A 113,288-nucleotide genomic window follows, 5' to 3' on the forward strand; every position below is an offset into this window, starting at 1 on the left:
CTGGAGCCGGCGCTGAACATCCCGGGAGGCGTGGTGCAGACACTGGAGAAGGAGCAGGCCACGGTGACGGTCCAGCAGTCGGGCAAGATCGTCGTGGACGCCTTGCGACAGGCGAAGCGGCCTGACTACGCTCGATCGTCCTCCCAGTGAACCGGCGGTGCATGGGGGACATCAGGCAGGGGCATGAGGTTGCGGGGGGTCGGCGCACCGAAGGGGTGGTGCGTGGTGGAAACTGTCCGGTGGATACGGACGTTGTGAGAATGTCCGGCTCGGCCGGTGTAGGCAATCAGGGTTCGTCCTGCCCCACGGGCGGGTCTGTTTCGGTCAAGGGGAATCGCCCGTGAAGTTGTTTGCGAAGTTGTTCCGCAAGAGCGCGCGAGAGGGCAGCGACAACGCGACCGCCCGTCACCGCGCGCAGCCTGACGCGGAGGGCCAGCGCCCGCTGTTCCGGGACCAGGTGGCTGGTCCGGGCGGTGACATTTCCGGAGGTCAGGGCGGGGCGTCGGTTGACCCTGCCCAGTCCGGCGGCATAGGTTTCGGGCAACCGTCAACCTCAGGTGCGGGTGGAGGGTTCGCCCCCGGCCCGTACGCGTCCAACGCCCCGGCGGGGCAGCCGCAGGAGGATCCGTCGATGTCGGTCCTGGTGTGTACGAGGTGCGGTAACCGCAACGCGGAGAACGCCCGCTTCTGCTCCAACTGTGGCGCGCCGCTGCGCCCCGGAGTGGCCCCGGAGCGTGCCGCCGAGACGACGTCCACGATCTCGATCTCCGGTCTCGAGGCCTACGACTCCGAGGTCACCGGTCAGACCCAGGTGCCGATGCTGTCGCCGGAGGCGCAGGCCGCGGTGGACGCGCTGCCGATGGGCTCGGCACTGCTGGTGGTGCGCCGCGGACCGAACTCGGGCAGCCGCTTCCTGCTGGACAGCGACCTGACCACGGCCGGCCGTCATCCGCAGAGCGACATCTTCCTGGACGACGTCACGGTCTCGCGCCGGCACGTGGAGTTCCGGCGCCACGCGGACGGCTCGTTCACCGTGGCCGACGTGGGCAGCCTGAACGGCACGTACGTCAACCGCGAGCGGATCGACCAGGTCGCTCTGTCGAACGGTGACGAGGTGCAGATCGGCAAGTACCGGCTGGTGTTCTACGCGAGCCGGCAGGGCATCTGACCCGCCCCCGGACCGGTGTCCGGGGGGACTCCCAGGGAAGGTCCATGCTTCAAACACCGAGCGGCGGTGCCGGAAGCGGTACCGCCGCCAGGGACAGTGGGCTGATGAGCATCGGCACGGTGCTGAATGCGCTGCGCGACGAGTTCCCCGAAGTCACCATCTCCAAGATCCGTTTCCTGGAGTCGGAGGGGCTCATCGAGCCGCAGCGGACGCCTGCGGGGTACCGCAAGTTCAGCGCGGGGGACGTCGAGCGCCTGGCGCATGTCCTGCGGATGCAGCGGGACCACTATCTGCCGCTCAAGGTGATCCGAGAACATCTGGACGCCATGGAGCGGGGCGAGGCCGTCCAGCTGCCGGTCGTCGGCCGTCAGCGCAGCGCCGAGGACGTTCCGGAGCCGGCCGCGGCGCCCACGGTGGCCCGGGTCGGCAGGGCCGAGCTGCTGGCGGCCGCGGAGATCGACGAGGGCGACCTCAAGGAGTGGGAGTCGTACGGGCTCATCGCTCCGCTGGCGGACGGGGTGTACGACGCCGAGGCGGTCACCGTGGCCTCGCTCGTGGCGGAACTGGGCCGCTTCGGTATCGAGCCTCGCCACCTGCGGGTGATGAAGGCGGCCGCCGACCGTGAGGCCGGACTCGTCGACCAGGTGGTGGCCCCCTTGAGGCGCCACCGCAACCCCCAGACCAGGGCCCATGCCGAGGCCCGGGCGAAGGAGCTGGCGGCGCTCACGGTGAAGCTGCACGCCGCACTGGTGCAGACCGCGCTCGGGGTGCGGCTGCCGTGAACGCCAGGGGCTGCCGGCGGCCGGATCGGGCACCTGTTCCCGGCCCGACTACCCAAACGTCCCGGGCACGGCCTAGGGTTGCTGTGTGAACGAGCTCGATGTCGTAGGTGTCCGGGTCGAAATGCCCTCCAACCAACCGATCGTGCTCCTGCGCGAAGTGGGAGGCGACCGTTACCTCCCTATCTGGATCGGGCCGGGGGAGGCGACGGCGATCGCCTTCGCCCAGCAGGGCATGGCCCCCGCCAGGCCGCTGACCCACGATCTGTTCAAGGACGTGCTGGAGGCCGTCGGCCAGGAGCTGACCGAAGTACGCATCACCGATCTGCGTGAAGGTGTTTTCTACGCGGAGCTGGTCTTCGCCAGCGGCGTCGAGGTCAGCGCCCGTCCCTCCGATGCCATAGCGCTGGCCCTGCGGACGGGGACGCCGATCTACGGCAGTGACGCGGTGCTGGACGACGCCGGTATCGCCATCCCGGACGAGCAGGAGGACGAGGTGGAGAAGTTCCGCGAGTTCCTCGACCAGATCTCGCCCGAGGACTTCGGCACCAGCAGCCAGTGAGGGTGAACGGCCGGTGCGTGTCGGCGCCCGGTGTGCGGGCATTTGCCACCGGCCAAGGAGAGCGTCCTACGGCTTCCCCCGAAAGCATTCGGCTAGCCTTTCCCCGCGGTGGGGCACGGGAAACCACTCCTAGGGTGATTATCACTCGGCGTGCCGAGTGTGGCGATCGTTGACGCACCCCTGGTGACTGCCTACCGTCGTGAAGGCAGGTCAAGGACGGAGGTCGGCGTGAGAACCAGCGGCGACGGTACGGCTGGGGGTGCCCCCGTGCGCGGTTTCGGGGAGAGCGGTCCGTACCCGGTTCACAGCAGCGCGGTGGATCACGCTCCGCAACGGCCGACAGCAGTGCCGAACGGCGGAGGGGCGGCGGCCATGACGTCCGAGCAGATCGGCTATCGGGGGCCCACGGCCTGTGCGGCCGCCGGCATCACCTACCGGCAGCTCGACTACTGGGCCCGCACCGGGCTCGTGGAGCCGAGCGTGCGGCCCGCGTACGGGTCGGGCACGCAGCGGCTGTACAGCTTCAGGGACGTCGTCGTCCTGAAGATCGTCAAGCGGTTCCTGGACACCGGGGTCTCGCTGCAGAACATCCGCACGGCCGTGCAGCATCTCAGGGAACGCGGTTTCCGCGACCTGGAGCGGATGACCCTGATGAGCGATGGCGCCACGGTGTACGAGTGCACCTCGCCGGACGAGGTCCACGCGCTGCTCCAGGGCGGTCAGGGCATCTTCGGGATCGCCGTCGGCGTGGTGTGGCGAGACGTGGAAAGCGCGCTCTCCCAGCTGCACGGTGAGCGCATCGACACCGGGGAGACCCTTGTCGGCCACAATCCCGCGGACGAGCTGGCGCGGCGCCGTAACCGGGCGGTCTGACACCGGTCCGGCGGTTCGCGCGGGCCCCCAACGCGGCGGGGGCATTGTCAGTGCCGTGGTGCAGCATCGGAGATGTGAGAAACGCGCCCACGATCCTGCATCTCGACATGGATGCCTTCTACGCCTCGGTGGAGCAGGCATCCAAGCCGAGCCTGCGCGGGAAGGCGGTCGTCGTGGGCGGGCTCGGGCCGCGCGGGGTGGTGGCCACCGCGTCGTACGAGGCCCGTGTCTTCGGGGTCCACTCGGCGATGCCCATGGCCCAGGCGCGCCGGCTGGCACCCCACGCCGCGTATCTGGTGCCGCGCTTCACCGTGTACCGGGCGATCAGCGAGCAGGTGATGGCGCTGCTGCGGGAGCTGTCGCCGCTGGTGGAGCCGCTCAGCCTGGACGAGGCGTTCGTGGATCTGGAGGCCGGGGGGACGGCCTGGGACGAGGAGTCGGCGCGGCTGGCCGGGATCAAGCTGCGCGCGGACATCCGGGCGGTCACGGGGCTGACCGGATCGGTGGGGCTCGCCGCCTCGAAGATGCTCGCGAAGATCGCCTCGGAGCAGGCCAAGCCGGACGGCCTGGTGCTCATCGAGGCGGGAACCGAGCGGGCGCTGCTGGGGCCGATGCCGGTGCGGACGCTGCCGGGGGTCGGGCCGGCCACCGGCGACCATCTGCGCCGAGCCGGGATCACGACGGTCGAGGAGCTGGCCGAGGCGGGTGAGGACGAGCTGGTCCGGCTGCTCGGCAAGGCGCACGGGCACGCGCTGTACGCCATGGCCCTGGCCCATGACGAACGGCCCGTGGTGGCCGAGCGTGAGGCGAAGTCGGTGTCGGTCGAGGACACCTACGACGTGGACATCCACGACCGGCTGCGGATCGGGCTGGAGGTGCAGCGGCTCGCCGACCGGTGCGTGGGAAGGCTGCGCGGGGCGGGATTGTCGGGGCGGACGATAGTCCTCAAGGTGCGCAGGTACGACTTCTCGACCCTGACCCGCTCCGAGACGCTCAGAGGGCCCACGGACGATCCGGCGGTCGTGCGGGAGGCGGCCGCACGGCTGCTGGACTCCGTGGACACCACGGGCGGGGTACGGCTGCTGGGCGTGGGCGTCTCCGGGCTCGCCGACTACACCCAGGAGGACCTGTTCGCGCAGGCCATGCCCTCGCGGGCGGCGGAGGCGGCGGAGGAGGCCGTGGTCGAGGCCGTCGTGGAGCGGCCGGAGCCGGTGGAACGCCACTGGCGGGCGGGACAGGACGTGCAGCATACGGAGTACGGGCACGGCTGGGTGCAGGGGAGTGGGCTGGGGCGGGTGACCGTGCGGTTCGAGACGCCGCAGTCCCCTCCGGGGCGGGTGCGGACGTTTTTTGTCGATGATCCAGCGCTGGAGCCCGCCGAACCGTTGCCCTTGGTTTTGGATCCTTCCCGCCCGCCCGCCCGTGTGGAGGCTCAGGTCTCCTCCGAACCCGCCAGCTTGCCGAAGTCGTGGTCGGGGACCGAGGGGGGTGAGGCCACGTCCAGGCCGTAGTGGTGGTAGAGCTGCAGCTCCTGTTCGGGGGAGAGATGGCGGCCGACGCCGAAGTCCGGGGCGTCCTTGATCAGGGCGCGGTCGAAGGGGACGTGGAGGGAGCCCTCGATCAGTTCGCTCGGCTCCAGGGGGACGAAGGCGTCACGGGAGAACAGGCCGGTGCGTATGGCCGCCCACTCGGGCACGCCGGTCGCGTCGTCGAGGTACACCTCGTCGATGGTGCCGATCTTGGTGCCGTTGCGGTCGAACGCCTTGCGGCCGATCAGGTTGCGCGGATCGATCTCGGTCTGCACGGTCCGTCTCCCTCCACTTGGTCGCAACTCATCCGTAAGCACTACGAAAGAGCACATTCAGGGAGGCGGCCACTCGAGGACCCGTGCGTTGACCTCGCTGGTAGGCTGACAGCGGCTGCTGACCCCGTGCGGGAGAGTCCTCCGACCACCTCGGAGGCGCCGAAGGAGCAAATCCTCCCCGGAATCTCTCAGGCCCACGTACCGCACGGACGAGGTCACTCTGGAAAGCAGGGCGGGTGTCGACGGCTCCCGCTCTCACCGACGGTGAAAGCCGGGGCGTACCCGGTGAAGCTCTCAGGTTGAGATGACAGAGGGGGAGGCCGTCCGGGCACCCGCGCCGTGGTGCCCTCGAAGGTCGCGTCAGACCAGGAGGCCTCCGCAATGACCGCCCATCGTATTCCGCTCTCGGAGCTCGAAGCGGGCATCCCGTTCGAGCAGCGCCACATCGGGCCCGACCACGAGGCGCGGGCCAAGATGCTCGCGCAGGTCGGCTACGGCTCGCTGGACGAACTGACCGCCGCGGCGGTCCCGGATGTGATCAAGAACGCCGACGCCCTCGACCTGCCGGGTGCCCGCACCGAGGCCGAGGTGCTCGCCGAGCTGCGCTCGCTCGCCGACCGGAACCAGGTCCTCGACTCCATGATCGGACTCGGGTACTACGGCACCTTCACCCCGCCCGTCATCCTGCGCAACGTCATGGAGAACCCCGCCTGGTACACGGCGTACACGCCGTACCAGCCGGAGATCTCCCAGGGCCGCCTCGAAGCCCTGCTGAACTTCCAGACGATGGTCGCCGACCTCACCGGGCTGCCCACCTCCGGCGCCTCGCTGCTGGACGAGGGCACCGCCGCCGCCGAGGCCATGGCACTGTCCCGCCGCATGGGCAGGAACAAGAAGGGCCTGTTCCTCATCGACGCGGACGCGCTGCCGCAGACCATCGCCGTCATCCAGACCCGGGCCGAGCCGACCGGTGTCGAGGTGGTCGTCGCCGACCTCAGGGAGGGCATCCCGGCCGACATCGCCGTGCGTGAGATCAACGGCGTGCTGATCCAGTACCCGGGCGCCTCCGGTGCCGTACGCGACATCAAGCCGGTCATCGACCAGGCGCACGAGCTGGGCGCTCTCGTCACCGTCGCCGCCGACCTCCTCGCGCTGACCCTGCTGACCTCGCCGGGCGAGCTCGGTGCCGACATCGCCGTCGGCACCACCCAGCGCTTCGGTGTGCCGATGGGCTTCGGCGGCCCGCACGCCGGCTACATGGCGGTGCACGAGAAGTTCGCGCGCAGCCTGCCCGGCCGTCTCGTGGGTGTCTCCGTCGACGCCGACGGCAACAAGGCCTACCGGCTCGCGCTGCAGACCCGTGAGCAGCACATCCGCCGGGAGAAGGCCACCAGCAACATCTGCACCGCGCAGGTGCTGCTCGCCGTGATGGCCGGCATGTACGCCGTCTACCACGGACCGGAGGGCCTGCGGACCATCGCCCGGCGCACGCACCGGTACGCCACCCTCCTCGCCGAGGGTCTGAAGGCGGGCGGCGTGGAGATCGTGCACGGCGCGTTCTTCGACACCCTCACCGCGCGCGTGCCCGGCAGGGCCGCCGAGGTGGTGGCCGCCGCCCGGAAGAACGGCGTCAACCTGCACCTGGCCGACGCCGACCACGTCACGATCGCCTGCGACGAGACCACCAAGCGGGCCCAGCTGGCCGCCGTGTGGTCCGCCTTCGGCATCGAGGGCGACATAGAGGCGCTGGACGCGACCGCCGAGGACACCCTGCCCGAGGCGCTGCTGCGCACCGACGTCTACCTCACCCACCCGGTCTTCCACCAGCACCGCTCCGAGACCGCGATGCTGCGCTACCTGCGCAGGCTGGCCGACCGCGACTACGCGCTCGACCGCGGCATGATCCCGCTGGGCTCCTGCACCATGAAGCTCAACGCGACCACCGAGATGGAGCCGGTCACCTGGCCCGAGTTCGGCCAGCTGCACCCCTTCGCGCCCGCCGAGCAGGCCGAGGGCTACCTCACGCTCATCCGCGAGCTGGAGGAACGTCTCGCCGAGGTCACCGGCTACGACAAGGTCTCCCTGCAGCCGAACGCCGGCTCCCAGGGCGAGCTGGCCGGTCTGCTCGCCGTACGCGGCTACCACCGGGCCAATGGCGACGAGCAGCGCACCGTCTGCCTGATCCCGTCCTCCGCGCACGGCACCAACGCGGCCAGTGCCGTGATGGCCGGCATGAAGGTCGTCGTCGTCAGGACCGCCGAGGACGGCGAGATCGACGTCGAGGACCTGCGGGCGAAGATCGAGCAGTACCGCGACGAGCTGGCGGTGCTGATGATCACCTACCCGTCCACCCACGGCGTCTTCGAGGAGCACGTCGCCGACATCTGCGCCCGGGTCCACGAGGCGGGCGGCCAGGTGTACGTCGACGGCGCCAACCTCAACGCCCTGGTCGGCCTCGCCAAGCCGGGCCACTTCGGCGGTGACGTCTCCCACCTGAACCTGCACAAGACCTTCTGCATCCCGCACGGCGGCGGCGGCCCCGGCGTCGGCCCGGTCGCGGTCCGCTCCCACCTGGCGCCGTACCTTCCGAACCACCCGCTGCAGCCGGCCGCGGGCCCCGAGACGGGTGTCGGCCCGATCTCGGCCGCTCCGTGGGGTTCCGCGGGCATCCTGCCGATCTCGTGGGCGTACGTCCGCCTCATGGGCGGCGAGGGCCTCAAGCGCGCCACTCAGGTGGCCGTGCTGTCGGCGAACTACATCGCCAAGCGCCTGGAGCCGCACTACCCCGTGCTCTACACCGGCCCCGGCAACCTGGTCGCGCACGAGTGCATCATCGACCTGCGCCCGCTGACCAAGGCGACCGGCGTGAGCGTGGACGACGTGGCCAAGCGCCTGATCGACTACGGCTTCCACGCGCCGACCATGTCCTTCCCGGTGGCCGGCACCCTGATGATCGAGCCGACCGAGTCGGAGGACCTCACCGAGCTGGACCGCTTCTGCGACGCGATGATCGCCATCCGCGCGGAGATCGAGAAGGTCGGTGCGGGCGAGTGGCCGGCGGAGGACAACCCGCTGCGGAACGCCCCCCACACCTCCGCCGCGCTCGGTGGTGAGTGGAAGCACGCCTACAGCCGCGAGGAGGCCGTCTTCCCGGCCGGTGTGTCGGCCGCGGACAAGTACTGGCCGCCGGTGCGCCGTATCGACCAGGCCTTCGGCGACCGCAACCTGGTCTGCTCCTGCCCGCCGCTGGACGCGTACGAGGACTGAGCGAGCGGTGCTGTTCAGGGCCCCGTCCGGTTTCCGGGCGGGGCCTCGCCGTGTCACGCGGTCGCCAGGGACACCTCGGTCGCCTTGATCAGGGCGACCACGTCGGAGCCCACGAAGAGACCGAGGTCGGCGACCGCGTCCTTGGTGATCGCCGCGGTCAGTTCGCCGCCGTCGACGGAGATCTTCACGGAGGCCATGACGGCGCCGGTGGTGAGGCCGGTGATCGCGCCGGGAATCTGGTTGCGGATCGACAGTCCCGACACCCGCTGGGTGGCCAGGGAGACCTCGGTCGACTTCACCAGCGCGCGGACGGGTGTGCCGGGGGCGAGGGAGAGCTCCTCGGCGGACTCCTTGGTGATGGCGGCCATGAGGTTCTGGCCGCCGTCGAGACGCAGTCGGACGGTGGCCATGGCCTCGCCCGGGTGGACCTCGGTGACGGTGCCGGGGAGCTGGTTGCGGATGCTCAGGGTCATGGGCACTCACGCTAGAGCGCCCGCCCTTTCAGGCGGGGTATGCGTGGGTCTGCGTCGCCTTGACCGTCGCCCAGACAGCGGCGCCAGGATGCAGGTCGAGCTCGGCGGCGGCGACCGTGGTGAGGTCGGCGGCGAGCGGGAGTTCGCCGGTGAGGTCGGCGCGGATCTGGTCGCCGTGCGTCTCCAGGCCGGCCACCTCGCAGCGCCAGAGGTTACGGGCGCTGGCGCCGGTGGGCCGGTCCCGGAACAGGGTGACGGCGGAGGGCGGGAACGCCACGAAGGCCGGGCCGGTCAGCTCCTCGGTGGTCGTGATCGCCGGGCCCGCGTCGAGCCGTACCGTGTGCCCGTCCGCCCGGCCGCGGTAGAGGTTGAGGCCGACGAGCTGGGCGATGTAGTCGGTGCGCGGATGGCGGGCGATGTCGGCGGGACCGCCCTCCTGGACGACCCGGCCGTGCTCGATGACGACCAGCCGGTCGGCCAGCACCATGGCGTCCAGCGGGTCGTGCGTGACGAGTACGGCCACGGCCTCGAACTCGGCGAGATGGCGGCGGAGTTGGGCGCGGACCTCCAGGCGGGTACGGGCGTCCAGGGCGGCCAGCGGCTCGTCCAGCAGCAGCAGCCGGGGCCGTGTGGCCAGGGCTCGGGCCAGGGCCACGCGCTGGGCCTGGCCGCCGGACAGGCGGCGGGGCCTGGCGGTCGCGTGGTCGGCGAGGCCCATGCGGTCCAGCCACGCCGCGGCCTGTGCGCGGGCCTCGGCCTTCGACGCCCCCTGGCAGCGCGGGCCGAAGGCCACGTTGTCCAGGGCGGACAGGTGCGGGAAGAGCAGATAGTCCTGGAAGACGACGCCGACCGGGCGGGACTCCGGGGAAGTGTGCTCCAGTGCGGTGCCGTCCAGGCGGAGGTGGCCGTCGGTGAGGGGGGTGAGGCCGGCCAGGGCGCGCAGGGCGGTGGTCTTGCCGGCGCCGTTGGGGCCGAGGAGGGCGAGTACGTCTCCGGGGGCCGCGGTCAGGGCCACGTCGAGCCTGAAGGAGCCGCGGGCCACGACGAGCCGGGCGTCGAGTCCCTCGTCGCCCACCATCCGGAGGTCGGTTTCGGGGGCGTCGATGTCGGTCATGGGTCGGTACGTTCGCACACGCCCCGGGTCGGCTGCCACGCTCATACTCCCGTCAGCCAGCGGTCCCGCAACCCCGCCAGCACCGCGATCGACACCGCCAGCAGGACCAGGCTGAGGGAGATCGCGGCGTCGGGATCGTTCTGCAGGGCCAGGTAGACCGCGAGGGGCATGGTCTGGGTGCGGCCGGGGAAGTTGCCCGCGAAGGTGATCGTCGCGCCGAACTCGCCGAGCGCGCGCGCCCAGGCGAGGACCGCGCCCGCCGCGATGCCGGGCGCGATCAGCGGCAGGGTCACCCGGCGGAACGCGGTGAAGCGGGACGCGCCCAGCGTACCGGCCGCCTCCTCGAAGCGCGGGTCGGCCGCGCGCAGCGTGCCCTCGACGCTGATGACCAGGAACGGCATCGCGACGAACGCCTCCGCGATCACGACCCCGGTGGTGGTGAACGGCAGGGTGATCCCGAACCAGGTGTCCAGCCACTTGCCGATCACGCCGTTGCGGCCGAGGGCCAGCAGCAGCGCCACACCGCCGACCACCGGCGGCAGCACGAGCGGGAGCGTCACCAGGGCCCGTACCAGGCCCCGGCCGGGGAACTCCGTCCGGGCCAGCAGCCAGGCCAGCGGCACGCCCAGGACGAGGCTCACGGCCGTTGCCGCTGTGGCGCTGACCAGCGACAACTGGAGCGCCTGCCACACCTGCGGGCTGGACAGCTGGTCCGGCAGACTGCGCCAGGGCGCGCGGACGAGCAGCGCGACCAGCGGCAGCAGCAGGAACGCCAGCGCCAGCAGACCCGGCAGCAGCAGCGGCAACGGCACCCCGCGCCGGCCCCCCGCGCCGACGCGGCGACGCCGCGGCCCGTCCGTGCGGGGACCGGTCGCGGCGCCGGGCTGGTGGAGCGAGGTCACGGCTTGAGGAACCCCGCCTCGCTGAGCACCTTCTGGCCCTCGGCGGACCGCACCAGGGCGATGAACGCCTTGGCCGCCTGGGCGTTCGGCGCGTCCTTCAGCAGGACGATCGGGTAGGCGTTGATCGCCTTGGCGGACTCGGGGAACTCCACGCCCTCCACCTTGCCACCCGCGGACTTCACATCGGTCTTGTAGACGACCGCCGCATCGGCCTCCTTCAGCTCCACCTTGTTCAGAGCGGACTTGACGTCCTGCTCGTAGGAGACCGGGGTGAGCTTGAGCTTGGAGGCGTCCAGTGCCTTCTGGGCGGCGGCGCCGCACGGCACGGTCTTGTCGCACAGCACGACCTTCAGACCGGACTTGGTGAGGTCCTTCAGCGAGGACACCTTGTCGGGGTTGCCCGGCAGGGTGGCGATCTCCAGCTGGTTGCGCACGAACGTGTCCGGGGTGCCGGCCGCGTCCTTCTTGTCCGTCACGAGCGCCATCGTCTTGGGGCTGGCGGCGGCGAAGACGTCGGCCGGCGCACCGCCGGTGATGCTCGCGGCGAGGGTGTCGCTGCCGCCGAAGTTGAAGTTGACGTGGGTGCCCGGGTGCTGCTGCTCGAACTCCTTGCCCAGGGCCGTGAAGCTCTCCTTCAGGGAGGCGGCGGCGAACACGGTGACGTCGCCGGACAGCTTCGGGGAGGCGGAGTTCGACTTGTCCGACTGCGCGGGGGACGAGTCGGAGGACGAGGAGCAGGCGCTGAGTGCCATCAGGGCGGCGGCTCCCGCACCGGCCAGCTGCAGCATCCGCCGGGTCCGGCGCACGGAACGGGTCATCACGGATCTACTCCTCAGGTTCTGTCGAACGACGGTCGCGCCCTGCCACGGCGGCCACCACCGACCGTGCCGCGATGATACTGCCGCATCTGCCAGCCGTAAGTCTCCTGTTGCATCGCATGAGCTGCGCACTTGTGACTTGTAGCTTGCATATGCGTTTGTACGGCACTTCGCGGCGGGTACGGTCCTGCGGGAGGTGGTCGCCGATGACGCTCGCAGAACTCGCCCTGACCGGCGATCTGGCCCGGCCCGCCCGGCTGACCGTGCCGGACCTGCTCCGCTGGCCGCAGCAACGGGTGGACGTCAGCTTCGAGTGCGCGACCAGCGGCACCCAGCACCACCGCTTCGCGGGCCCGCGCCTGTACGACGTCCTCGCCGACGCGGGACCCGGCTTCGACCCGGCGCGGCGCAAGGACCGGCTCCGCTTCCTCATCGCGGTCACCGGCACGGACGGCCATCACGCGATGCTGTCCTGGGCCGAGATCGACCCGGACTTCGCGCACGCCCCCGTCCTGCTGGGCGTGCGCATCGACGACACCCCGCTGGACGCGGCGGGGCCCCAGCTGGTGCTGCCGCAGGACCGGTGCGGGGCCCGGCACATCAGCGGGATCACGGCGATCCGGTTGGACGGCGGCTACCGCTGCGGCGGTCCCGCGCCCGCCGGACCAGCCGGTCACGCGGCAGCGGCACCTCGGTGAGGCCGGCAGCCGGCCGGCGCGGGGCGGGCGGCGCGCAGGTGACCTGGCCGGGGTGCTGAGTTCCCCGGCCGCCGTCCGCTCGGGCGGTGTTGTCGGTGACGGGTCAGACGCGGTCGATGTGCACGTTGGTGGACTTAACGCGCGCGGTGGCCTCCATGCCGACCTCCAGGCCCAGTTCCTCGACGGCCTCCCGGGTCAGCAGCGACACCAGCCGGTGGGGGCCCGCCTGGATCTCCACCTGGGCGGCGACGTCGCCGAGCTTGATCGCCGTGACGATGCCGGGGAAGGCGTTGCGGACGGAGGTGTAGGAGGCGTCCTCCTCGCCGCCGCCCGCCTTGGCCAGTTCCACGGAGAACGCGGCGAGATCCCTGCCGTCGATGAGCCGCCGTCCGGACTCGTCGCGATGGGTCGCCACCCGGCCCGCGTCGGCCCAGCGGCGGGCGGTGTCGGGGCTCACGCCGAGCAGCCGTGCCGCCTGGCCGATCGTGTAGGACTGCATGCCGGTCACGATAGGGGCCGTTCCCGGGAACCGTTGGACGGGGGTTGGCCGTTGGGTATAACGCGATATAACGTTAGTTGGTGACGATGCCCCTCGCGGGGCAGTGCCGAATCGGGGTGAGGGTATGGCGGCCGAACTGCTGCACACGGAGATGCCGGCCGGGCTGCGTGCCTCGCACGCGGACCGGGACCGGGTGGTGGACGTGCTGACGGGCGCCGCGGCCGACGGCCGGATCACGGCCGAGGAACTGGACGAACGTGTGACGGCCGCCCTGTCCGCCCGCACGCTCGGCGAACTGGCGGTGCTCACCGCCGACCTGCCGGAGGAGTCCGGCGTCGCACCGGCCAAGGACGTCGTGCGGATCGAGCAGCAGGGTGCGTCAGCCGTACGCGCGGACGGCTGGGCGGTGCCGCGCCGGATGGAGATCACCTCGGCCTGGGGGGATGTGACTCTCGACTTCTCCAGCGCGGTGATCACCCACGACAGCCTCCGCATCGACCTCGACATGCGCGGCGGCACACTGCGGCTGATCACCCGGGCCGGTGTCGTCGTGGACGCCGACGCGCTCGTGATCGGCTACGGCAAGACGAAGGTGCGGCCCGCCGGCGATCCAGGGGCGCCGGCCGTGCTCCGCGTGGAGATACACGGCCGGCTCAGCCTGGGGCGGCTGGAGGTACGGCCGCCCAGGCGCTGGTTCGGCCGGTAGAGCGAGCGCGGCGCTGCCGCCTGCCTCGGGCGTCGCCTCCCGCCCGGTCTCAGCCGGTGTGCACCCGCGGCCGGAGTTCCCGGTTCGGTTCCGCCTCGCGCAGCACCTCGCGGGTGACGGGGGCGACCTCGCCCTGGCCGAAGAGGAAGAAACGCAGGAAGTTGGCGAAGGGGTTGCCCTCGGTCCACTCGAAGTAGATGTGCGGGGTGCAGCCGGTGGCGTCGCGCACATGGAGGAGGAGCGCGGCGAGGGCGTTGGGGATGGAGGAGGACTCCAGGGTGAGCACACGGTAGCGGTCGTGCAGGACCTCGCCGCGTACGGTGAGCCCCGCCTCGAACTCGGAGGGGTCGGTGACCGTGACCTCGACGAAGACGAAGTCCTCCTGTTCCGGCATGTCGTTGTCGGCCCGGATCTGCTCGACCTTGTCCCGGTACTCGGCCTTGTCGCGATGGCCGGGCTCGTTGGCGATGAACCGTATCTTCCGGCTGGCCATGTCCCGGACGAATCGTTCCGCCATCGGATCGAGGGTCACGCTGGTCACGCGCAGTTCGAAGGCGCGGGCGAGCCGGGACAGCAGCGAGACCAGGATGATGCCGACGATAAAGCAGGCACCGATCTTCACACCGTCCGGGCGCTCGATGACGTTCACCACGGTCGTGTAGAGGAACACCGCGGAGATCACGGCGAACCCGACGGTCCACTTGCGCTGCCCCGCCTTGCGCGCGGCGATGGTCACCGCGATCGCCGCGGAGCTGATGAGCACCAGCACGCCGGTGGCATAGGCGCCGCCCTGCGCGTCGACGTTGGCGTCGAAGATCCAGGTGACCAGGAAGGCGATGAGCGTGAAGACGATGACCATCGGGCGCACGGCACGGGCCCAGTGCGGGGCCATGCCGTAGCGCGGCAGGTAGCGCGGCATCAGGTTCAGCAGACCGGCCATGGCGGAGGCGCCCGCGAACCACAGGATCGCGATGGTCGAGACGTCGTAGACCGTGCCGAAGGCGCCGCCGAGGTACTCGTGCGCGAGGTAGGCGAGAGCGCGCCCGTTGGCCTGACCGCCGGTCTTGAACTCGTTCTCCGGGATGAGCAGCGTGGTGACGAAGCTGGAGGCGATGAGGAAGGCGCTCATGATCAGCGCGGCCGTGGTGAGCAGCTTCTTGGTGTCCCGGATCCGGCCGGTCGGCTTCTCCTCGGTGTCCTCGGGATCTCCCTGGACGTGCGGCATGACGGCGACGCCGGTCTCGAAGCCGGACAGGCCGAGGGCGAGTTTGGGGAAGACGAGCAGCGCGAGGCCGATCATGACGAAGATGTTGCCGTGCTGGGCGGTCAGCGCGCTGGACCAGTCGGTGATCACATGTCCCGCGGTGACCACGTGATACAGGCCGACGGCCACGACGACGACGTTCAGCGCGAGGTAGACGCCGACCAGCGCGGTCGCGACGCCGATCGCCTCCAGGAAGCCCTTGAGGAACACCGCGCCGAGCAGCGCCACCAGGACCAGGGTGATCAGCATCTGCCTGCCGTGCAGCGCGTTGGTCAGGTGCGGGTTCTCCACCAGGTGGGTGGAGGCGTCGGCGGCCGACAGGGTGATGGTGATCAGGAAGTCGGTGGCGGCGAAGCCCAGCAGCGTGAGCACGAAGAGCTTGCCCTGCCAGAAGGACAGCAGCCGCTCCAGCATGGCGATCGAACCCTCGCCGCGCGGGCTCTCCTCGGCGACCCGGCGGTACACGGGAAGCGCGCCGGCCAGGGTGACGATGACGAGGACGATGGTCGCGATCGGCCCCAGCAGTCCCGCCGCGAGCGCCGCGATGCCCGGCTGGTAGCCGAGGGTCGAGAAGTAGTCGACACCCGTCAGGCACATCACGCGCCACCAGCGCTGGCCCTGGTGGGCGGGCTCCGGCTCGGCGTGCGGGCCGGTGTGGCCCCCGGCCTTGCCCATGTCGGACAGCCCCTCCAGCATCCAGGTCCGGAGGCGGTTGGTACTGGGAGGCTGCTCGGTCGTGGCCATCAGTGGGCTCCTGTGTGCGGCTCAGCTCTTTTCCGGCCATCACGCGGATGGCGGCATCAGCGTAAGCAGAGAGTGACGCCTCGGCCCACGGATACGGGCCCGGAGCGCGTCAATCTTGCGTTAAGAATGACCCGGTGACGCCAGACCCGCATCAAGAAGCTGAGGCCGGAGAGGTGGTGCCGGGAGCGGGTCCGTCCCGGTCGCAGGTCGCGCCGCCGCCCCGTGGGCGGCCACCGAGTGTCATCCGTGTCCCCGGCCGAGTGCCCGTGGGCGTCGTTTCGCAGCCCTCGCCCGAGCGGCACGCCGGCGCCCGGGCTCCCTGACTCCAGCGAGCCTGGTCGAGCCGTCGACGCGCGGGGCCGGGCCTCAGAGGCGGCGGATGTCCATGCGCAGATGCCAGGTGTTGCGCCGGTGGACGGACAGCAGCTCCGACTCCAGCGGGGACGGGGGCACCGCGAGCACCGGGCACACGGCGTGAGCCAGGCAGTGCCGGGAAACGCGGCCCGAGAAGGCGCGCTGCAGACCGCGCCTGCCGGCGCCCACCACCAGGACGTCGCCCTCCCGGTCCGCCGTGGCCACGAGCGCGGGGCCGGCGGCGCCGCGGACGACGACGGCGTGCATCGGTACGCCGGGGGCCTCCCCGCCGAAGATCTCCTCGAGGACCGAGGCCAGTCGCTGCCTGGCCAGTCGCTGCCAGTCCTCGACCAGCAGGCCGGCGGCGGGGGAGCGGCGCGCGGCGGCGTCACCGCCCGGTGGTTCCCAGGCCAGCACCGGCCAGAGCTCCGCCCCCAGCCGGCGGGCAAGCGCAGTGGCCCGCCGCAGGGCCGTGACGCTGCCCAGGGAGCCGTTCACACCGACCACCACCCGGGTGGTCGCCGAGGCGTCGTAACCGGACATCACTCCACCGTTCCTCGCGGGCGACGCCAGGGCGTCTCGCGCGCGGACGTGCCCGCCCTGCAAGGCCCTTGCTTCCTTCCATCCCACTCCTGTACCGGCGATCGGACCAGCCCGGCGGACGATGTCTTCGCGAGCGGCTTCCGTTCGGCGCCGAGCGTCGAAAGTTTCGAGATCGGGCCAGGCCGCTGCCGATGCGGTCCGGCATCGGCTTCCGGAAGCGGGCCGCGCTGGTGGTACCGGCTGCTCGCCGGGACGACTTCACCGCTCCGCCGCTCGCGCAGCACCGGTTGCCCCCGCGCCGCCTGGTTTCACCTCGCACCCACGACCTCCTGCACGACACCTTGACGCTCCCCACGTGCGTTCCTAGAGTCGCCGTTCGGAACGTTCGGAATTTCCTTCGAATGTTTCGGAACCACCCCTGTGAAGCCACTCCGAAATTTTTCGAAGGAGCGCAAGATGGGCGACCCTGCACTGTCCCGCCGCGGCTTTCTGGCGGCCTCCGTCGCCGCCGGTCTCGGTGGGACCGCACTCAGCGGCTGCGGCGGCGGCTCGGACGGGGGGTCGTCCTCGGGGACGACCACGATCGAGTGGTGGAACATCTCGACCACCGAACCCACCAAGACCGTGTGGGCCGGTCTCGCCAAGAAGTTCGAGGCCCAGAACCCCAAGGTCAAGGTCAAGATCGTCCAGCTGGAGAACGACGCCTACAAGTCGAAGATGACCGCGCTGATCGCCTCCGGGAAGCTGCCGGACATCTTCCACACCTGGGGCGGTGGCGTACTCAAGCAGCAGGTGGACGCCGGGCTGGTCGAGGACCTCACCGACCGCACCAAGCCCTGGGCCGACGGACTGCTGTCGGTGGCCAAGCAGCCGTACCTCATCGACGACAAGCTGTACGGCATCCCGTTCGACATCGGCATGATCGGCTTCTGGTACAACAAGGCGCTCTTCAAGAGGGCCGGGATCAGCGCGCCCCCGACCACCTGGAGCGGCTTCCTGGACGCCGTGAAGAAGCTCAAGTCCGCCGGGATCACCCCGCTGGCGCTCGCCGGCAAGGAGAGCTGGACCGGCATGTACTACTGGGCGTACCTCGCGATGCGGACAGCGGGGGTCGACGCGCTGCGGAAGGCCAATGAGAAGAAGGACTTCAGCGACGCCGGATTCGTCCAGGCCGGGCAGCACCTGAAGGACCTGGTCGATCTCCAGCCCTTCCAGAAGGGCTTCCTCGGGGCGGCCTACTCCTCCCCGACCGGGCAGGCTGCGACCGTCGGCAACGGCAGGGCCGCCATGGAACTCATGGGTCAGTGGGCGCCGGTCGTGGAGGCGGACGCGGGCAAGGGGCTCGGCGCGAACCTCGGCTTCTTCCCGTTCCCCGAGGTCGAGGGCGGCGCCGGGAAGATCACCGAGGTGTTCGGCGGAGGCGGCGGCCACGCCCTGCGCAAGGGTGCCCCGCAGGCGGCCGTGGACTTCCTGAAGTTCTTCGCCTCTGAGACCACCGACAAGGAGCTGGTGAAGAGGACCGGTGTGCTGCCCCTGGTGCCGGCGGCCGAGAGCGTCCTCACCGACCCCAACCTCAAGGCGGTGCAGGCCCAGTTGAAGGGCGCCACCGGCTTCCAGCTCTACCTCGACCAGGCCTACGCCCCCGCCCTCGGCCAGCAGGTCAACGACAGCGTGGCCGGGCTGATCGCCGGCTCCAAGTCCCCGCAGCAGGTCACGCAGGCGATCACCAGCACCGCGAAGCAGGAGCAGTAGGCCGCCCGATGACCTCCACCTTCCTCTCGGATCAGCGGGGCGAACGGGGTGGACGAAGCGGGCCCGGCGCCGTCCCACCCGCCCCGGCGGCCGACGCCGGCCGGCAGCGCGCGCGTCGGCGTGCCCTGCACTGGCTCACCGCCGTCGGCCTGCAACTGCCCGCCCTCGTGCTCTTCGGCGCCCTGGTCCTGCTGCCGATCCTGTTCGCGCTGTACGCGTCCTTCTTCCGCTGGGGCGGCTTCGGGATGCCGTCCGACTACACCGGCACCGACAACTTCAGCCGGCTGCTGCAGGACCCGGTGTTCCTCGGCGACCTGTGGCGCATGCTGCTGCTGGTCGTGCTGTCGCTGGCGCTGCAACTGCCGTTCGCGCTCGCCATGGCCGTCCTGCTCAACCAGAAGGTGCGCGGCCGGGCGGTGTACCGGATGCTGTTCTTCGCGCCGTACGTGCTGTCCGAGGCCATCACCGGCGTGCTCTTCGGCATGATCTTCGCCCCGGACCAGGGTCTGGCCGACCACGTCCTGAAAGCCATCGGCCTCGACGGGCTCGGCGGCCAGTGGTTCGCCGGTACCTCCACCGTCATGGCCACGCTCTTCCTCGTCATGATGTGGAAGTACTTCGGCTTCCACATGATGCTCTATCTGGCCGGACTGCAGTCCATACCGGCAGAGTTGACCGAGGCGGCGATCGTCGACGGCGCGAACCCCTGGCAGCGCTTCCGGCACGTCACCCTGCCGCTGCTCGCGCCCACGCTGCGGATCAGCGTGTTCCTGTCCGTGATCGGGTCGATCCAGCTGTTCGACCTGGTCTGGGTGGTCACCGCGGGCGGTCCCGACCACCACTCCGAGACGATGGCCGTGACCATGTTCCAGTACGGCTTCAAGCGCTACCAGGTCGGCTACGCCAGCGCGATCAGCGTGGTCATGTTCGCCATCAGCCTCGTCTTCGCCCTCGCCTACCAGCGGTTCGTCCTGCGCCGCGACCTCGAAGGGGCCACCACGAACATGAGGGGAGCCGGAGCATGAGTGTCCGCCGCAGGGGTCGTACGCTCCCGCTGCACGTCGTCCTGGTGGCGGTCGGCGCCGTCATGGCCGTACCGCTGCTGTACGCGCTGCTCTCCGGCTTCAAGTCCACCGACCAGCTCTCCCGCAACCCGGTCGGGCTGCCCAAGCCGTGGGTGTTCTCCAACTACGGCGACATCCTCGGCTCGGGCTCCTTCTGGCGGCTGGTCGGCAACAGCACGCTGATCGCGGTCGGTACGACGGTGATCGTCGTCGCGGTCTCGGCGCTGGCCGCGTTCTCCTTCGCGCGGTTCGCCTTCCGGGGGCGTGAAGCGCTGTTCACGCTGTTCACGATGGGGCTGATGTTCCCGTTCGCGGTGGCGGCGCTGCCGCTGTTCCTGCTGCTGCGCTCGATGGGCCTGCTGGACAACCCGCTGGGCGTGATCCTGCCGCAGGCCGCGTTCGGGCTGCCGATGACGATCATCATCCTGCGCGGCTTCTTCCGGCAGATCCCCGGCGAACTGGAGGAGGCGGCCACGCTCGACGGCTGCGGACCGCTCGGCTTCTTCTGGCGGGTGCTGCTGCCGATGGCCCGGCCCGCGCTCGGCACGGTCTCCGTGCTCGCGGTCGTCACCAGCTGGAACAACTTCTTCCTGCCGCTGCTGGTGTTCACCGACAACACCTGGTGGACCATCCCGATCGGCGTGCAGCAGTTCCAGGGCCAGTACTCCGCCGACACCGCACGCGTCTTCGCCTACCTCGTCCTCGCCATGGTCCCCGCCCTCGCCTTCTACTCGGTCGCCGAACGCCAGCTCGTCGGCGGCCTCACCGCGGGCGCCACCAAGGGCTGACACCCTTCAGAGACAGGAGTCGCACCATGCCCAGCAAGAGCACGCGTCTCAGAGTCGCCGGGGCCCTCGCGGCCGCCCTCGTCGCCGCCGCACTCGCCGCCCCCGCCGCGCAGGCCACCCCGGCTCACGCACGGCAGCCCACTCTCGCCGACCTGGCCGAACGCCACGGCCGGTACTTCGGCAGCGCCACCGACAACCCCGAACTCACCGACAGCGCCTACACGAAGATCCTCGGTGGCGAGTTCGACATGATCACGCCCGGCAACGGCATGAAGTGGTACGCGACCGAGCCGCAGCAGGGCGTCTTCGACTGGACCGACGGCGACCAGATCGTGAACCTGGCCCGGAGGAACCACCAGCGGGTCCGCGCCCACACCCTGGTCTGGCACAGCCAGCTGCCCGACTGGCTCACCTCCCGGCAGTGGACCGCGAGCGAGCTGCGGGCCGTGCTGAAGAAGCACATCACCACGGAAGTACGGCACTACCGGGGCAAGGTGTACTCCTGGGACGTCGTCAACGAGGCCTTCAACGAGGACGGGACCTATCGCGAGACCCTCTGGTACAAGACCCTCGGCCCCGGCTACATCGCCGACGCCCTGCGCTGGGCGCACCAGGCCGACCCGCACGCGAAGCTCTACCTGAACGACTACAACATCGAGGCGGTCGGCCCGAAGAGCGACGCCTACTACACGCTGGCCAAGGACCTCAGGGCCCGCGGCGTGCCGCTCGACGGCATCGGCTTCCAGACCCATCTGGCCCTGCAGTACGGCTATCCCACCAGCCTCCAGGACAACCTGCGCCGCTTCTCCGGCCTTGGCCTGGACACCGCCCTCACCGAGGTCGACGTACGGATGCAGCTGCCGGCGACCGAGGAGAAGCTGGCCGAGCAGGCGAGCTGGTACCGGCAGCTGACCCTGGCCTGCCTGGCGGTGCGCAGGTGCGTCGGCGTGACCATCTGGGACTACACCGACAAATACTCCTGGATCCCGGCCGTCTTCCTGGGCGAGGGCGCCGCTCTGCCGTGGGACGAGCAACTGAACCCCAAGCCGGCGTACCGGGCACTGCGGGAGGCACTGCGCTAGCGCCCGGTCACGCCCGGTAGCCATCTCTGGACGCACATCGGGGCCGGTGCGCACCTCACCGGGTGCGGCCGGCCCCTCGGGTCGTTCGCCCGCGCTCCGCTCAGGCGGCGGTCATCACCTGCTCCGCACCGAGCGGGCGGTGCGGAGCGATGATCCGGCCGTCGGGCAGCAGCTCACCGGTGTCCTCGAAGAGCAGGACGCCGTTGCACAGCAGACTCCATCCCTGCTCCGGGTGGTGCGCCACGAGACGGGCGGACTCCCGGTCGGCGGACTCGGCTGGCGGACACGGTGGCTGGTGCTGGCACATGGGTGGGATCTTTCGCTCTGTCGTGGTCATGGCCGTCCCCCGTGGTGATAGTCGGTCGGAACCCAGTGTTGCCCTCTCGGCGTCATTCCGCAGGGATTTCGCAGCACCGCTTCTCACAGGTTCATGACGCGTCACCCGGGCGGACGGTTCAGTCCAAGTGCACGGTCACTTCGGATGGTTCGCGGTGGCCGGAACGGGCTAGTCCCTGCAGGCCGGACCCCTGACATGGAGGTACCCCGCCTGCCGGCCGGGCAAGCGGGGTACGCGGGCGATCGGTCAGGCGGCGGGGGAGTCCAGGACGGGCGCGCCGAGCAACGGCAGCGGGGTCGCGCGATGGGTCAGCACCGGCAGCAACTCGGCGACGCGGAACGGACGGTGCGCCGGTATACCGGGCGGCGCCGGCGCCAGCGGGACGAGCAGATCGGTGTCGGCCGGCTGTCCCTGGGCTCCGTCGGCGGTGATGTCGCCGTGCAGCCACAGGGTGAGCATGTACAGGTCGGGCACGGACAGCAGCCGGGCCTGGTAGGGCTGTTGCAGCGCCTCGGCCTGCTGCAGGGCGCGCTCGGTGGAGGGGACGTAGGGGCCCTCGAAGAAGTGTGAGAAGGCCCAGCCGTCGGGGGTCAGCATGGTGTCCGCCGCGGCCACCGCCCGGTCGCCGCAGCGGATCAGGAAGCGCCAGCCGGCCAGCCGGGTCGCGGACAGGCCCGGTGCGGTGATGCGCTCCAGTACATGCACGGGCAGCGGCAGTTCGGGTGTCGTCGGCCCCTGCGCGGCGCGCAGGGAGGGGGTGCGGGCCTCACGGACCGCGGTGGGCGAACCGAGGGCGGTGAGGACGGAACGCAGGGCAGGCGCGGGGGCGGAGGGCACGTGCAGCGGCATGTGGGTCGCCTCTCTCGTACGACAGGCGCAGCGGCGCGAGGAGGGGTGGGGCGGACGGCGCTGTCTGCTCACGGAAGGCCGGAAGGGTTAAGGCCCAGGTTGGTGAACATGGGTACGGCTCGGCCTGCCGCCCGTCACCGGGACGGCCTGGACACGGCAGGAACCAGGACCGAGGCGTCAACCTTCTGCCTTGTGGGCGAAGTTTATATGACGCTTGTTCGGCCGTTGTTTCGTCTATCCCATTTCGGGAAGTCGCGCAAGGCGGTAATACGCCGGAGTTTTGCGGGGCTCCTCCCGTTTCCCGGTCCCTCCGCCGCCGCTGACCTCGGAATACGCGCCGGTAACGGTCGGCCGAATGTCGTCGGCGTTTTTCACGAGGTGCTGCGGGAACCCGTGGGTGCAGACCGAGGCATGCCCCGTGAATGTGCCGCGGGGAACATTCCGACACAGTAGCGGGTGCCGGGCCCGCGCGGGACGTTATCGATCGCTTCCACTGGGCATCATCCCCCCTGCACCCGGGAGCCCGGCGGCCGGATCGTCGGCCCGCCCATCCGAGGAGGGACACTTCGATGGGGGAGAAGGTCGTGGCGGGGCGGTTCGACCTGTCCGATCGCCAGCGCTACCGAGAAAAGCTCCAGAAGTGCCTCGCGGGGCTGGAGCGACTGCTGCGGGAGAAGCGGTTCGATCGTCCGAAGAACCTCATGGGAGTCGAGATCGAATTGAATCTCGCGGGGCCTGACGGCATGCCGAAAATGTTGAACGGGCAGGTACTGGAGCGCATCGCGAGCCGCGATTTCCAAACAGAACTTGCCATGTTCAACCTGGAAGTCAACATAGCCCCACACCGGTTGGGTGGCCGGGTATTCGACCGGCTCGCCGAGGAACTGCGAACCTCCCTCGCCTACGCGGACCGCAAGGCGGGCGAGGTGGACGCCGGCATCGTCATGATCGGCATCCTGCCCACGCTCGACCGCGACGACCTGGTCTCCTCCAACCTCTCCGAGAACGACCGCTACACCCTGCTCAACGACCAGATCGTGGCCGCGCGCGGCGAGGACTTCCGGCTCGACATCGACGGCGTGGAACACCTCGTCTGCACCTCCAAGTCGATCGTCCCCGAGGCCGCCTGTACCTCGGTACAGCTGCACCTGCAGGTCACCCCGGCCCGGTTCGCCGACGTGTGGAACGCGGCACAGGTGGCCTGCGCCGCGCAGATCGCCGTCGGCGCCAACTCCCCGTTCCTGTTCGGTCACGAACTGTGGCGCGAGTCCCGGCCCCCGCTGTTCCTGCAGTCCACCGACACCCGCCCACCCGAGCTCCAGGCGCAGGGCGTACGGCCGCGGATCTGGTTCGGCGAGCGGTGGATCAGCTCGGTCCAGGACCTGTTCGAGGAGAACCTGCGCTACTTCCCCGCCCTGCTGCCCATCTGCGACGACGAGGAGCCGCTGGAGATCATCGAGGCGGGCGGCACACCCAGGCTGGCCGAGCTGGTGCTGCACAACGGCACGATCTACCGCTGGAACCGGCCGGTGTACGGCATCGCCGACGGCGTCCCGCACCTGAGGGTGGAGAACCGGGTGCTGCCGGCCGGGCCGACCATCACCGACGTGATCGCCAACGCGGCCTTCTACTACGGCCTGGTCCGCGCCCTGGCCGAGGAGTCCCGCCCGGTGTGGACCCGGCTGCCCTTCGCCGTGGCCGAGGCCAACTTCGACGCCGCGTGCCGGTACGGCATCGACGCGCGGTTCGTGTGGCCCCGGCGGGGACGCTACGGCGGCACGGGCGAGGTCGACGCGGTCACCCTGGTCCGCGACGAGCTGCTGCCGCTGGCCTCGGCCGGGCTGGACGCGTGGGGCGTGGAGGCGGCCGACCGCGACCTCTACCTGGGCGTCATCGAGGAGCGCTGCCGGCGGCGGGTGAACGGGGCGGCCTGGCAGGCGGCCACGTTTCACCGTGCCCTGGAACAAGGGCTGTCCCGTCAGGCGGCGCTGGCGGCCACGACGCGGCGTTATGCCGAGCTGATGCATGTGGGGGAGCCGGTGCACATGTGGCCGGTGGGGCTGCCGGAGGCGGTGCCCTTGGGATGACGGAGGGGTGACGAGATCACGGAGGTGCCGGCCGCCCCGGGCGCGAAGAAAAGGGTGTACGCCCTCCTCACATCTCCTTCTGCGATCCTTGCCGGGCAGAGGTGGGTCAGTCAGGGGCCCATGAGCCGGATGGAGGCAGGGGTGCAGGTGGAGGCTGACTCGGTGGCCGGTTCCGGGGCGCGGCAGCGCGACCCGCGGCGCATCCTGCGGGACGAGACGCTGCTCGTCCTGGCGCTGTCGCTGGGAGCGAGCGGGGTCTCCGCGCTGATCAGCTTCATCGGCGCCGTCACCAAGCCGGGCGGCCTGAAGGACCAGGCGGCCACTCTCAACGCCTCGGCCGCGCCCGGCCGCCCCTGGCTCGACCTGGCCTGGCAGCTGTTCGGCATCGCCACCGCGCTGGTCCCCGTCGCCCTGGTCGCCCATCTGCTCATCCGCGAGGGCGGCAGCCTGCGCACCCTCGGCTTCGACCGCACCCGGCCCTGGCCGGACCTGGGCCGGGGTGCCGGGATCGCGGCCGTGATCGGCAGCACCGGGATCGCCTTCTACCTGGCCGCCCGCGGCCTCGGCTTCAACCTCACGGTCGTGCCCGAGGCGCTGCCGGACGTGTGGTGGAAGTTCCCGGTGCTGATCCTGTCCGCCCTGCAGAACGCGATCCTCGAAGAGGTCATCGTGGTCGGCTATCTGCTGCGCAGACTGGGGCAGTTGGGCTGGACCCCGGGGACCGCCCTGGTCGCCAGCGCGGTCCTGCGCGGCTCGTACCACCTCTACCAGGGCGTCGGTGGCTTCATCGGCAACATGGTGATGGGCGTGGTGTTCGTGTACCTGTACCGCCGCTGGGGGCGGGTCGGCCCGCTGGTCGTCGCGCACTCCCTGCTCGACATCGGCGCGTTCGTCGGCTACGCCCTGCTCGCGGGCAAGGTGGGCTGGCTGCCGACGGCCTGAGCACCGGGACCGCCCGCTCAGGCGTGCAGTTCGCCCTCGATGACCGTGACCGCGCGGCCGGTGAGCAGGGTGCGCTCGCCGCGCAGAGCGGTGCGGACCAGGCCGGTGCGGCGGGAGGCCTGCAGCCCGGTGAGGTCGTCGCGGCCCAGGCGGGCGGACCAGTGCGGGGCGAGCGCGGTGTGGGCGCTGCCGGTGACCGGGTCCTCGTCGATGCCGACGTTCGGGAAGAAGCAGCGGGAGACGAAGTCGTAGCCGCGGGACGGGTCGTCGGCGCGGGCGGTGGCGATGATGCCGCGCGTGGAGAAGGCGCCGAGCGCCCTGTGGTCCGGCGCGAGGCCCAGGACCGTCTTCTCGTCGGCCAGCTCCACCAGCAGGTCCCCCACGTTCGGGCCGGTGTCGAAGGCGGCGACCGGCTCCGCGCCGAGGGCCTCGGCGACCCCGGCCGGGATCTCGGCCGGGGTGAGCGGGGCCGTCGGGAAGTCGAGGGTGATCGAGCCGTCCGGGGCGGGCGTGGCGATGAGCACGCCGCTGCGGGTGGTGAACCGCACCGGGCCCTCGTGGGCGCCGGTGGTGTGCAGGACGTGGGCCGTGGCGAGCGTGGCGTGCCCGCACATCGCGACCTCGGCGACGGGCGTGAACCAGCGCAGCGCCCAGTCCGCCTCGCCGCCCTGGGGCAGCGGGTGGGCGAACGCGGTCTCGGCATGGTTGACCTCCATGGCGACGTTCTGGAGCCAGTCGTCGTCCGGGAAGACGTCGTCGAGGAGCAGGACCCCGGCCGGGTTGCCGGCGAAGGGGCGGTCGGTGAAGGCGTCCACGATTCGCATGCGCATGGCGCCGACGCTAGTGCTCCGACGGACGCCCGCCCAAGGCCAATTCACGAGTTCTGGCACGTTTTCCGCACGGTGGCGGCACGCGGCCGCGCCCACGGGGTGAGTTGGGCGACGCCGAACGACACCTCCACCACCAGGAACGGCCACAGCACCCCGGGCCCACCGTGCGCCAGCGCGTACGCCTGCCACAGGGAGAACAGGACGCGCGCGGTGCCGTCGAGGAGGCCGTGCAGGGGAAGGGGCCGGACGACGCGCAGGACGGACCAGACCACCACCACCGAGCCCATCAGGTTGGCGTAGAGGGTCTGCATGGGGGTGAGCGCGGGCATGGTCCCGAGGCCGGCCGCCGCGCCGCCGGCCGACAGCAGGCGGTGCACCAGTGCGTACGTCCAGGGCGTCGCGAAACCGGCGGTGATGATCAGGTCGTACCAGCCGCTCGTACGGACGAGGCGCAGATAGGACGAGGTGGCAGGGGCGGCAGGGATCACCTGGGGGCTCCTCGGGTCGGCTCGCTTGGGCGCCGCCCACGCTAAACAGTGGAGTACGCTCCAAGGTCAAGTCGGCCTGGTCGTGGGGTAGTCGGGGCGGGGGAGTCATGCGCATCGGAGAACTGGCCGCGCGCACGGGGCTGTCGAAGGACACCCTGCGCTTCTACGAGCGCGTCGGCCTGCTCGACGGCGACCGTCTGCCCAACGGCTACCGCGACTTCCCCCCGGAGACCGTGATCTGGCTGCGCTACGTCCGCACCGCTCAGGCGCTCGGCTTCACCCTGGCCGAGATCGCCCGGCACGGTGAGGAACTGCGGGAGGCCCCCGACAGCGCCGAGGCCCTGTCCGCACTGTTCGAGGACAAGATCCGGGTCATCGACGCGCGCATGGCCGAACTGAGCGCACTCCGCGCGGACCTCACCTCGCGTGTCGGCACCGGCTGCCCGCTGCGAGCGGCTGACCAGCAGTAGCGCCCCGGGCAGCCAACTTTCGGTACGGGGCTTGGTATGCGATCGGTTCCGATATATCGTTGAGACATCGCGAACGATACGCGATGCAGACGTGACAGATCATCGATGGAATGGAGTGATCACGATGCGTACCCATGGACATGAGCGTGGACATCGGCACGAGGGCCCCGGCCTGCGGGGCTTCGGTGGATTCGACGGGCGGCGCGCCGCCTTCGGGCCCTTTGGTCCGGGCGGTCCGGGGTTCGGCCCCGGCGGCCCCGGTTTCGGGTCCGGCCCCTGGGGACCCCGGGGGCGCGGCGGCCCGAGGGGGCGGGCCCGGCGCGGTGATGTGCGGGCCTCGATCCTGGCCCTGCTCAAGGACCGCCCCATGCACGGCTACGAGATGATCCAGGAGATCGCCGAACGCAGCGGCGGCGCCTGGAAGCCCAGCCCGGGCTCGGTCTACCCCACGCTCCAGCTGCTGGAGGACGAGGGCCTGATCGCCAGCGAGAGCGAGGGCGGCAAGAAGCTGTTCGCGCTCACCGAGGCCGGACGCGCCGCCGCCGACGAGGGCCCGGAGGCTCCTTGGGAGGAGGCCTCGCGCGGGGTCGACTGGGAGGCGCTCGGCGAGATCCGCCAGGCCGGCTTCGGTCTGATGGAGGCCTTCGGTCAGGTCTGGAAGACCGGCAGCAAGGAACAGCGCGAGAAGGCGCTGGGTGTCATCAACGACGCCCGCAAGAAGCTGTACCTCATCCTCGCCGACGAGCACTGAGCGCGTACGACGGTCCGAGCGCCCCACGGAAGCACCTCCGTGGGGCGCCTTCCCGTGTCCCGGCTCAGGCGACCAGGCCGGCCAGCTTGCGCAGCGACTCGTTCAGCGCGGCCGTCGCCGAGTCCTTCAGCTTGCCCGCCATCAGTGACACCGCGGCGCCGGTGAACTCGCCGTCGATCCGGACGGCCGTCGCGTCGCCGTCGGGTGTGAGGGTGTAGCGGGTGGCGACCGTCACCGCCATCGGGCCCTTGCCCCGGATGGCGAACACCCGTGCCGGCTGTAGCTCCTCGATGGTCCAGTCGACCTCGGCCGGGAAGCCCATCAGCTTCATGTTCTCCTGGAAGGTCCCGCCCACGGCCAGGTTCTCCGGGCCTCCTTCGGGGAAGTTGGTGTGGGTGGCGTTCCACTCTCCGTACGACGACCAGTCGGTGAGCTGGGCCCACACCTTCTCGGCCGGTGCCTGGATGCGTGCCTCGGCGCTGACTTCGGCCATGCGACCACCCCTTCGGATCGGGCGTAGCGGGCTAGGGTGTCGCGGAACGTAGCCGCAGGGGCGCGAACATTCAATACTGATGAACCGTCAGGAATCCGCGGCCGAAGGGGCACGGCGTCCTCGGGGACGTACACCCCGTACACGTACTGCTTGCCGCCGGCCGGCACCCGCCCACGCTCTCCACGCAGGGGCGGGACGAGTGAGGGCGCGCAGTGGTTGCGTAAGGGCGCGTGGCAAGGCGGCGCGCGCCCCTCGGGTCGGATCGGCCGAATCTCCTCCGTAAGGATGAGATCGCGAACGCCGAGGTCCACTCTGTGTGGGACGCGAAGATGGTTCCCCTCGTGGATGACTCGGCCCGCTGAGGCTGATGGGGTGGGGGTTGTGCACCCCCGTACAGCCCCCTGGACCGCCCCTGACGAGACGGCCGCGCACCTGGACGACGATGCCGTGCTCGGCGCCGAGCTGGCAGCGGTGGTCGCCGGTGCCCGCCGCAGGGCCGTCCGGGACGGGGACCGCCAGACCGACACCGCCCATCTGCTGCACTCCCTCCTGGAGCTCGACCCCGAGGTCCGCGCCGCCGTCGGCGGCCCGCAGCAGCTCGCCCGGCTGCTCGGCTACCTCGTGCAGCGCAGCATCGGCTACGGGCTGCGCTGGCAGGGCAGCGTCGAGGACTCCGGCGCGCTTCCCGCCGTTCCCGCCCCGGCCGTTCCCGCGCCACGCGAGCCGAAGGACACGGCCGGGTGGTCGCCCGCGGCCGCCGCGGCCCTCGCCGCCGCCCGCGAGCGGGCCAGGCTGCGTGGCGAGCCCCGCGTCAGCGGCATGGACCTCCTCGCCGCGCTCACCGCGGACCCGGGTTCGCGGGCCGTGGAGGTTCTCGAACACGCCGGAATCCGCGAGCTGAACGCCCCGCTCGAACCGGGCGTGGACGAGTGCGCCGGCGACGCCGGGCCGATCCACTGACGCCCGCGGGCCGATCCACCGACGCCGGCGGACGTCGAGCCCCTGCGGTTCGTCCTCTTCGTGGCCATCCCTCGAGGTCCATCACCTGAGACAGGTGTCAACGGGGATGACGCTCATGTCGCCGCCTGTCATCATGTGCCGGTGCATATGTCAGAGAGCAGTCAGGGCAGCCGCGGCAAGGGCGTCGGGCTCGGTCTGGCGCTGGCCTCGGCGCTCGCCTTCGGCGGGTCCGGGGTGGCAGCGAAGCCGCTGATCGAGGCGGGACTCGACCCGCTCCACGTGGTCTGGCTGCGGGTGTCCGGCGCCGCCGTCGTCATGCTGCCCGTCGCCGTACGGCACCGCGCGCTGCTGCGCCGCCGTCCCGCGCTGCTCGCCGGGTTCGGACTCCTCGCCGTCGCCGGCGTCCAGGCCTGCTACTTCGCCGCGCTGTCCCGTATACCGGTGGGCGTGGCCCTGCTCATCGAGTACCTGGCTCCCGCGCTGGTGCTCGGCTGGGTCCGGTTCGTGCAACGGCGGCCCGTGACGCGCGCCGCCGCGCTCGGCGTGGTCCTGGCCGCCGGTGGCCTCGCCTGTGTGGTGGAGGTCTGGTCGGGCCTGAGCTTCGACGCTCTCGGCCTGCTCTTCGCGCTCGGCGCCGCCTGCTGCCAGGTCGGCTACTTCGTCCTGGCCGACCACGGTGGCGACGCGGGCGACGAGGCACCGGACCCGCTCGGCGTCATCGCCTACGGCCTGCTCGTCGGCGCCGTCGTACTGACGCTCGTCGCCCGCCCCTGGGGCATGCGCTGGTCGGTGCTGACCGGTTCGGCGCACCTCGACGGCACCGCCGTACCGGCCCTCGCGCTGCTGGGCTGGATCGTGCTGATCGCCACCGTCGTCGCGTACGTCACCGGGGTGCTGTCCGTGCGCCGTCTCTCCCCGCAGGTCGCCGGTGTCGTCGCCTGCCTGGAGGCGGTCGTCGCGACCGTGCTGGCCTGGGTGCTGCTCGGTGAGCACCTGTCGGCGCCTCAGGTGGCCGGCGGCGCGATCGTCCTGGTCGGCGCGTTCATCGCCCAGTCCTCGACTCCCGCGAAGGGCTCGGCCGAGCCGGTCGCCGCGGGCGGCGTCGAAAGGGATTTGTCGCCCCGGGGCACGACTGCATAAGGTGCCGCTCATGCCGTCGAACGCACTCGTCCTTCCGCCCCCGGCCGCCTGAGGCGGGCCTCCGGGACATCAGCCCCGCGCATCCGCGCCGGGCGGGACGGTGCTGCCCGCAGACGAAGTCCGTGCGCCCCGCTGAAGCGGGCCGCCTTCGAACTTCCGCACCTCCGGGTGCGTTTCTGCGGAAGAGATTCCCTTGACGACGTCGAACGCTGCTTCCGGCCTGCCCGTCGGGCGTGGCCTGCTCTATCTGATCATCACCGGTGCCGCCTGGGGCACCGCGGGCGCCGCCGCCTCCCTGGTCTACCGGACCAGTGACATGGGCGCCTTCGGACTGTCCTTCTGGCGCTGCGCACTGGGCCTGGTCCTGCTGCTCGCCGGACGCGGACTGCGCCCCTGGACCCGCCCGGCCGGCACCGAACCCCTGCTGCGCAGGGCCGGGAAGGTCCTCGCCACCGGCCTGGGCCTGGCGGTGTTCCAGACCGCCTACTTCGCCGCCGTGCAGTCGACCGGCCTGGCCGTGGCCACCGTCGTGACCGTCGGCGCGGGCCCCGTCCTCATCGCGCTCGGCGCCCGGCTGCTGCTCGGCGAACGGCTCGGCGCCGGCGGGGTGCTGGCCGTCGCGGGGGCGCTCGCCGGGCTGGCCGTGCTGACCTTCGGCGGCTCGGCGGCGACCGTACGGCCGGCGGGCGTGCTCCTGGCGCTGGTCTCCGCCGCGGGCTACGGCGCCATGACCCTGCTGACCCGCTGGTGGGGGAGGGGCGGCGGCACCGACGCCTCCGACACCACCGTCGGGGCCTTCGCGGTGACCGGGCTGTGCCTGCTGCCGTTCGCACTGCACGAGGGCCTGCTCCCGCACACCGCCCACCCGGCGCGGCTGCTGTGGCTCGTGCTCTACATCGCCGCCGTGCCCACGGCCCTCGCGTACGCCCTGTACTTCGCCGGGGCGGCCGTCGTACGGTCCGCCACCGTCTCCGTGATCATGCTGCTGGAGCCGGTGACCGCGGCCGTGCTCGCCGTCGTGCTGCTCGGTGAGCGGCTCACGGCGACCACCGCGGCCGGCACGCTGCTCCTGCTCGGCGCGGTCGCGGGCCTGGCGGTGAGCGAGGCCCGCGGGGGCGGTGGCCGGGAGTCGGTCCCCGTGTGACTCCCGCCGAATCCGGGCCCTACAGGGCCTTCAGGTAGTCCGGCAGCTCGATGCCCGGCGCCAGATCGGCGTTGGGCAGCGGCGCGTCGTAGCCCTTCCGGAGCGGGACGACGCCGGCCCAGTGCGGCAGGGCGAGGTCCTCCGGGTCGTCGTTCGCGCCGCCCGTGCGGACCTTGGCCGAGACCTCGTCCAGGTCCAGCCGGATCACCGCGGTGGCGGCCAGCTCCTTCTTGTCGGCGGGCCGGGAGTCCGCGGACCGGCCCGGCACGACGTGGTCCACCAGCGCGTCCAGGGCCAGCCGCCGCTCCTCGGGGTCGGTGACCTGGCGCGCGATGCCGTGCACCACCACGGAGCGGTAGTTGATGGAGTGGTGGAAGGCGGAGCGGGCCAGCACCAGCCCGTCGACGTGGGTCACCGTCAGGCACACCGGCAGGCCCGGGTCGGTCCCGCCGGTCATCCGCAGTGGGCGGGAACCGGTGGATCCGTGCACGTACAGGCGCTCGCCGACCCGGCCGTACAGGGTCGGCAGCACCACCGGGGCGCCGTCGCGGACGAAGCCGAGGTGGCAGACGTACCCCTCGTCGAGTATCGCGTGCACCAGTTCCCTGTCGTACGACGCCCGGTCCGCGGAGCGCGTGGGTACGGTGCGGTCGGTCGGGGTGTAGGCGGCGGCCCGGTTCTCCTCGGTCGTCCCCTGCATGTCGGTCCCTCCATCGGCGAACAACAACGATCTGGCGATCTGGCGATGTCTATTGCACTAGTGCATAATGTCTTTTGTGCTAGGAGAGTATCCCATCGAAGGGCGTGGCGCAGCCGAGATCGCGGCCAGCGTCGAGCGCGCGGTCGGCGCCGGTACGCTGCAGCCGGGTCAAGCCCTGCCTCCCATGCGGGAGTTGGCGACCCGGCTGGGCGTGAATCCGAACACCGTGGCGGCCGCCTACCGCACCCTGCGCGAGCGCGGGGTCATCGAGACGGCCGGCCGGCGGGGCAGCCGGGTCCGGCCCAAGCCGGCCACCACCGGCCGCGAGGAACTGCGCGTGGAGGTCCCCGCCGGGGGCCGCGACCTGTCGGCGGGCAACCCGGACCCGGCCCTGCTCCCCCGCCTCGCCCCGGCGCTCGCCGCGGCGGCGCAGGAGGGCGACAGGCGGCCCGTCCTCTACGGCGACGACCCGGTCGAGCCCGAACTCGTCCGCACGGCCCGCGCCGAACTCGACGCCGACGGCGTCCCGGAGGGCCCGCTGACCGTGACGTCCGGCTCCCTCGACGCCATCGAGCGCGTCCTCGCCGCGCACCTCAGGCCGGGCGACGCGGTCGCCGTCGAGGATCCCGGCTGGGGCAGCGTCCTCGACCTGGTCCCGGCGCTGGGCCTGTGCACGCTCCCGGTCGGTATGGACGACGACGGACCGCGCCCGGAGGACCTGCGCCGGGCCCTGGAGTCCGGGGCCCGCGCGCTCATCGTCACCGACCGTGCGCAGAACCCCACCGGGGCCTCGGTGACCGCCACGCGCGCGCGTGCCCTGCGTGCGATCCTGCGCGACCACCCGCGCACCCTGCTGATCGAGGACGACCACGGACACGGCATCGTCGACCTCCCGTTGCACCCCCTCGCGGGCGTCACCCACCACTGGGCCGTCGTCCGCTCCGCCTCCAAGGCCTACGGTCCCGACCTGCGTGTGGCCGTCGTCGCCGGCGACCCGGTCACCGTCGACCGGGTACGCGGCCGCCAGCGCCTCGGCCCGGGCTGGGTGAGCCTGCTGCTGCAGCGAGCCGTGGTCCGGCTGTGGGCCGAGGGCGCGGTGGACCGGGCGGCGGTGGCGAAGGCGTACGGCGCCCGGCGGGACGCGCTGGTCGACGCGCTCGCGGAACGCGGGGTCGTCGCCCACGGCCGCAGCGGCATGAACGTGTGGGTACCGGTCCCCGACGAGACCGGTGCGGTGGCCCGTCTGCTGCAGGCGGGCTGGGCGGTGGCCCCGGGGGCCCGCTTCCGCGTCTCCTCCCCACCCGGCATCCGCATCACGATCTCGACCCTCGCGGAGCAGGACATCAGCCTGCTGGCAGACGCGGTGGCGGCAGCGGTACGACCGTCACCGGCGCGTGTCTACGGCTGAGGGCAGGTGAGCGGTTCCGCCGCGTGGGCGCGACAAGCGCCCCCGAACCTGTGTCAGAGCCGCCCCCGTCAGAACGATCACCGCTCCCACCGGCGTCGTCCACCGCAGCGACTCCCCCAGAATCGCAACGCCCGCGCCCGTGGCGATGACGGGAATGAAGTACGTGACCATCTGCGCGGTGGTCGGCCCGACCTCGGCGACCAACCCGTACTGAATGAGAACCGCCACCCCCGTGCCCAGCGCGCCCAGCGCGGCGATCGCCAGCAGCGGAACGAGCGGGAAACGCGTGGGGAAGCTGGTGAAGAAGGGCGTCACAACGGCCAGTTGAAGCGCTGCGAGCATCAGCTGCGCGCCCGTCATCGACAGATGCGAGTTCCCCGTCCCGGCCAGTGTCCGCCGGACATAGATCCAGCCGACCGGGTAGCTCAGTGACGCCAGCAGAGCCATCGCCGTGCCCTTGGCGTCCAGTCCGTGGAAGCCCTGCCACGCGCCCAGCACCGTCAGGACGCCCAGGAAGCCCAGCCCGAGCCCGGCCACGCGGACCCGGGTCGGCCGGTCCTCGGAAAGGGCGACCAGGGACAGGGCCATGCCCCACAGGGGAGAGGTGGCGTTGCAGATGCCGGCCAGCGTGGACGGGATCGTCAGCTCGGAGTAGGCGAAGAGGGAGAACGGCAGGGCGTTCAGAAAGAACGCGGCGACGGCCATGCGGCCCCACAGCCGGACCCCGCGCGGCAGCCTCTCCCGTTTGAAGGCCATCGCCGCCGCCAGTACCGCCGTACCGAACACCAGACGCCCGAGGGTGACCTGGAAGGGCGCGTAGCCCTCGGTGCCCAGCTTGATCAGCAGGAAGCTGAAGCCCCAGATCAGGGACAGGGCGCCGAAGCGGAGTCGCCAGTCGAGGCGGGCGCGGGGGCTGGCGGGGGCGGGGGACTGGGTCCGGGGTGCGGTGGCCGTGCTCATGGTCTCTACGATGCCGAAGGCAACCTCGTAGCACAATCGAGATTTCTCACGAGGTATCTCTTAGAATCACTTACATGTTGAACCTGGAGCGCCTGCGCACCCTCGATGCCCTGGCCCGGCACGGCTCGGTGAGCGCCGCCGCCGACGCGCTGCACGTCACCACGTCCGCCGTCTCCCAGCAACTGGGCAAGCTGGAGCGCGAGATCGGCCAGCGGCTGCTCGCCAAGAACGGCCGTGGGGTACGGCTCACGGACGCCGGCCGGCTGCTGTCGGAGCACGCGGCACGCATCCTGTCGCAGGTCGAACTCGCCGAGTCCGACCTCGAGGCCCACCGCGGCCAGGTCGTCGGCGAGCTCAGGCTGTCCGCGTTCCCGACCGCCGCCCGCGGGCTCTTCCCGGTCGCGCTCGGCGCGCTGCGGGCCGAGCACCCCGGGCTGCGGGTGCGCTCCAGCGAGCTGGAGCCGGAGGGGGGCGTCGCCGGTGTCGTCCGCGGCGACCTGGATCTCGCCGTGGTCCTGGACTGGTACAACAAGCCGATGCCCGTGCCCGACGGCCTGGTCAAGGCACCCCTGCTGGACGACCCGGCCGATGTCGCCATGCCGGTCGGACACCGGCTCGCCGCGCGGGACGAGGTGGACCTCACGGAGTTCGCCGAGGACGAGTGGATCACCTGGGGCGAGGGCGAGTTCTGCCACGAGTGGCTGATGTTCACGCTGCGCTCCAAGGGAGTCGAGCCGATCGTCGGCCACCGCGCGGGCGAGACCCACACCCAGCTCGGCCTGGTCGCCGCGGGACTGGGCGTGTGCATCGCGCCGCTGCTGGGCCGGCACCCGGTCCCCGAGGGCGTGGTCCTCGTGCCGCTCAGGCAGCGGGTGCGCCGGCACGTGTACGTCGTCTGGCGCGCGGACGCCGACCGCCGCCCCTCGATCAGGGCGGCGGTGGACGCCCTGCGTACCGCCGCGCAGAAGGTCGGGTGAGCCCTACGCCGACCCCAGCTTGCGGAAGTCCCAGGAGACGATCTTGTCCGGCGTCAGCCGTGCCCACGCGTGGCGGCCGTCGTGCGGCATCTCGTCCAGGCCGAAGTTCTTCCGTGCGAACAGCGTCTCGGCCGTGTCGAGCTCGGCGCGCAGCTCCCCGGTGCGCGGCACCTCGCCGACGAACTCCACCCGGCCGGACAGCTCGACCCCGCGCAACTGGTCGTACTCCTCGCCCGAGTCGACCACGACGGCCACCCGAGGATCGCGGCACAGCTGCGACCAACGCCTGCTGCGCACCACCGAGTACAGCCACAGCGAGGTGCCGTCCCAGGCGAACCACAACGCGCTGACATGCGGAGTGCCGTCAGCCGAGACGGTCGCGACCCGGCAGGTGCGCTGACTGGTGAGGAACTCGTCCAGCTCGCCGGGCGTCATCATGATCTTCCGGCCCCGGCGCTGCTGAGTGACGGTCATGCGGCCCCCTCTTCTCCCACGTCGTGCCAGAGAACTATCGTGTCGTGGTGATCCTCTGACATCACGTCAGAAAAGAGAACAGGCCGTCCTCGTAAGTCCTCATAACTCCTTGTGAGTCCTCGTACGGTTCCTCGAAAGGAGGCGTGCCATGCCGTCGTACGCACAACTCGGCGAACTCCTCGACCCCGTGAGCACCGTCCTGCTCACCGTGGAGTGCCAGCAGGGGGTCGTCGGCCCGGACAGCGCCCTGCCCGAACTCGCCCGCGCGGCCCGGTCCTCCGGTGCGCTGCGCAATGTGGCCCGGCTGGTCGCCGCCGCCCATGAGACCGGTGTCCAGGTGGTCCACGCGATCGCCGAGCGCCGTCCGGACGGCCGGGGCGCGAGCCGCAACGCCCGGCTGTTCCGCGCCGCCGAACGGCTCCCCGTGCAGCAGCTGTCCGGCACCACCGCGGTCCGCGTCGCGCCCCCGATCGAGGTCACCGAAGAGGACATCGTCGTACGGCGGCTGCACGGCCTGTCCCCGATCCACGGCACCGATGTCGACGCCCTGCTGCGCAACCTCGGCTGCCGGACACTGATCGTCACCGGTGTCTCCGCCAACGTGGCCATACCCAACGCGGTGTTCGACGCCGTCAACCTGGGCTACACCGCCGTCGTCCCGGCCGACGCCATCGCGGGGGTGCCCGCCGATTACACCCCCGCGATGATCCGTCACACCCTCGCGCTGGTCGCCACGGTCGCGACCACCGACGAGGTGCTCGGCTGCCTCGGACGGCGGCGCGGGCGGGCGTGAGACCGCTCAGGCCAGCTTGATCTCGTCGCCGGATACGGCGATCTTCGCTGCCGGCAGCGGCTGGGTCGCGGGACCCTGCTTCACGCTGCCGTCCTCGGCGGAGAAGTGGCTGTTGTGGCACGGACAGACGATCACGCCGTTCGCCACGCTGCCCACGGCACACCCCTGGTGGGTGCACTTGGACGAGAACGCCTTGAACTGGCCCGCTGCCGGCTGGGTGACGACGACACCCTGGTCCTTGAAGACCTTGCCGCCGCCCTCGGGGATGTCGGAGGTCTTGGCGAGCGCGGTGCCGCCGGCCGAACCGCCGCTGCTCTGCGAGGCCCCCGTGGAGCCGGTGCTCCCCGTCGACCCGGTGGAGCCGGTCGAGCCGGAGGAACCGGACCCGGTGCTGGCCGTGTCCGCCGAGTTGTCGCCCGAACCGCAGGCGGTCAGCGCGGCGGCGAGCCCCGCCGCTCCGGCCGCCGCCACGACGGTACGGCGGGCCGGTCCGGCATGGGGCTGGGGCGATGCGCTGGTCATGTGGGGTTCCCTTCCGCGGAGCTTCTCGTGATCCGTCCAGGGGTACGGCGCCGGGACGCCACCCGTTCAGACGGGCACCCAGATCCTTGCCGTCCGGGCATGAGACGCCCGTGAGCCACAGCTGTCGATCCGCTGTCGGCCTCACCCCCCGGCAACCCGGTGTGGTCCCGGTAACCTGGGTCGATGCTCAAGGAAGTCACCGCGACCCGCTACATCACGCCCCTGCGTGAGGGCGGCTCGCTGCCGGGGCTCGTCGAGGCCGACGACTTCGGGATCTACGTACTGAAGTTCACCGGCGCCGGACAGGGCCGCAAGACACTGGTCGCCGAGGTGGTGTGCGGCGAACTCGCCCGCCGCCTCGGACTCCGGATGCCCCGGCTGGTCACCGTCCGGCTGGACCCGGTCCTCGGCCTCGGCGAACCCGAACAGCAGGTGCAGGACCTGCTCAGGTCCAGCGGCGGCACCAACCTCGGCATGGACTTCCTCTCCGGCGCCCTCGGCTACGACCCGCTCGCCTTCCCGGTGAGCCCCGAGGAGGCCGGCCGGATCGTCTGGTTCGACGCGCTGATCAACAACGTGGACCGCTCCTGGCGCAACCCCAACCTCCTGGTGCACCGCGGCGCACTGTGGCTCATCGACCACGGCGCGACGATGATCTGGCACCACAACTGGCCCTCGGCTCCAGACTCCGCGGCCCGCCCCTACGACGCCTCCGACCACGCCCTCGCCCGCTTCGCCCCGGACGTCGCCGCCGCGGCGGCCGACCTGGCGCCCCGGGTCACCGAGGACCTGCTCGCCGAGGTCACCGCCGAGATCCCGGACGCCTGGCTCACCGGGGAGCCCGGCTTCGACACCCCCGACGACCTGCGCCGGGCCTACGCCGGGCCGCTGCTCGCGCGGGCGAAGGCCGTCCACGAACGCATCACCGGCATCGAGGGGACCAAGTGAGCGAGACCCACATCCACATGGCCGGCCATGTCACCGAGCGGCACATCACCCGGGCGGGGCAGGGCGGCGACCGGGACGTGTTCGAGTACGCGCTGCTCAGGATCGTACCGCGGGTCGAGCGCGGGGAGTGCATCAACGCGGGCGTCGTCGTCTACAGCCGTGCCAAGGCCTACGTCGGCGCCCGTACCCACCTGGACGAGGCCCGGCTGCTCGCGCTGGACCCGGAGGCGGACGTGGCCGGGATCAGGGCCGCGCTCGGTGCGATCGAGCGGCACTGCGCGGGCGGCGAGGAGGCGGGGCAGGCGGCCGGGGACGACGCCGGGCGCCGCTTCCGCTGGCTGATCGCGCCGCGTTCCACGATCGTGCGGCCCGGTCCCGTGCACACCGGTCTGACCGCAGACCCGGCGGCCGAGACCGAGCGGTTGCTGGACCTCTTGGTGAGGTAATGGATCACACGCACCCGGTGTGCCGTTGACACCGGGTGCCAGGGCTTCTAGCGTCACCTCTGCTGAAGGTACTAAGCGGTCGCTCACCGCATGAGGGGCTCACTGCCAAGGGCCCCGACAGGTTCTCTCAAGGGCGAGGAGAAGCAGCAATGTCCACCACTGAACAGCGGGTCGCGGTAGTCACCGGCGCGGCGCGCGGCATCGGCGCCGCCACCGCCGTACGGCTGGCCGCCGAGGGCCGTGCCGTCGCCGTGATCGATCTCGACGAGGCCGCCTGCAAGGACACCGTCGAGAAGATCACCGCCGCCGGCGGCAGGGCCGTCGCGGTCGGCGCCGACGTCTCCGACGAGGCGCAGGTCGAGGCGGCCGTCGCCCGGATCGTCGAGGAGCTGGGCGCCCCGACGATCCTCGTCAACAACGCGGGCGTCCTGCGCGACAACCTGCTGTTCAAGATGAGCGTCTCCGACTGGGACACCGTCATGAACGTCCATCTGCGCGGCTCGTTCCTGATGACCAAGGCCGTCCAGAAGCACATGGTCGACGCGGGCTTCGGCCGGATCGTCAACCTCTCCTCCTCCTCGGCGCTCGGCAACCGCGGCCAGGTCAACTACTCCGCCGCCAAGGCGGGCCTGCAGGGCTTCACCAAGACCCTCGCCATCGAGCTGGGCAAGTTCGGCATCACCGCCAACGCCGTCGCCCCCGGCTTCATCGCCACCGAGATGACCAAGGCCACGGCCGACCGCGTCGGCATGGGCTTCGAGGACTTCAAGAAGGCCGCCGCCACCCAGATCCCGGTGCAGCGCGTCGGCGAGCCCGAGGACATCGCCAACGCCATCGCCTTCTTCACCGGCGAAGCGGCCGGCTTCGTCTCCGGCCAGGTGCTGTACGTCGCCGGCGGACCGCTCAACTAAGGGACACAGGTACATGACTTCCGCTGAACTGCCCGAGCTGTCGGGCAAGGTCGCCCTCGTCACGGGCGCCAGCCGCGGCATCGGCTACGGCGTCGCCGAGGCGCTCGTCGCCCGTGGCGACCGCGTGTGCATCACCGGCCGCAACGAGGACGCGCTGAAAGAGGCCGTGGACCAGCTCGGCGCGGACCGGGTCATCGGCGTCGCCGGCAAGGCGCACGACCTGGCCCACCAGGCCGAGGCCGTCGAGCGCACCATGGAGGCCTTCGGGCGCCTCGACTTCCTGGTCAACAACGCGGGCACCAATCCGGTCTTCGGCCCGATCGCCGACCTCGACCTGGACGTCGCCCGCAAGGTCTTCGAGACCAACGTGATCTCCGCGCTCGGCTTCGCCCAGAAGACCTGGCACGCCTGGCAGAAGGACAACGGCGGCGCGATCGTCAACATCGCCTCGATCGCCGGCCTCGCGCCCTCGCCGTTCATCGGCGCCTACGGCGTCAGCAAGGCCGCGATGATCAACCTGACCCAGCAGCTGGCGCACGAGTTCGCGCCGAGGGTGCGGGTCAACGCGATCGCTCCGGCCGTGGTCAAGACCAAGTTCGCGCAGGCTCTGTACGAGAACCGGGAGGAGGAGGCGGCCGCCGCCTACCCCCTCGGCCGGCTCGGCGTGCCCTCCGACATCGGCGGCGCCGCCGCCTTCCTCACGTCCACCCAGTCCGACTGGATCACCGGTCAGACGCTCGTCGTGGACGGCGGCATCTTCCTCAACGCCGGCGTGGGAGCCTGAGAGCAACCTTACGGGCGCCGATTTTCGGACGGATCGGCGCCCGTGAGGCCCCCTGGAATCCGCACAGCGGACTGACAACGTCGTCATCGTGAAATCGATCAAGAAGCCCCGTTTCCGGGGAGGTTCAGGGCTGCGAACGCTGCGGTATGGTCTGCCGACCCTTGGTATGGCAGATCGAGGAGCGTGCGCGTGTTCAACCGGAACCGATTCCTGCGGAGAGTCGCGGCGATCGCGTCCATATCCCTGGTGGCCGGCTGCAGCCTGCTGTCCGACGGCGGCGGCGACAGCAAGGGCCCGATCGTCGTCGGTACCACCAGCGCCCCCAGCACGCTGGACCCCGCCGGAGCCTACGACGGCTCCTGGGAGCTGTACCGCAACATCTTCCAGACACTGCTCGCCTACCCCAGCGGTGCCACCACCCCCCAGCCCGACGCCGCCCAGAGCTGCGCCTTCACCGACTCCTCGAGCCGCACCTACCGCTGCACCCTGCGCGCGGGCCTGAAGTTCGCCGACGGCAACACCCTGAACGCCCAGGCCGTCAAGCACTCCATCGACCGCATCCGCACCATCAACGCCCCGGGCGGACCCGCCCCGCTGCTCGGCAGCCTGGACCGGGTGCAGGCCCTTGGCGACCGCGAGATCGTCTTCCACCTCAACCAGCCCGACGCCACCTTCCCCTTCGTGCTGGCCACGCCCGCGATGTCGATCGTCGACCCGGACGACTACCCCGCGCGCTCCCTGCGCAAGGACAACAGCGTCTACGGCTCCGGGCCGTACAAGCTCCAGTCCTACGACGAGGACAAGCAGGCCGTCCTCGTCGCCAACGGCAACTACCAGGGCTTCGCCAAGCGGCAGAACGACGCCGTGACCATCCGCTACTTCCAGGACTCGGCCCAGATGGTCAAGGCCCTGCGGGACAAGCAGATCGACGTCACCTACCGCGGTCTCGCCGCCGACGACATCCTCACCCTCCAGCAGCACGCCGACAGCAACCTCCAGCTGGTCGACGGCTCCGGCATCGACATCAGCTACCTGGTGTTCAACCCCAAGGACCCCTGGGCCAAGGACCCCGCCGTACGCAAGGCCGTCGCCCAGATCGTCGACCGGGGCGCCATCGCGCACAAGGTCTACAAGGACACCGTCGACCCGCTGTACTCGATGGTCCCCAAGGGCCTGACCGGGCACAGCACCGGCTTCTTCGACAACTACGGCGACCCGAGCGCCCCCAAGGCCCGCAAGATCCTCTCCGACGCGGGCATCCACCAGCCGGTCCCGCTCACCCTCTGGTACACCACCGACCGGTACGGCTCCGAGACGGGGCTGATGTTCCAGGAGCTGAAGCGGCAGCTGGAGGCCTCCGGGCTGTTCACGATCACGCTCAAGAGCCGCCCGTGGAAGACGTATGTGGTCGGCTACCAGAACGGCGAGTACCCGGTGTTCGGCCGCGGCTGGTTCCCCGACTTCCCCGACGCGGACAACTTCATCGCCCCCTTCGTCGGCGATCACAACGCCCTCGGCACCCCCTACCCGGCCAAGGAGATCACCGACAAGCTGCTGCCCCACTCCCGCGCCGAGAGCGACCGCGCGCAGACGGTCAAGGACATGGAGCAGGCCCAGCAGATCCTGGTGAACGACGCCCGGCTGATCCCGCTGTGGCAGGGCCGGCAGTTCATCGCCGCCAGCGAGGACATCTCCGGCGGCGAACAGTCCCTCGACCCGTCGACGATCATGATGATGTGGGCACTGCACCGCAAGACCAGCTGGTGAACAGGCTTTCTTGGGCCGGTTGTCAGTGGTCGCCTGTAGGTTCTGAACCCTGGAAGTGACCACAGGCCGTAGTTGATCGACATCGTGAGGACGTTGACGTGACCGACATCGCCATGCTGCCCGAGTCCTGGCGCGGGGTTCTGGGCGACGAGCTGCAGCAGCCCTACTTCAAGGAGCTGACCGAGTTCGTCGAGGAGGAGCGGGCGAAGGGTCCCGTCTACCCGCCGCGCGAGCAGGTCTTCGCCGCGCTGGAGGCGACGCCGTACGAGCAGGTCAAGGTCCTCGTCCTCGGTCAGGACCCGTACCACGGCGAGGGCCAGGGCCACGGCCTGTGCTTCTCGGTGCGCCCCGGAGTGAAGACCCCGCCCTCCCTGCGCAACATCTACAAGGAGATGCAGGAGGAGCTGGGCCTGCCCATCCCCGACAACGGCTACCTCATGCCGTGGGCCCGCCAGGGCGTGCTGCTGCTCAACGCGGTCCTCACGGTCCGCGCCGGCGAGGCCAACTCGCACAAGGGCAAGGGCTGGGAGAAGTTCACCGACGCGGTGATCCGCGCGGTGGCCTCCCGCCCGGACCCGGCGGTCTTCGTGCTGTGGGGCAACTACGCCCAGAAGAAGCTGCCGCTGATCGACGAGGAGCGGCACGTGGTGGTCAAGGGCGCGCACCCCTCCCCCCTGTCCGCGAAGAAGTTCTTCGGCTCCCGCCCCTTCACCCAGATCAACGAGGCGATCGCCGCGCAGGGACACGAGCCGATCGACTGGCGGATCCCGAATCTGGGCTGAGGGCTGAAGGGGCCGGGGGAAAGCGCCCCCGAAGGGGGCGCGGGGCCGTGTCGATATGCGGCTCCGCCGCGTGGGCGCGACCAGCCGCAACGGACCCGCAGTCGACCCCCGGCTCACGGCACAACGGCGCCGCCTGGCCCAGAATCCGGGCGGCGCCGTTTAACGTCAGCACCACACGTCGGTCGACAGCCCGGAGGGCCCCGTGGCGGAGCAACAGGAGCAGGCGGCACCCGATGCCCTGCTGACGCGGATCGGGCAGGTCGTGATGCTGCACCACGGCGGCGACCGCGAGGAGGCCCGCAGCCGCTTCCTGAACCTGTGGGCGGAGATCTGCGAGGACGGCGACCCGCTGCACCGCTGCACCCTGGCCCACTATCTGGCCGATACCCAGGAGGACCCGGAGGACGAGCTCGCCTGGGACCTCAGGGCGTTGTCGGCGGCGGAGGAGCGGGGCGCTCCGCGGAGCGTGCGGGGGTTGTTCCCCTCGCTCCATCTCAATCTCGCCGCCGACTACGTGAAACTGGGCCGGGACGAGGCGGCCCGCAGCCATCTGCACCGGGCACGCGAGTTCGCCGCCGCGCTGGCCGACGACGGGTACGGCGATGGGGTGTGGGCGGCCATCGACCGAATGGAGTGGCGGCTGGGGGAGGGCGCCTAGGAGCGTGCCGGGCCGTCCCGTCGTGCCGGTGCGGCTCAGTGGCCGTACGTCTGTTCGCAGATCCTCGCCTCGGCGCTGTCGTCGCGCCAGCCGCCGTACTGTTTGCCCAGGGCGCACACGTTCGGGGCCCGGGGGGCCGTGTTCGGGAGTTCCGGGGCGGTGGGGTGCGGCTGCCGGGGGTGCTCGCGGTGACGCGGGGAAACCGGCGGGGCGGCCGGCGGACGGTGGGCGACCGGCGGTACCTCGGCCGGGTGCCGCGGGGCCGCCGGAGGCCGGTGCTTCGGATGCGGGGACGGGCCCGTCATCTCCAGGGCCTCCTGGGCCGGTGCCTGCACCGCCCGGGGTTCGGTGCTGCCGTCCGGCCGGGGTGCCGTCGGGAGCGAGGGGGCTGTGTCCCCCGGCGGCGCGGGGGTCGCGGGGCGCGGTACCGTCACACAGCCGGAGAGGGCCGAGACGGCCACGGTGACCAGGAGCGCTGCGGTCGTCGTCGTTCGATGCACCCGGTCAACTCTGCTGGTTCCAGGCCCGGGTTGGGGCCAGGGAGCCGAGGTTGATGCCCCCGCACGGGTGATCTCGTGCCCCGTACGGAGGGTTTTGGTGTGCCGGGGCTGACGCTCAGTCCCCGGTGGCGCCGTCGATCCGCTCACGGATCAGGTCGGCGTGGCCGTTGTGCCGGGCGTACTCCTCGATCATGTGGGTGTAGATCCAGCGCAGACTGAAGGGGTCGTCACGGAACCGGCTCTTTCCCCGGGACAGGTCGTCGAGCTCGAAGCCGGCCGCGTTGCGCCGGGCGACCTCTATCTCCGCCTGCCAGGTCGCGTACGCCTCCTGCCAGGTGTCGGCCTCGGTGAGGTGGAACTCGCCGTCCCGGTCCTCCTCCGTGTAGTAGATCGGGCCGGGGTCGTCGCCCACCAGCACCTTGCGGAACCAGCCCCGCTCCACCTCGGCCATGTGCCGCACCAGGCCCATGAGGGACAGCTCGGAGGGAGGCACGGACGCGGTCCGCAACTGCTCGTCGGTCAGTCCCTCGCACTTCCAGGCCAGGGTCCGGCGGTGGTAGTCCAGCCAGCCCTCCAGCATGGCGCGTTCACCGGCGTTCTGGTCGGGCTCTCGGCGTTCGATCGTCATGCCCGTATCGTCACCGAAGATCATGCCCCTCCACCAGGGGTTTTCACCGGCCCAGCAGCCCCGCGAGCAGTTCCCGCAGACCGGTGCGGATCTCCTCGAGGCCCGGTTGCTCGGCGCTGAACGAGCCCGCCGCGCAGGAGAACATCAGCCCGTCCGCCCAGGCGACCAGGGACAGCACATGCCGGGCCGGGGCCGGGGAGCCCGCGGCGGTGAGCACGGCGGCCAGCTGTTCCTTGAACACGGCACCGGTCCGGTCGTAGAAGGCCCGCAGCTCGGGGCGGCGCGTGGCCTCCAGGGCGAGTTCGTAGCGGGCGATCAGCAGGGGGCGCCCCTGGGTCAGGGAGCGGTGCACGGCCAGGGCCAGCCCGTCGGCCAGCGCGTCCGCGCCGCCGCTCGGATCCGGCAGTTCCGCGACGTCCAGCACCCGGGCCTCGCGCTCGGCGTGCCGTCGTACCGCCAGTTCCAGCAGGGCCTGCCGGGTGCGCGCCACGTTCGACGTCGAGCCCGGCGGCAGTCCGGCCGTCTCGTCCACCGCCCGGTGCGTCAGCCCGCGCATCCCGCGCTCGGCGAGCAGGGCGAGGGCGGCGTCGGCGACGAGATCGGCACGGGAGGCGCTGGGCGTGCGTACGGACATGAGGCGACCCTATCTGTCTCACTACGGGTGTAGTAGAGTCGCCGTTCACTACAGATGTAGTCCGGGTTGAACGCGGATCGCGGAATGGGGAATCGGGAGGAGCCATGGCTCGGTCGGGACGCGCGGTCGTCATCGGCGGCGGCATCGGAGGTCTGGCCGCGGCGGCGGCCCTGCACCGCAGGGGCTGGGACGTGACGGTGCTGGAGCGGGCGCGCTCCCTGGAACCGGCCGGCGCGGCCATCTCCCTGGCCCCGAACGCCCTGCGCGCCCTGGATGTGCTCGGCATCGGCGAGGAGATCCGTGATCTGGCGGCCTGGCAGGGAGACGGCGGACTGCGCACCCCCGGCGGGCGGTGGCTGTCCCGGACGAGCGCCGAGGCGGCCGCCGCCCGCTTCGGCGGCCCCCTGGTCCTGCTGCCCCGCGCCACCCTGGTCGACCGGCTCGCCGCCCTGCTCCCGCCCGGTGCCGTCCGCACCGCGGCCGCCGCGTCCCTCACCGATCCCGGCGACCGCCGGCGGCCCGCCCGGCTGAGCATCGGCGACGACGAACTGGCGGCCGAGCTGGTGGTCGGCGCGGACGGCATCAACTCCCGTGTGCGCAGCGTCCTCTTCCCGGCTCATCCCGGCCCGGTGTACGCGGGGTTCACCACCTGGCGGATGCTGATCGCGGTGCCCGGCGTGGCGTTCGCCTCGCACGAGACCTGGGGCCGGGGCCGCATCTGGGGCACCCATCCGCTCAAGGACGGCCGCGTCTACGCCTACGCGGCGGCCATGACCCCGGCCGGCGGACGGGCACCCGACGACGAGAAGGCCGAACTCCTGCGTCTGTTCGGCGACTGGCACGACCCCGTTCCCGCCCTGCTCGCCGCCGCCCGCCCCGAGGACGTGCTCCGGCACGACGTCCACCACATCGTCACGCCCCTGCCCGCCTACCACTTCGGCCGGGTGGCCCTGCTGGGCGACGCCGCCCACGCCATGCCGCCGACCCTCGGCCAGGGCGGCAACCAGGCCATCGAGGACGCCGTGGTGCTCGCGCACCACTGCGACGACCTCGCCGCCTACACCGCCGCCCGGCTGCCGCGCACCACCGCGATCGCCCGCCGAGCCGTCCGGGTCGCCCGCGTGAACATGGCCGCCAACCCCGTCGCCGTCGCCGTACGCGACACCGTGGTCGCGGCCCTGTCGAAGGCCGGACCGGCGCTCTTCCTGCGCGGCTTCGACGACATCGCCGACTGGCGGCCCCCGTATGCTGCCGGAGAGGCAACCAAGCGGTAGGGGAGAGGCACGTGAAGGTCGGCTGCATCGGGCTCGGGGACATCGCGCAGAAGGCGTACCTGCCGGTGCTGGCGGTGCAGCCGGGCGTCGACCTCCACCTGCAGACCAGGACGCCCGCCACCCTCGACCGGGTCGCGGACAGCCTGCACCTGCCGGCCGGCCGGCGGCACACCACGCTCGACTCCCTGCTCGGCGCCGGTCTCGACGCGGCCTTCGTGCACGCGCCGACCGCCGTCCACCCCGAGATCGTCACGCGGCTGCTCCAGGCGGGCGTACCGACGTACGTGGACAAGCCGCTCGCCTACGAACTCGCCGACTCCGAGCGGCTGGTGACCCTCGCCGAGCAGCGCGGGATCTCCCTGTTCGTCGGCTTCAACCGCCGGTACGCACCCGGATACGCCCAGTGCCTGGAGCACCCGCGCGAGCTGATCCTCATGCAGAAGAACCGGATCGGACTGCCCGAGGAACCCCGCTCGATGATCCTGGACGACTTCATCCACGTCGTCGACACCCTGCGGTTCCTGGTGCCGGGCCCGGTGGACGACATCACGGTCCGCGCCCGCGTCGAAGCCGGGCTGCTGCACCATGTGGTGCTCCAGCTCGGCGGGGACGGTTTCACGGCCCTCGGCGTGATGAACCGGCTCAGCGGCTCCACCGAGGAGATCCTGGAGGTCTCCGGGCAGGACACCAAGCGTCAGGTGGTCAACCTCGCCGAGGTGATCGACCACAAGGGCCAGCCGACCGTGCGCCGCCGCGGCGACTGGGTGCCGGTGGCCCGGCAGCGCGGCATCGAGCAGGCGGTCCTCGCCTTCCTCGACGCCGTGCGCGCCGGGAAGGTGCTCAGCGCCCGGGACGCGCTGGCGACTCATGAGCTGTGCGAGCGGGTGGTACGAGCGGTTCGGGACCGCTCCGGCGCGTCCTGAGCGCCCGCATCCCCTCGGTGGCGCACCACACGGCCAGCACCAGCAGCGCGCCGTGCACCGGCCAGTCGCCGTAGCGGACGTACGGGGTGATGCCGTGGGCGAGCGGCACGTCGTACACGCGGGCGCCGCTCGCCTCGGTGCCGAGCCACGGGCCGAGCCGCTGCCCGCCGGGGCCGTACACGGCCGAGACGCCGGTGAGGGTCGCGTGCACCATCGGGCGGCCGGTCTCGGCGGCCCGCAGCGCGGCCAGCGAGGCGTGTTGCTCCGGGGCCCAGCTGTCCTGGAAGGTGGAGGTGGCGGACTGGCCGAGCAGGACATCGGCGCCGTCCTCCGCCAGATGCCGGCTCATGTCGGGAAACGCGGTCTCGAAGCAGATCAGCGGGCCGATCCGCAGCCCGTGCCCGACGTTCATCACGACCTGCTCGGTGCCGCGCCTGCGGTCCTCGGCGGCCGCCTTGCCGACCGAGGTCGCCCAGCCGAGGAGCGAGCGGGCCGGTATGTACTCGCCGAAGGGCACGAGCCGCATCTTGTCGTACCGGTCACCGGTCAGGCCGTCCGGACCGACCAGCACCGAACTCTTGTAGATGCCGGGCCGGTCGGAGCGGCGGGCGTCCACGTTCACCAGCACGTCGGCCCCGGTCTCGCGGGACAGGGCCCCGATCCGCCGGGCCAGGTCGGGCCGGTGGCCCAGGTCGTACCCGACGCTGGACTCGCCCCACACGACCAGGTCGACATCCTGCCCGGCGAGCCGCCGGGTCAGCTGCTCCTCGCGGTCGAACCGCTTCCCGGCGCTGTCGGGCCCGTCCATGATCCCGGGCTGTACGACGGCGATCCGCACCCGCCCGTCGACGTCCGGGTGCGGTGCCCAGGCCCACGCGGCGGAGGTCGCGGCGGCCGTGGCGACCAGCGAGGCCACCGCCGGGACGCGGGCCTCGCGCACGGACATCAGCACGGCCGCGGCCACGTTGACGGCCACCACCAGGAAGCTCAGCAGCCACACTCCGCCGACCGAGGCCAGCCGCAGCGCCGACGACACCTGCCACTGGCTGGCGCCCAGCATGCCCCAAGGCCCGCCCAGGCCCTGCCAGGACCGCACCAGCTCCACCATCAGCCAGCCGGACGGCAGCACCAGCAGCGCGGCGGCGCCCCGCCCCGGCGTCGGCTGCTCGCCCAGGAAACGGCGCACCAGCCAGCCCCAGGGCGCCCACAGCGCACCCAGCAGGACGGCTATCAGGAAGATGAACACGTTCAGGCTCGGCAGCAGCCAGTGATGCACGGCCAGCAGGAAGCCGAAGCCGCCGCTCCAGCCGTCGTACGCCGCGCGGCGCCCGCTCGGCGCCGAGCGGGCCAGCAGGATCCAGGGGACCAGGGCGACGTAGGCGAACCACCACAGTGCCGGCGCGGGGAACGCGAGCACCGGGAGCGCGCCGGCCAGTGCGGCGATGCCGGAGCGCCGCCAGGGGGAGGTGAGCCAGTGGTTGATCGTCCTCATGTGGGCCCTCCTACCCTGCACTTCTCCCAGTGTGCGCGTCAGGAGCGATCTAGGACAGGGGGCATGGAACCGGTGCGCCTCGGAGCGCGGGTGGTGGCGTGTCGTGGGGCGTCCGCGGCTCGTCGTTCGTTGATCGCGCAGTTCCCCGCGCCCCTTACGGGGTTGCGGTCCCCGTGGCCGGCAGGCGGCGCCACTTTTCATCGACGATCACCTCGCGCAGGCGCCAGCCCTCCGGGGTGCGCAGCAGCCCGAAGTCATACCGGCCACCGCACACCAGGTCCGGCGCCGTCGGGGTGCCGTTGGTCGCGAAGCGCATCGGGTTGAGGTAGTCGGCCCGTACCGAGGCGGTGTCGCCGGTGTCGTGCTCCAGGAGGCCGAAGCGGACCTGGCGGTTGACGATCAGGTGCTGGCGCATGGCGAACAGGGCCAGGTTCTCGGCGAGCCATGCGGCGATCTGTCCGGCGTCGCCCTCGATGCCGCCGGCCGATCGGTAGTCGGCCCGTCCGTCCGCCGTGAACAGCATCCGGTACGCGGGCCAGTCGCCGTCGTCGACCGCCACCGCGTACGCGGTGATCAACTCGTCCACGGCCAGCCGGTCCATCACGGTCGCGAGCTCAGCGCGCTGGGTCATCGGCACAGTGTTGGGCATGGCGGGCGCGGAGCCAAGAGGCGCGCCGGGGCAATCGGTGGTCCGGCGATATTCGGTGGGGCGTGGCGGCCCGGAGCCCCGAACCTCTTGTCATGAACGATCAACCCATCGAGCCCGAACCGAAGTTCCGCATCCGCGCTTGGGACACGGACTCCACGGTCAGCGTGTATCAGGCCTACCACTCATCGAGCCGCGTCCATGGACCGTCAGCGTGCGAACTCTGTCAACCGACCTGGAAGATCCGGTTCAGATGACGATTCAGGATCGCGGCTGCAGACTCCGGGCTGCGCTGGCCGACGAGGATGCTGGTGCCGAGTCCGGCTGACATGGCGAGCAAGCCGGCCGCTTCGTCTCTCGCATCGATTCCAGGCCCAGTGAGACCGGCCTCTTGCGCCTCCCGGAGGAGCCCGGTGAGGGCGTCCTCGGCGGCATCAGGGTTCGCGATGAAGGGCTGGGCGGCAAGGGCCTCGTCGGTCACGGCCAGGACGGCGTACGAGGTGTAGAGGAAGTGGAACGTACGGCTTTCGTCATCGGTCGGTAGTGCCGCCATCAGCAGCGCCTCGATCACGGCGCGTGGGCCCGGACTGCTCCCGGCGGCTCGAACCCGGGCGCTGACCCGTTGTCCGAACCTCTCCGTCAGATGGTGCAGCCCGAAGAGCAGCAGCTTCTCCTTGGTCTCGAAGTAGTACTGGACCAGCCGGAGTGACACGCCGGCCTCCGCTGCCACATCGCGCATCCCCACGGCGTGCAGCCCGTTCCGCCCCGCGGCCCTGACGAGTGCCTCGGCGATCTCGGTTCGTCGTTGTGCGTGGTCCACGCGTTTCGGCATCGGTTGCGCCTCTCGTCCGTCCGCGCCGGTTGCTCTGCTGTTTTCATGATACGGCTGTATCAAGTTAATGATACGGTCGTACCACGATCGAGTTGTCGCCTCTGGAGGTGCCTGCCGTGTCCGAGACCACGACCCACGAACGGGTCCGCCCCGACGTAGGGCGGTATGTGAGCGACGCCCTTCGCGAGCGCTACTTCTCCGCGTGCGAAGCCGTGTACGCCATGGGTGCGTCGGCTGTCGCGGAGGAAGACGTGGAGACCAGCTTCGGGACGACGCACGTCTACCGGTACGGCCCCGACGACCCGGCCGGCGTCTCCCGCACCCCGGTGGTCCTGGTACATGGAGCGGGCAGCTGCTCCGCGATGTGGTACCCGAACACCAAGGCGCTCAGCGCCGAGCGCCCCGTCTACGCGATCGACACACCAGGCGACCCCGGCCGCAGTGTTCAGCGTGAACCCATTCACCAGCCCGAACGTGCCGCCCAGTGGCTGGACGAGACACTCGCCGGACTCGGCCTCGACCGCGTCCACCTGGTTGGTTCCTCCTATGGAGGATGGCTCGTTCTGAACCAGGCACACCGCAGGCCCGCACGCCTCGCCTCGGCCACCCTGCTCGACCCAGGCGGCCTCGAGAAGGTCGGCCTGCGTTTCTTCGTCTGGATTTTCGTCAGCCTCTTCGCGACCTTCGCGCCCAAGGGACTGCGCCCTCGACTGGCGGCCTGGCTGGAGCAGCCGGTCCTCGTCGTGCCCCAGTTGCGCGCGATGATCAGGGCAGGCGTCCGCGCTTACCGCATTCGCCGCCCGGCTCCGCTGCCCCTGACCGAAGAGGAACTGTCCACTATTCGCACCCCGCTCTATCTGGTGCTCGGCAAGCGAAGCCTCCTTGTGCATCCGGCGCGGCAAGTGGAGCGTGTTCCGCGGCTGATACGGGGCGCCCGGGCCGAGATCGTCTCGAACACCGGTCACGGACCGCAGATCGACCATGCGGACGAGGTCAACCGCCGGATGTTGGATTTCATGGACTCGATCGGCTGACGGGTGCGGACCCGGGCGGGTCTCGGCCGCGATCTCGGGTCCAGTGACCGTCTCCCGTCAAAGGGTTGTGAGCGCGGCTTGACCTGGGTCATCAAGCCGCGTTTACGGACTCCAGGGACGCGTTGCTGCCTCCCGGTCTGTATCAACGCTGTTGGGTGAATCCGCCGGAGTATGGATCATGGCTGCGTGACGAAGTGGACGAAGAGCGAACCTCCGGTCGAGCAGCCAGGTCCCGAGCCGGAGTTTTCCCCGTACCAGCACGCGATGCGGCAAAGGCTCCTCGCGGCCCCGGTAGTGCCGGCGCCCGAGCCCTGGCAGCGCATCGCTTACGTCCCGGTCGGCGGACTTCTCGGTATCGGCTTCGCCTCGCACCCCGGCACCGGCCAGGACCTGGTGATGGTCGTCTCGCACGACGGTCATGGTCTCTTCGACGCCGCCACGGGAGAGAAGATCGCGCGGGATCGTGACCCGGACGCCGAGGACGGCAACCGTGATGCGGATCCCGCTCTGTGGTGTCCTGGGTTGGGACCGGTCGCCGGAAGCAGAGTGCGCATCGCCGGGCTTTTCGGAGGAGGGTTGCACACCACCAGCGGAGACGGTTGGAAGCTGGAGGTCGTCGCCCCGGCCTGGCCGAACGAGCGTGTCCTGCTCTCCCGCGACGGCGGTTTGCCCCACTCCGGTCCGCACGGGGAACGCTGGTGGCACATCTTCCACTCCAACTACTCCGAGCTCCGTGCCGCCGGATTCTCGCCCTCCGGGCAGACCCTCGCCGTGGCGACGAGCAGCGATCTGTCCCTGTGGACGGCAGTCTGCTGATTCTCGCCGACCATCGGGTGCGGGCCATGACGTTCCAGGTACGGCCCGTTGCGGTGGTCTGCGGCCGGTCATGAGTGTCCAGCTCCGCAATGGGGTTGTGAGCGCGGCTTGACGTGGGTCACCAAGCCGCGTTCACAGACCCTTGCCCTACCGGTCGTTGCAGCTCGGCCTCGCCGGGGAGGCGGCGGCGCGGTATGCCGACGAGTGGGTCGTGGGCATCGAGGACGTGACGCCGCCGGCCTCCGAGGTGCACGGCCTGGTGCGGGCCGGTGAACTGGCGGGGGCGACAGGGCTGTTGCCCGAGGAACGGCCGTATCCGGTGGCGGACGGGGTGCTCGCGCATCTGCGGGCGTAGGCCGGTGGCGGCGGGGCACCATCCGGGTCAGGCGGCCTCGATGACCTCACCGCGAACCGCCTCGGCCCACTCGACCACCAGCAGCTCGTACTCGACGCGCTCCTGGGCCGACAGGGTGGCGCCCGCACGCAGCCACAGCGCCCGGATCTGCTCGTTCACCTCGGCGGCAGACCGCACGGAACCAGAGGGCGGGACATCGGGGGACATGGGCACAGCCTAGGGCCAAGCACTGACACTGCGCTACCGCCCGGCTACACAGAGGGGGTGCGGTTGGTCACCGTCGCTGTCGCCGGCCGTCAGGTCGTCAGGTCGTCGGGTCGTCAGTCGATCCAGACCACCACGCACATGCCCTGCCGGTCCGCCTCACGGAAGAAGGCGCGGGTGGCGGCGAAGTGCCCGGCCAGGTAGGCCCGTACGTCACCGCTGAAGCCGGGGAATCCGCAGGCCGTGGCGGCCGCGGATGGCGTCGTGGGCAGCCGGGCGAGGACGCCGTCCAGGTCGAGTCGGTTCAGGGCACGGGAGATGTCCGAAACAGCGGCTACGGACAGCAGCCGGGGCGGACCGCCGAATCCGTCGTGTACGTCGGGGTGGTCGAGGAAGCCCACGTCCCCGCCGGCGTCCCCGCCCCCGCCCCCGCCCGCGTCGCCGCCGGTCACCCGGTCGAGCAGGCGGGCCGCGGCAGGGTCGGCGCCCAGGCCACGGCAGAACCGCAGCAGTCCCCACAGCGCCCAGTCCGTGTCCAGGGTGCCGCTCTCCGGCGGGTCCCAGCCCGGCGCGGCGTCGGGGGAGTCGAGCGAGGATGCCCGGCACCGCTCCAGATACTCGGGAGTGACGCGGGCGAACCGCTGGGTGAGGGCCATGGACGTCTCTCCGGCCGGACCGTGCCGCGCTCGGTCGCCGAACTGCGCCGCGTGCGGGCCCAAGGCGCCTGCCTGGACAAGCGCGACGGTAAAAAGTGATCAAACGACGAGAGCAGCGTAGTCGGCCGGAGTCACTGCGCCGAATCGGCGGTCGAACGGTTCAGCCGCTCCCTGGTGTTGACCGGTCCCGGCGCCTCCGCTTACGTTGCAGCGCAGGAGAAAGCGCTTGCTGAACATGCTCGCCGCATCGTCGGCCCGCGCGCCCGCCGTACCGGAGGAGTGCTGAACCCGCCCATGCCGCCCTCTCCCCTCCCGCCCAGGCCCGACCGCTCCCGTCCGCCGACCCGGTTCACCGGCCGCCGTATCCGTGCCGTCGTCATCGGCACCGGCGCCATCGGGCGCGGCTCCCATCTGCCGGCGCTGGCCCAGCTCGCGCGGGAGGGGGAGGTAGAGGTCGTGGCCGCCGTCGACATCGACCAGGGCGCCGTCGAGGCCTTCTGCGCCGAGGGCGGCATCCCGCACGCCTACACCGACCTCGACCGGATGCTGGCCGAGCAGCGGCCCGACCTGGTCAGCATCTGCACCCCGCCGACCCTGCACCGCGCGCAGACGCTGGCCGCGCTGCGCGCCGGGGCCTGGGTGTGGTGCGAGAAGCCGCCGGTGCCCTCGCTCGCCGACTTCGACGCGATCGAGGCGGCGGAGGGCGCGGACGGCGGGCCGTACGCGGCGATCGTCTTCCAGCACCGGTTCGGCTCGGGATCCCGGCATGTGCGCCGGCTGCTCGCCGAAGGGGCCCTCGGGCGGCCCCTGGTGGCGCACTGCCAGACCACCTGGTACCGGGACACCGCCTACTACGCCGTGCCCTGGCGGGGCCGCTGGCACACCGAGGGCGGCGGCCCGGCCATGGGGCACGGCATCCACCAGATGGACCTGCTGCTGGATCTGCTCGGCCCGTGGAGCGAGGTGCGGGCCATGGCTGGGCGGCTGGTGCACGACGTCGAGACCGAGGACGTCTCCACCGCGCTGGTCCGCTTCGCGAGCGGGGCCCTCGCGACCGTCGTCAACAGCGTGCTGAGCCCCGACGAGGTCAGCCGCATCCGCATCGACTGCGAGCGCGCGACCGTCGAGCTGACCCACCTGTACGGGCACGCCAACGACGACTGGCGCATCACCCCGGCCCCCGACGTACCCGCCGAACTGGCCGAGCGCTGGCGGGACTTCGGCCCGGACGTGCCCAGCTCCCACCTGGCCCAGCTGCGCGAGCTGGTCGCGAGCATGCGCGCGGGTGAGCGGCCGCGCAGCAGCGGCGCGGACGGGCGGACGAGCCTGGAGCTGATCACGGCCCTGTACAAGTCGGCGTTCACCGACACGACCGTCCGCGCCGGCGGCATCGGGCCCGGCGACCCCTACTACGCCGCCCTGCACGGCGGCGCCCCCGGCTGGGCGCCGGTGACCGCCGACGAGGTCCCGGCATGACCGGCGTACCGCGGGTGGTCCACGCGCACGGCGACCGGATCACCGTCTCCGAAACGGCCACGGGCGTCGACCTGTTCGCCTACGTCTACCGCGCCGAAGCCGCCTGGGAGGCGCCCCGCCCCTACCTGCACCCGGTCCGCACCCTCACCGGCGCCGTCGTCACCGACCACCGCCCGAACGACCATCGCTGGCACAAGGGCCTGTCCCTGACCGCCTCGCACCTGTCCGGGGCGAATCTGTGGGGCGGCAACACCTATGTGCACGGGCAGGGATACCTCGAACTGCCCGAACGGGTGGGTTCGATGCGCCACGCCGGCTTCGACGAGGTCTCGGCGGCCGACGGCCGGGCGGTGATCGCCGAGCGGCTGACCTGGCATCCGTACGACGGCGAGCTGTGGGCGGAGGAGGAGCGGCGGATCGAGGTCCATGACATCGACCACGACTCCGGCTCCTGGGCGCTCACCTGGACCAGCGCGATCACCAACCGGCGCGCCGAGCCGCTGCGCTTCGGCAGCCCCACCACCGCCGGGCGCGAACTGGCGGGCTACACGGGCCTGTTCTGGCGGGGTCCGCGCGCCTTCCGGGAGGGGCGGATCATCGGCCCGGAGGGGGAGGGCCCCGCACTGATGGGCACCCAGGCGCCCTGGCTCGCCTACTCCGGCGAACACGACGGGATCGACGGCCACGCCACCCTCGTCTTCGCGCACGCCCCGGAGAACGACCACTCCGGCGCGGGCGGAACCCACCCCGCCCACTGGTTCGTCCGCAACGACCCCTTCGCCGCCGTCGCCCCCTCCTGGTCCTTCTTCGAGGAGCTGGAGCTCGCCCCCGGCGACGCGCTCCGCCGCCGCTACCGGGTCGTCGTGGCGGACGGTGCCTGGCAGCGGGCGCACGTCGTCACGTACCTGGAGGCACATCCGTGGTGAGCTCCGGGAAGCACACGTTCACCGGTCTGCCGGGCGGGATCGCCGTGTCCCGGCTGTGCGTGTACGACTGGCCCGCCGCCGACGGGGCGCGTGGCGGAACTCCCCATATGCACCTGGCCTGTTCGGAGGCGTACGTCGTCACCGGCGGCCGGGGCGCCGTGCAGACGCTGACCACGTCCGGCTACGAGGTCACCCCGCTCGCGCCCGGCACGGTCGCCTGGTTCACGCCGGGCACCATCCACCGGCTGGTCAACGACGGCGATCTGCGCATCACCGTCCTCATGCAGAACAGCGGGCTGCCGGAGGCCGGGGACGCGGTGCTCACGCTCCCACCGGAGTACCTGGCCGATCCGGAGGCGTACGCCGCCGCGACCACGATCCCGGCGGACGCGCCGGAGGCGGAGCGGGAGCGGGCCGCTCGCGCTCGGCGTGACCTGGCTCTGGAGGGTTACCGGTCGCTGCGCGAGGCTTCGGGGCCGGAAGCGCTGGCCGCCTTCCACCGGGCCGCCGTTGCGCTCGTCCGGCCCCGGGTCGCCGAGTGGCGGCGGCGTTGGCGGAGCGGTGCGCTGGCTGCGTCGGATGCGACAGGCCGGCATCTGGATCAACTGGCGGCGGGCGACGCCGCCCACCTTGCCGAGGCGGTTGTACAGGCGGAATTTCCCTTTGAGCAGGGGCGATGGGGGATGTGCGGACGGCTTGACGTCTACGGTACGCCGCTGTAGGCGCCGCACTGGGCCGTCGAGCGGCTGCCGGTCCGTTGTGGCTGGTCGCGTGCACGCGGCGGAGCCGCATATCGATACAGCCCCGCGCCCCTTCCGGGGCGCTTACGCCGCTGTCGGTCCGGTCAGAGTCCACCCCGGCGCCTGCGGATGCGCCGTGAGGTCCTCGTGGCGGACCTCCTCCCCGCAGGCGCGGCAGGTGACGACCGGGACCAGTTCGTTTCCGCAGACGTGCTCGACGGCCATGGGCAGGTCGGCGCCCTTGCGGATGTGGCGGTCGCCCCACTCCTTGAGGGTCATGAGGACCGGCTCCAGTTCGAGGCCCGCCTGGGTGGGCCGGTACTCGAAGCGCTGCGGGCGCTCGCTGTAGACCCGCTTGGTGAGGATCCCGGCGTCCACGAGCCGGCGCAGCCGGGTGGCCAGGATGTCGCGGGGGGCGCCGATGTTGCGCACGAGCTGGTCGAAGCGGCCGTTGCCCAGGCACACCTCGCGCAGGACGAGCAGGGAGTACTTCTCGCCGACCAGCGCGAGCGCGTCGGCGATGGAGCAGGGGCGCGGGTCGTGGGCGGTCTTTCGTGCGGCCATGAGGGCCAGTCTAGAGGAGGGTTTGTTTTTCCAACCCGTCAAGCTATGGTGGGTTTGGATTTCCTACTCACTGGTAGCTGTCGCAGCCCGCCGCCCGGCTCGCTGCGGACAGCCAGGCGGCCAAGGAGGCCCGCGCCATGCGCGACGCAGTGATCGTCGAAGCCGTACGCACCCCCATCGGCAAGGGCAAGCCGAACGGCTCCCTCGCCCATGTCCACCCCGTGCAGCTGCTTGCCCACACCCTGCGCACCCTGGTCGAGCGTTCCGGCGTCGACCCGGCGCTGATCGACGACGTCATCGGTGGCACCGTCGACCAGGTCGGCGAGCAGGCCATGAACACGACCCGGTACGCGGTCCTCGCCGCCGGCTTCCCGGAGACGGTGCCGGCGACCACGGTGGACCGGCAGTGCGGCTCCTCCCAGCAGGCCGTCCACTTCGCCGCGCAGGGCGTCATGTCCGGGGCGTACGACCTCGTCGTCGCCTGCGGTGTGGAGTCGATGAGCCGGGTGCCGATGTGGTCCAACGTGCCCGCAGGAAAGGACCCCTTCGGTCCCGGCGTCGCCGAGCGCTACCCCGAGGGCCTGGTCCCGCAGGGCATCAGCGCGGAGCTGATCGCCGCCAAGTGGTCCCTCACGCGTACCCGGATGGACGAGTTCGCCGTCTCCTCGCACCACAAGGCCGCTGCGGCCTGGGACAAGGGCCTGTTCGACCCCGAGATCGCGCCGCTGGACGGCGTCGCCCGCGACGAGTGCGTCCGCCCCGGCAGCACCCCGGAGATCCTCGCCGGCCTGAAGCCCGCCTACTACGACCCCGCCTTCGCCGAGCGCTTCCCGCAGATCGAGTGGAACGTCACCGCGGGCAACGCCAGCCCCATCAACGACGCCGCCTCCGCCGTCCTGATCACCTCCGGTGACACCGCGGCCCGCCTCGGCCTGCGCCCGCTCGCCCGCCTGCACAGCTTCGCCGTCACCGGCTCCGACCCGCTGCTCATGCTCACCGGAGTCATCCCGGCGACCGAGAAGGTGCTGCACCGGGCGGGACTGAAGCTGGCCGACATCGACCTCTTCGAGGTCAACGAGGCCTTCTCCAGCGTCGTACTGGCCTGGCAGCAGGAGACCGGCGCCGATCTGGCCAAGGTCAACGTGCACGGCGGCGCGATCGCCCTCGGCCACCCGCTCGGCGCCAGCGGCACCCGGCTGACCACCACCCTGGTCCACGCCATGCGCGAGCGCGGCGCCCGTTACGCCCTGCAGACCATGTGCGAGGCCGGCGGACTGGCCAACGCGATGATCCTCGAGGGCCTCCGACCGGAGTGACCCCTACCGGCGGCGCAGATGGTGACGCTTGCGCCAGGCCACCACCGCGCCCAGCAGCGCCGGTACGGCGATCCCGGCCATCGCGATCAGGAAGGCGGGGGATGTCGGCGCGGAGGCGCGGGCGCCGGCGACCGCGTAGGCGGCGGTGTTCGGGATCGAACCGACGGCAGTGGCCAGCAGGAACGGCCACCAGCCCATGCGGGAGACGGCCGCGCAGTAGTTCGCCGCCCAGAACGGCACACCCGGGAAGAGGCGGGCGGCCAGCATGGACCGGAACCCGTGCCGGCTCAGCTGACCGTCGGCCGCCCTGAGCCAGCGGCCCCGCAGCAGCGGGCGCAGCGCGTCCTGCCCGAGCACCCGCCCGAGCCCGAAGGCCACGCCCGCCCCGAGCACCGTGCCCGCCAGCGCCGTCGCCAGTCCCAGCTGCGAGCCGAACAGCGCGCCCGCCGCCAGGTTGAGCAGGGGGCGCGGCACGAACGCCACGGTGCACAGCCCGTACGCCACGCCGAACACCGCGGCCGCCGCGGCCCCGCCCAGCTGCGGCGGCCAGCCGTGCGTCAGCAGCCGCTGCGGCTCGAAGACCAGCACGCTCGCGGCGGCACCGGCGAGCAGGGCGAGCAGCAGGGACAGCCGGGCACGGGGATGCGCCAGCGCCCGCCCGCACCGACCGGCGAAACCGGCGCGGGGCAGGGGTGACACCGGTACGGCGAGCTCCGTGGCGGCGGCCCGGGGAGGGGCCGTGGCGGTGCCAGAGCGGTTGGCATCGAGCATCCGGTGACATTAACCGACGAACGCGTGTGATCGCCGTCAGGTCCGCCGCACCCAGCGGGTCCGGGCACCCGTGGCGCCCGGACCCGTGGTCCCGTGTCTCACGCGGCGAGAGCGTGACCGGGGTGCAGTACCACCTTGGTATAGCCCTCGATCCGCTTGTCGAACTTCTCGTACGCCTGCGGCGCCTGGTCCAGCGGCAGCTCGTGGGAGACCACGAAACTGGGCTTGGCGCGCCCGGCGATGATCAGGTCGCGCAGCTGGCGGTTGTACCGCTTGACGTTGCACTGACCGGTGCCCATCTGCTGGCCCTTCTCGAACATCTTGCCGATCGACACCAGCAGCTGGCCGTGCCTGGCGTGGTCGTCGGGGCCGCCCGGGTCCGCGGGCACGTACAGACCGGGTACGCCGAGCATGCCCGTCGGCCGTACCGTCTGGACCAGCTCGTTGAGGACGATGGCGGGCTCCTCGTGGCTGGCGTCGTGCGCCTGGGCCTGGTAGCCGACGGCGTCGACACCCTTGTCGGTGCCCTCGCCTCCCGTCTGTTCCTTGATCTGCTCCGCCGGATCGCCCTTGGTGAAGTCGATCGGGATGGCCCCGATCTCCTCCGCCTTGGCCAGCCGCTCGGGCACCCGGTCGACGGAGAACACCTTCGCCGCACCGCGCAGCAGCGCCGAGTAGGCGGCCATCAGCCCCACCGGTCCGGCGCCGTAGACGGCCACGCTCTCGCCAGGGGAGACCTGGGCGAGTTCGCAACCGTGGTAGCCCGTCGGGAAGATGTCGGCGAGCAGCACGAAGTCCGTCTCGAACTCGTCGCCCGGAGGCAGCTTCAGACAGTTGAAGTCGGCGTACGGCACCCGCAGCAGCTCGGCCTGGCCGCCGATGAACGGGCCCATCGCCACATAGCCGTAGGCCCCGCCCGCGAATCCGGGATTGACCGTCAGGCAGAAGCCGGTCTTGCCGGCGAGACAGTTCTTGCAGAATCCGCAGGCGACGTTGAACGGCATCACGACACGGTCACCCTGGGACAGGGAGGTCACCCCGCTGCCGACCTCCTCGATGATGCCGAGGTTCTCGTGCCCGAAGACGATGCCCGACTCGGCCGCCGTGCGGCCCTCGTACATGTGCAGGTCCGAACCGCAGATCGCGGTCGACGTGACGCGTACGAGCACATCGTTGGGATGCTGGATCCGGGGATCCTGGACGTCCTTCACCACCACGCTGAAGGGCTCTTCGTAGACGACGGCTTTCACCTCTGTCACCTCCGCCGCTTCACCGCCACTACTTCCAGGGAACGCCGGTGCCGAGGGGGGTGCAACCCGCGTCGGAGGGGCGCTGCGCCGCGGTTCGAGGCGCGTGATCGGACAGCCGTGATCGAACGGGTGTGCGATAGTATCGTTCCTTCATGACCGCCTTGGGTACGGCCCCGCCGCACGTGCCGCCCAGTGCTCTCGCCGACACCGTGCTGGAGCGGCTGGCGGCCGTGTTCGCGGCCGCCGCCGATCCCGGGCGGGCCGGACCGATGCGGGCGTACATGAAGGACGTGGCCCCCTTTCTCGGCATCCCCACGCCGGACCGCCGCACCCTGTCCCGCACCGTCCTCGCGGGCACCCCGCGCCCCGACGAGGCCGACTGCACCGCGATCGCGCTGCGCTGCTGGTCGCTGCCCGAGCGCGAGTACCACTACTTCGCCGTGGACTACCTGCGCCGGCACGCCGCCCGGTGCTCCTCCGGCTTCCTGCCGGTGGCCCGGCACCTCGTCACGACCGTCCCCTGGTGGGACACCGTCGATCTGCTCGCCGCCCACGTGGTCGGGCGCCTGGTCGCCGCCGACCCGCGGCTCACCGCCGACATGGACGCCTGGATCACCGACGGCGACCGGTGGCCGGTGCGCACGGCCCTGCTCCACCAGCTGACCCGCAAGGAAGACACCGACGCCGAGCGGCTGTTCGGCTACTGCCTGCTCCAGTCCGGGCATCCCGACTTCTTCGTCCGCAAGGCGATCGGCTGGGCCCTGCGCGAGTACGCCAAGACCGACCCCGAGGCGGTACGGGCCTTCCTGGCCCGGGAGCGGGGCAGGTTCGCGCCGCTGACCGTCCGGGAGGCGCTGAAGAACATCGGCGCGTGAGCATCCCCGGCGGGCGGACCTCAACTCACCGGCAGCCGAAAATCGTTCGACGCCGGACGTCTGCTCGGCGATGATCGACCGCATGTTCCGGTACGCCTTCCTCCTCGCAGCATCCGCCGTCGCGGATGCGCCGAAGGCTGCCGTCCTGATCCTCGTGGCCGCTGTCGACGGCGCCCGAAGCTGACCCTCTCCGGAACGTCCGGCGGACCCCGCAGGGGGAGGGTCGGCCAGTCCCCGGGGTCCCGCGTTTCTCCTACCGGCTGAGAGGCTTCGAGGTACAGCCATGTCCAAAACGGCCTACGTGCGCACCAAGCCGCACCTGAACATCGGCACCATGGGTCATGTCGACCACGGCAAGACCACCCTGACCGCCGCCATCACCAAGGTCCTCGCCGAGCGCGGCACCGGCACCTTCGTGCCGTTCGACCGCATCGACCGGGCCCCGGAGGAGGCCGCCCGCGGCATCACCATCAACATCGCGCACGTCGAGTACGAGACCGACACCCGGCACTACGCCCACGTGGACATGCCGGGGCACGCCGACTACGTCAAGAACATGGTCACCGGCGCCGCACAGCTCGACGGGGCGATCCTCGTCGTGTCCGCGCTCGACGGGATCATGCCGCAGACCGCCGAACACGTGCTGCTCGCCCGGCAGGTGGGCGTCGACCACATCGTCGTCGCGCTCAACAAGGCCGACGGCACGGACGACGAGGAGCTCGTCGACCTCGTCGAGCTGGAGGTCCGCGACCTGCTCACCGCCCAGGGCTACCCGGGCGACTCCGTACCCGTCGTGCGGGTCTCGGGACTACGGGCGCTGGAGGGCGACCCGCGCTGGACGGCGGCCGTGGAGGCGCTGCTCGACGCGGTGGACACGTACGTGCCGATGCCGGAGCGGTATCTGGACGCGCCGTTCCTGCTGCCGGTGGAGAACGTCCTCACCATCACCGGTCGGGGCACGGTCGTCACGGGCGCGGTGGAGCGGGGCACCCTCCGCCTGGGGGACCGGGTCTCGGTTCTCGGCGCCGGGGTGGACAGCGTGGTCACCGGGCTCGAGACCTTCGGCAAGCCGATGGAGGAGGCGCAGGCCGGGGACAACGTGGCGGTGCTGCTGCGGGGGGTGCCACGGGACGCCGTGCGACGCGGGCATGTGGTGGCGGCGCCGGGGAGCGTGGTGCCGGCGCGGCGGTTCTCGGCGCGGGTGTACCTGCTGGCGGGGCGCGAGGGAGGTCGTACGACGCCGGTCGCGACCGGGTACCGCCCGCAGTTCTACATCCGTACGGCGGACGTGGTCGGTGACGTCGACCTCGGTGCTGCGGGTGTGGTCCGGCCCGGAGAGACCGTGGAGATGACGGTCGAGCTGGGGCGGGAGGTGCCGCTGGAGCCGGGGCTGGGGTTCGCCATCCGTGAAGGTGGTCGGACGGTCGGAGCGGGGACCGTGACGGCGGTCGGGTAGCGCGGTCACCCCCACAATGGAGAGGTGAACGATCCCATACCCGTGACCCGCACCACCGATCACGGCACCGCCAAGCTCATGCCCGATGTCGATCGCGACCGGGCCTGGCTGCTGACCGTCGACGGGGCGCCGCAGTCGTACGTCGATCTCGACGATCCGGCGCATCTGGAGTTCGAGTACGCGCGGCGGCTCGGGTATGTGCTCGACGCCGTGGCGGAGGCCGGGCGGCCGCTGGACGTGCTGCACCTCGGCGGTGGGGCGCTGACGCTGCCGCGCTATGTGGCGGCCACCCGGCCGGGCTCGCGGCAGGACGTCGTCGAGGCCGACCGGGGGCTGCTGGAGCTGGTCGCCGAGTATCTGCCGCTGCCGGCGGGCTCGGGTGTCGCGGTGCACGCCGCCGACGCCCGGGCCTGGCTGGAGGCGGCGCCGGACGATCACGCCGATGTGCTGATCGCCGACGTCTTCGGCGGGTCCCGGGTGCCGGCGCACCTGACCACGCTCGCCTACGCCCGCGAGGCCGAGCGGGTGCTGCGGCCGGGCGGGGTCTATCTGGCCAATCTCGCGGACGCCGCGCCGTTCGGGTTCCTGCGGTCCCAACTGGCCACGCTCGGGGCCCTTTTCGAGGAACTGGTGCTGATCGCCGAGCCCGCGGTGCTGCGCGGCCGCCGGTTCGGCAACGCGGTGCTCGCCGCGGCACACCGGCCCCTCGACACCGCCGCGCTGGCCCGTCGTACCGCTGCGGACGCTTTCCCGGCGCGGGTCGAACACGGGGCGGCGCTGCGGGAGTTCACCGGTTCCGTCCGTCCTGTCGAGGACGCCGACGCCGTACCGTCCCCCGAGCCCCCCGGCGGGGCGTTCGGCATCGGCTGACGCGGCGGCGACCATCACCCCGGTGCCGGGGCAGCCGGTCCGCGCGAGCGTCGGCCTGCCCAACTCGCCCGGCAGCGCGCTCCTTTGACTGCCATGACGCCCCGTCATAGACGGTACGGCCGCGCTCATCGGCGCCGCCCTGCCCGCCGTCCCTCGCGGTGCCCGCCTCGGCGTCCGGGGCGATCAGGTGTCAGCCCGTCGCCCTCCGTGACGTCGTGACCAAGGGCAAGGCGCCCGTGGGCCACTGGGTCTACCGCGGCCACCTGCGCCAGGGCTGAGGCTCCACGGTGTTCCGGCCCGCCGTGCCATGGCGGGCCGGAACACCCCGCGGGCTCACTGGTTCGTCGGGTCCCCGTGCAGCCGGACGGTGCTGAGCACCTTCAGTACGGTCGCCCTGGACACCTCGCCGTTCACGCCTTTGGCGCCGTAGAAGTTGAACGACACGTAGTCGTGAGCCGAGTTCTGGAAGCCGAACGTGAGCGCCTTGCCGTCGGTCACACACTTGCCCTTGCGCGGCGTGTGGGTCGACTGGGCCCAGGCGTAGCTGCCCTCGACACCCGAGGCGGACTTGAAGGAAGTGGCCTTTTTGTCCCAGGAGATGCTCTTCTTGTCCGGCATGGTGTAGCCGCCGTAGACCCACCAGGGCGGAGTGTTGAGGGCGATCTCGTCCGTGTTCTTGGCGCCGCTCGCCCCCTTGGTGCCCACGACCGCCAGCGGGGTGTCCTCGGTGCGGCCGTCCTTGTCGTCGTCCGAGGTGCACCACTTGGGCTGGTACTCGGCGAGACCCGACATGGTGATGCCCGTGTCCTTCTCGCTCTTCGGGAAGTCGAAGCCGACCGCGAGGCCGGTGGACTGGACCTCCCACTGCGGCGGCACGTCGAAGGCCACGCCCCACTTGGGGTTCACCACGACCTTCCAGCCGGGGATGGCCGGCTTGTCCGTCCCGGTTCCGCGCGGGTCGTCCGTGGCCGACGAGCTGGTCGTGGGCTGAGCGGCCGGCGACTGACTCGCCTGCCCGCCCTTGCCGCCGTCGGCCCGGTCGTCCTTGCCGTCCTTCTTGCCGAGGACGAGATAGCCGGTCACGGCGGCCGCGATCACGACCGCGGTGGCCGCGACGATCGCGATCAGTTTCGTGCGGCCGCCACCCTGCGGAGGCTGCGGAGCGGGCGCGGTGGGCGGCTGCGGCTGCCCCCACTGCGGCTGCTGGCCGTACGGCCCGGCCTGCGGATACTGCTGGTATCCGGGCTGCTGGTACGGATTCGGCTGCTGGTAACCCGGCTGCTGGTACGGATTCTGCTGCGGGTTGTTCTGCGGGTTCGGCGCGCCCCCTGGCGGCTGCTGATCTGGCCACATGGCCAGTAACCCTAGTGCCGCGAGGGACACGATTCGGTCACCGGCCCTCGTCAGGGTCGTAGCGAAGCGGGACGGGGAGGGGCCAGAGCTGGCCAGTTTCGGCTACTCGTGAGTAACATGGCGCCATGAGTGCAGACCAGATGTCGATCGGCGAGATGCTCTCCGCCACCGTGCCCATGGCCCGGACGCTGAACCTGGAGTTCCTGGAGACCTCTGCGGACAAGGCCGTCGTGTCCCTGCCCGACCAGGGTGCGTATCACAACCATGTGGGCGGACCGCACGCCGGTGCGATGTTCACGCTCGGGGAGTCCGCGAGCGGCGCCATCGTGCTGGCCGCCTTCGGGGACCAGCTCTCCCGCGCGGTGCCGCTCGCCGTCCGTGCCGACATCGCCTACAAGAAGCTCGCGATGGGCGCCGTCACCGCGACCGCCACGCTGGGCCGTCCGGCCGCCGAGGTCGTGGCCGAGCTGGACGCCGGGCAGCGCCCCGAGTTCCCCGTGGCGATCGAGATCCGCCGCGCGGACGGCGCCGTGACGGGCGAGATGACGGTCGTCTGGACGCTGCGTCCCAACAGCTAGGAAGCGACAGGCGATGGAGAGGGGGCCTCGGGAGGCCCCTTCTCTCGCCCGGTGCGAGGCTCTACGCGGCCCGGCGGCCGTCCCGGCCGCCCGTCGCGCCCTCCTCCAGTCCCGCCACGAACTCCCTGAGCCAGCGCGAGAATTCGGGGCCGAGGTCGGGGCGGGCGCAGGCCAGCCGGACCACCGTGCGCAGGTAGTCGGCCTTGTCGCCGGTGTCGTAGCGCAGGCCGTCGAAGACGACCCCGTGGACGGTGCCGTCCGTCGCGAGGGCCTGCAGGGCGTCGGTCAGCTGGATCTCGCCGCCGCGGCCCGGCGGGGTGCGCTCCAGGACGTCGAACACGGCCGGGTCGAGGACATAGCGGCCGATGACCGCGTACCGGCTCGGCGCGGTCCTCCGGGCCGGCTTCTCCACCAGTCCGGTGACGCGCACGACCCCGTCCTCGCCGGCCGGTTCCACCGCCGCGCAGCCGTAGAGGTGGATCTGCGCCGGGTCGACCTCCATCAGCGCCACCACGCTGCCCGCGTGACGCTCGCGGACCCCGAGCATCCGGCTCAGCAGGGTCTCCCGGGGGTCGATCAGATCGTCGCCGAGGAGCACCGCGAAGGGCTGGTCGCCGACGTGGTGACGGGCGCACAGCACGGCGTGGCCGAGACCGAGCGGGTCGCCCTGGCGGATGTGGTGGATGTCGGCGAGCCGCGCCGGATCGCGCACCGCGTCCAGCCGCACGGTGTCGCCCTTGGCCGCCAGCGCCTGTTCCAGTTCGAAGGCCTGGTCGAAGTGGTCCTCGATGGCCCGCTTGTGGCGGCCGGTGACCATCAGGATGTCGTCCAGACCGGCCGCGGCCGCCTCCTCGACCACGTACTGGATGGCCGGCTTGTCGACGACCGGCAGCATCTCCTTCGGTGTGGCCTTGGTCGCGGGCAGGAAGCGGGTACCGAGTCCGGCGGCCGGTACGACCGCCTTGCGGACCGTACGGGACGAGGCGGGGGTGGTTGTGGAGTGGGGGGCGATCATGCGGACCATGTTCGGGCACCCGGATGAGAGCACGCCCGGAGAAACATGGGAACCGGCTGTGGAAGTGATACCGGCGGTAACCCCCGAGCAATTCGCTGACTTTGAAACCGTGTCAATCGAACTTCTTGTTTCCTGTGAGCAGCGTGTGCGAAGGTGAGCCTTCCCGCGGGAGGGCGAAGGCAGGCGTCGAACGCCAGGGCCGGCCCTTTAGGTATGTACCAGAACCAGGTATGCATCACATGGCACTGCTTTCCGTCAGGACGGCATTTCGTGTGCGGTCCTGCGGCTGGAAGGAAATGGTTCCGTGCAGTCCCCCCACCCCCCACGCCCGCCGTATCCGCCGCTGCCCGGTTCGCCCGGGGAGTCCGACCGTGACCTCGCCGCCCGGCTCGGCGGCCCGCACGCCGCCCACCACCACGCCGTCGCCCTGCTGCTGGCCCGCCACTGGCGGGCCGCCCGCGACTACGCCGTCGTCTGTCTGGCCTCCGCCGGTCCCGCGCCCCAACTCGTGGCCACCGCCGCCTTCCACGAGGTCCTCGGCCGGACGGCGGGCGGAGCGGCCGGCGGCGCCCTGCGCCCGCACCTGCTCGTCGCCGTCCGCGACATCGTCCGCGCCTGGGCGGCGGACGACGTGGCCTGCGCGACCCTGCCGGAATTGCGCAAACCCACCGGAGGTCGCGGACTGCGTGCGGCAAAGCCCGGAACGCCGGAAAGGCGACAACTCGCCGAGCGCGCCTTCCGGGCCCTTCCCGGCGCCTCGCAATGTCTTCTGTGGCACACCGAGGTAGAAGCGGAACCGATAAACATACCCGCTGGTCTGCTGGGCATCGACCCGGCCACCGCCACGGCCGCCCTGGAACAGGCGCGCGAGCAATTCCGGGCGGGCTGCGTACGCGCCCACCGGGAACTCGCGCCGACCAAGGAATGCCGCTTCTACAACCGGCTCCTGGACGTCCCGATGCGCCGAGGCGGCGCCCTGCTGCCGGACGTACGACAGCATCTGACGGCCTGTGCGTACTGCCGGCACGCCGCCGAGACCTTCGGTCTGGTGGACGACGGCCTGGGCCTCCTGCTCGCCGAGACCGTGCTCGGCTGGGGCGCCCGCCGCTACCTCGACTCGCGCCCCGGACGCGGCGCCGCCGAGGACCTGCCGTGTGCCCCGGTGCCCGGCCAGGGGGAGGCGAGAGGGGCCGGCAGACACCGAACGGGGCCCGCCAACCGCCACCGCGCAGCCCTGGCCATCGGCGTCGGACTGACCTCGCTCGCGCTGCTCGTCACCGTCCTCGCGGCCAGGAGCTGGTCCGATGACAACGGTGTCCCCGTGCCCGGCGCCACCTGGGGTGCCCCCGCCGGTCACACCACACGCCCGGGCGACACCGGCGCACGGGCCGCCAACTCCTCCGCCGCCTCGGCCGGCGAACCCGCCGAGGTGGCCCGCGGCGGCCTGCGCGGCCTCGAGTCCGGGCGCTGCCTGGACGTGCGTGGGGACACTGTGCGGGCGGGCGCGGGTGTCGTGCTCGCGCCCTGCACCTCCGCCGCCTCGCAGCAGTGGTCGTACCAGGACGACGGGTTGCTGCGCAGCGCCGCCGACCCGTCCCTGTGCCTGGCCGCCGACCCCGGTGCGAAGAGTGTGGTGCTGGCCGGGTGTGTCGTGCACGCGGGAGAGGTGGCGTACGACATCACCGTGCGCGGCGAGATCCTGCCGCGCCGGCACGAGGACCTCGCGCTGGCTCCGGGCTCCGGCGACACCTCCGCGAGCGTCGCGCTGGAACCGCGCGACGGTTCGCCGGACCAGCGCTGGGTGCTGGAGCCGGCGGCGGACGGGGCGGGCCGGCCGGACGCGGCGCCGGGCGGGCCGGGGGCACCCGGTGTTCCCGGCGTTCCGGTCCGTTCCGGCGGTGCCGGGGACGGTGGGGCGGACGCGCCAGCGGGCTCACAGGCGGGGTCCTCGGCGGGCGATGGGCTCTCGACGGGCGATGCCGGGGACCCGGTGCACGGGTTCACCTCGGGCGGGGTGCCGGAAGGCGTGGCCGGCGGGCCGGGGGATCCGGGGGAGTCGGGCCAGGCCGAGGAGACCCGCATCGCGCAGGTCGGCACCGGCCATGACCGGCGGCGCACCGGATCCATGTCGCCGGTCCGGGCGGTGCGCGCGGTGCACCGGGTCCTGCCGCCGGTCGCCGGCACGGCCGCCGTCGTACCGGCGACCGTGGGCACACTGCTCCGCTGACGCGCGGCGCGGGGCAACTCCCCGACGCCTGGCCGCGATCGAGCCACGGCGCCGAAGGCATGCGGGATTTACAGACTTCGAGCGGATGTCCCGCCGTGGTGCGGCCGGGCGTGCGGGCGGCGGCCCCGGAGGGGACTTTGCCGGGGTTGTGGTGGTGTGGTGCGGGGGTACCGGTGGTCCCCCGCCCGTACCGGTGAAGGGAATTACCGCGTTTTCCGCTTCTTGCGGTGAATTCGACCCACTGGCCGAATCGATGCCTCCGGGCGCGAAAAGGGAGCGTCGTTATTGACCCGTGAGTAGGCCGGGGCTAGTTTCCGGTGCCCTCGCACCAGAGCGTTCCGCCGCACACCCCCCACCGTGCAGTCTCGCCGATCGTGCCGGAGCATCATGACCTCGCCTGTGCGCGCCCATGACCTCGTCCTGTGCCTCACCCCCTTCGGAGAACCCGACGCCGGTCTCACCGCCGCCGCCTGCGCCGCCGGCGCGCTCGGCATCCTCGACCTCGGCACCGGGGACCGAAGATCCCGAGAGGCGCTGACCCGGCTGAGACGGTCCGCGCCGGGCCCCTTCGGGATACGGATGACCGGGCGGTGCGCGCTGACGCCGGCCGAGGCCGGAGACGGCCCCGCCACCCTGGTCCTCACCCCGGACGTGACCTGGAACCGGACCGAACTGCCCTCCGGCGTCCGCGTGTTGGCGGAGGTCATGGACCTCGGGCAGGCGCGCCTGGCCGTGCGCGCCGGTGCCCACGGGCTCATCGCCCGCGGCGGCGAGAGCGGTGGCCGGGTCGGCGAGCTGAGCACCTTCGTCCTGCTGCAACAGCTGCTGTCCGACCCGGAGTCGGGCCGCGTCCCGGTCTGGGCCTGCGGCGGCATCGGCCCGCGCACGGCGGCGGCCGCGGTGGCCGGCGGTGCCGCGGGGGTGGTCCTCGACAGCCAGCTGGCGCTGCTCGCCGAGTCGGGGCTGCCCGAGTCGGTCCGTTCGGTGCTGCGCTCCCTGGACGGCTCGGAGACCGTGGTGCTCGGTGGCCACCGGGTGCTGCGGCGCAGGGGACCGGACGCCCCGTGCCCGCCGGCCGACGACCCCCGGGCGGTCGCGTCCCTGCTGGGCGCCGACGACCGGCGCGGCCGGCTGCTGCCGGTGGGCCAGGACGGTTTCCTCGCCGCCCGGTTCGCCGAACGGTACCGGGACGTACGACGGGCGGTGCGGGAGGTGTCGGCGGCGATGCTCGGGGTGGCCGGCGGTGCTGCCACGGCCCTGCGGTCCGGGTCGGTCATGAGCCGGGCGCTCGGCACCCGGCTCCCGGTGGCCCAGGGGCCCATGACCCGGGTCAGTGACCAGGCGGGCTTCGCCGCGGCCGTCGCCGCGGACGGGGCGCTGCCGTTCCTGGCGCTGGCCCTCGCCGACGGCGAGCGGGCCCGGTCGATGCTCACCGAGGCGCGGGCCGTGCTGGACGGGCGTCCCTGGGGCGTGGGCGTGCTCGGCTTCGCCCCCGAGGAGATCAGGAACGCCCAGCTGGAGGCCGTACGGGAACTGCGGCCCACGCACGCCGTCATCGCGGGCGGACGGCCCGCCCAGGCCGAGACGCTGGAGCGGGCCGGGATCCACGCCTACCTGCACGTGCCCTCGCCTGGGCTGCTGCGGCAGTTCCTGGACGCGGGCGCGCGCCGGTTCGTGTTCGAGGGGTCCGAGTGCGGCGGGCATGTCGGACCCCGTGCCTCCTTCCCGCTCTGGGAGGCCCAACTGGCCGTGCTGGAGGACTTCCTGGCCCGCGCCGACGACCCGGCGGCCCGAGGGCTGGAGGTGTTCTTCGCCGGTGGTGTCCACGACGAGCGGTCGGCGGCGATGGTCGCGGCCCTGGCCGCACCGCTCACCGCGCGGGGCGCCGCCGTCGGCGTGCTCATGGGCACCGCCTACCTGTTCACCGAGGAGGCCGTCGCGCACGGCGCCGTACGGCCCCTCTTCCAGCGGCAGGTGCTCACCGCCACCACGACGACGCTGCTGGAGACCGCCCCCGGCCACGCCACCCGCTGTGTCCCGAGCCCCTTCACCGGCGACTACCGGGCGCGCGAGGCCGCTCTCCGGGCCCAGGGACTGACCGACCGCGAGGTCTGGGAGAGGCTGGAGCGGCTCAACGTGGGCCGGCTGCGCATCGCCAGCAAGGGCGTCGAACGCGGGGCCGCCGGCGCGTTGGCGACCGTGGACGAGCAACGGCAGCTCGCGGACGGGATGTTCATGGCCGGCGAGGTCGCCGTGCTGCGTTCGGCGACCACCACCCTGGCGGACCTGCACCGCGCGGTGACCGACGGCGCCGCCGCGTTCCTGGCACGGTCGGCCGCCGGCTTCCCGGCGCGGCGGGCCGCCCATCCGAGCGCCCCTTCGGCCGCCGAGCCGGAGCCGCCCGCGCCACTGGACGTCGCCGTCGTCGGCATGGCCTGCATGTTCCCCGAGGCCCCCGACCTCGCGACCTTCTGGACCAACATCGTCAGCGGCCGCGACGCCGTCACCGAGGTGCCGCCCGAGCGCTGGGACCCGGCCGTGCACCACGCGGCCGGCAGTACGGCGTCCAAGTGGGGCGGATTCCTGCCCCGCATCCCCTTCGACCCGCTGCGCTACGGCATCCCGCCCGCCTCCCTCGGCAGCATCGAACCCGTCCAGCTGCTCTCCCTGGAGGCGGCCCGCCGGGCCCTGGAGGACGCCGGATACGGCGAGCAGGGGCGGGAGTTCGACCGCGCACGGGCCTCGGTCGTCTTCGGCGCGGAGGCGGGCAGCGACCTGTCCAACGCCGTCACCCTGCGCGCCGTGCTCCCGTCCTACTACGGCAAGGTGCCCGACGGTGTCGAGGAGCAACTGCCCCGGCTGACCGAGGACTCCTTCCCCGGCATGCTCGCCAACGTGATCTCCGGCCGGATCGCCAACCGGCTGGACCTCGGCGGCGCCAACTTCACCGTCGACGCCGCCTGCGCCTCCTCCCTCGCCGCCCTCGACGTGGCCTGCAAGGAACTCGTCGCCGGCACCAGTGACCTCGTGCTGTGCGGTGGCGCCGACCTGCACAACGGCATCAACGACTACGTCCTGTTCTCCTCCGTCCACGCGCTTTCGCCGACCGGACGCTCCCGCGCCTTCGACGCCTCGGCCGACGGCATCGCCCTCGGCGAGGGCGTGGCCTGCGTGGTCCTCAAACGGCTCGCGGACGCCGAACGCGACGGCGACCGGATCTACGGCGTGGTCAAGGGCCTCGGCTCCGCGAGCGACGGCCGCTCGCTCGGCCTCACCGCGCCCCGCCCCGAAGGCCAGCGGGCGGCGCTGGAGCGCGCGTACCGCAACGCCGGTGTCTCGCCCGCGGACGTCGGCCTGGTCGAGGCGCACGGCACCGGCACGGTCGTCGGCGACCGCACCGAACTCACCGTGCTCAGCGAGGTGTTCACCGAGGCGGGCGCGGAGAACGGCCGCTGCGCCCTCGGCTCGGTCAAGTCCCAGATCGGGCACACCAAGTGCGCCGCCGGGCTCGCGGGACTCATCAAGACCGCCCTCGCGCTGCACACCGGCGTCGTCCCGCCCACCCTGCACCTGGAGCGGCCCAACCCGGCCTGGACGCAGGACGACAGCCCCTTCGCCTTCCACACCCGCGCCCGGCCCTGGACGGCACCTGCCGCCGAACGCCTCGCCGGGATCAGCGCGTTCGGCTTCGGCGGCACCAACTTCCACGCCGTGCTGGCCGCTCACGCCGACGCCGTACCGCCCCGGCAGGCCCTGGACGCCTGGCCGGCCGAGCTGTTCCTCTTCCGCGGCCGGGACACCGCGGCGGCCCACCGGCAGGCAGCGGAGCTCCTCCGGGCCGCCGAGGCCGACGGCCACCCCTGGCGCCTGCGCGACCTCGCCCTCGCCGCGGCCCACCGCGCCGACACCTCGCACGAACCGGCCCGGGCCGCACTCGTGGCCCGCGACACCGAGGAACTCACGCGGCAACTCCGACGGCTCCTCACCGGGGAGCACGATCCGGCTGCGGGCATCCATGTCGCCGATCCGGTGCCGGAGCCGGAGCACCCGGTGACGCAGCCGGAGGGGGAGGGGGCGGCGGATCGGCTCCAGGGCAAGGTCGCCTTTCTGTTCCCCGGTCAGGGCAGTCAGCGTCCCGGGATGCTGGCCGAGCTGCTGGTGCATCTGCCTGAGCTGCGGCACTACCTGGAGCTCGGTCGCGTGCACGCCGACGCGGTCCACCCGGCCGCCGCCTTCGACGAGGCCGCGCGGGAGCGCCGGCGGGCCGCGCTCACCGACACCCGGGCCGCGCAGCCCGCCCTCGGCATCACGGGACTCGTCGCGCACGCCTTCCTCACCTCGGCCGGGGTCCACCCCGACCTGGCCGCCGGCCACAGCTACGGCGAGCTGGTCGCCCTTGCCGCGGCCGGCGCCCTCGACCCCGGGACGCTGCTCGAGCTGAGCGCCGAGCGGGCCGGAGCGATCCTGGCGGCGGCGGGCGACGACCCGGGCACCATGGCCGCCGTCGGCGCCCCCGCCGAGACCGTCGTGCGCACCCTGCAGACGGCCGGCGCACCCGCCTCCGTCGTCGTCGCCAACCTCAACGCACCCGACCAGACGGTGATCTCAGGTCCGACGGCGGATGTCGACTCGGCCGTGCGGCTGCTGCGCGACGCCGGGCTCGGCGCGCGGCGCATCCCCGTGGCCTGTGCCTTCCACAGCCCGCTCGTGGCCGCGGCGGGGGAACGGTTCGCCGAGGTCCTCGGCGGCAGAACGGTGCGCGCGCCCGAGTTCCCCGTCTGGGCCAACCGCACCGCAGCGCCCTATCCGCCCGACCCCGACGAGGTGCGCGCCGAACTCGCCGCCCAGATCGGGGCCCCCGTCGCGTTCGCCGCCCAGATCGAGGCCATGTACGAGGCGGGCGCGCGCGTCTTCGTCGAGGCGGGCCCCGGCACGGTCCTCACCCGGCTCGTCGCCCGGATCCTCGGCGAGCGCCCGCACCGCACGGTCGCCTGCGAGCCCGACGCCGACAGCGGCCTGCGCGGCTGGCTCGACGCCCTCGCCCGCCTCGCCGTTGCCGGCCGGCCGGTGCGCACCGCCTGGCTGCTGCGGGGCCGCGACGCCGTCGACGCGCTGCGCACCCCGGCACCGGAACGGCCCGGCTGGGAGGTCGACGGACACCTCGTCCGCACCGCCGGCGGAGCACTCCTGCCCGGTGCCCTCGCACCGGCCCGACGAGTCATGGAGACGACCGTGACCACCGACCAGCCGTACGGCGCCCCCACCGACCACCGGGACGCGCTCATCTCCGAATTCCTGCGCACCAGCCGGGAGATGATCGCCGCCCAGCGCGATGTCCTGCTCACCTACTTCGGCACGGCACCCGGCGCGACGCCGCAGGCACCCGTTGCAGCCGTACTGCTTCCGCAGGTGCTCACACCCGAAGTCCCCTCGCCGGAAGCGCGGTCGACCGAGCCGGACGGTCCGGCGCCGGTGACCGACGTGGAGCAGGTCGTCCTGGAGATCATCAGTGAACGCACCGGCTACCCCGTCGACATGATCGAGCCCGACCTCGACCTGGAGGCGGACCTCAGCATCGACTCCATCAAACGGGCCGAGATAGCGGGTGAGCTCGCCAAGCGGCTCGGCATCGCGGGCGGCGCCGACGTGCTGGACGACTCCGCACTGGAGGAACTGGCCAAGGCCCGTACGGCTGCCGCGGTGACGGCATGGCTGACGGCGCGGGCGGGGGCACAGTCCGGCGGCGCGGGGACACAGTCCGGCGAGGCCGGCGGGCGGAAGGAGGGGCCCCGCGCCGACGGCCGGACCGGGCACGTGGCAGAGCGGGCCGAGGAGGCGCGCACGGGCGCGGTGGCCGGGCGCGCCTGGGAACCGGCCGAAGCCGTGCACGCCCCCGTCCCCGCGCTCGGCGTTCCACCCCGGCGCTGGGAGCTGCGTCCTGTGCCCCTCCCGGCTCCGGACCCTGCTGCCGCCGACGACCAGGACCACCCCCTGTCCGGCCGGCGTTTCGCCCTTCTCGGGGACGGCGCGGGCGCGGCGGCGCGGGTCGCGGCGCGGCTCGCCGAGCACGGGGCCGAAGCCGTGACGCTCGACGCGAGCCACCTCCTCACCGCGGCGGACGGCACGGTCGACGATGTCGTGTACCTCGGCGCGCTGCCCGGCCCGGACCTCCCCGTGCTGCCGGACGCCTTCCCGGTGCTCCGCGCGGCGCTCGCGCGTGGCCCGCGCCGGCTGTTCGCCCTCCGGGCCGCCGACCGCGCGGGCGCGCTTCGGGCGGCCGGGCTGGACGGCCTGTTCCGCAGCGTCGGCCGCGAGTACCCGGACCTGCTCGCACGGGTCGTCGCCGTCGCCGACACCGCTCCGGCGGCCGTCGCCGACGCCCTGCTCGCCGAGCTGCGGGCGCCCGGGCCGGCCCCCGTCGTCCTGCGAACGGCGGCCGGTGCCCGGCGCGGTCCCGAGCTCGTACCCGCCCCCTTGGGCCCGCTCGCGAGCACCGGCGCCGGGCCCGCGGGGGACGGCGTCGCCGAAGCGGCGGCACTCGGGCTCGACCGGGACTCCGTCGTGCTCCTGGTCGGCGGCGCCCGGGGCATCACCGCGAGGTTCGCGGCCACGCTGGCCGGCGCCTGCCGGTGCCGTATCGAGCTGCTGGGCCGTACGCCCGCGCCCACCGCGCCCGAGGCCCCGCACACCGCCGGCGCGCGCACCCCCGTCGAGCTGCGGGCGGCACTCGCCGCGGGCCCGGGCGCGGCCGCCCCCGCCGAGATCAACACGGCCGCCGAACTGATCCTCGCCCAGCGGGAGATCACCACGACTCTCGCCGAACTCGGCGCACTCGGCAGCGAGGCACGCTACCGCTCGGTGGACTTCCGGGACCGGGACGCCGTCCTGCGGGCGGTCAAGGAGATCCACACCGAACACGGGCGCCTCGACGGGGTCGTCTTCGCCGCCGGTGTCATCGAGGACCGGCTCATCACGGACAAGACCGCCGAGTCCTTCCAGCGGGTCTACGGCACGAAGACGGCCGGGGCCGCGGCGCTGTTCGCCGCCCTGGACGACCTGCCCGGCGCGCCCGCGTTCACCGTGCTGTTCGGCAGCGTCGCCGCCGTGCTCGGCAACCGCGGCCAGGCCGACTACGCCGCCGCCAACGACGCCCTGGAAGCCCTCGGCGCCGACTGGGCGGCCCGGACGGGCGCGCGCACGCTGACCGTCCACTGGGGGCCCTGGGCGCCGTCCGCGACGCACGGCGGCATGGTCGGCGCGGAACTCGGCCGCGCGTACGCCCGGCGCGGGATCGAGCTGATCGACCCCGACGAGGGCACCGCGGCGCTGCTGCGGGAGCTCGCCTGGGGCGAACCGTCGGCCCGCGCCGTCGTCTACACCGCCTCGGGGACGCTGACATGACCGAACGTCAAGTTCCCGTCGCCGTCGTCGGGATGGCGGTGCTGCTGCCCGGCGCCCCCGGGCTCGAGGCCTACTGGCGCAACCTGCGCGACGGAGTCGACGCGATCGGCGAGGTCCCCGCGGACCGGTGGGACGCCGACTACTACCGGCCCGGCTCGGCCACCGGACCCGCCGCGCCCGACCGGATCTACTGCCGGCGCGGCGGATTCGTGGACGGCCTCGCCGAGGTGGACGTCACCCGATACGGCATCATGCCCGCCTCGGTGCCCGGCACCGAGCCCGACCAGCTGATCGCCCTCGACGTGGCCGCCGCCGCGCTCGCGGACGCCGGCGGCGAGGAACGGCTGCCCGAACGGCACCGGATCGGCGTGGCCCTGGGCCGCGGCGGCTACCTCACCCCCGGCCTGGTCCGCCTCGACCAGCGGGTACGCACGGCCGCGCAACTCACCCGCACCCTGGGCGAGTTGTTACCCGGCCTCTCCGGGGCCCAACTCGACCGCGTCCGCACGGCGTTCACCGAACGGCTCGGCCCCGACAGCCCGGAGTCCGCGATCGGCCTGGTCCCCAACCTGGCCGCCTCGCGCATCGCCAACCGGCTCGACCTGCGCGGCCCCGCCTACACCGTGGACGCCGCCTGCGCCTCCTCCCTGGTCGCCGTGGACCAGGCGGTCACCGCACTCACCACCGGCCGCTGCGACCTGATGCTGGCCGGGGGAGTGCACCACTGCCACGACATCACGCTCTGGAGCGTCTTCGCGCAACTGCGCGCGCTCTCCCCGAGCCAGCGCATCCGCCCCTTCCACCGTGACGCCGACGGCATCCTCATCGGCGAGGGCACCGGCGTCGTCGTACTGAAGCGGCTCGCGGACGCCGAACGCGACGGTGACCGGGTGTACGCGGTGATCCGGGGCACCGGCGTGGCGAGCGACGGCCGTACGGCGTCACCGGCCGCACCCGACCCGGGCGGGCAGACCAGAGCCGTACGCCAGGCCTGGCGGGCCGCCGGGCTCGACCCCGCCGCGCCGGACTCCATCGGCCTGCTGGAGGCGCACGGCACCGCCACCCCTGCCGGGGACACGGCCGAACTCACCACTCTCGCCGAGGTGTTCGGGCCCGCCCAGGGTATGGGCCGCCGCCCGGTCCTCGGCTCGGTGAAGTCGATGATCGGCCACACCATGCCGGCCGCCGGGGTGGCCGGGCTGGTCAAGGCCGCCCTCGCCCTCCACCACGGCACCCTCCTGCCCACCCTCCACTGCGACGACCCCCACCCCGCCCTCGCCGCCACCCGCTTCCGCACACTGGAGCGGGCCCGCCCCTGGGAGACGGACGCCCGCCGGCCGGTCCGCCGGGCCGCCGTCAACGCGTTCGGCTTCGGCGGGATCAACGCCCATGTGGTGCTGGAGGAGGCACCGGGTTCCGGGTCCGCGCCGGGGGAGAGCGGACGTGCGCGTGCCGGCCGGGCGGAGGCATCGCGTGTCCGATCGGGGCCTGCGGAGGCAGCAGGGGCGCGGGCCCGTGCGGGCCGGGTGGAGGCCGCGTGTGCCGGAGCGGCGGCGCGGGAGACAGGGGGGACGGGAGCCGGGGTGCAACCGGGCGAGCGGGACCGGTCGGTGTCGGCCGGCGCCCTGAGTCCCGGATCCGCGAAGCCGGAGGCCACCCGGCCGCGTTCGGCGCCGGGCGAGGCGCCCGGTGTGCGCCCGGCGTCCCCTCCCGCGCAGGTCACCGAGCCCGAGCGGATCCTGCTGCTCGCCGCCGACGGCGTGGCGGACCTCGCCGCGCTCCTCGGTGGCGACGACGCGGCCGTCCTGGCCGCCGGACTCGACCCGGACCTGCCGCACGCCGACGCCGGCCCCGCCCGGCTCGGCATCGTGGCCCCGACCGCCAAGCGGCTCGCGCTGGCCCGCCGGGCCGTCGCCAAGGGGCGCGGCTGGCACGGCCGTGGCGATGTCTGGTTCCGGCCGCACCCGCTGCTCGGCCCCGCCGGCGGCGGCAGGCTGGCCTTCGTCTTCCCCGGCCTGGAGGGCGACTTCGCGCCCCGTACCGACGACATCGCCGCCCACTTCGGCCTCACCCCGCTGCCCGGCGGGGACGTCCGGGTCGGTGATGTGGGCCGGCACGGTTTCGGGGTCGTCGGGGTCGGCCGCCTGCTGGACCGGGCGCTGCGCCGCATGGGTGTCGTACCGGACGCGGTCGCCGGGCACAGCGTCGGCGAGTGGACGGCCATGGCGGCGGGCGGGCTCTACGCGCCGGACCAGGTCGACGCGTTCATGGCCGGGTTCGACCCGGACGCCCTCACCGTGCCCGGTCTCACCTTCGCCGCCCTCGGTACCTCGGCCGCGCACGTCCGCGCCGCGCTCGCCGAGTCCTGGGCGGACTCCGGGATCGTGCTCTCGCACGACAACGCGCCCCGCCAGTCCATGGTCTGCGGGCCCGGAGCGGCGGTCGAGGAACTCGTACGGTCCTTGCGTGCGCGGGGCGTGATCTGCCAGGTGCTGCCCTTCCGCTCCGGCTTCCACACGCCGATGCTTCAGCCGTACCTCGCGCCCATCGAGGAGGCCGCCGGCCGCTTCCGGCTCCATCCGCCGACGGTTCCGGTGTGGTCCGGGACCACCGCCGCGCCGTTCCCGCAGGCCGAAGGTGCGGTGCGCGAGCTGTTCGTACGGCATCTGCTGGAACCCGTCCGCTTCCGCGAGCTGACCGAGGCCCTGTACGCCGCCGGGCACCGCGTCTTCGTCCAGGTGGGCCCCGGCCGGCTCACCTCCCTGATCACCGACACCCTCGGCGACCGTGACCACCTGACCGTCGCCGCCAACGCCCCCGAGCGCAGCGGTATGTCCCAACTGCGCCGCGTGGCGGTGGCGTTGTGGGCCGCGGGGGCATCGGTGGCACCGGCGGTGCGACGGCACACGGCAGCGACTCCCTCCGTATCCGCGGCGCCGTGGACCGCAGCCGCTCCGTCGGCCGTGGCGTCCGGCACCGCAGCGATCACGTCGCCGGTATCTCCCCGTACCGCGGCGACCGCGCCCGCACGTCGCCGTCTCCCGCCCGTTCGGCTCGACCTCGGCGGCGCCCTGGTCTCGCTGGACGGCCCTGTACTCGACGCACTCCGCGCGGAACTGCGCTCCGCATTCCCTGCCGTGCGGCCCGCGCCCACGGTTCGCCAGGGGTTGTCCGCCGCCCAGCCCGCGCCCGTGACCGGCCCGCGAGCGCCCGCCGGGCACCCGGCGCCCGGTCACCGCCCGGGACGCCCGGCCGTCGCGCAACCCGTGCCCGCAGCGGGGCCGAGCGGCGCAGCGCTCGGTGGACTGGAGGGCCTCGCCGCGCACTCCCCGGCCGCCGCAGAGCTGACCGCCCTGCTGCGGGACACCGCGGACACCGCGGCCGAGCTGATCGCGGCGAGCGCCCGGCGCAACCGGACCGCCACGACCACAGCCACCGCAGCGACCACGGCCCCCGCGGCTGTCGCCCCGTCCCCGCGGCCCGGCACGCTTCCCACGCGTCCTGCCCCAGCCCCGGCCCCCGCCCCCGCTGCCCCGGCTCCCGCCGCCCCGGCCCCGGCATCCACCGCCCCCGTGCTCGCCACACCCCCGGTGCGCCCTGCCCCGGCGCCCGGGCCCGTCACGCCGAACCCGACGACGACCACCCTCCACGTCTCCCCCCGCACCATGCCCCACCTCCTCGACCACTGCTTCTTCCGGCAACGCCCCGACTGGCCGGACATGGAGGACCGTTGGCCGGTCGTCCCGGCCACCACGATCGTCCGGCACATGATGGACGCGGCGGAGGCGGCGGTGCCCGGCCTGCGGGCGGTCGCCGTGCGCGAGGCCCGATTCGACCGCTGGCTCACCGCCGCACCTCCCGTCGACGTACCGGTCACCGTCACCCCGGCCCCCGGCCACCCGGACCGCGTCACCGTCGCGTTCGGCCCCACGGCCCGCGCCACGGTCGAACTCGCCCGGCGCCACCCCGCACCACCTCCGCCCCGCCCCCTCCCGGACGTCCCCGAGCGCCGCCCGGAGCACACCGCCGCCGAGCTCTACCGGGACCGCTGGATGTTCCACGGCCCCGGGTTCCAGGGCCTGACCGACCTCACCGCGATCGGCGAGCGGCACATCCGGGGAGTGATCACCGCGCCCGCCGCTCCCGGCGCGCTGCTGGACAACGTGGGCCAGCTGCTCGGCTACTGGATCATGGCGACCGGTACGGAGCGGACCGTCGTCTTCCCCGTGCGGATGCGGCACCTGCGGTTCCACGGACCGCACCCGGCACCCGGCACGGAGGTGGGCTGTGTGCTGCGGATCACCTCGCTGACGGACACCGTCCTGGAGGCCGACGCGGAGCTCACCGTCGGCGGCCGGGTGTGGGCGGTGATCGGCGGCTGGCAGGACCGCCGCTTCGACAACGACCCCACCACCCGCCCGGTCGAACGCTTCCCGGAGCGCAACACCCTCTCCCAGGCCATGCCCGGCGGCTGGACGCTGGTGCACGAGCGCTGGCCCGACCTCGCCTCCCGTGAGCTGATCATGCGCAACTCGCTCGGCGGCGCCGAACGGGCCGAGTACGCCGCACGCCCGCCGCGCGGCCGCCGGCAGTGGCTGCTCGGCCGGATCGCCGTCAAGGACGCCGTGCGGCAGTGGCTCTGGCAGCACGCCGAAGGCCCCGTCTTCCCGGCCGAACTGCGCGTGCGCAACGACGAGTTGGGGCGTCCGTACGTCACCGGCGCACACGGCCGGACCCCGCCCCCGCTGGACGTCTCGCTCGCCCACCGCGCCGAGGCGGCCGTGGCGATCGTCCGGCCGCACAGCCCGCGGCCCGGCCCCGGCATCGACATCGAGGAGGTCACCGAGCGCGACCGGGCGACCCTCGCCACCGCGCTCGGCCCGGCCGAACTCCGCCTGCTGCGCGCCAGCGCCGCGGAGGGCGGGGAAGCGGTGTGGTTCACCCGGTTCTGGGCAGCCAAGGAGGCCGTGGCCAAGGCCGAGGGCGTCGGATTCGGCGGTCGGCCACGGGACTTCGCGGTGCTGGAGACCGCGCCGGACGGCAGCCGGCTACTGGTCTCCGGCCGCCTGGAGCGCGTCCACACCGTGCACTGCGCACCGGTGGCCAACCCGCCCGGCCTGCCGAAGCGCACCTACGTGGTGGCCTGGACGACCGGGCCCGGAGCCGACGACGGACACATCCACGAAGCACCCGACGACGCAGCCGAGGAGTTCCCCCGATGAACCCCACCCAGCCGGCCCCGGCGCAGTCCACCGCCGACACCGTGCTCGCCGACCTCACCGGCATGCTCCGCACCGTGCTCGCGGAGTACGGCGACGACGACGTGGTCATCGGCCTGTCCACCACCTTCAACCGTGACCTGGAGCTGGAGAGCATCGACCTGGTCACCCTGGCCGGGCTGCTGGAGGAGCGCTACGGGCAGCGGGTCAACCTGGCCGAGTTCCTGGCAGGCATGGAGTTCGACGAGATCATCGAGCTGACCGTCGGCCAACTCGTGGAGTACGTCGTCCGGAGCCTGCGGACCACGCAGGCGGGCTGAGCCGTGGCGATGGCCGACGCCGGCGGGATCCGGCTGCACGTCCAGCGCACGGGCCCGGCCGACGGCCGCGTCCCGCACGCCACGGTCGTCCTGGTGCACGGGCTGCTCACCGACAGCCTGGCCAGCTACTACTTCACCGTCGCGCCCGCGTTCGCCGCGGCCGGTCTCGACGTGGTCATGTACGACCTGCGCGGCCACGGCCGCAGTGAGCGCCCGTCGCACGGCTACACCCTCGACCACAACATCGACGACCTGGAGGCCCTCCTCGACCGGCTGGCCGTCACCGGGCCCGTCCACCTCGTCGGCAACTCCTACGGCGGCACGATCGCCTTCGGCTTCGCCGCCCGTCACCCGGAGCGCACGTCCAGTCTGACGCTGATCGAGTCCGAGCCCGCGACCCCCGCCTGGGCGGCGAAACTCGGCCGCATCCTCGACCGGGTCATGACCGAACTCGCCCACAACGAGCCGGACGCGATCGCCTGGATCACCACCCACCGGGGCCACAACACCGCCCGGCTGGCCAAGGGCGCGGCCCGGCTCGCCCGGGAGACCACCCTCGGCCGGGACATCCCCGCCAGCCGGGTGCTGACCGAGGCCGCGATCAGGGCCGTACGCTGCCCGGTCCTCGGCGTGTACGGCGGTGAGTCGGACCTCGTGGGGCTGGTGCCGCTGATGCGGGGGCTGCTGACCGACTACCGGGCGGTGGTGCTGCCCGGGCACGAGCACTCGGTGCTGGTCGAGGCGCCGACGGACGTGGGCGGGCACGTTCTGGACCTGATCGGCGCCGGGGCGGGGGTGCGATGAGCGCCTTCCTCTTCGTGGTGCCGCCGCTGACCGGGCACGTCAACCCGGCCGTCGGCGTCGCCGCCCGGCTGGCCGCCCACGGGCACCGGGTGGCCTGGGTGTGCGCGGACCCGGCGCTGGTCCGGCGGCTCGCCGGCGCGGACGCCGAGGTGTTCGGCTGCGCGGGCCCGGTGCCGGGCGCCGAGGGCGCCGTACGGCCGCCGGACCTGCGCGGCGCGGAGGCGCTGAAGTTCCTGTGGGAGTGGTATCTGCTGCCGCTCGCCGACGCCATGGCGCCGGGTGCCCGGGCGGCGGCCGAGGCGTTCCGCCCGGACGTGGTGGTGGCCGACCAGCAGGCCTTCGCCGGCGCCCTGGTGGCCGAACGCCTCGGACTGCCCTGGGCCACCTCGGCCACCACCTCGGCGGAGTTCACCGGTGCCTACGACGGCCTGCCGAAAATCGCCGACTGGCTGCGGGACCGGCTGACCGAGCTGCGCACCCGCATCGGCGACCCGTCCGGCACCACGGACCCCCGCTCCTCCCCCCATCTCCTGCTGATCTTCAGCACACCCGAACTCATCGGCCCGCCGGCTCCGTTGGCGCCGCACATCCACTACGTCGGGCCCTCCCTCGCCGGCCGCCCGGCGGGCCCCGGTTTCCCCTGGGAACTGCTGGACCAGCCCCGGGCGAAGGTCCTGGTGACCCTGGGCACGGCGAACGCCGACGCGGGCGGCCGGTTCCTCGCCGAGTGCCTCACCGCGCTGCGGGAACGCGCCGACCGGGTGCAGGCGGTGATCGCCGACCCGGGCGGCGCGCTCGTGGTGCCGCCCGGCGACAAGGACGTCCTGGTCCTTCCGTGCGTGCCCCAACTCGCCCTGTTGGAGCGCATGGACGCCGTCGTCTGCCACGCCGGACACAACACCGTGTGCGAGGCCCTGTGGCACGGCGTCCCGCTCGTCGTCGCGCCCATCCGCGACGACCAGCCCGTGGTGGCCGGACAGGTCGTGGACGCCGGGGCCGGTGTCCGGGTCCGCTTCGGCCGGGTCCGGGCGGACCGGCTGGGCGCGGCCCTCGACACCGTCCTCACCGATCCCGGCCACCGGGCCGCCGCCGCCCGGATCCGCAGCGCGTTCCGCGCGGCGGGCGGCGCCCGGGCCGCGGCGGCCCACCTCGAACGACTCGCAGCGGAGAGCCGATGAGCGACCACGCCGGAAACAAGACCGAGAACGGCGAAGAGAAGGCCAAGAGCGACGAGAAGAAGCCCAAGAGCGACGAGAAGAAGGCCGAGGGTGCCGGGAACGCCAGGAGGGCGCGGATCGCCGCCCTGCGCCCCGGCTACCAGAGGGATCTGGCGCCCGGCACGGACCGGTTCTTCGCCGCCCGCCGCCCCGACTGCCCCTGGTGCGGCTCGGACCGGCTGCACACCCGCCTGCGCACCACCGACCTTCTCCAGCACAAGCCCGGCCGCTTCACCCTGGACCGCTGCGCCGACTGCGGCCACATCTTCCAGAACCCCCGACTGACCGCCGAAGGCCTGGAGTTCTACTACCGGGACTTCTACGACGGCCTCGGCGAACAGCGCATGAGCGGCACCTTCGGCGGCCGTGCCGCCATGTACCGGGCCCGCGCCGAGGCGATGCTCCCGCACGATCCCACCCCGAAGACATGGCTGGACGTCGGCACCGGGCACGGCCACTTCTGCGCGACGGCCCGCACCGTCCTGCCCGGCACCACCTTCGACGGGCTCGACTTCACCGACGGTGTCGAACTCGCCGTCCGTGAGGGCCGTGTGGACCGTGCCCACCGCGGCGCCTTCCCCGATCTCGCGCCCGAACTCGCCGCCCGCTACGACGTGGTGAGCATGTTCCACTACCTGGAGCACAGCACCGACCCGGACCGCGAACTGCGCGCCGCCCACCAGGCCGTACGCCCCGGCGGCCACCTCGTCGTCGAGGTGCCGGACCCGGAGAGCCGCTACGCCCGGCTGCTCGGCCGCTGGTGGCTGCCCTGGCTCCAGCCCCAGCACCTGCACCTCATGCCGGTCGCGGGTCTGAGGCGGCGGCTGACCGAGCGGGGCTTCACGGTGGTCGCCGAGCAGCACGCCGCGGCGCACGACCCGGTCGACCTGCTGGCCGCGGTCTGGCTGGCCCTCGACCACACCGCCCCGCGCGAGGACGCCCCCTGGCTGCCCGAGCCGCCCGGCGCCCTGCGCCGCGCCGCGCGCACCGCACTCCTCCTCGCCGGCGTGCCGGCGCTCCTCACGGCGACACTCCTCGACCGGTTCGCGATCCGGCCCCTGTCCCACCGCCTCGGCCTGTCCAACGCCTACCGCCTGGTGGCGCGCCGTGAGTGACCGGGACTCACCGCACCGTGGTGACTCACAGCACCTTGGCGCGGATCAGCGCGGACAGCGTCAGGGTGCCCGGCAGCAGCGGCACCCAGTCGGTCAGCACCCGGTAGCCGATGACCGTCGCGGTGGCCACCGCCGGTGCGGAGCCGAAGGTGACCAGCGTCCACACCAGCGCCGCGTCGACCGCGAACCCGCCCGGCGCCGGAACGGCCCCGACGGCCGTGCCCGCCGCGAGATAGGCGAGCACCACGTGCTCCCAGGGCAGCCCCAGCCCGAGTGAGGCACCGACACAGGCCAGGGTGGTCCCCTGCACCAGCGGCATCGCGACCGCCCCGCCCCACAGCGCGGCCACCCGGCAGGGCCGCGTGTGCACCTCCCGCGCGTCGGCGAGGGCGGAGCGCAGCAGCCCGGCCACCGGCCGCCTGACCGGCCGTACGACCGTCAGCAGCACCGCGGCCACCACGACGGCCCCGCCCCCGGCGGCCGCGACCGGAATCCCCAGCCGTCCGTCCGGAAGCAGGTCCCCGAGGCGCCGCCAGGACGGCGACGCGGCGAGGAACACCAGCAGCACCACGGTCTTCGCACCGGACTTGGCCAGGGAGTAGAGGCCGATCGACGCGGTGGCCCGGGCCGGCGGCACCCCGCGCCCCCGCAGAAAGCGCAGGGTGACGGCATGGGCGCCGAGCCCGCCCGGGAGCGCGTGGTTGGCGGCACCGGCCGCGAACTGCGAGGCCAGCAGCAGGCCCGGCGGCACCCGGTCGGGCAGGGCGCCCTGCCGGACGCACGCGGCCGCCACGCAGTTCAGGCAGCTGAAACCGGCCCCGGCCAGCAGCCACCCCGGGTCGGCCGCGACCAGCCGCCGGACCCCCTCGTACAACACGGGCCGGTTGGCGACGGCCCAGCCGGCCGCGAGCAGCAGGGGAGCCAGGCACAGGGCCAGCCGCAGGTGCCGGGACGCGAGGGGGGACGCGGGCCGGGTGGACGGAGGAGAGGCGAGCGAGGGAGAGGCGAGCGGGGGTGAGGTGAGCGGGGGAGATGAGAGCGAGGGGGAGGGAGACAGTGAGGACACGGGGACGTCGTCCTTCCGCAGCGGGTCCCGCGGCGGGGACCTGGGGAGGCGGGTCGGGCGATACGGCGGGGAGCCTTCCCCTCCCGCGTGACACGGGGATGTCCGAAAACCGAAGGCGCGAGGGCGGGACGGTGCCGCCGGCGGGTGCGAGCCGGCCGCCGTTCACCGCCGACCAGGTAGCCTTCCCTTGGGGCGCGCTTTGCATGCGGCGGCCCGGAAGGCAAGGACAGCGACAGGGGAGGATCCCGCCGGTGCACGTCCAGGAATGGCTCGACACGGTGCCCGCGGCCGCCGTCTACGCCGTGGTGGCCCTGGTGATCGGTCTGGAGAGCCTGGGCATCCCGCTTCCCGGAGAGATCATCCTGGTCTCCGCGGCGCTGATGTCCTCCCAGCACTCGGGCATCAACCCGGTCGTTCTCGGCGCGTGTGCCACCGCCGGCGCCGTGATCGGCGACTCCATCGGCTACGCGATCGGCCGCAAGGGCGGCCGCCCCCTGCTGGCCTGGCTCGGCAACAAGTTCCCGAAGCACTTCAGCGAGGGCCATGTGGCCACCGCCGAGCGGTCCTTCGAGAAGTGGGGCATGTGGGCCGTCTTCTTCGGCCGCTTCATCGCCCTCCTGCGCATCTTCGCCGGCCCGCTCGCGGGTGTTCTCCACATGCCGTACTGGAAGTTCCTGATCGCCAACGTCCTGGGCGGCATCTGCTGGGCCGGCGGCACCACGGCCGCCGTCTACTACGTCGGCGTGGTCGCCGAGGGCTGGCTGAAGAAGTTCTCCTACGTGGGCCTGGCCGCGGCGGTGGTGCTCGGCCTGGCCACCATGCTGATCATCAAGCGCAAGGCGAAGAAGGCTCAGCAGCAGCACGAACGGGACGCGGAACCCGTCAGCGCCGGCGAGTGACCTGCCGGCCTACGGGTGCACATCCCTGTGCGCCTTCGCCAGCTCGGCATACATCGTGCCGTTGAGGGTGACCCCCTGCCGCTCCTCCTCGGTCAGCTCCCGCCGCACCTTCGCCGGCACCCCAGCCACCAGCGACCCCGGCGGCACCACCATCCCCTGCGGCACCAACGCCTGAGCGGCCACGAGCGACCCCGCGCCGATCACGGCCCCGTTCAGCACAGTCGCCCCCATCCCGATGAGGCAGTCGTCCTCCACGGTCGCCCCGTGCACGACGGCGTTGTGCCCGATGGACACCCGCTCACCCACGCTCACCGGAAACCCGGGATCCGCGTGCAGCGTGACGTTGTCCTGCACATTCGCCTGCGCCCCCACGGTGATCTTCTCGACGTCGCCGCGCACGACGGCCCCGTACCAGACACTGGCCCCGGCGTGGAGCGTGACGTCCCCGATCACGGAAGCCGTGGGCGCCACGAACGCCTCGGGATCGACCTCGGGCTCCCTGCCCCCGATGCCCACGATCAGCGCCTGCTGTGTCATCACCGTCTCCTCGCATCCGTACGTACCCCGCACGGTACGACACGGGTTGGGGCAAAGATCACAGCAGCCCACCCTCTCCCCGAAGGCAACCGCTGAGTAACGTGACCCCGTGCCGAAGCGCAAGAACACGTTCTCATCCTGGAGGCAGGGCCTCGCCCAGCGTGCCGTACACGCGGCCTGGGCCTGGGCCCAGCGCGCCGGCTCCGTCACCGCCGCTCACCCCGGCCGCCTGAGGTTCGGCGCGATCGGCGAAGCCACCCGGCTCGCGTTCCCGCTCGGCACGGTCTTCGGCGAGCCCTGGATCCACCTCGGCTCCCACTGCATCATCGGCGAACAGGTCACACTGACCGCCGGCCTGATGCCGGACCTGGACCTCGGCCCGGACCCGATCCTGCGGATCGGCGACGGCGTGGTCCTCGGCCGCGGCAGCCATGTCATCGCGGACACGACGGTCACCATCGGCAGCGACTGCTACTTCGGCCCGTACGTCTACGTCACCTCCACCAACCACTCCTACGACGACCCGCACCAGCCCATCGGCAGGCAGTGGCCGCGCATGGAGCCGGTGGAGATCGGCCCGGGCTGCTGGATCGGCACCGGCGCGGTGATCCTTCCGGGCGCGCGGATCGGCCGGAACGTGGTCGTCGCGGCCGGGGCGGTCGTGCGGGGCGCGGTGCCGGACCATGCCGTGGTGGCCGGGGCCCCCGCCCGGGTCGTCCGGCGCTGGACGGCCGAGCAGGGCTGGCAGCCGCCGCTCAGGACGCCCGCCCCGGTGCCCATCCCGGAAGGGACGACGCCCGAGCAACTGCGGGCCCTCGCGGAGCTGGACGAGGACGGCCTGGCCCGGCTCGCGGAACTGGACGAGGACGCGGTGGCCCGGCTCGTGGAGCTCGAGCCCGAGGGCTGACCGGCTCCCGGTCGCCGGCGGCGGTGGTTCAGCCGGTCGCCAGCAACAGCGTGCCGAGCAGCGCCAGCCCCGCGCCCGCGGTCTGGATCGCCCGCAGCCGTTCGCTGAGGAAGCCGCGCGCGGCCAGCGCGGTCACCACCGGATACAGCGAGGCGAGGACGGCCGCCACGGTGACGGGGCCGTGCTGGGCGGCGACCGCGTAGGCGCCGTTGGCTGCCACGTCGGCGAGCCCGACGAAGGCCAGCGCGGGCAGCGAGGTCCAGGGGAAGCCGCCCTCCGGCACCGCCCGGCCGCCCCGCCGTACGGAGACGGCGAGCGCGGCCCCGCCGGCCGCGACGTTCGTCAGCCGCTGTACGAACAGGGCGAGGAACAGGCCGGTGACGGTGGTCGAGGCCTCCGTGATCAGCGCGAAGACCGTGCCGAAACCCAGCGCCGCGACCAGCGTGAGCAGGATCGTCCGCCGCTGCACGGGTGCCCCGCGCAGCTGCGGACCGCCCGCGAGGACTACACCGGTGACGGCGACCGCGATACCCGTGATCTGGAGCAGCCCGGGCCGTTCGCCGAGGACCAGGCCCACCCCGACCGGCACGGCCACGCTCAGGGTCGCGAGCGGCGAGACGACCCCCATGGGGCCGAGCGCGAGCGCCTTGTAGAAGGAGAGCAGGGCCACCGGCCCCACCAGCCCGGCGGCGAACGCGAACCACAGGCGGGGTCCGGCCTCGCTCCATCCGCCGGTCGCGACGACGATCACGCCGAGGACCGCCGCCGCGACGGCCTGGGAGACGACCACCACGGTCAGCGCGGGCGTACGCCGGGTCAGCAGTCCGCCGCCGAAGTCGGCCAGCCCCCACAGGAGGCTGGTGGTCAGGGCGAAGAATGCTGTCACGGCCGGCCTCGCAGTACAGTTCGATGAACGAGCGGGTACATCCCACCGTAGTTCAGTCAAGTGAACCCTGTCATCCCATATATTGGACCTTCATCGATGGACGTGATGTGTCGGACCTCGACCTGCTGACCCAGTCCCTGGCGCGCAACGTCAAGCGCTGGCGCACCGAGCGCGGCTTCACCCTGGACGCGCTCGCCGCCCGCGCGGGCGTCAGCCGCGGCATGCTCATCCAGATCGAGCAGGCCCGGACGAACCCCAGCATCGGCACCGTCGTCAAGATCGGCGACGCGCTCGGCATCAGCATCACCACCCTGCTCGACTACGAACAGGGCCCCACCGTCCGCATCGTCCCCGCCGAGCAGGCCGTACGGCTGTGGCACACGGAGGCCGGCAGCTACAACCGCCTCCTCGCCGGCACGGAGGCGCCCGGGCCGCTGGAGATGTGGGACTGGCGGCTGATGCCCGGCGAGCAGAGCCCCTCCGAGCCGCATCCGGTGGGCACGGTGGAGCTCGTCCATGTCACCGCCGGTGAACTGACCCTCACCGTGGACGGCGTGAAGCACCTGGTGCCCACCGGCGCGAGCGCCACGTTCGAGGCCAGCACCTCGCACACCTACGGCAACGAGGGCGACGTACCGATGGAGATGGTGATGGCCGTCTCGGTGCCGCCCGTGCGCTGAGCCGTACCCCGGGCGGCTGTTGGCGTGCGGCCATGCGCGCACCCATCGGAGACGTCGACACCGCCACTCCCGTCCCGGACTGCCTTCAGGAGCTGACCGCCCCGGTCGCCGACGCCGTACGCGCCTGGCAGGGCGGTCCCCGCCGACCGCGTCCTCTACGTCGAGACGGACCCGCGCTGGGCCGACACGGCCGTCTTCGTCGAGCACTACGGCCGCGAGCTGCTGGAGCGGTCGGCGAACTGCGTGGTCGTCGCGGGCAAGCGGGGCAGCGAGACCACGCTGGCCGCATGCGTGGTCCTCTCCACCGCCCGGGTCGACGTCAACGGCGTGTGCGCCGCCGGCTCGGCGCCCGCAAGGCGTCGTTCGCCTCGATGGAGACGGCGACCGCTGAGACCGGCATGGAGTACGGCGGCATCACCCCGGTCGGACTGCCCGCCGGCTGGCCGGTGCTGATCGACTCGGCCGTGGTCGACCTGCCCTACGTCCTCGTCGGCAGCGGACGCCGGCGCGGCAAGCTGCTGGTCCCCGGCACGGCCCTCGCGGACCTGCCGGGCGCCGTGGTGCTGGAGGGTCTCGGGGTCGCCTGAGGCCGGGGAGGGACGGACGCCGCCGGGGGATTCAGTAGGCGGTCGCGGTGCCGAGGTACTGCTCGGCGAACGCCGCCGCGGCGGTCGGCGAGGTGAACAGCCGGCGCAGCCGGGCCAGGGTGGTGCCGGCGCGGAACGGGTCGCCGGACGCGACACCGTGATAGATGTCCGACAGCCACTGCGAGAACTCCTGGTAGTCCCACACCCGGCGCAGACAGGCCGCCGAGTACCCGTCCAGGCCGCTGACGTCGCCCTTGGTGACGTAGGCCGCGAGCGCGTCGCCGAGCAGGAAGGCGTCGTGGAGGGCGAGGTTCATGCCCTTCGCGGCGATCGGCGCGACCAGATGACCGGCGTCCCCGGCCAGGAACAGCCGCCCGTGGGCGAGGGGTTCGACGACGTAGTGGTGCATGTCCAGCACGCGCTTCTCGACCAGCCGGCCCTCGGTGAGCGGGGGCGCTCCGGCCGCGCCGAGCCGCTCGCGCAGCTCGGTCCAGACCCTGTCGTGCGGCCAGTTCCCCGGGTCGTCGCCGGGCGGGCACTGGAGGTAGAACCGGGTCAGCTCCGGACTGCGGGGCATCTGGCCGGCGAAACCGCGCGGATGGATGCCGAACAGGACGCAGTCCGTGGAGGGCGGGACCTCCGCCAGCAGCGACAGCCAGCCGATGCCGTCGTCCTGCCGCGCGATCCGCCTGGCTCGCGCGGGTATCGCGTCCCGCGTCACGCCGCGCGCCCCGTCGCAGCCCGCCACGAAGTCGCAGCGCAGCAGCCGCCGTTCACCCGTCTCCGGGCACCGGTACGACACCGCCGGCCGGTCCGAGTCCAGGTCGTGCAGCATGACGTCGCGGACGCCGAAGCGGATCTCGCCGCCGCGTACGTCGGCGTACTCCCGCACGAGGTCCGTCACCAGCAACGGCTGCGGGTAGACGTAGTGACGGCTGCCGGTCAGCTCGGCGTACGGGAAACGGTAGCGCTCGCCGTCGAAGCGGAACTCGCAGGCGCTGTGCGCCCCGGCCCGCTCCGGCAGCCGTTCGGACAGTCCGCGCCGGGCGAGTTCACGCACCGCCCACTCCTCGATGACCCCGGCCCTGGGCCGGGTCTCGATGAACTGCCTGCTCTCGGTCTCCAGGACGACGCAGTCGACGGAGGCGGCCCGCAGGATGCCGCCGACGGTGAGCCCGGCCGGCCCGGCGCCCACGACGACGACCGTACGGCGTTCCCCGGGCGCGGAGTCTAGGTGCGCGGAGGTGGGGTGGGGGGAAGGGGAGATCATCCCCGCATTATGACGGTGTCCCGTCAGCCGCGACGCGGCCGACGGGACACCGGGGCAGGAGTGGGGTCAGTGCGCCGGGGCGTCGGTGACCACGACCTCCTCGATGTCGCGCTCGATCTGCTCGGGCTTGGAGGCGGTCGCCTTGGCCCAGTAGTAGATGCCGAGCGAGAACACCGCGACGACCAGGATGTCCCACCACAGCGGCAGGTCACCGTTACCGCCGAAGGTGCTCAGGTAGGAGATCACGCCGATGCCCGCCAGGTAGGGGAGCAGCCACTGCGCGGCCTTGAAGTCCAGCCGCGGCGCGTTGGGCAGGTTCTTGCTGATCGCGTAGGCGGCGTACGAACCGAGCAGCACGTAGCCGATGAGGATCGCGAAGCCCAGGCGCCACAGGGTGTCCCAGCCGGACCAGAAGATGATCAGGTTGGCGACCACGAAGGACAGCGGCGAGATGATGTTGCCCGCGGGCAGCTTGTACGGACGCTCGTGGTTCGGCAGGCGGTCCTTGAAGACGCCGTAGGCCAGCGGAGCACCCGCGTACATCAGCACGCTCGCCGAGGTGATGAAGCTGACCAGCGTCTGCCAGCTCGGGAACGGCAGGAAGCAGATCACACCGGTGACGAACGAGACCGCGAGGCCGAACCACGGCACACCGCGCTTGTCCGTCTTGGCGAAGACCTTCGGCGCGTAGCCGTTCTTGGCCAGGCCGTAGGAGATGCGCGAGGTGGCGGTGGTGTAGATCAGGCCGGTGCCGCCGGGGGAGATGATCGCGTCGGCGTACAGGACCCAGGCCAGCCAGCCCAGGCCGCACAGCGTGGCGAGACCCGCCCAGGGGCCGCTGATGCCGGCGTAGTTCAGGTTCGCCCAGCCCTTGGCGAAGGAGGCGTGCGGCAGGGCGGCGATGAACACGACCTGGAGCAGCAGGTAGATCGTGGCGCCGATCGCGACCGAGCCGAGCGTCGCGCGCGGCAGGTCACGCTTCGGGTTGCGGCTCTCGCCGGCCAGCTGGATCGCCTGCTCGAAGCCGAGCAGGGCGAAGATGATGCCGCTGGAGCTGATCGCGCCGAGCACGCCCGCGGCGCCCTTCGGTGCGAAGCCCTCGGAGGTGAAGTTGCCCGGGTGGAAGTTGCCGATCGCGATGATGAAGATCGCCGCGAGCGGGACCGCGATCTTCCACCAGGTGGCGGCGCTGTTGGTGTGTGCCAGGACGCGCACGCCGAGGAAGTTGACCGCGACGAACACGGCCATGAGCAGCACCGCGACGGCGATGCCGCTGGCCGTGAGGGTGCCGTTGGCGTTCTGGAACCCGTCGGCAAAGTGCCAGTGCTTGGCGTAGCCGATCATGGCCTCGACCTCGATCGGGGCCACGGTCGCGGCTTGCAGCCAGGAGAACCAGCCGAAGGACATACCGGCCAGGCCGCCGAAGGCGTAGTGCGGGTAGCGGGCGGTGCCACCCGCCACCGGGAACATGCCGCCGAGTTCGGCGTGCACGAGGGCGAGCAGCACGATCGCCACCGTCCCGATCACCCACGAGATGATCGCGGCGGGGCCGGCCGCCACGACGGCCTTCTCGGCGCCGAAGAGCCAGCCGGAGCCGATGATGGAACCCACCGAAGCCCACATCAGGCCGATGAGTCCCACATCGCGGCGCAGGCCGCCGCCGGTGTCGCTTGTGGCTACCGGCGCAGCCTGGTCGACGTTCGCCATGTCTAGGGGCCTCTCAGATCTATACGCAGCATTAACGAGCAAGGAGGCCACAGGCTAGGGAGACTTTCCGAGCGAGCAAAAGAGTGTTAACCAAATTTTGACCCGGGATCTTAGCTGTCTTGGGCGCACACTCGGTTACTGACTTGTCACAGGTCAGATGCCGGGCCGGAATGTCAATATTCAGCCGAGGATTGTGAGTAGAAGGAAAGATTCACTAGTCCAGACGGGGAATTTCGATGGCCGGGCAGCGGTCCATCACCATGTCGACGCCCGCCGCCCGGGTCCGCTCGTAGGCCCCCTCGTCCATAACCCCGAGCTGGAACCAGACCGCCCGCGCACCCTTGACCACGGCCTCGTCGGCCACGGCGCCGGCCAGCTCGCTGTTGACGAAGACGTCGACCACGTCGACCTCGAAGGGGATGTCCGCGAGGGAGGCGTAGCCCTGCTCTCCGTGGACGGTCTCGGCCTTGGGATGCACCGGCACGATCCGCTTGCCGAACCGCTGCAGCACCTGCGCCACCCCGTACGCGGCCCGGCTCCGGTTGCTGGACAGACCGACCACCGCCCAGGTGTCGCCCAGCTCGGTCAGGATCCTGCGGATCGTCGCCTCGTCGCCGTACACGGCCGCCTCCTCGGGGCTGCGGGAAACCGTTTCCCTGGGCAACAGCACCCTACGGGTCCGGATTCCCGGCCCGCCACCTCGCCACCACGGCCGGAATCGGTACAAGATGCCTGCGCACGGCGGCCCGCCCGCCTACGCTCAGCCCGTGCTGCGCATCCTCGACGCCCGAACCGGCGAGCCCGTCCCCGCCGCGCCCTCCCGCCGCGGTCTGACCCGCATCGAGGCCCATGTCTCCGGCCCCGACCCGACGGCCCTGCGCGTGCTCCTCACCGCCGACCTCCTGGTCCGCGCCCTGGAACTGGGCGGCACACCGGTCTGGGCGGCCCTCGCCGCATCCCACCGCCCCGCCGAACTCCGCACCGCCGCGACCACCCTGTCCATCCGCCCCTTCGAGGACGCCCGCGACCTCCCCTCGGGCCTGGGGGAGGCCCAGGTGATCCACGTGACCGCCGAGACCCCGGACGCCTCCGGCGCGGGCCCGGTGGTCCGGGTGGCACCGGTGGAGTGGACGGGGGAGGCGACGGGCGGCCCGTCCGCGGTCCGGCCCCTCCGCGACCGCGCTCCCGGCTCGGTCTCGGAGCCAGCTCCCGCCCCTGCCCCCGAGCCCGCGCCCGGCCCTCCTGCGGAGCCGGCTTCTGGCGCGGTCTCGGAGCCTGCGCCCGCCTCCGCCCCCGGGCCGGCGCCTGACTCTGCTGCGGAGTCGGCTCCTGCCGGCGGCCCCGAGTCCGCTTCTGGCGCTGTCTCCGAGCCTGCGCCCGCTCACGCTCCCGGGCCCGCCGCTCCTCCTCCGCTCGCGGTGCTTCTCGCTGACCCCTGCGCGCTTCGGCTGGCCGTGCTGTCCGTGCCGCGCGGTGAGCCGGTTCGGCTGGACTCCGCCGTGCTGGAGGAGGCCGCCGGGCGGCTGGCCGGGTGGCGGCGGGCCGTGGCCGGGTGGGCGCGGCAGCCCTCGCGGCCCGTGCCCGACGAGGTGCGGGCGCGGTTGCGCTCCGCGTGGGAGGACGACCTGGACCTGCCCGGAGTGCTGGAGGTGCTGCGGGCCGTGGAGAGCGCCCCGGATCTCCCCGACGGCGCCCGCTTCGAGACGTACGTCTACGCCGACCGTCTGCTGGCCCTCGACCTCGCCCGCGACCTGGGGAGCCCCGCGTGATCGCGCGGGCGGGCACGGGCCCGCTGCGCCGGCTGGTGGTGCTGCGGCACGCCAAGTCCGCCTGGCCCGAGGGCGTCGAGGACCACCGCAGGCCGCTCGCACCGCGCGGCCTCCGCGACGCCCCGGCCGCCGGGCGCGCCCTCGCCGAGGCCGACTGCCTGCCCGACCTCGCCCTGTGCTCCACGGCCGTACGCGCCCGCCGCACCTGGGAGCTGGCCTCCGCCGAGTGGGGCACTCCGCCGCCGGTGCGCTACGACCGGCGCCTGTACGGGGCCGGAGTGCAGGAGCTGCTGGACGTGATCCGCGAGACGCCGCCCGAGGTCGAGACGCTGCTGCTGGTCGGGCACAATCCCGGTCTCGAGGAGCTGGTCCTGGAGCTGGCGCGGGACGGTCTCGACGACACGCTGGAGCGGGTGCGGACGAAGTTCCCCACGTCCGCGATCGCCGTCCTCGCCTGGCGCGGCACCGGCTGGCCGGCCCTCGGCCCCGGCGCGGCCCTCCTGACCTCGCTGGTCGTGGCACGCGGGAGGAAGAAGTAGCCCCATGCGCGCGTGAGCCGGCACTCCCGGGCACCGCATAGGCTGACGGGATGCAGGACGAGTACCGCACAGTCGCCCACGCGGGCGTGCACGAGACCGAGGTCAACCGCTCCCGCTTCCTGTGCGCCCTCGCCCCGGCCGCCACCGAAGAGGAGGCGCAGGACTTCGTCGCCTCCGTGCGCAAGGAGCACGCCGACGCCACCCACAACTGCTGGGCGTATGTCATCGGAGCGGACGCCTCCGTGCAGAAGGCCAGCGACGACGGTGAGCCGGGCGGCACCGCCGGTGTCCCCATGCTGCAGATGCTGCTGCGCCGTGAGATGCGCTACGTCGTCGCGGTCGTCACCCGCTACTACGGCGGCGTCAAGCTCGGCGCCGGCGGACTCATCCGGGCCTACGGCGGCGCGGTCGGCGAGGCCCTCGACGCCCTCGGCACCCTCACCCGGCGCCGCTTCCGGCTGGCCACGGTGACCGTCGACCACCAGCGCGCCGGCAAGGTCCAGAACGACCTGCGCGCCATCGGACGCGAGGTGCGGGACGTCCGCTACGGCGAGGCGGTCACCATCGAGATCGGTCTGCCGGACGCCGACGTGGACGCGTTCCGTGCCTGGCTGGCCGATGCGACGGCGGGCACGGCGGTGTTCGAACTCGGCGGCGAGGCCTACGGAGATGCCTGACAATCTTTAACAAATCGGGCATATATCGGCAAAGTTGACCGGCTGAGCTCGGGTCGATACGGGAGTAAGCGCCCGTGATGTCAGACCCGGCCGTTAGTCTCGGGGATCATGAGACTCCTGCACACGTCCGACTGGCATCTCGGCCGGGCCTTCCACCGGGTGAACATGCTCGGGGCCCAGGCCGGGTTCATCGGTCACCTCGTCACCACCGCGCGCGAGCGCGAGGTGGACGCGGTGGTCGTGTCGGGCGATGTGTACGACCGCGCGGTGCCCCCGCTCGCCGCGGTCGAGCTGTTCGACGACGCCCTGCACCGCCTCGCGGACCTCGGCGTGCCCACGGTGATGATCTCCGGCAACCACGACTCGGCCCGCCGCCTCGGCGTCGGCGCCGGGCTCATCGACCGCGCCGGCATCCACCTGCGCACCGAGCCGTCGGCCGTCGGCACCCCGGTCGTGCTGAGCGATGCGCACGGGGACGTCGCGTTCTACGGGCTGCCCTATCTCGAACCCGCCCTGGTGAAGGACGAGTTCGCGGTGGAGAAGGCCGGCCACGAGGCCGTACTGTCCGCCGCGATGGACCGCGTCCGCGCCGACCTCGCCACCCGCGCGCCGGGCACCCGCTCGGTCGTCCTCGCCCACGCCTTCGTCACCGGCGGCCAGGCCAGCGACAGCGAGCGGGACATCACCGTCGGCGGGGTCGCCGCCGTACCGGCCGGGGTCTTCGACGGCGTCGACTATGTGGCGCTCGGCCATCTGCACGGCTGCCAGACCATCACCGAGCGCGTGCGCTACCCGGGCTCCCCGCTCGCCTACTCCTTCTCGGAGGCCGGCCACCGCAAGAGCATGTGGCTGGTCGACCTCGACGGCGACGGCTCCGTCACCGCCGAGCGCGTCGACTGCCCGGTGCCGCGCCCGCTGGCCCGTATCAGGGGCACCCTGGACGGCCTCCTCGCCGACCCGGCGCTGGCCCGTCACGAGGAGGCCTGGGTCGAGGCCACCCTCACCGACGCGGTCCGCCCCGCCGATCCCATGGCCCGGCTCACCGAGCGCTTCCCGCACACCCTCAGCCTCGCCTTCGCCCCCGAGCGCGCCCCGGACGACCCCCAGGTCTCGTACGCCCGGCGCCTCGCGGGCCGCAGCGACCAGCAGATCGCCCAGGACTTCGTCGCCCACGTACGCGGCGCCGGGCCCGACGAACGGGAGGCGGCCGTCCTGGGCGAGGCCTTCGACGCCGTGCGCGCCGACGCCGCCGTACGGGAGGTGGCCCGGTGAGGCTGCACCGCCTCGACATCACCGCCTTCGGGCCGTTCGGCGGCTCCCAGAGCGTCGACTTCGACGCCCTGTCCGCCGCCGGACTGTTCCTGCTGCACGGCCCCACCGGCGCCGGCAAGACCTCCGTCCTGGACGCCGTCTGCTACGCCCTGTACGGCTCCGTCCCCGGCGCCCGGCAGAGCGGCCAGGGCATGAACCTGCGCAGCGACCACGCCGAGCCGCCCCTGCGCACCGAGGTCCGCCTCGACCTCACCGTCGCCGGGCGCCGCCTCGAGATCACCCGGCAGCCGCCCTGGGAGCGGCCCAAACTGCGCGGCACCGGCACGACCGTCGACAAGGCCCAGACCTGGCTGCGGGAGTACGACGGCGCGGCCGGCGTCTGGAAGGACCGCAGCCGTTCCCACCAGGAGATCGGCGAGGAGATCACCCAGCTGCTCGGCATGAGCCGCGAGCAGTTCTGCCAGGTCGTGCTGCTGCCCCAGGGCGACTTCGCGCGCTTCCTGCGCGCCGACGCCGAGGCCCGCGGCCGGCTGCTGGGCCGGCTCTTCGACACCCAGCGCTTCGCCGACGTCGAAAAGCGCCTCGCCGAGCGTCGCCGCGCCACCGAGGCACGCGTGCGTGAGGGCGACGCGGCGCTGCTCGCCGACGCCCACCGCATGCAGCAGGAGGCCGGCGACGCCATGGAGCTGCCCGAGCTCGCCCCCGGCGAACCGGGGCTGGCCGACGCCGTGCTCGGGGCCGCCGCCGTCGCGCGCGCCACCGCCCGTGAACGCCTCACCGTCGCCCACTGCCGCCTCACCGCCGCCGAGTCCGCCCACGCCGCCACCCGGCGCGCCCTGGACGACGTACGTGAACTAGCCCGTCTGCAGAGGCGGTTCGCCGAGGCCCGGCAGCGCGCCGAGCGGCTCCAGGCACGGGCGGGCGCCCACCAGGAGGCCCAGCGGCGCATGGAGCGGTCCCGCAAGGCGGAGGCGGTCGCGCCCGCGCTGGAGCTGCGCGAGGCCGCCGAGGAGGAGCACCGCAGAGCCGCCGCGTCCGAGGCACGCGCGCGCGGCCTGCTCCCCGACTCCCACGCCGACGCGGGCGCGGGCGGGCTCGCCGCCGCCGCCCGCCGGGCCGCCGAGGAGCTGGGCGGCCTGGACGCGGCCCGGCGCGCCGAGCGGCGGCTCGCCGAGCTGGCCGAGGAGCGGTCCGGACTCGACCGCCAGGAGCGCGCCGACGAGGACGTGCTCCGCGAGGCCGAGGCCTGGCTCGCCGACTGGGCCGCCACCCGCGCGGCGCTGCAGTCCCGCGTCGACTCCGCCCAGGAGGCCGCCACCCGCGCCGAACAGCTCGCCGTGCAGCGGGAACCGATGCGTGGCCGCCTCGACGCGGCCCGCACCCGGGACCAGCTGGCCGCCGACCTGGAGGACGCACAGCACCGGGCACACGCCTCCGACCAGCGCGCCCTGGACGCCCGCGCCCACTGGCTCGACCTCAAGGAACAGCGCCTGAACGGCATCGCCGCCGAACTGGCCGCCCACCTCACCGATGGCGAACCCTGCGCCGTCTGCGGGGCCACCGAACACCCGGCGCCGGCCCGCAAGGTCGCCGGACACGTCGACCGCGAGACCGAGGAGCGGGCGCACCAGGCCTGGCAGCAGGCCGAGGCCCGGCACGCCGAGGACGAGCGGCGGCTCGGACTGGTTCGCGAGGCCCTGGCCGCCGCCACCGCCGAGGCCGGCGACACGCCCACCGGCCAACTCGAAGAAGACATAACCGAGTTGGAGCAGGAGTACGCTCGCGCCCGCCGCGACGCCTCCGCGCTGCACGCCGCCCACGAGGAGCTGCGGCGCGCCGAGCACGAGCGCGAGCGGCGCCTGGCCGACCGTCAGCAGGCCGCCGTACGGGCCGCCTCCCGGCTCACCCGACGCGAGACCCTGGAGCGCGAACAGTCCCAGCTGGAAGCCGAGTTGACCAAGGCTCGCGGCGGATCCGGCAGCGTGGCCGCCCGTGCCGCGCAGCTGGAGCGGCAGGTGGCGCTGCTCACCGACGCCGCCGACGCCGTACGCGCCGCCGAGGACGCCGCCCAGCGACTGAAGGACGCCGACGCCCGCCTGGCCGACGCCGCCTACCGGGCCGGTTTCGACACCCCGCTGGCCGCGGTCGCCGCCCTGCTGGACCCCGCCGCCCACCGCGAGCTGCAGCACCGTCTGGACGCCTGGCAGACGGAGGAGGCCGCCGTACGCGCGGTGCTGGCGGAGGCCGACACCGTGGCCGCCGCCCAGCGCCCGCCCGCCGACCCGGCCACGGCCGAACGCGCGGCCGCCGCGGCCGAACACCGGCTGCGCGAGGCGGCGTCCGCGCGCGACGCGGCGGCCCGCTGCAGCGCCGAACTGGACCGCCTCTCCGCGCGCGCCACCGAGGCCGTACGCCGGCTCGCCCCGCTCCGTGAGGAGTACGACCGGGTCGCCCGCCTCGCCGCCCTCACCGCCGGCACCTCCGCCGACAACGAACGCAAGATGCGCCTGGAGTCGTATGTGCTCGCGGCCCGTCTGGAGCAGGTCGCCGCCGCCGCGACCGCGCGTCTGCAGCGCATGTCCTCGGGCCGCTACACCCTCGTCCACTCCGACGACCGCACCGGGCGCGGCCGCAGCGGGCTGGGACTGCACGTGGTCGACGCCTGGACCGGGCGCGAACGCGACACCGCCACGCTGTCCGGCGGCGAGACCTTCTTCGCCTCGCTCGCCCTCGCCCTCGGCCTCGCGGACGTCGTCACCGCCGAGGCCGGCGGCGTCCGGCTCGACACGTTGTTCATCGACGAGGGCTTCGGCAGCCTCGACGACCAGACCCTGGACGAGGTCCTCGACGTCCTCGACTCCCTGCGGGAGCGGGACCGCAGCGTGGGCATCGTCAGCCACGTCCCCGACCTGCGGCGGCGCATCCATGCCCAGCTGGAGGTGGTCAAGGGCAGAACGGGGTCGGTGCTGCGGCAGCGGGGCGTCTGACGGCTCGCGAACCGGCACCTGGCGGCCGACGCATTGCCGCCAGTATGGACGGATTTGTTACCTGCCTTTCCGTCTCCTTCCTTGATCGTCCTTGGCATTCTGTCCCCCGCCTGCCCCCGGGACCAGGCGTCACGCGAGTCGGGCCTGGGGCGTGCCCGCAGCCGCAGGTAGCGAATGGCGGAGGATTTGATTGACGACCGCTTCGAGTTCGCGATGTCTGGGGGATCGCACGCATCGAGCTCCGCCGACGGCTTGCGGCCAGGCGATGCGGTCGCGACGGCGGTGACGAGCACTAGGACCATGAGGAGCCAGACGCGGCGACTAGCCGGTCACCCCGGACTCAAGTCGGGGGCGTGCCGGGCCTCGTACTCCAGCACCGCCCGCGCCAGCCGTGCCGCTGCCTGTGCCGGCGAACACCTCCGCCCCAAACCCCATGGGTCCGCTTTGCAGTACCGATGGGAGATCGTCACGTGGGTCCCGTGTGTCCGCGCCATCTTTCGCGATGGCCGTGATGTGGTCCACCTGGGGCGCCCGCGGGTGCGCGCGGGTTGGCCTCGCGCGGCACGGGCGTCAGGCAGTGTGGCGCCGGTGGTGGCGGAGCCCAGTGCAGTTCCGAGACGGAAGCGGTGGATCACCAGCAGTTCCGCTGTGAGCTGGGCTGAAGCCGTTTGCCAGGTGCGAAGCAAGACGGTGAGTTGGTAGGCGATCCAGGCCAGGGCGGCGATGCCGAAGCCCATGAGGATCTTTGGCCCCGAACCAGTAGCGAGGGCAGTAAGAGCACGCACGGGATCGCCGGCAGCCACCGCTGCCGAGAACCGCGGGCTCTTCGGGCCCGGGCACCGCGCCGCGGCGAGGCAGCAGGCCTGTGCTGGACCGACCGCCGCCAACGCACCCCTTGACCTGGTATCACCCCAGTCCACGACGAAGAAGGACTACGCGTTGCGGCAGCGGGGTGGCTGACCGGGTCAGTGGCCCAGTGCGCGCCGGGGCAGCGGCGAGGAGTACACCACGCTGGTGGTCACCGAGCCGAGCGCGCCGATCTTCCCGGAGACCTCCTCCAGGTGTGCCATGGACCGGGTGGCGACCTTGATGACGAAGCAGTCGTCGCCGGTCACATGGTGCGCCTCCAGGATCTCGGGCGTCGCGGCCACCAGGTCGTGGAACGGCTTGTAGTTGCCGTTGGGATAGCGCAGCCGTACGAACGCCAGGATCGGCAGTCCGAGCCGCTCGGGGTCCACGACCGCCGCGTACCCCTGGATCACGCCCGCCTCCTCCAGCCGGCGGACCCGTTCGGTGACGGCACTCGGCGACATGGAGACGGCCCGCGCCAACTCGGCGTAGCTGGCGCGCCCCTCCCGTTGGAGGACTTCGAGAATGCGCCAGTCGGTGGCGTCCGGGGAATGCGCGGTCACCCCGGATGGATAGCAGGGAAATCCCGGCGTGGACAAGGGGGAGCCGTGGATTCCCCCTTCATGGGGCGGGCTCCGGATCGTAGATTTCCAGTCATGATCACCAAGACCTCCGAGAACCCCGTCCTGCGGGTCGCCCCCACCGCTCCCGCCGAGGCGGCGGCCTACTTCCGGGCGAGCCTGGCCTTCCACGCCGACGTCTCCGACGTGGCCGCCGCGCTCGCGGCCGGCGGCGACCCCGGCTTCGTCGTCGTGGACTCCCGCTCGACCGAGTCCTGGGACCAGGGACACATCCCCGGCGCCGTCCACCTGCCCACCGCGCTCATCCCCGAGCAGGCCGAGCAACTCCTGGACAGGTCCGTGCCGGTGGTGACGTACTGCTGGGGCCCGGGCTGCAACGGCGCCACCCGCGCCGCCCTCGCCCTCGCCGAACTCGGCTACCAGGTCAAGGAGATGCTCGGCGGCTTCGAGTACTGGGCGCGCGAGGGCTTCGCCTACGAGACCTGGCAGGGAAGCGAACAGCGCGACGCCGACCCGCTGACCGCCCCCGTCCAAGGCGAGTGCGGCTGTTGATCGACACCCGTGTAGGTTCTCTGCCCATGGCTCGATACGCGGACACAGGCGCGCTGGAGTGGGTGGAATCGGGCGGCGGCCCGCTGATAGCCGTCCCGGAGACGGTGCTGCCGTTCTGGGCGGGCGCCGACAGCGAGGAGCTGGACACGGACTACGACCGGGCGTGCGAGGTCGACGGTCACATCGGCCTGCTGCCCGTCGGTGACAGCGCGGCCCTGGTGTTCGGCGACGAACCCGCCGCCACCTCGTACCTGCCGGACAACGCCACCTTCGTACGGTGGTCCGCCGCGAACTCCGAGGCGGAGCTCCTCGCCGGTGTCCCCCTCGCCCTGGACGCGGCGGTGTGGGGGAGCGAGGTGCACTGGCGGGTACCCGGCCCGGTGCTGCTGTTCGACTCCGCCTGGCCGGGGCGGGCGGCCGGGCGCAACGAGCACCTCAGGGTGCCGCTCCAGGCGGGCACGTACGCGGTGCGCGCAGCCTACGTCCAGCCCGGTCCGGAGACCTGGCTCGGCCTGGTGCAACTCCGCCGCCTCGGCCACTGACCGGACCGCCGGCGACGGTCAACCGAGGCTGTCGAACGCGATGTTGAGGTGCCTGGGGCCGCGCAGTACCGCGTTCTGCCGGTACGGCGGCGGGTCCTCGACCAGACGGGGATTCTCCAGCCGCCGGGCCAGCTCGGACAGGGCGATCTGAGCCTCGAGACGGGCCAGCGGCGCCCCGAAGCAGATGTGGATGCCGCTCCCGAAGCCGAGGTGCTGGATGTCCTGGCGGTCCGGGTCGAAGCGGTCGGGGTCCGTGAACCGCTCCGGGTCCCGGTTGCCCGCGGCGAGCACCAGCCAGATCCGCGAGCCCTTGGGAATGGTGATGCCGCGCACCTCGATGTCGGTGATGCAGGTGCGTTGCGGCAGGAGCTGGACCGGCGGCTCGTAGCGCAGCAGTTCCTCCACGATCCTGACCGACAGGCCGGGATCGCTGCGCAGCCGCTGCAGGACCTCCGGGTGGCGCAGCAGCGTGAGCATGCCGTTCGTGATGAGGTTGACGGTCGTCTCATGACCGGCGATGAGCAGCAGCACCGCCGTGCTGAGGATCTCCATCGTCGTCATCGCGCCGTCCGGACCGCTGCTGTTCACGAGGTCGGACAGCAGGTCGTCGCGGGGTTCTTTGGCGCGCTGTTCCACCAGCCCGTTCAGGTACATGCCGAGCTGCAGCCGTGACTCCTGCGCGGCCCGCTCGGACTCGGCGCTCGTGCGGGCGTCGGGGTCGAGGCCGGCCACGATCGGGTCGACCAAGGACCGGAAGCGGGGCTCGTCCTCGCGCGGCACCCCGAGCAGCCGGCAGATCACCGTCACCGGGAAGGGGTAGGCGAACTGGTCGACCAGGTCGATCTGCCGCGCGTCCCCGAAGCCGTCGATCAGTCCGGTGACGATCTCACCCAGTTCGCCCCGCATGTTCTCGATCCGGTGCGGCCGGTGCGGTGGCCCGAAGGAGCTGTTGGCGATCCTGCGCAACCGGTCGTGCTCCGGCGGGTCGAGCCGGAGCATGCTGGGGGGTAGCCCCGTCGCCTCCGGCCCGGACAGCTCGTCGTCCCCGGCGGCGATCAGGTTGGCCGCGTCGGAGCTGATCCGCGGGTCGTGCAGCAGCGCCTCGATGTCGTAGTACGAGCTGATGACGTAGGGGCCGTCCTCCTCGTGGAGCACCGGGGTCTTGCGGAGTTCCTCGTAGACCGGATACGGGTTGGCGCGGTTCGCGAAGTCGGTGATCTGGCGCAACATCGAGGCGTGCGGCATGGCAGGTCCTTGAAGCGTCGGGCCCGGACGGCGGTCAGTGGCGGGCGGGGTGGAAGAGCAGCTGCTGGTCGGCCGGTGAGTAGCCACTGAGGGTGACCATGGGGCCGTGGGTGGGCAGGGACGGGTCGGGGAAGTCGGCGTCCACCGGCTGGCGTCCCTCGGGACGCCGGTCCACCGTCGGGTACTCCACCGGGAACGGCGCTCCCCGTTCGATCTGCCGTGCGTAGAACTCCAGCCACCGGGTGTTGTCGAAGGTCACCGCGGCGATGACGCGGCCCTGGTAGCCGTAGACGCCGACGAAGCGGCGTTCGGCCAGCGAACCCTGCGTGATCATGAGCTGCTCGCCCATGGGCGGCACACCGACCGACTTGATGTTCACACCGAACATCGACGACCAGAAGGCGGGCATCCACAGGTGCGGGCGCCGCTCGGCGCCGTGGCAGACCATGTTGTGCGCAGCCGTCTCCGCCTGCGCGACGGCGTTGCCCCAGTGCTCCAGCGACAGGAACTGGTAACCGAACAGCGCGTGCGGCGAGCGTGCGACGTCACCCGCCACGAAGACGTCGTCGGTGACGATGCCCCGGAAGTCGAAGGCCCGGCAGCCCGCGTCACAGGCGACACCCCGGGGCCCGGCCCCCAGCCCCGACCCGGTCAGCCAGTCGGTATTGCGCAGCGAACCCAGCGACACCACCACCACGTCCGCCTCGACGACACTCCCGTCGGACAGATGCACGGTCCGCACCCGGCCGACCGAGTCGCCCTCCAGGGCGGTCACCGTGATCCCGGTGCGCAGGTCCACCCCGTTCTCGGTCTGCAGGTCGGCGGCGACCGCGCCGATCACCCCGCCGAGGGCGCCCACGAGCGGCGCCCCGGCGCGTTCCGCCACGGTGACGGGCAGCCCCATCTCCCGGCAGGCCGACGCGACCTCCGAACCGGCGAAGCCCGCGCCGATGACGAACACCCGGCGCGGCCCCGCCTTCAGCCGCCGGTACAGATCGGCCGCGTCGTCCCGGGTCCGCAGCAGGCAGACGCCGTCCAGCCGGGCCTCGTCCTCCTTCGGCCAGGGCCGGGCGCGCACGCCGGTCGCGATCAGCAGCCGGTCGTACTCCACCTCGTCGCCGTCGGCCAGCCGGACCCGTCTGGCGGTCAGATCCAGACCGGTGGCCGCGACGCCGAGCCGCCATTTGGCGTCGATCTCCCGCCGGTGCGGCAGCTCGGTGCGGTGCGGGGACGCCTTGCCCAGCAGGACCGACTTGGACAGCGGCGGCCGGTCGTACGGCTCGTACGGCTCGTCGCCGATCAGGGTCAGCTCGCCGGCGAAGCCCTCGGCGCGCAGCGTCTCTGCGGCCCGCAGGCCCGCCAGCGAGGCACCGACGATCACGATCCGGCCTTCGAGCCTGAGCCAGTCGACGTAGTCAGCGGGCATCGGACGCCTCCCCCGCGTCCCCCATGCCGTCCAGCCCGTCCGCGGTGATCGCCTGCACCGGGCAGGCGGCGACGGCGCGGGCCAGCCGTTCCCGCTGCTCCTCCGGGGCGTGCGGGTTGTAGATCAACGCCTCGTCGCCGTGCATGGCGAAGACGTCGGGCGCGAGGAACGCGCACTGGGCGTAGCCCTGACATTTGTTGAGGTCGACGACGAGCCGCATCGGCGCTCCGCCCTTCCGGTGGCCAGGTCCGGTGCGCGCCGGCCGTGTCGCGCGGCATTCCCGGACGGCGGTCATGTCCCGTTTGCCAGCATGGGTGCGGTGCGGCGAGATCGCCCGTCGGGCCATCCGTCCGGGCGGTGGCCACGTCCGGGCGCGCCCGGACGACCCGTCACGCCCGGGACGCGGGACGTGGGCGCGGGCGACCGCCGGCCAGGAGGATGTACAGGCCGAGCACCAGCGACCAGGCGGGGAAGACCAGCTCCGACCACGGCACGTTGCTCGAGACGAACAGCAGCGTCAGGGCGGTGAGAGCGCCCAGGGCGGTGAGCCGGCGGGGCAGGACCCCGAGACGGTGGCCGATCGCCGACACGGCGGACACGAAGACGGCCGCCATCCGCATCGCGTACCCCACCATCATCGTGTACGCGAAGTGGCGGCCGAAGTCCCAGTACGCGGCCGACGGCGCCGTGCCGGCCGGGTGGCCGACCGAGAGCACGGCACCGGCGGCCGCGGCGCCGCCGAACATCGTGGCCGTGAAGACCAGGCCGCTGCCCAGGAACACGGTGGCCAGAAACCGGTCCTCGGCCGCACCGACGTGCGCCCGGATCGCGCCCATGAACCACAGGAAGAAGATGCCGGCGAACGGCACGAGCGCGAGGGCCGTCCGCAGCGCGTCGCGCCGCGCGGACTTCGTGAATCCCTGGGCGGTGACCGCGCCGGCTCCCTGCGGCACCCCCAGCCGGACGAGGACGATCGCCGCTCCCAGCAGCAGCGCGAACAGGACTCCGGCCAGGCCGGCGGCCCGCGGCGTCCGAAGCGCCTGCTGCGCCGACCTCTTCCGCGGCATACCGCCCCGCCTCCTCCGCATCGCCTCCGGCACCAGCTAGCCCCCACCCGCCCACCCCTGCCACCGGGGACGGCCGGACGGCCGAGCGGTGTGCGGTGATGGGGGAGCGGGCACGGCTTTGCGGTGTCCGGCCCCCGCCCTCAATTCGCTCGCGTCCGTGCCCCCAGCCTCCTAAGGTGGGCCGCCATGTCTGCGAACAAGGTCCCCGCCCCGGAAGAACTGCGGCGCGACCCGTTGCCCCTGCGTGGTCGTACCGCCCTGGTGACCGGGGCGAGTCGGCGGGCCGGGATCGGGCATGCGGTGGCGCGGCGGTTGGCGGCGTACGGGGCGAGCGTGTATCTGCACCATCATGTGCCGCACGACGCCGCCATGCCGTGGGGCGCGGACCGTCCCGAAGCCGTGGCCGAGTCCGTGCGGGCGGTGCTCGGCGCCCCCGGGGCCCGCGTCGTCGCCGGACCGGGTGACCTCGCCGGCCCGGCGGAACCGGCCCGGCTCGTCGACACCGTCGTCCAGGAGTTCGGGCGTCTGGACATCCTCGTCGCCAACCACGCCCTCAGCGGCTCGGACGGCACCCTGGACGAGATCGACGCGGCGATGCTCGACGCGCACTGGGCGGTCGACACCCGCTCGGTCCTGCTTCTCGTCCAGGCCTACGCCCGCTCGCGTGCGCGGCTGGGCGACGGTGCTCCCGGCGGCCGGGTGGTGCTGATGACCTCCGGACAGGACCTCGGCGGCGGCATGCCGGACGAGATCGCCTACGCCCTCCAGAAGGGCGCCCTCGCTTCGATCACCCGCTCCCTGGCCGGCTCGCTCGCCGGGCGGGGCATCACGGTGAACGCGGTCAACCCCGGCCCGGTGGACACCGGTTACGCAGGCGGCGACGTCCACGCATCCGTCGCCGCTCGCTTCCCCGGCGGACGCTGGGGCCTGCCCGACGACCCGGCCCGCCTCATCGCGTGGCTGGCCACCGACGAGGCGGGCTGGATCACGGGGGAGGTCATCAACTCGGAAGGGGGCTTCCGTCGTTGAGGCCGGGCCGTCAGAGCCGGGACAGCTCGTCCACCAGGTCGTCCAGGCCCAGCGAACCCTGCGACAGCGCCGCCATGTGCCAGGCCTTCAGGTCGAACGCGTCGCCGTGCCGCTCGCGCGCCTTCTCGCGGCCCAGCAGCCACGCCCGCTCACCGAGCTTGTAGCCGATCGCCTGCCCCGGAATCGTCAGGTACCGGGTCAGCTCGCTCTCCACGAAGTCCGCCGGACGGCTGCTGTGCGCACCGAAGAACTCCTGCGCCAGCTCCGGCGTCCACCGCTCACCGGGGTGGAACGGCGAGTCGGCGGGGATCTCCAGCTCCAGGTGCATGCCGATGTCCACGATCACCCGGGCCGCCCGCATCATCTGCGCGTCCAGGTAGCCGAGCCGCTCCTCGGCATTGGTGAGGTAGCCCAGCTCGTCCATCAGCCGCTCCGCGTACAGCGCCCAGCCCTCGGCGTTGGCGCTCACCCCGCCGATCGTCGCCTGGTAGCGGGAGAGGTTCTCGGCCACGTGCGCCCACTGCGCGAGCTGGAGGTGATGCCCGGGCACGCCCTCGTGGTACCAGGTCGAGACGAGGTCGTACACCGGGAAACGGGTCTGTCCCATGGTGGGCAGCCAGGTGCGGCCGGGGCGGGAGAAGTCCTCGGACGGAGCCGTGTAGTAGGGGGCCGCCGCACCGCCGGGAGGGGCGATCCGCGACTCCACCTCCCGCACCCGCTCGGCGAGTTCGAAGTGCGTGCCGTCCAGGTCCTCGATGGCCTTGTCCATCAGGCCCTGCAGCCACTCCCGCACCTCCTCCACGCCCTCGATGTGCCGGCCGTGTTCGTCGAGGTGGGCGAGCGCCACCCAGGGCGTCTCGGCGCCGGGCAGGATCTTCTCCGCCTCCAGCCTCATCTCGCCGAGGATCCGGTGGAACTCCGACCAGCCGTACGCGTACGCCTCGTCCAGGTCCAGGTCGGTGCCGTTGAAGTAGCGGGACCAGCGTGCGTACCGTTCGCGGCCCACCGTGTTCGGGGCGCCCTCGATCGACGGCGCGTACACGTCCCGGAGCCAGTCCCGCAGCTCGACCAGGGCGCCGGTCGCCGCGCGGGCCGCCTCGTCCAGCTCCGCGCGCAGCGCCTCGGGACCGGCGGCGGCGAAGTCCTCGTACCAGCCGCGGCCCGTGCCGTCCGTGTCTATCCACTCGGTGAGCTGATCGATGTACGTCGCCGTCGGCCGCGGCGCCCCGAACAGCTTGCGGTCCAGGCCGAGTTGAAGAGACTCACGGTAGCCCGCGAGCGCGTCCGGCACCGCGCGCAGCCGCTCGGCGATCGCCGCCCAGTCCTCGTCGGTCTGCGCCGGCGTGACCGTGAAGATGTCGCGCACCGAGTGACCGGGCGTGTCCATGTTGCCGATCCGGCGCAGATGCTCGTCCGTGTCGTGGATGGCGAGTTCGGCGGTCAGCCGTTCCCGCAGCAGCCGCCCGCAGCGCCGCTCCACGTCACTGTCCGCCCCCGGCTGCCGCTCCGCCTCGTCCAGCTTCGCGAGCGTGGTCCGCGCCAGCTCCGCGAGGGCCTCCTGGCCTGCGGGCGAGTAGTCGGGCAGCCGGCTCGAACTCTCCCTCACACCGAGGTAGGTACCGGTGACCGGGTCGAGTGCGATGAGATCGTCCACGTACGCGTCTGCCACCTGGCGGGGCAGCGGGCTCTTGGTCTCAGACATGCGCCCATCCTCGTACGAGAAGGATCAGCGCGTCACCCGCGTTTCACGCGATTCAGCTCTGGGCGTGGCCGGGCGGGAGCAGCGGCCCGCACTCCCACTGCTGGAAGATCAAGCGGGTCTCCACCCGGGCCACCTCGCGCCGCGCGGTGAACTCGTCGAGCACCAGCCGTTGCAGATCGGCCATGTCCGCGACGGCCACATGCACCAGATAGTCGTCCGGCCCGGTCAGATGGAACACCGTCCGCGCCTCCGGCAGCGCCCGGATCCGCTCCACGAACGGGCCGACCAGCTCCCGGCGGTGCGGCCGTACCTGCACGGACAGCAGCGCCTGGAGTCCGCGGCCGATCTTGGCCGGATCCAGCTCCAGCCGGTGGCCGAGGATCACGCCGGAGCGGCGCAGCCGGGTCACCCGGTCCAGGCAGGTCGACGGTGCCACGCCCACCTGAGCTGCGAGGTCGCGGTAGGTGGTCCGGGCGTCGTTCTGCAGCAGCCGCAGCAGATGGAGATCCACCGGATCCAGTACGACAGATTCGGCCATTGGCCGAACGTAGCACGGTGTTCGATTCCGGTGAACCGTTCGCTGTTCACCCTTCCGCCCATGGACACAGCGAGCACCGGTGCCTACGACGGCGTACGCACCGCATCGAGAGCCCTGGCCACGGAAGCCGTGCACGCCGGCCGCGACGACCTCGCCCGCCAGGGCCTGCACGCCCCGCCGATCGACCTGTCGACCACCTACCCCTCGTACGACAGCCGCGGTGAGGCCGCCCGCATCGACGCCTTCGCCACCGACGGCGCCGACCCGGTCGGACCCCCCGTCTACGGCCGTCTCGGCAACCCGACCGTCGCCCGCTTCGAAACCGCCCTGGCCCGACTGGAGGGCACCGAGTCCGCGGTCGCCTTCGCCAGCGGGATGGCGGCGCTCAGCGCGGTCCTGCTGGCCCGCGCCGCCATGGGCCTGCGGCACGTGGTCGCGGTACGGCCCCTGTACGGCTGCAGCGACCACCTGCTCACCGCCGGGCTGCTCGGCACCGAGGTCACCTGGACGGACCCGGCCGGCATCACCGACGCGCTGCGCCCGGACACCGGCCTGGTGATGGTCGAGTCCCCGGCCAACCCCACCCTCGCCGAACTCGATCTGCGGGCCGTCGCGCACGCCTGCGGTTCGGTCCCGCTGCTCGCCGACAACACCTTCGCCACGCCCGTGCTCCAGCGCCCGGCCGAGCACGGTGCGCGCCTGGTGCTGCACAGCGCCACCAAGTACCTCGGCGGCCATGGCGATGTGCTGGCCGGTGTGGTCGCCTGCGACGAGGAGTTCGCGGGCCGGCTACGGCAGATACGGTTCGCCACCGGTGGCGTGCTGCATCCGCTGGCGGGCTATCTGCTGCTGAGGGGACTGTCCACGCTCCCGGTGCGGGTGCGGGCCGCCTCCGCGAACGCCGCCGAACTGGCCCGCCGGCTCGCCGCCGATCCGCGGGTGGCCCGTGTCCACTATCCGCGCATCGGCGGCGCGATGATCGCCTTCGAGGTGCACGGCGATCCGCACGAGGTCATCTCCCGGGTCCGGCTCGTCACCCCGGCGGTGAGCCTCGGCAGCGTCGACACGCTCATCCAGCACCCCGCCTCCATCAGCCACCGCATCGTCGACGCGGACGACCGGCGCGGGGCGGGGGTGAGTGATCGGTTGCTGCGGTTGTCCGTCGGACTGGAGGACGTGGACGATCTGTGGGGGGACCTGGATCAGGCGCTGGGGGAGCCCACCCGGATGCCGGTGCCGCTGCGGGAAGCGGTGCGCTGAGCGGTCGCGGTCTGCCCTGGTGGCGCCGGGTCGGCACCGTCGGCCACCGCGTTCGCGGGGGATTCGAGGGGCGGCCGGTGCGAAGGGAGAGCGGCCCGGCGGACGGCGCCGGGCCGCAGCCAGTGCGTGACCGGCGCCGACCAGGAGGGGCCGGGCCGGCCGCGCCTTCGTGTCCCTGCGTCAGTCGCGCCGCGCCGAGGCGCCGAGGTGGCGCAGGCCGGTGTCGTACCGCGCCCCGGAGCCGGCCTGTGCCGTGTCCAGACGGGCCGTGATGACCAGCGTGCCCTCCTCGATCTGGTAGTCCAGCGGCAGGCCGAGGCCGCGCATCGCGGCGACCATGCCGGTGTTGGACGCCTGCGTCACGGCGTACACGCTCTCGCAGCCGGCCTCCACGGCCATCGCCACCAGCCGGTCGAGCAGTTCACCGCCGATGCCGCGCTGCTGCCAGTCGTCCTCGATCAGCAGTGCCACCTCGGTCTCGTCGCCGTCCCACAGCAGATGCCCGAGGCCGACGATGCGGCCGGAGGTGGTCTGCGCCGCCAGCGTCCGGCCGAAACGGGGGCTGAGCAGGTGGTTCAGATAGCGGTCCGCGTCGCCGACCGGGCCGTGGTAGCGCATGCCGAGGGTGCGCGGCGAGCACCGCTCGTGCATCGCCCTGGCCGCAGCCAGGTCCCCGGTGTCCACCCGGCGGACGGTGATGTCGTTGCCCTCGGGCAGTGTCAGTACGTCCTGGCCGCGCGGGATCCGCGGACCGAGCCGGTTGTCGAGGTCCACCAGCGCCCGGGCCCGGGCGAACTCGGTGGGCGTGAACGGCAGATACGGCCGTTCCACGGTGAGCACTCCGCCCTCTGGCGCCGGCAGCCGCATCACGGTGTCCTCCAGCACGCCCTCGACCGGCACCGGCTCGGGCCCGCGGCCCCCGCCGACCGGTGTCCCGGGCAGCTGGCGGATCGTGCACCGGCCCAGCAACTGGCGCAGCGCCAACGGCAGTTCGGCGGCGTCCAGCGCGGTGCGCGCGGCCAGTCCGAGCACTCGGGTGGGGGCGTCGACCAGGTCGTGGGCGTCGGCCCGCTCGATCCAGGTGGACTCCCCGCCGGCCCGCGAGACCGCCCTGGTGATCTCGGCCGCCTCCAGCGCACCCGGAGCCCGCAGCAGGAACTCGTCCACCGTGCTGTCGCCGAGCGGGTGCGTCTGCAGGCTCAGGATGTCGACGCGCCGCTCGGCCAGTGCCGTGCACAGCGCCGCCAGCGAGCCCGGCTGGTCCTCCACCGTGGTCCGCATCCGCCACAGCGCGCCGGGCTCGCCCACGCCCTCGGTGCCGTCCGTGCCGTCGTCCGGCTGCCCGGAGCGCC

General features: G+C 72.5%; 105 protein-coding genes, 2 pseudogenes and 1 riboswitch (2 of these 108 cut by a window edge). Of the genes and pseudogenes, 63 read left to right on the forward strand and 44 right to left on the reverse strand.

Annotated elements, in window-relative coordinates:
- The 6 genes from FB563_RS28340 to FB563_RS28365 all read left to right on the forward strand — a co-directional run.
- Nucleotides 1-150, forward strand: partial view of a DUF881 domain-containing protein gene (locus FB563_RS28340; protein ID WP_142218966.1) — the final stretch only. It extends 747 nt beyond the left edge of the window; only the last 150 of its 897 coding nucleotides appear in the window; its start codon lies beyond the left edge, outside the window; it ends in the stop codon at nt 148-150.
- A gap of 190 nt (nt 151-340) precedes the next feature.
- Nucleotides 341-1,168: an FHA domain-containing protein gene (locus FB563_RS28345; protein ID WP_244329035.1), complete on the forward strand. Its 828-nt coding sequence runs from the start codon at nt 341-343 to the stop codon at nt 1,166-1,168.
- A 44-nt stretch (nt 1,169-1,212) separates the two neighbouring features.
- The gene (gene ftsR / locus FB563_RS28350) at nt 1,213-1,950 is read left to right on the forward strand and encodes a transcriptional regulator FtsR (protein WP_142218968.1); all 738 of its coding nucleotides are present in this window, start codon (nt 1,213-1,215) and stop codon (nt 1,948-1,950) included.
- Nucleotides 1,951-2,035: 85 nt separating this feature from the next.
- Nucleotides 2,036-2,509, forward strand: a complete 474-nt coding sequence (locus FB563_RS28355; protein ID WP_053666762.1) for a bifunctional nuclease family protein — start codon at nt 2,036-2,038, stop codon at nt 2,507-2,509.
- 228 nt (nt 2,510-2,737) lie between these two features.
- The gene (locus FB563_RS28360) at nt 2,738-3,382 is read left to right on the forward strand and encodes a MerR family transcriptional regulator (protein ID WP_142218969.1); all 645 of its coding nucleotides are present in this window, start codon (nt 2,738-2,740) and stop codon (nt 3,380-3,382) included.
- Nucleotides 3,383-3,456: 74 nt separating this feature from the next.
- Nucleotides 3,457-4,893 carry a DNA polymerase IV gene (locus FB563_RS28365; RefSeq protein ID WP_142218970.1) on the forward strand — a complete coding sequence of 479 codons (1,437 nt, stop codon included), beginning with the start codon at nt 3,457-3,459 and terminating at the stop codon, nt 4,891-4,893.
- Here the strand turns inward: FB563_RS28365 and FB563_RS28370 are convergent.
- Nucleotides 4,815-5,186 carry a PRC-barrel domain-containing protein gene (locus FB563_RS28370; protein WP_208766313.1) on the reverse strand — a complete coding sequence of 124 codons (372 nt, stop codon included), beginning with the start codon at nt 5,184-5,186 and terminating at the stop codon, nt 4,815-4,817. The two genes, FB563_RS28365 and FB563_RS28370, sit on opposite strands and share 79 nt — an antisense overlap.
- Before the next feature lie 119 nt (nt 5,187-5,305).
- Nucleotides 5,306-5,400: riboswitch (glycine riboswitch) on the forward strand.
- A 167-nt stretch (nt 5,401-5,567) separates the two neighbouring features.
- Here FB563_RS28370 and gcvP point away from each other — a divergent pair.
- Complete coding sequence (gcvP, locus tag FB563_RS28375; protein ID WP_142218972.1) at nt 5,568-8,453, forward strand: aminomethyl-transferring glycine dehydrogenase; 2,886 nt, start codon at nt 5,568-5,570, stop codon at nt 8,451-8,453.
- A gap of 53 nt (nt 8,454-8,506) precedes the next feature.
- On the opposite strand, the gene FB563_RS28380 is transcribed toward gcvP, so the two are convergent.
- Genes FB563_RS28380 through modA form a run of 4 tightly spaced genes read right to left on the reverse strand, consistent with a single transcriptional unit; the run spans nt 8,507 to nt 11,760 of the window.
- On the reverse strand, nt 8,507-8,926 hold the full coding sequence (locus FB563_RS28380) for a TOBE domain-containing protein (RefSeq protein WP_055704566.1): 420 nt from the start codon (nt 8,924-8,926) through the stop codon (nt 8,507-8,509).
- 28 nt (nt 8,927-8,954) lie between these two features.
- Nucleotides 8,955-10,040 (reverse strand): ABC transporter ATP-binding protein, encoded by a 1,086-nt coding sequence (locus FB563_RS28385; protein WP_055704567.1) that lies wholly within the window; start codon nt 10,038-10,040, stop codon nt 8,955-8,957.
- A 41-nt stretch (nt 10,041-10,081) separates the two neighbouring features.
- A complete protein-coding gene (gene modB, locus FB563_RS28390; protein ID WP_055704568.1) occupies nt 10,082-10,942 on the reverse strand; it encodes a molybdate ABC transporter permease subunit in 861 nt (286 codons plus the stop codon).
- Nucleotides 10,939-11,760, reverse strand: a complete 822-nt coding sequence (modA, locus tag FB563_RS28395; RefSeq protein ID WP_055704569.1) for a molybdate ABC transporter substrate-binding protein — start codon at nt 11,758-11,760, stop codon at nt 10,939-10,941. The genes modB and modA overlap by 4 nt, the downstream gene beginning before the upstream one ends.
- Nucleotides 11,761-11,966: 206 nt before the next feature.
- Here modA and FB563_RS28400 point away from each other — a divergent pair, with 206 nt between their 5' ends.
- On the forward strand, nt 11,967-12,458 hold the full coding sequence (locus FB563_RS28400) for a molybdopterin-dependent oxidoreductase (RefSeq protein ID WP_055704570.1): 492 nt from the start codon (nt 11,967-11,969) through the stop codon (nt 12,456-12,458).
- A 103-nt stretch (nt 12,459-12,561) separates the two neighbouring features.
- Here FB563_RS28400 and FB563_RS28405 read toward each other — a convergent pair whose 3' ends face one another.
- On the reverse strand, nt 12,562-12,957 hold the full coding sequence (locus tag FB563_RS28405) for a TOBE domain-containing protein (RefSeq protein WP_031174036.1): 396 nt from the start codon (nt 12,955-12,957) through the stop codon (nt 12,562-12,564).
- 124 nt (nt 12,958-13,081) lie between these two features.
- On the opposite strand from FB563_RS28405, the gene FB563_RS28410 reads away from it, so the two are divergent.
- Nucleotides 13,082-13,663, forward strand: a complete 582-nt coding sequence (locus tag FB563_RS28410) for a DUF1707 SHOCT-like domain-containing protein (RefSeq protein WP_055704571.1) — start codon at nt 13,082-13,084, stop codon at nt 13,661-13,663.
- 49 nt (nt 13,664-13,712) lie between these two features.
- On the opposite strand, the gene FB563_RS28415 is transcribed toward FB563_RS28410, so the two are convergent.
- Entirely contained in the window at nt 13,713-15,671 is a 1,959-nt protein-coding gene (locus FB563_RS28415; RefSeq protein ID WP_055704572.1) for an APC family permease, read from the reverse strand.
- 366 nt (nt 15,672-16,037) lie between these two features.
- Nucleotides 16,038-16,568, reverse strand: a complete 531-nt coding sequence (locus FB563_RS28420; protein WP_142218973.1) for a universal stress protein — start codon at nt 16,566-16,568, stop codon at nt 16,038-16,040.
- Between the two features lie 456 nt (nt 16,569-17,024).
- Between FB563_RS28420 and FB563_RS28425 the strand changes: the two genes are divergently transcribed.
- Genes FB563_RS28425 through FB563_RS28440 form a run of 4 tightly spaced genes read left to right on the forward strand, consistent with a single transcriptional unit; the run spans nt 17,025 to nt 21,254 of the window.
- Nucleotides 17,025-18,320: an extracellular solute-binding protein gene (locus tag FB563_RS28425; RefSeq protein WP_055707360.1), complete on the forward strand. Its 1,296-nt coding sequence runs from the start codon at nt 17,025-17,027 to the stop codon at nt 18,318-18,320.
- A gap of 8 nt (nt 18,321-18,328) precedes the next feature.
- The gene (locus FB563_RS28430) at nt 18,329-19,345 is read left to right on the forward strand and encodes a carbohydrate ABC transporter permease (RefSeq protein ID WP_055707361.1); all 1,017 of its coding nucleotides are present in this window, start codon (nt 18,329-18,331) and stop codon (nt 19,343-19,345) included.
- Nucleotides 19,342-20,172 carry a carbohydrate ABC transporter permease gene (locus FB563_RS28435; protein ID WP_055707362.1) on the forward strand — a complete coding sequence of 277 codons (831 nt, stop codon included), beginning with the start codon at nt 19,342-19,344 and terminating at the stop codon, nt 20,170-20,172. The genes FB563_RS28430 and FB563_RS28435 overlap by 4 nt, the downstream gene beginning before the upstream one ends.
- Nucleotides 20,173-20,198: 26 nt before the next feature.
- Nucleotides 20,199-21,254 (forward strand): endo-1,4-beta-xylanase, encoded by a 1,056-nt coding sequence (locus FB563_RS28440; protein ID WP_055707363.1) that lies wholly within the window; start codon nt 20,199-20,201, stop codon nt 21,252-21,254.
- A 100-nt stretch (nt 21,255-21,354) separates the two neighbouring features.
- On the opposite strand, the gene FB563_RS28445 is transcribed toward FB563_RS28440, so the two are convergent.
- Both FB563_RS28445 and FB563_RS28450 read right to left on the reverse strand, forming a co-directional pair.
- Complete coding sequence (locus FB563_RS28445) at nt 21,355-21,561, reverse strand: DUF5999 family protein (protein ID WP_030603474.1); 207 nt, start codon at nt 21,559-21,561, stop codon at nt 21,355-21,357.
- Nucleotides 21,562-21,837: 276 nt separating this feature from the next.
- Entirely contained in the window at nt 21,838-22,440 is a 603-nt protein-coding gene (locus tag FB563_RS28450) for a hypothetical protein (RefSeq protein ID WP_055707364.1), read from the reverse strand.
- 569 nt (nt 22,441-23,009) lie between these two features.
- On the opposite strand from FB563_RS28450, the gene FB563_RS28455 reads away from it, so the two are divergent.
- The gene (locus FB563_RS28455; RefSeq protein ID WP_055707365.1) at nt 23,010-24,527 is read left to right on the forward strand and encodes a glutamate-cysteine ligase family protein; all 1,518 of its coding nucleotides are present in this window, start codon (nt 23,010-23,012) and stop codon (nt 24,525-24,527) included.
- A 129-nt stretch (nt 24,528-24,656) separates the two neighbouring features.
- The gene (locus FB563_RS28460) at nt 24,657-25,469 is read left to right on the forward strand and encodes a CPBP family intramembrane glutamic endopeptidase (protein WP_411573199.1); all 813 of its coding nucleotides are present in this window, start codon (nt 24,657-24,659) and stop codon (nt 25,467-25,469) included.
- Between the two features lie 17 nt (nt 25,470-25,486).
- Here the strand turns inward: FB563_RS28460 and FB563_RS28465 are convergent, their stop codons facing one another.
- Both FB563_RS28465 and FB563_RS28470 read right to left on the reverse strand, forming a co-directional pair.
- Nucleotides 25,487-26,299, reverse strand: coding sequence for a PhzF family phenazine biosynthesis protein (locus FB563_RS28465; RefSeq protein ID WP_055707366.1), 813 nt, complete (start codon nt 26,297-26,299; stop codon nt 25,487-25,489).
- A 44-nt stretch (nt 26,300-26,343) separates the two neighbouring features.
- Nucleotides 26,344-26,787, reverse strand: a complete 444-nt coding sequence (locus tag FB563_RS28470) for a hypothetical protein (protein WP_055707367.1) — start codon at nt 26,785-26,787, stop codon at nt 26,344-26,346.
- A gap of 107 nt (nt 26,788-26,894) precedes the next feature.
- Here FB563_RS28470 and FB563_RS28475 point away from each other — a divergent pair, with 107 nt between their 5' ends.
- Nucleotides 26,895-27,257 carry a MerR family transcriptional regulator gene (locus tag FB563_RS28475; RefSeq protein WP_055707368.1) on the forward strand — a complete coding sequence of 121 codons (363 nt, stop codon included), beginning with the start codon at nt 26,895-26,897 and terminating at the stop codon, nt 27,255-27,257.
- A 124-nt stretch (nt 27,258-27,381) separates the two neighbouring features.
- Nucleotides 27,382-28,008: a PadR family transcriptional regulator gene (locus FB563_RS28480; protein WP_079048876.1), complete on the forward strand. Its 627-nt coding sequence runs from the start codon at nt 27,382-27,384 to the stop codon at nt 28,006-28,008.
- A 64-nt stretch (nt 28,009-28,072) separates the two neighbouring features.
- Here FB563_RS28480 and FB563_RS28485 read toward each other — a convergent pair whose 3' ends face one another.
- Nucleotides 28,073-28,501, reverse strand: coding sequence for a type II toxin-antitoxin system Rv0910 family toxin (locus FB563_RS28485; RefSeq protein WP_055707370.1), 429 nt, complete (start codon nt 28,499-28,501; stop codon nt 28,073-28,075).
- A gap of 381 nt (nt 28,502-28,882) precedes the next feature.
- Between FB563_RS28485 and FB563_RS28490 the strand changes: the two genes are divergently transcribed.
- The 3 genes from FB563_RS28490 to FB563_RS28500 all read left to right on the forward strand — a co-directional run bounded on the left by FB563_RS28490 (nt 28,883) and on the right by FB563_RS28500 (nt 31,745).
- Nucleotides 28,883-29,461 carry a Clp protease N-terminal domain-containing protein gene (locus tag FB563_RS28490; RefSeq protein ID WP_411573198.1) on the forward strand — a complete coding sequence of 193 codons (579 nt, stop codon included), beginning with the start codon at nt 28,883-28,885 and terminating at the stop codon, nt 29,459-29,461.
- A gap of 135 nt (nt 29,462-29,596) precedes the next feature.
- Nucleotides 29,597-30,601, forward strand: coding sequence for an EamA family transporter (locus FB563_RS28495; protein ID WP_055707371.1), 1,005 nt, complete (start codon nt 29,597-29,599; stop codon nt 30,599-30,601).
- 193 nt (nt 30,602-30,794) lie between these two features.
- A complete protein-coding gene (locus tag FB563_RS28500; RefSeq protein ID WP_055707372.1) occupies nt 30,795-31,745 on the forward strand; it encodes a DMT family transporter in 951 nt (316 codons plus the stop codon).
- A gap of 19 nt (nt 31,746-31,764) precedes the next feature.
- On the opposite strand, the gene FB563_RS28505 is transcribed toward FB563_RS28500, so the two are convergent.
- Nucleotides 31,765-32,445: a pyridoxamine 5'-phosphate oxidase family protein gene (locus tag FB563_RS28505; RefSeq protein ID WP_055707373.1), complete on the reverse strand. Its 681-nt coding sequence runs from the start codon at nt 32,443-32,445 to the stop codon at nt 31,765-31,767.
- Nucleotides 32,446-32,521: 76 nt separating this feature from the next.
- Between FB563_RS28505 and FB563_RS28510 the strand changes: the two genes are divergently transcribed.
- On the forward strand, nt 32,522-33,853 hold the full coding sequence (locus FB563_RS28510; protein WP_107100676.1) for an aminotransferase class I/II-fold pyridoxal phosphate-dependent enzyme: 1,332 nt from the start codon (nt 32,522-32,524) through the stop codon (nt 33,851-33,853).
- Here the strand turns inward: FB563_RS28510 and FB563_RS28515 are convergent.
- On the reverse strand, nt 33,830-34,813 hold the full coding sequence (locus FB563_RS28515) for a DMT family transporter (protein ID WP_208766314.1): 984 nt from the start codon (nt 34,811-34,813) through the stop codon (nt 33,830-33,832). The genes FB563_RS28510 and FB563_RS28515 overlap by 24 nt on opposite strands.
- Before the next feature lie 74 nt (nt 34,814-34,887).
- Here FB563_RS28515 and FB563_RS28520 point away from each other — a divergent pair, with 74 nt between their 5' ends.
- Complete coding sequence (locus tag FB563_RS28520; protein ID WP_055709105.1) at nt 34,888-35,790, forward strand: LysR family transcriptional regulator; 903 nt, start codon at nt 34,888-34,890, stop codon at nt 35,788-35,790.
- A 3-nt stretch (nt 35,791-35,793) separates the two neighbouring features.
- Here FB563_RS28520 and FB563_RS28525 read toward each other — a convergent pair whose 3' ends face one another.
- The gene (locus tag FB563_RS28525; protein ID WP_055709106.1) at nt 35,794-36,264 is read right to left on the reverse strand and encodes a pyridoxamine 5'-phosphate oxidase family protein; all 471 of its coding nucleotides are present in this window, start codon (nt 36,262-36,264) and stop codon (nt 35,794-35,796) included.
- Nucleotides 36,265-36,412: 148 nt separating this feature from the next.
- Here FB563_RS28525 and FB563_RS28530 point away from each other — a divergent pair, with 148 nt between their 5' ends.
- Nucleotides 36,413-37,057 carry a cysteine hydrolase family protein gene (locus tag FB563_RS28530; protein ID WP_055709107.1) on the forward strand — a complete coding sequence of 215 codons (645 nt, stop codon included), beginning with the start codon at nt 36,413-36,415 and terminating at the stop codon, nt 37,055-37,057.
- A 6-nt stretch (nt 37,058-37,063) separates the two neighbouring features.
- Here the strand turns inward: FB563_RS28530 and FB563_RS28535 are convergent, their stop codons facing one another.
- The gene (locus tag FB563_RS28535; protein ID WP_055709108.1) at nt 37,064-37,579 is read right to left on the reverse strand and encodes a Rieske (2Fe-2S) protein; all 516 of its coding nucleotides are present in this window, start codon (nt 37,577-37,579) and stop codon (nt 37,064-37,066) included.
- Nucleotides 37,580-37,762: 183 nt separating this feature from the next.
- Between FB563_RS28535 and FB563_RS28540 the strand changes: the two genes are divergently transcribed.
- From FB563_RS28540 to FB563_RS28570, 7 genes are all read left to right on the forward strand, one after another.
- Nucleotides 37,763-38,527 carry a HipA family kinase gene (locus FB563_RS28540; RefSeq protein ID WP_055709109.1) on the forward strand — a complete coding sequence of 255 codons (765 nt, stop codon included), beginning with the start codon at nt 37,763-37,765 and terminating at the stop codon, nt 38,525-38,527.
- Entirely contained in the window at nt 38,524-38,973 is a 450-nt protein-coding gene (locus FB563_RS28545; RefSeq protein ID WP_055709110.1) for a DUF3037 domain-containing protein, read from the forward strand. Before FB563_RS28540 ends, FB563_RS28545 begins: the two co-directional genes overlap by 4 nt.
- A 149-nt stretch (nt 38,974-39,122) precedes the next feature.
- Nucleotides 39,123-39,884 carry a 3-oxoacyl-ACP reductase FabG gene (fabG, locus tag FB563_RS28550; protein ID WP_055709111.1) on the forward strand — a complete coding sequence of 254 codons (762 nt, stop codon included), beginning with the start codon at nt 39,123-39,125 and terminating at the stop codon, nt 39,882-39,884.
- 13 nt (nt 39,885-39,897) lie between these two features.
- The gene (locus tag FB563_RS28555) at nt 39,898-40,668 is read left to right on the forward strand and encodes an SDR family oxidoreductase (RefSeq protein ID WP_055709112.1); all 771 of its coding nucleotides are present in this window, start codon (nt 39,898-39,900) and stop codon (nt 40,666-40,668) included.
- A 189-nt stretch (nt 40,669-40,857) separates the two neighbouring features.
- Complete coding sequence (locus FB563_RS28560; RefSeq protein ID WP_055709113.1) at nt 40,858-42,435, forward strand: ABC transporter substrate-binding protein; 1,578 nt, start codon at nt 40,858-40,860, stop codon at nt 42,433-42,435.
- Between the two features lie 98 nt (nt 42,436-42,533).
- Nucleotides 42,534-43,217 (forward strand): uracil-DNA glycosylase, encoded by a 684-nt coding sequence (locus FB563_RS28565; RefSeq protein ID WP_055709114.1) that lies wholly within the window; start codon nt 42,534-42,536, stop codon nt 43,215-43,217.
- Nucleotides 43,218-43,419: 202 nt separating this feature from the next.
- On the forward strand, nt 43,420-43,875 hold the full coding sequence (locus tag FB563_RS28570; protein ID WP_142218975.1) for a hypothetical protein: 456 nt from the start codon (nt 43,420-43,422) through the stop codon (nt 43,873-43,875).
- A gap of 35 nt (nt 43,876-43,910) precedes the next feature.
- Here the strand turns inward: FB563_RS28570 and FB563_RS28575 are convergent, their stop codons facing one another.
- The 3 genes from FB563_RS28575 to FB563_RS28585 all read right to left on the reverse strand — a co-directional run bounded on the left by FB563_RS28575 (nt 43,911) and on the right by FB563_RS28585 (nt 45,637).
- Nucleotides 43,911-44,375, reverse strand: a complete 465-nt coding sequence (locus FB563_RS28575) for a hypothetical protein (RefSeq protein WP_142218976.1) — start codon at nt 44,373-44,375, stop codon at nt 43,911-43,913.
- A 115-nt stretch (nt 44,376-44,490) separates the two neighbouring features.
- Complete coding sequence (locus FB563_RS28580) at nt 44,491-45,003, reverse strand: DinB family protein (RefSeq protein WP_142218977.1); 513 nt, start codon at nt 45,001-45,003, stop codon at nt 44,491-44,493.
- 43 nt (nt 45,004-45,046) lie between these two features.
- Nucleotides 45,047-45,637 (reverse strand): TetR/AcrR family transcriptional regulator, encoded by a 591-nt coding sequence (locus FB563_RS28585; protein WP_055708406.1) that lies wholly within the window; start codon nt 45,635-45,637, stop codon nt 45,047-45,049.
- A 104-nt stretch (nt 45,638-45,741) separates the two neighbouring features.
- Between FB563_RS28585 and FB563_RS28590 the strand changes: the two genes are divergently transcribed.
- Both FB563_RS28590 and FB563_RS28595 read left to right on the forward strand, forming a co-directional pair.
- Nucleotides 45,742-46,911 carry an FAD-dependent monooxygenase gene (locus tag FB563_RS28590; RefSeq protein WP_055708407.1) on the forward strand — a complete coding sequence of 390 codons (1,170 nt, stop codon included), beginning with the start codon at nt 45,742-45,744 and terminating at the stop codon, nt 46,909-46,911.
- A gap of 11 nt (nt 46,912-46,922) precedes the next feature.
- Entirely contained in the window at nt 46,923-47,834 is a 912-nt protein-coding gene (locus FB563_RS28595; RefSeq protein ID WP_055708408.1) for a Gfo/Idh/MocA family protein, read from the forward strand.
- Here FB563_RS28595 and lnt read toward each other — a convergent pair.
- The 3 genes from lnt to FB563_RS28610 form a co-directional block, all read right to left on the reverse strand.
- Nucleotides 47,752-49,326, reverse strand: coding sequence for an apolipoprotein N-acyltransferase (gene lnt, locus FB563_RS28600; protein WP_055708409.1), 1,575 nt, complete (start codon nt 49,324-49,326; stop codon nt 47,752-47,754). The two genes, FB563_RS28595 and lnt, sit on opposite strands and share 83 nt — an antisense overlap.
- A 154-nt stretch (nt 49,327-49,480) precedes the next feature.
- The gene (locus FB563_RS28605) at nt 49,481-49,957 is read right to left on the reverse strand and encodes a nuclear transport factor 2 family protein (RefSeq protein ID WP_055706629.1); all 477 of its coding nucleotides are present in this window, start codon (nt 49,955-49,957) and stop codon (nt 49,481-49,483) included.
- A 241-nt stretch (nt 49,958-50,198) separates the two neighbouring features.
- Nucleotides 50,199-50,804, reverse strand: a complete 606-nt coding sequence (locus FB563_RS28610; protein WP_055706628.1) for a TetR/AcrR family transcriptional regulator — start codon at nt 50,802-50,804, stop codon at nt 50,199-50,201.
- A gap of 116 nt (nt 50,805-50,920) precedes the next feature.
- Between FB563_RS28610 and FB563_RS28615 the strand changes: the two genes are divergently transcribed.
- The 3 genes and pseudogenes from FB563_RS28615 to FB563_RS28625 all read left to right on the forward strand — a co-directional run.
- Nucleotides 50,921-51,838, forward strand: coding sequence for an alpha/beta fold hydrolase (locus tag FB563_RS28615; protein WP_055706627.1), 918 nt, complete (start codon nt 50,921-50,923; stop codon nt 51,836-51,838).
- Nucleotides 51,839-52,024: 186 nt separating this feature from the next.
- Nucleotides 52,025-52,654 (forward strand): hypothetical protein, encoded by a 630-nt coding sequence (locus FB563_RS28620; RefSeq protein WP_055706626.1) that lies wholly within the window; start codon nt 52,025-52,027, stop codon nt 52,652-52,654.
- A gap of 136 nt (nt 52,655-52,790) precedes the next feature.
- Nucleotides 52,791-53,009 (forward strand): annotated as a pseudogene (locus FB563_RS28625) (DUF4291 family protein); the annotation flags it as partial.
- 27 nt (nt 53,010-53,036) lie between these two features.
- Here the strand turns inward: FB563_RS28625 and FB563_RS28630 are convergent.
- Both FB563_RS28630 and FB563_RS28635 read right to left on the reverse strand, forming a co-directional pair.
- A complete protein-coding gene (locus FB563_RS28630; protein WP_079048802.1) occupies nt 53,037-53,216 on the reverse strand; it encodes a hypothetical protein in 180 nt (59 codons plus the stop codon).
- A 113-nt stretch (nt 53,217-53,329) separates the two neighbouring features.
- A complete protein-coding gene (locus tag FB563_RS28635) occupies nt 53,330-53,869 on the reverse strand; it encodes a DUF1877 family protein (RefSeq protein ID WP_142218978.1) in 540 nt (179 codons plus the stop codon).
- A 294-nt stretch (nt 53,870-54,163) separates the two neighbouring features.
- Between FB563_RS28635 and FB563_RS28640 the strand changes: the two genes are divergently transcribed.
- Genes FB563_RS28640 through FB563_RS28650 form a run of 3 tightly spaced genes read left to right on the forward strand, consistent with a single transcriptional unit; the run spans nt 54,164 to nt 56,993 of the window.
- Nucleotides 54,164-55,345 carry a Gfo/Idh/MocA family protein gene (locus tag FB563_RS28640; protein WP_055708879.1) on the forward strand — a complete coding sequence of 394 codons (1,182 nt, stop codon included), beginning with the start codon at nt 54,164-54,166 and terminating at the stop codon, nt 55,343-55,345.
- Nucleotides 55,342-56,271 carry a DUF6807 domain-containing protein gene (locus tag FB563_RS28645; RefSeq protein WP_055708878.1) on the forward strand — a complete coding sequence of 310 codons (930 nt, stop codon included), beginning with the start codon at nt 55,342-55,344 and terminating at the stop codon, nt 56,269-56,271. The genes FB563_RS28640 and FB563_RS28645 overlap by 4 nt, the downstream gene beginning before the upstream one ends.
- Nucleotides 56,265-56,993, forward strand: a complete 729-nt coding sequence (locus FB563_RS28650) for a cupin domain-containing protein (RefSeq protein WP_055708877.1) — start codon at nt 56,265-56,267, stop codon at nt 56,991-56,993. The genes FB563_RS28645 and FB563_RS28650 overlap by 7 nt, the downstream gene beginning before the upstream one ends.
- A gap of 102 nt (nt 56,994-57,095) precedes the next feature.
- Here the strand turns inward: FB563_RS28650 and FB563_RS28655 are convergent, their stop codons facing one another.
- Nucleotides 57,096-57,575 carry a winged helix-turn-helix transcriptional regulator gene (locus tag FB563_RS28655; RefSeq protein WP_055708876.1) on the reverse strand — a complete coding sequence of 160 codons (480 nt, stop codon included), beginning with the start codon at nt 57,573-57,575 and terminating at the stop codon, nt 57,096-57,098.
- 137 nt (nt 57,576-57,712) lie between these two features.
- On the opposite strand from FB563_RS28655, the gene FB563_RS28660 reads away from it, so the two are divergent.
- The gene (locus FB563_RS28660) at nt 57,713-58,891 is read left to right on the forward strand and encodes a thiolase family protein (protein ID WP_055708875.1); all 1,179 of its coding nucleotides are present in this window, start codon (nt 57,713-57,715) and stop codon (nt 58,889-58,891) included.
- Nucleotides 58,892-58,894: 3 nt separating this feature from the next.
- On the opposite strand, the gene FB563_RS28665 is transcribed toward FB563_RS28660, so the two are convergent.
- Nucleotides 58,895-59,662, reverse strand: a complete 768-nt coding sequence (locus FB563_RS28665; RefSeq protein WP_142218979.1) for a TVP38/TMEM64 family protein — start codon at nt 59,660-59,662, stop codon at nt 58,895-58,897.
- A gap of 98 nt (nt 59,663-59,760) precedes the next feature.
- On the reverse strand, nt 59,761-60,912 hold the full coding sequence (locus FB563_RS28670) for a glutathione-independent formaldehyde dehydrogenase (protein ID WP_055710319.1): 1,152 nt from the start codon (nt 60,910-60,912) through the stop codon (nt 59,761-59,763).
- A 152-nt stretch (nt 60,913-61,064) separates the two neighbouring features.
- Here FB563_RS28670 and FB563_RS28675 point away from each other — a divergent pair, with 152 nt between their 5' ends.
- The 3 genes from FB563_RS28675 to FB563_RS28685 all read left to right on the forward strand — a co-directional run bounded on the left by FB563_RS28675 (nt 61,065) and on the right by FB563_RS28685 (nt 64,113).
- Entirely contained in the window at nt 61,065-61,787 is a 723-nt protein-coding gene (locus FB563_RS28675; RefSeq protein WP_055710320.1) for a DNA alkylation repair protein, read from the forward strand.
- A gap of 283 nt (nt 61,788-62,070) precedes the next feature.
- On the forward strand, nt 62,071-63,243 hold the full coding sequence (gene tuf, locus FB563_RS28680; protein WP_055710321.1) for an elongation factor Tu: 1,173 nt from the start codon (nt 62,071-62,073) through the stop codon (nt 63,241-63,243).
- Between the two features lie 24 nt (nt 63,244-63,267).
- Nucleotides 63,268-64,113 carry a spermidine synthase gene (locus tag FB563_RS28685; RefSeq protein WP_055710322.1) on the forward strand — a complete coding sequence of 282 codons (846 nt, stop codon included), beginning with the start codon at nt 63,268-63,270 and terminating at the stop codon, nt 64,111-64,113.
- A gap of 333 nt (nt 64,114-64,446) precedes the next feature.
- Here the strand turns inward: FB563_RS28685 and FB563_RS28690 are convergent, their stop codons facing one another.
- Nucleotides 64,447-65,466, reverse strand: a complete 1,020-nt coding sequence (locus FB563_RS28690) for a DUF8017 domain-containing protein (protein WP_055710323.1) — start codon at nt 65,464-65,466, stop codon at nt 64,447-64,449.
- A 125-nt stretch (nt 65,467-65,591) separates the two neighbouring features.
- On the opposite strand from FB563_RS28690, the gene FB563_RS28695 reads away from it, so the two are divergent.
- Nucleotides 65,592-66,044 carry a DUF4442 domain-containing protein gene (locus FB563_RS28695; RefSeq protein WP_199833039.1) on the forward strand — a complete coding sequence of 151 codons (453 nt, stop codon included), beginning with the start codon at nt 65,592-65,594 and terminating at the stop codon, nt 66,042-66,044.
- A 61-nt stretch (nt 66,045-66,105) separates the two neighbouring features.
- On the opposite strand, the gene galU is transcribed toward FB563_RS28695, so the two are convergent.
- A complete protein-coding gene (gene galU, locus FB563_RS28700; RefSeq protein WP_142218980.1) occupies nt 66,106-67,059 on the reverse strand; it encodes a UTP--glucose-1-phosphate uridylyltransferase GalU in 954 nt (317 codons plus the stop codon).
- Between the two features lie 304 nt (nt 67,060-67,363).
- Here galU and FB563_RS28705 point away from each other — a divergent pair, with 304 nt between their 5' ends.
- The 7 genes from FB563_RS28705 (at nt 67,364) to FB563_RS28740 (ending at nt 85,362) form a co-directional block, all read left to right on the forward strand.
- On the forward strand, nt 67,364-69,286 hold the full coding sequence (locus FB563_RS28705; protein WP_142218981.1) for an RICIN domain-containing protein: 1,923 nt from the start codon (nt 67,364-67,366) through the stop codon (nt 69,284-69,286).
- Nucleotides 69,287-69,673: 387 nt separating this feature from the next.
- Nucleotides 69,674-76,687 (forward strand): type I polyketide synthase, encoded by a 7,014-nt coding sequence (locus tag FB563_RS28710; RefSeq protein ID WP_055709803.1) that lies wholly within the window; start codon nt 69,674-69,676, stop codon nt 76,685-76,687.
- The gene (locus FB563_RS43545) at nt 76,684-81,909 is read left to right on the forward strand and encodes a type I polyketide synthase (RefSeq protein WP_208766315.1); all 5,226 of its coding nucleotides are present in this window, start codon (nt 76,684-76,686) and stop codon (nt 81,907-81,909) included. Before FB563_RS28710 ends, FB563_RS43545 begins: the two co-directional genes overlap by 4 nt.
- Complete coding sequence (locus FB563_RS28725) at nt 81,906-82,226, forward strand: acyl carrier protein (protein ID WP_055707521.1); 321 nt, start codon at nt 81,906-81,908, stop codon at nt 82,224-82,226. The genes FB563_RS43545 and FB563_RS28725 overlap by 4 nt, the downstream gene beginning before the upstream one ends.
- Nucleotides 82,227-82,235: 9 nt before the next feature.
- Nucleotides 82,236-83,030, forward strand: a complete 795-nt coding sequence (locus tag FB563_RS28730; protein ID WP_079048893.1) for an alpha/beta fold hydrolase — start codon at nt 82,236-82,238, stop codon at nt 83,028-83,030.
- Nucleotides 83,027-84,208, forward strand: a complete 1,182-nt coding sequence (locus FB563_RS28735) for a glycosyltransferase (protein WP_055707523.1) — start codon at nt 83,027-83,029, stop codon at nt 84,206-84,208. The genes FB563_RS28730 and FB563_RS28735 overlap by 4 nt, the downstream gene beginning before the upstream one ends.
- A 116-nt stretch (nt 84,209-84,324) precedes the next feature.
- Entirely contained in the window at nt 84,325-85,362 is a 1,038-nt protein-coding gene (locus tag FB563_RS28740; protein WP_055707524.1) for a class I SAM-dependent methyltransferase, read from the forward strand.
- A gap of 25 nt (nt 85,363-85,387) precedes the next feature.
- Here the strand turns inward: FB563_RS28740 and FB563_RS28745 are convergent, their stop codons facing one another.
- Nucleotides 85,388-86,428 (reverse strand): lysylphosphatidylglycerol synthase transmembrane domain-containing protein, encoded by a 1,041-nt coding sequence (locus FB563_RS28745; protein ID WP_244329036.1) that lies wholly within the window; start codon nt 86,426-86,428, stop codon nt 85,388-85,390.
- A 251-nt stretch (nt 86,429-86,679) separates the two neighbouring features.
- On the opposite strand from FB563_RS28745, the gene FB563_RS28750 reads away from it, so the two are divergent.
- Complete coding sequence (locus tag FB563_RS28750; protein WP_142218983.1) at nt 86,680-87,327, forward strand: DedA family protein; 648 nt, start codon at nt 86,680-86,682, stop codon at nt 87,325-87,327.
- Nucleotides 87,328-87,336: 9 nt separating this feature from the next.
- Here FB563_RS28750 and FB563_RS28755 read toward each other — a convergent pair whose 3' ends face one another.
- Entirely contained in the window at nt 87,337-87,864 is a 528-nt protein-coding gene (locus FB563_RS28755; protein ID WP_055708715.1) for a gamma carbonic anhydrase family protein, read from the reverse strand.
- A 109-nt stretch (nt 87,865-87,973) separates the two neighbouring features.
- On the opposite strand from FB563_RS28755, the gene FB563_RS28760 reads away from it, so the two are divergent.
- On the forward strand, nt 87,974-88,771 hold the full coding sequence (locus tag FB563_RS28760; protein ID WP_055708714.1) for an acyltransferase: 798 nt from the start codon (nt 87,974-87,976) through the stop codon (nt 88,769-88,771).
- 28 nt (nt 88,772-88,799) lie between these two features.
- On the opposite strand, the gene FB563_RS28765 is transcribed toward FB563_RS28760, so the two are convergent.
- Nucleotides 88,800-89,657 (reverse strand): EamA family transporter, encoded by an 858-nt coding sequence (locus FB563_RS28765; RefSeq protein ID WP_055708713.1) that lies wholly within the window; start codon nt 89,655-89,657, stop codon nt 88,800-88,802.
- A 107-nt stretch (nt 89,658-89,764) separates the two neighbouring features.
- Here FB563_RS28765 and FB563_RS28770 point away from each other — a divergent pair, with 107 nt between their 5' ends.
- Together FB563_RS28770 and FB563_RS28775 are read left to right on the forward strand one after the other, a co-directional pair.
- Nucleotides 89,765-90,337, forward strand: a complete 573-nt coding sequence (locus FB563_RS28770) for an XRE family transcriptional regulator (RefSeq protein WP_055708712.1) — start codon at nt 89,765-89,767, stop codon at nt 90,335-90,337.
- Nucleotides 90,338-90,369: 32 nt separating this feature from the next.
- A pseudogene (locus FB563_RS28775) lies at nt 90,370-90,924 on the forward strand (YbaK/EbsC family protein).
- Between the two features lie 31 nt (nt 90,925-90,955).
- Here FB563_RS28775 and FB563_RS28780 read toward each other — a convergent pair.
- The 3 genes from FB563_RS28780 to FB563_RS28790 all read right to left on the reverse strand — a co-directional run bounded on the left by FB563_RS28780 (nt 90,956) and on the right by FB563_RS28790 (nt 94,523).
- Nucleotides 90,956-92,194 (reverse strand): 4-hydroxybenzoate 3-monooxygenase, encoded by a 1,239-nt coding sequence (locus tag FB563_RS28780; protein ID WP_079048983.1) that lies wholly within the window; start codon nt 92,192-92,194, stop codon nt 90,956-90,958.
- 66 nt (nt 92,195-92,260) lie between these two features.
- Nucleotides 92,261-93,901: an APC family permease gene (locus FB563_RS28785; protein WP_055708710.1), complete on the reverse strand. Its 1,641-nt coding sequence runs from the start codon at nt 93,899-93,901 to the stop codon at nt 92,261-92,263.
- 214 nt (nt 93,902-94,115) lie between these two features.
- Nucleotides 94,116-94,523, reverse strand: coding sequence for a CoA-binding protein (locus tag FB563_RS28790; RefSeq protein WP_055708709.1), 408 nt, complete (start codon nt 94,521-94,523; stop codon nt 94,116-94,118).
- 145 nt (nt 94,524-94,668) lie between these two features.
- Between FB563_RS28790 and FB563_RS44195 the strand changes: the two genes are divergently transcribed.
- The 5 genes from FB563_RS44195 to FB563_RS28820 all read left to right on the forward strand — a co-directional run bounded on the left by FB563_RS44195 (nt 94,669) and on the right by FB563_RS28820 (nt 101,145).
- Entirely contained in the window at nt 94,669-95,670 is a 1,002-nt protein-coding gene (locus tag FB563_RS44195; protein WP_234357904.1) for a hypothetical protein, read from the forward strand.
- Nucleotides 95,667-96,209, forward strand: coding sequence for a SixA phosphatase family protein (locus FB563_RS28805; protein ID WP_055708708.1), 543 nt, complete (start codon nt 95,667-95,669; stop codon nt 96,207-96,209). The genes FB563_RS44195 and FB563_RS28805 overlap by 4 nt, the downstream gene beginning before the upstream one ends.
- 50 nt (nt 96,210-96,259) lie before the next feature.
- Nucleotides 96,260-96,886: a YigZ family protein gene (locus FB563_RS28810; protein ID WP_055708707.1), complete on the forward strand. Its 627-nt coding sequence runs from the start codon at nt 96,260-96,262 to the stop codon at nt 96,884-96,886.
- Between the two features lie 108 nt (nt 96,887-96,994).
- Entirely contained in the window at nt 96,995-98,158 is a 1,164-nt protein-coding gene (locus FB563_RS28815; protein ID WP_055708706.1) for an exonuclease SbcCD subunit D, read from the forward strand.
- A complete protein-coding gene (locus FB563_RS28820) occupies nt 98,155-101,145 on the forward strand; it encodes an AAA family ATPase (RefSeq protein ID WP_055708705.1) in 2,991 nt (996 codons plus the stop codon). Before FB563_RS28815 ends, FB563_RS28820 begins: the two co-directional genes overlap by 4 nt.
- 965 nt (nt 101,146-102,110) lie before the next feature.
- On the opposite strand, the gene FB563_RS28830 is transcribed toward FB563_RS28820, so the two are convergent.
- Nucleotides 102,111-102,557, reverse strand: a complete 447-nt coding sequence (locus tag FB563_RS28830) for an Lrp/AsnC family transcriptional regulator (RefSeq protein ID WP_055708704.1) — start codon at nt 102,555-102,557, stop codon at nt 102,111-102,113.
- A gap of 93 nt (nt 102,558-102,650) precedes the next feature.
- On the opposite strand from FB563_RS28830, the gene FB563_RS28835 reads away from it, so the two are divergent.
- Entirely contained in the window at nt 102,651-103,127 is a 477-nt protein-coding gene (locus FB563_RS28835) for a rhodanese-like domain-containing protein (protein WP_055708703.1), read from the forward strand.
- 26 nt (nt 103,128-103,153) lie between these two features.
- On the forward strand, nt 103,154-103,669 hold the full coding sequence (locus FB563_RS28840) for an immunity 21 family protein (protein WP_055708702.1): 516 nt from the start codon (nt 103,154-103,156) through the stop codon (nt 103,667-103,669).
- 18 nt (nt 103,670-103,687) lie between these two features.
- Here the strand turns inward: FB563_RS28840 and FB563_RS28845 are convergent, their stop codons facing one another.
- From FB563_RS28845 to FB563_RS28860, 4 genes are all read right to left on the reverse strand, one after another.
- Complete coding sequence (locus FB563_RS28845) at nt 103,688-104,914, reverse strand: cytochrome P450 (RefSeq protein WP_142218984.1); 1,227 nt, start codon at nt 104,912-104,914, stop codon at nt 103,688-103,690.
- A gap of 34 nt (nt 104,915-104,948) precedes the next feature.
- On the reverse strand, nt 104,949-106,340 hold the full coding sequence (locus FB563_RS28850; RefSeq protein ID WP_142218985.1) for an NAD(P)/FAD-dependent oxidoreductase: 1,392 nt from the start codon (nt 106,338-106,340) through the stop codon (nt 104,949-104,951).
- Nucleotides 106,330-106,560: a ferredoxin gene (locus FB563_RS28855; protein ID WP_055709670.1), complete on the reverse strand. Its 231-nt coding sequence runs from the start codon at nt 106,558-106,560 to the stop codon at nt 106,330-106,332. The genes FB563_RS28850 and FB563_RS28855 overlap by 11 nt, the downstream gene beginning before the upstream one ends.
- A gap of 169 nt (nt 106,561-106,729) precedes the next feature.
- A complete protein-coding gene (locus tag FB563_RS28860) occupies nt 106,730-107,407 on the reverse strand; it encodes a hypothetical protein (RefSeq protein ID WP_055709671.1) in 678 nt (225 codons plus the stop codon).
- Between the two features lie 186 nt (nt 107,408-107,593).
- Between FB563_RS28860 and FB563_RS28865 the strand changes: the two genes are divergently transcribed.
- Nucleotides 107,594-108,436 carry an SDR family oxidoreductase gene (locus FB563_RS28865; protein WP_055705614.1) on the forward strand — a complete coding sequence of 281 codons (843 nt, stop codon included), beginning with the start codon at nt 107,594-107,596 and terminating at the stop codon, nt 108,434-108,436.
- A gap of 10 nt (nt 108,437-108,446) precedes the next feature.
- Here the strand turns inward: FB563_RS28865 and FB563_RS28870 are convergent, their stop codons facing one another.
- A complete protein-coding gene (locus FB563_RS28870; protein ID WP_055705615.1) occupies nt 108,447-110,138 on the reverse strand; it encodes a DUF885 domain-containing protein in 1,692 nt (563 codons plus the stop codon).
- 52 nt (nt 110,139-110,190) lie between these two features.
- Nucleotides 110,191-110,676 carry an Lrp/AsnC family transcriptional regulator gene (locus FB563_RS28875; RefSeq protein WP_055705616.1) on the reverse strand — a complete coding sequence of 162 codons (486 nt, stop codon included), beginning with the start codon at nt 110,674-110,676 and terminating at the stop codon, nt 110,191-110,193.
- A gap of 60 nt (nt 110,677-110,736) precedes the next feature.
- Here FB563_RS28875 and FB563_RS28880 point away from each other — a divergent pair, with 60 nt between their 5' ends.
- The gene (locus tag FB563_RS28880; RefSeq protein ID WP_055705627.1) at nt 110,737-111,936 is read left to right on the forward strand and encodes a trans-sulfuration enzyme family protein; all 1,200 of its coding nucleotides are present in this window, start codon (nt 110,737-110,739) and stop codon (nt 111,934-111,936) included.
- Between the two features lie 180 nt (nt 111,937-112,116).
- Here the strand turns inward: FB563_RS28880 and FB563_RS28885 are convergent, their stop codons facing one another.
- Nucleotides 112,117-113,288 carry the 3' portion of a GNAT family N-acetyltransferase gene (locus FB563_RS28885; RefSeq protein ID WP_234357702.1) on the reverse strand. Its footprint extends 286 nt past the window's final position, so only the last 1,172 of its 1,458 coding nucleotides appear in the window; its start codon lies off the right edge, out of view — the gene reads right to left on this strand; the stop codon is at nt 112,117-112,119.

The sequence above is a fragment of the Streptomyces puniciscabiei genome, assembly GCF_006715785.1.
Classification (GTDB): Bacteria; Actinomycetota; Actinomycetes; order Streptomycetales; family Streptomycetaceae; genus Streptomyces; species Streptomyces puniciscabiei.

Coding starts and splice junctions, on each gene's coding strand:
- FB563_RS28640 (WP_055708879.1), top strand. CDS start 54,164: ATGCCGCCCTCTCCCCTCCCGCCCAGGCCCGACCGCTCCCGTCCGCCG.
- FB563_RS28450 (WP_055707364.1), bottom strand. CDS start 22,440: ATGCCGCTGCACGTGCCCTCCGCCCCCGCGCCTGCCCTGCGTTCCGTC.
- modA (WP_055704569.1), bottom strand. CDS start 11,760: ATGACCCGTTCCGTGCGCCGGACCCGGCGGATGCTGCAGCTGGCCGGT.
- FB563_RS28840 (WP_055708702.1), top strand. CDS start 103,154: ATGGCTCGATACGCGGACACAGGCGCGCTGGAGTGGGTGGAATCGGGC.
- FB563_RS28780 (WP_079048983.1), bottom strand. CDS start 92,194: ATGATCTCCCCTTCCCCCCACCCCACCTCCGCGCACCTAGACTCCGCG.
- FB563_RS28425 (WP_055707360.1), top strand. CDS start 17,025: ATGGGCGACCCTGCACTGTCCCGCCGCGGCTTTCTGGCGGCCTCCGTC.
- galU (WP_142218980.1), bottom strand. CDS start 67,059: ATGATCGCCCCCCACTCCACAACCACCCCCGCCTCGTCCCGTACGGTC.
- FB563_RS28435 (WP_055707362.1), top strand. CDS start 19,342: ATGAGTGTCCGCCGCAGGGGTCGTACGCTCCCGCTGCACGTCGTCCTG.
- FB563_RS28385 (WP_055704567.1), bottom strand. CDS start 10,040: ATGACCGACATCGACGCCCCCGAAACCGACCTCCGGATGGTGGGCGAC.
- FB563_RS28420 (WP_142218973.1), bottom strand. CDS start 16,568: ATGTCCGGTTACGACGCCTCGGCGACCACCCGGGTGGTGGTCGGTGTG.
- FB563_RS28505 (WP_055707373.1), bottom strand. CDS start 32,445: ATGCAGGGGACGACCGAGGAGAACCGGGCCGCCGCCTACACCCCGACC.
- FB563_RS28555 (WP_055709112.1), top strand. CDS start 39,898: ATGACTTCCGCTGAACTGCCCGAGCTGTCGGGCAAGGTCGCCCTCGTC.
- FB563_RS28725 (WP_055707521.1), top strand. CDS start 81,906: ATGAACCCCACCCAGCCGGCCCCGGCGCAGTCCACCGCCGACACCGTG.
- FB563_RS28610 (WP_055706628.1), bottom strand. CDS start 50,804: ATGCCGAAACGCGTGGACCACGCACAACGACGAACCGAGATCGCCGAG.
- FB563_RS28645 (WP_055708878.1), top strand. CDS start 55,342: ATGACCGGCGTACCGCGGGTGGTCCACGCGCACGGCGACCGGATCACC.
- FB563_RS28415 (WP_055704572.1), bottom strand. CDS start 15,671: ATGGCCACGACCGAGCAGCCTCCCAGTACCAACCGCCTCCGGACCTGG.
- FB563_RS28590 (WP_055708407.1), top strand. CDS start 45,742: ATGGCTCGGTCGGGACGCGCGGTCGTCATCGGCGGCGGCATCGGAGGT.
- FB563_RS28400 (WP_055704570.1), top strand. CDS start 11,967: ATGACGCTCGCAGAACTCGCCCTGACCGGCGATCTGGCCCGGCCCGCC.
- FB563_RS28810 (WP_055708707.1), top strand. CDS start 96,260: ATGCAGGACGAGTACCGCACAGTCGCCCACGCGGGCGTGCACGAGACC.
- FB563_RS28535 (WP_055709108.1), bottom strand. CDS start 37,579: ATGACCAGCGCATCGCCCCAGCCCCATGCCGGACCGGCCCGCCGTACC.
- FB563_RS28405 (WP_031174036.1), bottom strand. CDS start 12,957: ATGCAGTCCTACACGATCGGCCAGGCGGCACGGCTGCTCGGCGTGAGC.
- FB563_RS28665 (WP_142218979.1), bottom strand. CDS start 59,662: ATGCTCGATGCCAACCGCTCTGGCACCGCCACGGCCCCTCCCCGGGCC.
- FB563_RS28430 (WP_055707361.1), top strand. CDS start 18,329: ATGACCTCCACCTTCCTCTCGGATCAGCGGGGCGAACGGGGTGGACGA.
- FB563_RS28850 (WP_142218985.1), bottom strand. CDS start 106,340: ATGCCCGCTGACTACGTCGACTGGCTCAGGCTCGAAGGCCGGATCGTG.
- FB563_RS28465 (WP_055707366.1), bottom strand. CDS start 26,299: ATGCGCATGCGAATCGTGGACGCCTTCACCGACCGCCCCTTCGCCGGC.
- tuf (WP_055710321.1), top strand. CDS start 62,071: ATGTCCAAAACGGCCTACGTGCGCACCAAGCCGCACCTGAACATCGGC.
- FB563_RS28730 (WP_079048893.1), top strand. CDS start 82,236: ATGGCCGACGCCGGCGGGATCCGGCTGCACGTCCAGCGCACGGGCCCG.
- gcvP (WP_142218972.1), top strand. CDS start 5,568: ATGACCGCCCATCGTATTCCGCTCTCGGAGCTCGAAGCGGGCATCCCG.
- FB563_RS28580 (WP_142218977.1), bottom strand. CDS start 45,003: ATGACGATCGAACGCCGAGAGCCCGACCAGAACGCCGGTGAACGCGCC.
- FB563_RS28460 (WP_411573199.1), top strand. CDS start 24,657: ATGGAGGCAGGGGTGCAGGTGGAGGCTGACTCGGTGGCCGGTTCCGGG.
- FB563_RS28835 (WP_055708703.1), top strand. CDS start 102,651: ATGATCACCAAGACCTCCGAGAACCCCGTCCTGCGGGTCGCCCCCACC.
- FB563_RS28710 (WP_055709803.1), top strand. CDS start 69,674: ATGACCTCGCCTGTGCGCGCCCATGACCTCGTCCTGTGCCTCACCCCC.
- FB563_RS28530 (WP_055709107.1), top strand. CDS start 36,413: ATGCCGTCGTACGCACAACTCGGCGAACTCCTCGACCCCGTGAGCACC.
- FB563_RS28475 (WP_055707368.1), top strand. CDS start 26,895: ATGCGCATCGGAGAACTGGCCGCGCGCACGGGGCTGTCGAAGGACACC.
- FB563_RS28870 (WP_055705615.1), bottom strand. CDS start 110,138: ATGTCTGAGACCAAGAGCCCGCTGCCCCGCCAGGTGGCAGACGCGTAC.
- FB563_RS28540 (WP_055709109.1), top strand. CDS start 37,763: ATGCTCAAGGAAGTCACCGCGACCCGCTACATCACGCCCCTGCGTGAG.
- FB563_RS28690 (WP_055710323.1), bottom strand. CDS start 65,466: ATGTGGCCAGATCAGCAGCCGCCAGGGGGCGCGCCGAACCCGCAGAAC.
- FB563_RS28855 (WP_055709670.1), bottom strand. CDS start 106,560: ATGCGGCTCGTCGTCGACCTCAACAAATGTCAGGGCTACGCCCAGTGC.
- FB563_RS28440 (WP_055707363.1), top strand. CDS start 20,199: ATGCCCAGCAAGAGCACGCGTCTCAGAGTCGCCGGGGCCCTCGCGGCC.
- FB563_RS28865 (WP_055705614.1), top strand. CDS start 107,594: ATGTCTGCGAACAAGGTCCCCGCCCCGGAAGAACTGCGGCGCGACCCG.
- fabG (WP_055709111.1), top strand. CDS start 39,123: ATGTCCACCACTGAACAGCGGGTCGCGGTAGTCACCGGCGCGGCGCGC.
- FB563_RS28660 (WP_055708875.1), top strand. CDS start 57,713: ATGCGCGACGCAGTGATCGTCGAAGCCGTACGCACCCCCATCGGCAAG.
- FB563_RS28735 (WP_055707523.1), top strand. CDS start 83,027: ATGAGCGCCTTCCTCTTCGTGGTGCCGCCGCTGACCGGGCACGTCAAC.
- FB563_RS28755 (WP_055708715.1), bottom strand. CDS start 87,864: ATGACACAGCAGGCGCTGATCGTGGGCATCGGGGGCAGGGAGCCCGAG.
- FB563_RS28695 (WP_199833039.1), top strand. CDS start 65,592: ATGAGTGCAGACCAGATGTCGATCGGCGAGATGCTCTCCGCCACCGTG.
- FB563_RS28875 (WP_055705616.1), bottom strand. CDS start 110,676: ATGGCCGAATCTGTCGTACTGGATCCGGTGGATCTCCATCTGCTGCGG.
- FB563_RS28655 (WP_055708876.1), bottom strand. CDS start 57,575: ATGGCCGCACGAAAGACCGCCCACGACCCGCGCCCCTGCTCCATCGCC.
- FB563_RS28635 (WP_142218978.1), bottom strand. CDS start 53,869: ATGGCCCTCACCCAGCGGTTCGCCCGCGTCACTCCCGAGTATCTGGAG.
- FB563_RS28480 (WP_079048876.1), top strand. CDS start 27,382: ATGCGTACCCATGGACATGAGCGTGGACATCGGCACGAGGGCCCCGGC.
- FB563_RS28485 (WP_055707370.1), bottom strand. CDS start 28,501: ATGGCCGAAGTCAGCGCCGAGGCACGCATCCAGGCACCGGCCGAGAAG.
- ftsR (WP_142218968.1), top strand. CDS start 1,213: ATGCTTCAAACACCGAGCGGCGGTGCCGGAAGCGGTACCGCCGCCAGG.
- FB563_RS28815 (WP_055708706.1), top strand. CDS start 96,995: ATGAGACTCCTGCACACGTCCGACTGGCATCTCGGCCGGGCCTTCCAC.
- FB563_RS28845 (WP_142218984.1), bottom strand. CDS start 104,914: ATGCCGCACGCCTCGATGTTGCGCCAGATCACCGACTTCGCGAACCGC.
- FB563_RS43545 (WP_208766315.1), top strand. CDS start 76,684: ATGACCGAACGTCAAGTTCCCGTCGCCGTCGTCGGGATGGCGGTGCTG.
- FB563_RS28455 (WP_055707365.1), top strand. CDS start 23,010: ATGGGGGAGAAGGTCGTGGCGGGGCGGTTCGACCTGTCCGATCGCCAG.
- lnt (WP_055708409.1), bottom strand. CDS start 49,326: ATGAGGACGATCAACCACTGGCTCACCTCCCCCTGGCGGCGCTCCGGC.
- FB563_RS28785 (WP_055708710.1), bottom strand. CDS start 93,901: ATGGCGAACGTCGACCAGGCTGCGCCGGTAGCCACAAGCGACACCGGC.
- FB563_RS28410 (WP_055704571.1), top strand. CDS start 13,082: ATGGCGGCCGAACTGCTGCACACGGAGATGCCGGCCGGGCTGCGTGCC.
- FB563_RS28880 (WP_055705627.1), top strand. CDS start 110,737: ATGGACACAGCGAGCACCGGTGCCTACGACGGCGTACGCACCGCATCG.
- FB563_RS28585 (WP_055708406.1), bottom strand. CDS start 45,637: ATGTCCGTACGCACGCCCAGCGCCTCCCGTGCCGATCTCGTCGCCGAC.
- FB563_RS28445 (WP_030603474.1), bottom strand. CDS start 21,561: ATGTGCCAGCACCAGCCACCGTGTCCGCCAGCCGAGTCCGCCGACCGG.
- FB563_RS28605 (WP_055706629.1), bottom strand. CDS start 49,957: ATGACCCAGCGCGCTGAGCTCGCGACCGTGATGGACCGGCTGGCCGTG.
- FB563_RS28860 (WP_055709671.1), bottom strand. CDS start 107,407: ATGCCGCGGAAGAGGTCGGCGCAGCAGGCGCTTCGGACGCCGCGGGCC.
- FB563_RS28525 (WP_055709106.1), bottom strand. CDS start 36,264: ATGACCGTCACTCAGCAGCGCCGGGGCCGGAAGATCATGATGACGCCC.
- FB563_RS28380 (WP_055704566.1), bottom strand. CDS start 8,926: ATGACCCTGAGCATCCGCAACCAGCTCCCCGGCACCGTCACCGAGGTC.
- FB563_RS28630 (WP_079048802.1), bottom strand. CDS start 53,216: ATGTCCCCCGATGTCCCGCCCTCTGGTTCCGTGCGGTCTGCCGCCGAG.
- FB563_RS28520 (WP_055709105.1), top strand. CDS start 34,888: ATGTTGAACCTGGAGCGCCTGCGCACCCTCGATGCCCTGGCCCGGCAC.
- FB563_RS28675 (WP_055710320.1), top strand. CDS start 61,065: ATGACCGCCTTGGGTACGGCCCCGCCGCACGTGCCGCCCAGTGCTCTC.
- FB563_RS28515 (WP_208766314.1), bottom strand. CDS start 34,813: ATGAGCACGGCCACCGCACCCCGGACCCAGTCCCCCGCCCCCGCCAGC.